The organism is Streptomyces sp. NPDC089424 (assembly GCF_044749345.1).
Taxonomy (GTDB): Bacteria; Actinomycetota; Actinomycetes; order Streptomycetales; family Streptomycetaceae; genus Streptomyces.
On sequence record NZ_JBIVHU010000002.1, the window covers coordinates 1062296 to 1172558 of the forward strand.

The 110263-nt window shown below is 73.3% G+C and carries 105 protein-coding genes and 2 pseudogenes (1 of these 107 only partly in view); 45 read left to right on the top strand and 62 right to left on the bottom strand.

Annotation, left to right across the window (positions count from 1 at the left end; all coding sequences use genetic code 11):
- On the top strand, positions 1-1080 hold the 3' portion of the coding sequence (locus tag ACIP2X_RS12380; RefSeq protein ID WP_401671043.1) for a PP2C family protein-serine/threonine phosphatase. 366 nt of this gene lie to the left of the window's left edge; the window shows 1080 of its 1446 coding nt (coding positions 367-1446); the start codon falls outside the window, past its left edge; it ends in the stop codon at positions 1078-1080.
- 11 nt (positions 1081-1091) lie between these two features.
- On the opposite strand, the gene ACIP2X_RS12385 is transcribed toward ACIP2X_RS12380, so the two are convergent.
- A complete protein-coding gene (locus ACIP2X_RS12385; RefSeq protein WP_401671046.1) occupies positions 1092-2582 on the bottom strand; it encodes a hypothetical protein in 1491 nt (496 codons plus the stop codon).
- Between the two features lie 245 nt (positions 2583-2827).
- On the opposite strand from ACIP2X_RS12385, the gene ACIP2X_RS12390 reads away from it, so the two are divergent.
- Both ACIP2X_RS12390 and ACIP2X_RS12395 read left to right on the top strand, forming a co-directional pair.
- Entirely contained in the window at positions 2828-4009 is a 1182-nt protein-coding gene (locus tag ACIP2X_RS12390; protein ID WP_401671048.1) for an aminoglycoside phosphotransferase family protein, read from the top strand.
- 262 nt (positions 4010-4271) lie between these two features.
- Positions 4272-6245 (top strand): N-acetylmuramoyl-L-alanine amidase, encoded by a 1974-nt coding sequence (locus tag ACIP2X_RS12395; protein WP_401671050.1) that lies wholly within the window; start codon positions 4272-4274, stop codon positions 6243-6245.
- Positions 6246-6249: 4 nt separating this feature from the next.
- On the opposite strand, the gene ACIP2X_RS12400 is transcribed toward ACIP2X_RS12395, so the two are convergent.
- From ACIP2X_RS12400 to ACIP2X_RS12435, 8 genes are all read right to left on the bottom strand, one after another.
- Positions 6250-6747 carry a hypothetical protein gene (locus ACIP2X_RS12400; RefSeq protein ID WP_401671053.1) on the bottom strand — a complete coding sequence of 166 codons (498 nt, stop codon included), beginning with the start codon at positions 6745-6747 and terminating at the stop codon, positions 6250-6252.
- A 104-nt stretch (positions 6748-6851) separates the two neighbouring features.
- Positions 6852-7451 (bottom strand): ABATE domain-containing protein, encoded by a 600-nt coding sequence (locus ACIP2X_RS12405; protein ID WP_401671056.1) that lies wholly within the window; start codon positions 7449-7451, stop codon positions 6852-6854.
- A 44-nt stretch (positions 7452-7495) separates the two neighbouring features.
- Entirely contained in the window at positions 7496-8392 is an 897-nt protein-coding gene (locus tag ACIP2X_RS12410) for a universal stress protein (protein WP_401671058.1), read from the bottom strand.
- A 150-nt stretch (positions 8393-8542) separates the two neighbouring features.
- Positions 8543-8785: a DUF397 domain-containing protein gene (locus ACIP2X_RS12415; RefSeq protein ID WP_401671060.1), complete on the bottom strand. Its 243-nt coding sequence runs from the start codon at positions 8783-8785 to the stop codon at positions 8543-8545.
- 81 nt (positions 8786-8866) lie between these two features.
- Positions 8867-10033 (bottom strand): thiolase domain-containing protein, encoded by a 1167-nt coding sequence (locus ACIP2X_RS12420; RefSeq protein WP_401671063.1) that lies wholly within the window; start codon positions 10031-10033, stop codon positions 8867-8869.
- Positions 10030-11079, bottom strand: coding sequence for a thiolase domain-containing protein (locus ACIP2X_RS12425; RefSeq protein WP_401671066.1), 1050 nt, complete (start codon positions 11077-11079; stop codon positions 10030-10032). The genes ACIP2X_RS12420 and ACIP2X_RS12425 overlap by 4 nt, the downstream gene beginning before the upstream one ends.
- On the bottom strand, positions 11076-12017 hold the full coding sequence (locus ACIP2X_RS12430; RefSeq protein WP_401671068.1) for a Zn-ribbon domain-containing OB-fold protein: 942 nt from the start codon (positions 12015-12017) through the stop codon (positions 11076-11078). The genes ACIP2X_RS12425 and ACIP2X_RS12430 overlap by 4 nt, the downstream gene beginning before the upstream one ends.
- Positions 12018-12034: 17 nt before the next feature.
- Positions 12035-12835, bottom strand: a complete 801-nt coding sequence (locus tag ACIP2X_RS12435) for a crotonase/enoyl-CoA hydratase family protein (protein ID WP_401671071.1) — start codon at positions 12833-12835, stop codon at positions 12035-12037.
- A 195-nt stretch (positions 12836-13030) separates the two neighbouring features.
- Here ACIP2X_RS12435 and ACIP2X_RS12440 point away from each other — a divergent pair, with 195 nt between their 5' ends.
- Positions 13031-14638 (top strand): acyl-CoA synthetase, encoded by a 1608-nt coding sequence (locus ACIP2X_RS12440; RefSeq protein ID WP_401671073.1) that lies wholly within the window; start codon positions 13031-13033, stop codon positions 14636-14638.
- Here ACIP2X_RS12440 and ACIP2X_RS12445 read toward each other — a convergent pair.
- Positions 14635-15477, bottom strand: a complete 843-nt coding sequence (locus ACIP2X_RS12445; RefSeq protein WP_401671076.1) for an alpha/beta fold hydrolase — start codon at positions 15475-15477, stop codon at positions 14635-14637. The two genes, ACIP2X_RS12440 and ACIP2X_RS12445, sit on opposite strands and share 4 nt — an antisense overlap.
- Positions 15478-15647: 170 nt before the next feature.
- Between ACIP2X_RS12445 and paaK the strand changes: the two genes are divergently transcribed.
- On the top strand, positions 15648-16943 hold the full coding sequence (gene paaK, locus ACIP2X_RS12450) for a phenylacetate--CoA ligase PaaK (protein ID WP_401671079.1): 1296 nt from the start codon (positions 15648-15650) through the stop codon (positions 16941-16943).
- Here paaK and ACIP2X_RS12455 read toward each other — a convergent pair.
- Positions 16912-18444 carry an acyl-CoA synthetase gene (locus ACIP2X_RS12455; protein WP_401671081.1) on the bottom strand — a complete coding sequence of 511 codons (1533 nt, stop codon included), beginning with the start codon at positions 18442-18444 and terminating at the stop codon, positions 16912-16914. The two genes, paaK and ACIP2X_RS12455, sit on opposite strands and share 32 nt — an antisense overlap.
- 110 nt (positions 18445-18554) lie before the next feature.
- Between ACIP2X_RS12455 and ACIP2X_RS12460 the strand changes: the two genes are divergently transcribed.
- Positions 18555-20969, top strand: a complete 2415-nt coding sequence (locus tag ACIP2X_RS12460) for a penicillin acylase family protein (RefSeq protein WP_401671084.1) — start codon at positions 18555-18557, stop codon at positions 20967-20969.
- Positions 20970-21012: 43 nt separating this feature from the next.
- Here the strand turns inward: ACIP2X_RS12460 and ACIP2X_RS12465 are convergent, their stop codons facing one another.
- The 3 genes from ACIP2X_RS12465 to ACIP2X_RS12475 all read right to left on the bottom strand — a co-directional run bounded on the left by ACIP2X_RS12465 (position 21013) and on the right by ACIP2X_RS12475 (position 25059).
- Complete coding sequence (locus tag ACIP2X_RS12465; RefSeq protein ID WP_401671087.1) at positions 21013-22278, bottom strand: DUF418 domain-containing protein; 1266 nt, start codon at positions 22276-22278, stop codon at positions 21013-21015.
- Positions 22279-22402: 124 nt separating this feature from the next.
- A complete protein-coding gene (locus ACIP2X_RS12470; protein ID WP_401671089.1) occupies positions 22403-23950 on the bottom strand; it encodes an acyl-CoA synthetase in 1548 nt (515 codons plus the stop codon).
- A complete protein-coding gene (locus tag ACIP2X_RS12475; protein ID WP_401671090.1) occupies positions 23947-25059 on the bottom strand; it encodes a nitronate monooxygenase in 1113 nt (370 codons plus the stop codon). The genes ACIP2X_RS12470 and ACIP2X_RS12475 overlap by 4 nt, the downstream gene beginning before the upstream one ends.
- A gap of 193 nt (positions 25060-25252) precedes the next feature.
- Here ACIP2X_RS12475 and ACIP2X_RS12480 point away from each other — a divergent pair, with 193 nt between their 5' ends.
- Entirely contained in the window at positions 25253-27031 is a 1779-nt protein-coding gene (locus ACIP2X_RS12480; RefSeq protein ID WP_401671093.1) for a serine hydrolase, read from the top strand.
- Positions 27032-27247: 216 nt separating this feature from the next.
- On the opposite strand, the gene ACIP2X_RS12485 is transcribed toward ACIP2X_RS12480, so the two are convergent.
- The 3 genes from ACIP2X_RS12485 to ACIP2X_RS12495 all read right to left on the bottom strand — a co-directional run bounded on the left by ACIP2X_RS12485 (position 27248) and on the right by ACIP2X_RS12495 (position 32030).
- The gene (locus ACIP2X_RS12485) at positions 27248-28825 is read right to left on the bottom strand and encodes a phytoene desaturase family protein (RefSeq protein WP_401671095.1); all 1578 of its coding nucleotides are present in this window, start codon (positions 28823-28825) and stop codon (positions 27248-27250) included.
- Between the two features lie 51 nt (positions 28826-28876).
- Positions 28877-31093 (bottom strand): tetratricopeptide repeat protein, encoded by a 2217-nt coding sequence (locus ACIP2X_RS12490; protein WP_401671098.1) that lies wholly within the window; start codon positions 31091-31093, stop codon positions 28877-28879.
- 61 nt (positions 31094-31154) lie between these two features.
- Entirely contained in the window at positions 31155-32030 is an 876-nt protein-coding gene (locus ACIP2X_RS12495; protein ID WP_401671100.1) for an oxygenase MpaB family protein, read from the bottom strand.
- 219 nt (positions 32031-32249) lie between these two features.
- Here ACIP2X_RS12495 and ACIP2X_RS12500 point away from each other — a divergent pair, with 219 nt between their 5' ends.
- Positions 32250-32936 (top strand): SDR family oxidoreductase, encoded by a 687-nt coding sequence (locus tag ACIP2X_RS12500; protein WP_401671103.1) that lies wholly within the window; start codon positions 32250-32252, stop codon positions 32934-32936.
- A 39-nt stretch (positions 32937-32975) separates the two neighbouring features.
- Entirely contained in the window at positions 32976-33734 is a 759-nt protein-coding gene (locus ACIP2X_RS12505) for an SDR family oxidoreductase (RefSeq protein WP_401671104.1), read from the top strand.
- A 24-nt stretch (positions 33735-33758) separates the two neighbouring features.
- Here ACIP2X_RS12505 and ACIP2X_RS12510 read toward each other — a convergent pair whose 3' ends face one another.
- Together ACIP2X_RS12510 and ACIP2X_RS12515 are read right to left on the bottom strand one after the other, a co-directional pair.
- Positions 33759-34937: an acyl-CoA dehydrogenase family protein gene (locus tag ACIP2X_RS12510; RefSeq protein ID WP_401671106.1), complete on the bottom strand. Its 1179-nt coding sequence runs from the start codon at positions 34935-34937 to the stop codon at positions 33759-33761.
- Between the two features lie 112 nt (positions 34938-35049).
- The gene (locus ACIP2X_RS12515) at positions 35050-35421 is read right to left on the bottom strand and encodes a ferredoxin (RefSeq protein ID WP_401671109.1); all 372 of its coding nucleotides are present in this window, start codon (positions 35419-35421) and stop codon (positions 35050-35052) included.
- Positions 35422-35534: 113 nt separating this feature from the next.
- On the opposite strand from ACIP2X_RS12515, the gene ACIP2X_RS12520 reads away from it, so the two are divergent.
- Complete coding sequence (locus ACIP2X_RS12520; RefSeq protein ID WP_401671111.1) at positions 35535-35885, top strand: DUF6479 family protein; 351 nt, start codon at positions 35535-35537, stop codon at positions 35883-35885.
- An 81-nt stretch (positions 35886-35966) separates the two neighbouring features.
- Here the strand turns inward: ACIP2X_RS12520 and ACIP2X_RS12525 are convergent, their stop codons facing one another.
- The 10 genes from ACIP2X_RS12525 to ACIP2X_RS12570 form a co-directional block, all read right to left on the bottom strand.
- Positions 35967-36422 (bottom strand): RpiB/LacA/LacB family sugar-phosphate isomerase, encoded by a 456-nt coding sequence (locus tag ACIP2X_RS12525; RefSeq protein ID WP_401671115.1) that lies wholly within the window; start codon positions 36420-36422, stop codon positions 35967-35969.
- A 25-nt stretch (positions 36423-36447) separates the two neighbouring features.
- Entirely contained in the window at positions 36448-36870 is a 423-nt protein-coding gene (locus ACIP2X_RS12530; RefSeq protein WP_401671118.1) for a PPOX class F420-dependent oxidoreductase, read from the bottom strand.
- A gap of 61 nt (positions 36871-36931) precedes the next feature.
- Positions 36932-37822, bottom strand: a complete 891-nt coding sequence (locus ACIP2X_RS12535; RefSeq protein WP_401671121.1) for an NAD(P)-dependent oxidoreductase — start codon at positions 37820-37822, stop codon at positions 36932-36934.
- 142 nt (positions 37823-37964) lie between these two features.
- On the bottom strand, positions 37965-40334 hold the full coding sequence (locus tag ACIP2X_RS12540) for a glycoside hydrolase family 65 protein (protein ID WP_401671124.1): 2370 nt from the start codon (positions 40332-40334) through the stop codon (positions 37965-37967).
- Positions 40335-40477: 143 nt separating this feature from the next.
- A complete protein-coding gene (locus tag ACIP2X_RS12545; RefSeq protein WP_401671126.1) occupies positions 40478-40882 on the bottom strand; it encodes a luciferase family protein in 405 nt (134 codons plus the stop codon).
- 70 nt (positions 40883-40952) lie between these two features.
- Positions 40953-41921, bottom strand: a complete 969-nt coding sequence (locus ACIP2X_RS12550; RefSeq protein WP_401671128.1) for a RimK family alpha-L-glutamate ligase — start codon at positions 41919-41921, stop codon at positions 40953-40955.
- A gap of 264 nt (positions 41922-42185) precedes the next feature.
- On the bottom strand, positions 42186-42641 hold the full coding sequence (locus ACIP2X_RS12555) for a hypothetical protein (protein WP_401671131.1): 456 nt from the start codon (positions 42639-42641) through the stop codon (positions 42186-42188).
- A 32-nt stretch (positions 42642-42673) separates the two neighbouring features.
- Positions 42674-43144, bottom strand: coding sequence for an SHOCT domain-containing protein (locus ACIP2X_RS12560; protein ID WP_401671133.1), 471 nt, complete (start codon positions 43142-43144; stop codon positions 42674-42676).
- A gap of 114 nt (positions 43145-43258) precedes the next feature.
- Positions 43259-44596, bottom strand: a complete 1338-nt coding sequence (locus ACIP2X_RS12565; RefSeq protein WP_401671136.1) for a hypothetical protein — start codon at positions 44594-44596, stop codon at positions 43259-43261.
- A gap of 12 nt (positions 44597-44608) precedes the next feature.
- On the bottom strand, positions 44609-45259 hold the full coding sequence (locus ACIP2X_RS12570) for an HdeD family acid-resistance protein (protein WP_401671139.1): 651 nt from the start codon (positions 45257-45259) through the stop codon (positions 44609-44611).
- A gap of 207 nt (positions 45260-45466) precedes the next feature.
- Here ACIP2X_RS12570 and ACIP2X_RS12575 point away from each other — a divergent pair, with 207 nt between their 5' ends.
- Together ACIP2X_RS12575 and ACIP2X_RS12580 are read left to right on the top strand one after the other, a co-directional pair.
- Positions 45467-46009, top strand: coding sequence for a potassium channel family protein (locus tag ACIP2X_RS12575; RefSeq protein WP_401672324.1), 543 nt, complete (start codon positions 45467-45469; stop codon positions 46007-46009).
- Positions 46006-47415 carry a DUF2252 domain-containing protein gene (locus ACIP2X_RS12580; protein ID WP_401671141.1) on the top strand — a complete coding sequence of 470 codons (1410 nt, stop codon included), beginning with the start codon at positions 46006-46008 and terminating at the stop codon, positions 47413-47415. The genes ACIP2X_RS12575 and ACIP2X_RS12580 overlap by 4 nt, the downstream gene beginning before the upstream one ends.
- 28 nt (positions 47416-47443) lie before the next feature.
- Here ACIP2X_RS12580 and ACIP2X_RS12585 read toward each other — a convergent pair whose 3' ends face one another.
- The 7 genes from ACIP2X_RS12585 to ACIP2X_RS12615 all read right to left on the bottom strand — a co-directional run bounded on the left by ACIP2X_RS12585 (position 47444) and on the right by ACIP2X_RS12615 (position 54945).
- Positions 47444-47641 (bottom strand): hypothetical protein, encoded by a 198-nt coding sequence (locus ACIP2X_RS12585; RefSeq protein ID WP_401671143.1) that lies wholly within the window; start codon positions 47639-47641, stop codon positions 47444-47446.
- 117 nt (positions 47642-47758) lie between these two features.
- Complete coding sequence (locus ACIP2X_RS12590) at positions 47759-48280, bottom strand: hypothetical protein (protein ID WP_401671145.1); 522 nt, start codon at positions 48278-48280, stop codon at positions 47759-47761.
- Complete coding sequence (locus ACIP2X_RS12595) at positions 48280-49911, bottom strand: MFS transporter (protein ID WP_401671148.1); 1632 nt, start codon at positions 49909-49911, stop codon at positions 48280-48282. The genes ACIP2X_RS12590 and ACIP2X_RS12595 overlap by 1 nt, the downstream gene beginning before the upstream one ends.
- A gap of 85 nt (positions 49912-49996) precedes the next feature.
- On the bottom strand, positions 49997-52663 hold the full coding sequence (locus ACIP2X_RS12600; RefSeq protein ID WP_401671151.1) for a LuxR C-terminal-related transcriptional regulator: 2667 nt from the start codon (positions 52661-52663) through the stop codon (positions 49997-49999).
- A gap of 114 nt (positions 52664-52777) precedes the next feature.
- Complete coding sequence (locus ACIP2X_RS12605; protein WP_401671153.1) at positions 52778-53617, bottom strand: aldo/keto reductase; 840 nt, start codon at positions 53615-53617, stop codon at positions 52778-52780.
- 30 nt (positions 53618-53647) lie between these two features.
- Positions 53648-54106 carry a hypothetical protein gene (locus ACIP2X_RS12610; protein WP_401671156.1) on the bottom strand — a complete coding sequence of 153 codons (459 nt, stop codon included), beginning with the start codon at positions 54104-54106 and terminating at the stop codon, positions 53648-53650.
- A 275-nt stretch (positions 54107-54381) separates the two neighbouring features.
- A complete protein-coding gene (locus ACIP2X_RS12615) occupies positions 54382-54945 on the bottom strand; it encodes a PadR family transcriptional regulator (RefSeq protein ID WP_401671159.1) in 564 nt (187 codons plus the stop codon).
- A 148-nt stretch (positions 54946-55093) separates the two neighbouring features.
- Between ACIP2X_RS12615 and ACIP2X_RS12620 the strand changes: the two genes are divergently transcribed.
- Positions 55094-55486 (top strand): nuclear transport factor 2 family protein, encoded by a 393-nt coding sequence (locus ACIP2X_RS12620; protein WP_401671162.1) that lies wholly within the window; start codon positions 55094-55096, stop codon positions 55484-55486.
- 25 nt (positions 55487-55511) lie between these two features.
- On the opposite strand, the gene ACIP2X_RS12625 is transcribed toward ACIP2X_RS12620, so the two are convergent.
- Positions 55512-55820: a zinc-ribbon domain-containing protein gene (locus ACIP2X_RS12625; protein WP_401672326.1), complete on the bottom strand. Its 309-nt coding sequence runs from the start codon at positions 55818-55820 to the stop codon at positions 55512-55514.
- Between the two features lie 225 nt (positions 55821-56045).
- Here ACIP2X_RS12625 and ACIP2X_RS12630 point away from each other — a divergent pair, with 225 nt between their 5' ends.
- From ACIP2X_RS12630 to ACIP2X_RS12640, 3 genes are all read left to right on the top strand, one after another.
- Positions 56046-56288 carry a DUF6411 family protein gene (locus ACIP2X_RS12630; RefSeq protein WP_401672328.1) on the top strand — a complete coding sequence of 81 codons (243 nt, stop codon included), beginning with the start codon at positions 56046-56048 and terminating at the stop codon, positions 56286-56288.
- Positions 56289-56415: 127 nt separating this feature from the next.
- Positions 56416-56880 (top strand): SRPBCC family protein, encoded by a 465-nt coding sequence (locus ACIP2X_RS12635; RefSeq protein ID WP_401671165.1) that lies wholly within the window; start codon positions 56416-56418, stop codon positions 56878-56880.
- A 204-nt stretch (positions 56881-57084) separates the two neighbouring features.
- On the top strand, positions 57085-57672 hold the full coding sequence (locus ACIP2X_RS12640; protein WP_401671168.1) for a hypothetical protein: 588 nt from the start codon (positions 57085-57087) through the stop codon (positions 57670-57672).
- A 27-nt stretch (positions 57673-57699) separates the two neighbouring features.
- Here ACIP2X_RS12640 and ACIP2X_RS12645 read toward each other — a convergent pair whose 3' ends face one another.
- A complete protein-coding gene (locus ACIP2X_RS12645) occupies positions 57700-58173 on the bottom strand; it encodes an SRPBCC domain-containing protein (protein WP_401671171.1) in 474 nt (157 codons plus the stop codon).
- Between the two features lie 272 nt (positions 58174-58445).
- Between ACIP2X_RS12645 and ACIP2X_RS12650 the strand changes: the two genes are divergently transcribed.
- The 5 genes from ACIP2X_RS12650 to ACIP2X_RS12670 all read left to right on the top strand — a co-directional run bounded on the left by ACIP2X_RS12650 (position 58446) and on the right by ACIP2X_RS12670 (position 62238).
- Entirely contained in the window at positions 58446-58940 is a 495-nt protein-coding gene (locus ACIP2X_RS12650; protein WP_401671174.1) for a DUF2617 family protein, read from the top strand.
- On the top strand, positions 58937-59350 hold the full coding sequence (locus tag ACIP2X_RS12655; protein WP_401671176.1) for a DUF4247 domain-containing protein: 414 nt from the start codon (positions 58937-58939) through the stop codon (positions 59348-59350). Before ACIP2X_RS12650 ends, ACIP2X_RS12655 begins: the two co-directional genes overlap by 4 nt.
- An 80-nt stretch (positions 59351-59430) precedes the next feature.
- A complete protein-coding gene (locus tag ACIP2X_RS12660; RefSeq protein WP_401671179.1) occupies positions 59431-59868 on the top strand; it encodes a DUF350 domain-containing protein in 438 nt (145 codons plus the stop codon).
- Between the two features lie 10 nt (positions 59869-59878).
- On the top strand, positions 59879-61474 hold the full coding sequence (locus ACIP2X_RS12665) for a polyamine aminopropyltransferase (protein ID WP_401671182.1): 1596 nt from the start codon (positions 59879-59881) through the stop codon (positions 61472-61474).
- Between the two features lie 32 nt (positions 61475-61506).
- Entirely contained in the window at positions 61507-62238 is a 732-nt protein-coding gene (locus tag ACIP2X_RS12670; protein ID WP_401671185.1) for a hypothetical protein, read from the top strand.
- On the opposite strand, the gene ACIP2X_RS12675 is transcribed toward ACIP2X_RS12670, so the two are convergent.
- From ACIP2X_RS12675 to ACIP2X_RS12690, 4 genes are all read right to left on the bottom strand, one after another.
- Positions 62176-64905 carry a glycosyl hydrolase family 95 catalytic domain-containing protein gene (locus tag ACIP2X_RS12675; protein WP_401671187.1) on the bottom strand — a complete coding sequence of 910 codons (2730 nt, stop codon included), beginning with the start codon at positions 64903-64905 and terminating at the stop codon, positions 62176-62178. The two genes, ACIP2X_RS12670 and ACIP2X_RS12675, sit on opposite strands and share 63 nt — an antisense overlap.
- Positions 64906-65174: 269 nt before the next feature.
- A complete protein-coding gene (locus ACIP2X_RS12680) occupies positions 65175-66101 on the bottom strand; it encodes a LysR family transcriptional regulator (protein WP_401671190.1) in 927 nt (308 codons plus the stop codon).
- Positions 66102-66190: 89 nt separating this feature from the next.
- The gene (locus ACIP2X_RS12685) at positions 66191-67420 is read right to left on the bottom strand and encodes a methyltransferase domain-containing protein (RefSeq protein ID WP_401671192.1); all 1230 of its coding nucleotides are present in this window, start codon (positions 67418-67420) and stop codon (positions 66191-66193) included.
- A 40-nt stretch (positions 67421-67460) separates the two neighbouring features.
- A complete protein-coding gene (locus tag ACIP2X_RS12690; RefSeq protein WP_401671194.1) occupies positions 67461-67943 on the bottom strand; it encodes a molybdopterin-dependent oxidoreductase in 483 nt (160 codons plus the stop codon).
- A 317-nt stretch (positions 67944-68260) separates the two neighbouring features.
- On the opposite strand from ACIP2X_RS12690, the gene modA reads away from it, so the two are divergent.
- The 3 genes from modA to ACIP2X_RS12705 are packed head-to-tail and all read left to right on the top strand — an operon-like array spanning position 68261 to position 71042.
- Positions 68261-69100: a molybdate ABC transporter substrate-binding protein gene (gene modA / locus ACIP2X_RS12695; protein ID WP_401671197.1), complete on the top strand. Its 840-nt coding sequence runs from the start codon at positions 68261-68263 to the stop codon at positions 69098-69100.
- On the top strand, positions 69097-69957 hold the full coding sequence (modB, locus tag ACIP2X_RS12700; protein ID WP_401671200.1) for a molybdate ABC transporter permease subunit: 861 nt from the start codon (positions 69097-69099) through the stop codon (positions 69955-69957). Before modA ends, modB begins: the two co-directional genes overlap by 4 nt.
- The gene (locus tag ACIP2X_RS12705) at positions 69954-71042 is read left to right on the top strand and encodes an ABC transporter ATP-binding protein (RefSeq protein WP_401671203.1); all 1089 of its coding nucleotides are present in this window, start codon (positions 69954-69956) and stop codon (positions 71040-71042) included. Before modB ends, ACIP2X_RS12705 begins: the two co-directional genes overlap by 4 nt.
- 42 nt (positions 71043-71084) lie before the next feature.
- Here ACIP2X_RS12705 and ACIP2X_RS12710 read toward each other — a convergent pair whose 3' ends face one another.
- On the bottom strand, positions 71085-71972 hold the full coding sequence (locus tag ACIP2X_RS12710) for an SDR family oxidoreductase (protein ID WP_401671206.1): 888 nt from the start codon (positions 71970-71972) through the stop codon (positions 71085-71087).
- Positions 71973-72026: 54 nt separating this feature from the next.
- On the opposite strand from ACIP2X_RS12710, the gene ACIP2X_RS12715 reads away from it, so the two are divergent.
- Complete coding sequence (locus ACIP2X_RS12715; RefSeq protein WP_401671208.1) at positions 72027-72623, top strand: TetR/AcrR family transcriptional regulator; 597 nt, start codon at positions 72027-72029, stop codon at positions 72621-72623.
- A gap of 37 nt (positions 72624-72660) precedes the next feature.
- Here ACIP2X_RS12715 and ACIP2X_RS12720 read toward each other — a convergent pair whose 3' ends face one another.
- Positions 72661-73821, bottom strand: coding sequence for a PP2C family protein-serine/threonine phosphatase (locus ACIP2X_RS12720; RefSeq protein WP_401671211.1), 1161 nt, complete (start codon positions 73819-73821; stop codon positions 72661-72663).
- A 252-nt stretch (positions 73822-74073) separates the two neighbouring features.
- On the opposite strand from ACIP2X_RS12720, the gene dhaK reads away from it, so the two are divergent.
- The 3 genes from dhaK to ACIP2X_RS12735 are packed head-to-tail and all read left to right on the top strand — an operon-like array spanning position 74074 to position 76108.
- Complete coding sequence (dhaK, locus tag ACIP2X_RS12725) at positions 74074-75066, top strand: dihydroxyacetone kinase subunit DhaK (RefSeq protein ID WP_401671213.1); 993 nt, start codon at positions 74074-74076, stop codon at positions 75064-75066.
- A 39-nt stretch (positions 75067-75105) separates the two neighbouring features.
- Positions 75106-75705 (top strand): dihydroxyacetone kinase subunit DhaL, encoded by a 600-nt coding sequence (dhaL, locus tag ACIP2X_RS12730; protein WP_401671216.1) that lies wholly within the window; start codon positions 75106-75108, stop codon positions 75703-75705.
- Positions 75698-76108, top strand: a complete 411-nt coding sequence (locus tag ACIP2X_RS12735; protein WP_401671218.1) for a PTS-dependent dihydroxyacetone kinase phosphotransferase subunit DhaM — start codon at positions 75698-75700, stop codon at positions 76106-76108. The genes dhaL and ACIP2X_RS12735 overlap by 8 nt, the downstream gene beginning before the upstream one ends.
- Positions 76109-76178: 70 nt before the next feature.
- Here the strand turns inward: ACIP2X_RS12735 and ACIP2X_RS12740 are convergent, their stop codons facing one another.
- On the bottom strand, positions 76179-76880 hold the full coding sequence (locus ACIP2X_RS12740; RefSeq protein WP_401671220.1) for a glycoside hydrolase family 75 protein: 702 nt from the start codon (positions 76878-76880) through the stop codon (positions 76179-76181).
- Positions 76881-77247: 367 nt separating this feature from the next.
- Here ACIP2X_RS12740 and ACIP2X_RS12745 point away from each other — a divergent pair, with 367 nt between their 5' ends.
- Positions 77248-78228 carry a fibronectin type III domain-containing protein gene (locus ACIP2X_RS12745; protein ID WP_401671222.1) on the top strand — a complete coding sequence of 327 codons (981 nt, stop codon included), beginning with the start codon at positions 77248-77250 and terminating at the stop codon, positions 78226-78228.
- 167 nt (positions 78229-78395) lie between these two features.
- Complete coding sequence (locus ACIP2X_RS12750) at positions 78396-78935, top strand: hypothetical protein (RefSeq protein WP_401671224.1); 540 nt, start codon at positions 78396-78398, stop codon at positions 78933-78935.
- 51 nt (positions 78936-78986) lie between these two features.
- On the opposite strand, the gene ACIP2X_RS12755 is transcribed toward ACIP2X_RS12750, so the two are convergent.
- The 3 genes from ACIP2X_RS12755 to ACIP2X_RS12765 form a co-directional block, all read right to left on the bottom strand.
- Positions 78987-79538: a PadR family transcriptional regulator gene (locus ACIP2X_RS12755; protein WP_401671227.1), complete on the bottom strand. Its 552-nt coding sequence runs from the start codon at positions 79536-79538 to the stop codon at positions 78987-78989.
- Positions 79539-79567: 29 nt separating this feature from the next.
- Positions 79568-81583 (bottom strand): FAD-dependent oxidoreductase, encoded by a 2016-nt coding sequence (locus ACIP2X_RS12760; protein WP_401671230.1) that lies wholly within the window; start codon positions 81581-81583, stop codon positions 79568-79570.
- Between the two features lie 91 nt (positions 81584-81674).
- Positions 81675-82058 (bottom strand): hypothetical protein, encoded by a 384-nt coding sequence (locus tag ACIP2X_RS12765; protein WP_401671233.1) that lies wholly within the window; start codon positions 82056-82058, stop codon positions 81675-81677.
- A gap of 329 nt (positions 82059-82387) precedes the next feature.
- Between ACIP2X_RS12765 and ACIP2X_RS12770 the strand changes: the two genes are divergently transcribed.
- A complete protein-coding gene (locus ACIP2X_RS12770) occupies positions 82388-84466 on the top strand; it encodes a SpoIIE family protein phosphatase (protein WP_401671236.1) in 2079 nt (692 codons plus the stop codon).
- Between the two features lie 9 nt (positions 84467-84475).
- On the opposite strand, the gene ACIP2X_RS12775 is transcribed toward ACIP2X_RS12770, so the two are convergent.
- Positions 84476-85258: a putative protein N(5)-glutamine methyltransferase gene (locus ACIP2X_RS12775; protein WP_401671238.1), complete on the bottom strand. Its 783-nt coding sequence runs from the start codon at positions 85256-85258 to the stop codon at positions 84476-84478.
- Positions 85259-85541: 283 nt separating this feature from the next.
- Between ACIP2X_RS12775 and ACIP2X_RS12780 the strand changes: the two genes are divergently transcribed.
- The 9 genes from ACIP2X_RS12780 (at position 85542) to ACIP2X_RS12820 (ending at position 92412) form a co-directional block, all read left to right on the top strand.
- On the top strand, positions 85542-86012 hold the full coding sequence (locus tag ACIP2X_RS12780; protein ID WP_401672330.1) for a MarR family winged helix-turn-helix transcriptional regulator: 471 nt from the start codon (positions 85542-85544) through the stop codon (positions 86010-86012).
- Between the two features lie 97 nt (positions 86013-86109).
- Positions 86110-86715 (top strand): sulfite oxidase-like oxidoreductase, encoded by a 606-nt coding sequence (locus ACIP2X_RS12785; RefSeq protein ID WP_401671240.1) that lies wholly within the window; start codon positions 86110-86112, stop codon positions 86713-86715.
- Positions 86708-87463 carry a ferredoxin reductase gene (locus tag ACIP2X_RS12790; RefSeq protein ID WP_401671243.1) on the top strand — a complete coding sequence of 252 codons (756 nt, stop codon included), beginning with the start codon at positions 86708-86710 and terminating at the stop codon, positions 87461-87463. The genes ACIP2X_RS12785 and ACIP2X_RS12790 overlap by 8 nt, the downstream gene beginning before the upstream one ends.
- 142 nt (positions 87464-87605) lie before the next feature.
- Positions 87606-88190, top strand: coding sequence for a hypothetical protein (locus tag ACIP2X_RS12795; protein ID WP_401671244.1), 585 nt, complete (start codon positions 87606-87608; stop codon positions 88188-88190).
- A 133-nt stretch (positions 88191-88323) separates the two neighbouring features.
- Positions 88324-88773 carry a DUF6010 family protein gene (locus ACIP2X_RS12800; RefSeq protein ID WP_401671246.1) on the top strand — a complete coding sequence of 150 codons (450 nt, stop codon included), beginning with the start codon at positions 88324-88326 and terminating at the stop codon, positions 88771-88773.
- Positions 88774-88807: 34 nt separating this feature from the next.
- Positions 88808-89776 carry an acetylxylan esterase gene (locus ACIP2X_RS12805; protein WP_401671249.1) on the top strand — a complete coding sequence of 323 codons (969 nt, stop codon included), beginning with the start codon at positions 88808-88810 and terminating at the stop codon, positions 89774-89776.
- 9 nt (positions 89777-89785) lie between these two features.
- Complete coding sequence (locus tag ACIP2X_RS12810; RefSeq protein ID WP_401671251.1) at positions 89786-90199, top strand: nuclear transport factor 2 family protein; 414 nt, start codon at positions 89786-89788, stop codon at positions 90197-90199.
- A 144-nt stretch (positions 90200-90343) separates the two neighbouring features.
- Positions 90344-91510 carry a serine hydrolase domain-containing protein gene (locus ACIP2X_RS12815; protein ID WP_401671254.1) on the top strand — a complete coding sequence of 389 codons (1167 nt, stop codon included), beginning with the start codon at positions 90344-90346 and terminating at the stop codon, positions 91508-91510.
- Between the two features lie 152 nt (positions 91511-91662).
- Positions 91663-92412: a winged helix-turn-helix domain-containing protein gene (locus ACIP2X_RS12820; RefSeq protein ID WP_401671256.1), complete on the top strand. Its 750-nt coding sequence runs from the start codon at positions 91663-91665 to the stop codon at positions 92410-92412.
- Positions 92413-92451: 39 nt separating this feature from the next.
- Here ACIP2X_RS12820 and ACIP2X_RS12825 read toward each other — a convergent pair whose 3' ends face one another.
- Entirely contained in the window at positions 92452-93177 is a 726-nt protein-coding gene (locus ACIP2X_RS12825) for a class I SAM-dependent methyltransferase (RefSeq protein ID WP_401671258.1), read from the bottom strand.
- A gap of 342 nt (positions 93178-93519) precedes the next feature.
- On the opposite strand from ACIP2X_RS12825, the gene rho reads away from it, so the two are divergent.
- Both rho and ACIP2X_RS12835 read left to right on the top strand, forming a co-directional pair.
- Complete coding sequence (rho, locus tag ACIP2X_RS12830) at positions 93520-94716, top strand: transcription termination factor Rho (RefSeq protein ID WP_401671260.1); 1197 nt, start codon at positions 93520-93522, stop codon at positions 94714-94716.
- A 175-nt stretch (positions 94717-94891) separates the two neighbouring features.
- Positions 94892-95776, top strand: a pseudogene (locus ACIP2X_RS12835) (D-alanyl-D-alanine carboxypeptidase family protein); the annotation flags it as partial.
- A gap of 35 nt (positions 95777-95811) precedes the next feature.
- On the opposite strand, the gene ACIP2X_RS12840 reads toward ACIP2X_RS12835, so the two are convergent.
- From ACIP2X_RS12840 to ACIP2X_RS12860, 5 genes and pseudogenes are all read right to left on the bottom strand, one after another.
- Positions 95812-97161, bottom strand: coding sequence for a glycosyltransferase 87 family protein (locus ACIP2X_RS12840; RefSeq protein ID WP_401671263.1), 1350 nt, complete (start codon positions 97159-97161; stop codon positions 95812-95814).
- Entirely contained in the window at positions 97158-98552 is a 1395-nt protein-coding gene (gene mptB, locus ACIP2X_RS12845; RefSeq protein WP_401671265.1) for a polyprenol phosphomannose-dependent alpha 1,6 mannosyltransferase MptB, read from the bottom strand. The genes ACIP2X_RS12840 and mptB overlap by 4 nt, the downstream gene beginning before the upstream one ends.
- 90 nt (positions 98553-98642) lie before the next feature.
- Positions 98643-98829: pseudogene (locus ACIP2X_RS12850) on the bottom strand (glutaminase); the annotation flags it as partial.
- A gap of 384 nt (positions 98830-99213) precedes the next feature.
- Positions 99214-100284: an asparaginase gene (locus tag ACIP2X_RS12855; RefSeq protein ID WP_401671268.1), complete on the bottom strand. Its 1071-nt coding sequence runs from the start codon at positions 100282-100284 to the stop codon at positions 99214-99216.
- A complete protein-coding gene (locus ACIP2X_RS12860; RefSeq protein ID WP_401672333.1) occupies positions 100281-100958 on the bottom strand; it encodes a FadR/GntR family transcriptional regulator in 678 nt (225 codons plus the stop codon). Before ACIP2X_RS12860 ends, ACIP2X_RS12855 begins: the two co-directional genes overlap by 4 nt.
- Positions 100959-101168: 210 nt before the next feature.
- Between ACIP2X_RS12860 and ACIP2X_RS12865 the strand changes: the two genes are divergently transcribed.
- Positions 101169-102230 (top strand): fatty acid desaturase family protein, encoded by a 1062-nt coding sequence (locus ACIP2X_RS12865; protein WP_401671271.1) that lies wholly within the window; start codon positions 101169-101171, stop codon positions 102228-102230.
- Between the two features lie 52 nt (positions 102231-102282).
- On the opposite strand, the gene crcB (ACIP2X_RS12870) is transcribed toward ACIP2X_RS12865, so the two are convergent.
- The 3 genes from crcB (ACIP2X_RS12870) to ACIP2X_RS12880 all read right to left on the bottom strand — a co-directional run bounded on the left by crcB (ACIP2X_RS12870) (position 102283) and on the right by ACIP2X_RS12880 (position 103675).
- Positions 102283-102657 carry a fluoride efflux transporter CrcB gene (gene crcB / locus ACIP2X_RS12870; RefSeq protein WP_401671273.1) on the bottom strand — a complete coding sequence of 125 codons (375 nt, stop codon included), beginning with the start codon at positions 102655-102657 and terminating at the stop codon, positions 102283-102285.
- Positions 102654-103160, bottom strand: a complete 507-nt coding sequence (crcB, locus tag ACIP2X_RS12875) for a fluoride efflux transporter CrcB (protein WP_401671276.1) — start codon at positions 103158-103160, stop codon at positions 102654-102656. The genes crcB (ACIP2X_RS12870) and crcB (ACIP2X_RS12875) overlap by 4 nt, the downstream gene beginning before the upstream one ends.
- 227 nt (positions 103161-103387) lie before the next feature.
- Positions 103388-103675: an ArsR family transcriptional regulator gene (locus ACIP2X_RS12880; protein WP_401671279.1), complete on the bottom strand. Its 288-nt coding sequence runs from the start codon at positions 103673-103675 to the stop codon at positions 103388-103390.
- A 253-nt stretch (positions 103676-103928) separates the two neighbouring features.
- On the opposite strand from ACIP2X_RS12880, the gene ACIP2X_RS12885 reads away from it, so the two are divergent.
- Both ACIP2X_RS12885 and ACIP2X_RS12890 read left to right on the top strand, forming a co-directional pair.
- On the top strand, positions 103929-104318 hold the full coding sequence (locus ACIP2X_RS12885; RefSeq protein ID WP_401671282.1) for a MarR family winged helix-turn-helix transcriptional regulator: 390 nt from the start codon (positions 103929-103931) through the stop codon (positions 104316-104318).
- Positions 104319-104437: 119 nt separating this feature from the next.
- Positions 104438-104707, top strand: a complete 270-nt coding sequence (locus tag ACIP2X_RS12890) for a hypothetical protein (RefSeq protein ID WP_401671284.1) — start codon at positions 104438-104440, stop codon at positions 104705-104707.
- A gap of 13 nt (positions 104708-104720) precedes the next feature.
- On the opposite strand, the gene ACIP2X_RS12895 is transcribed toward ACIP2X_RS12890, so the two are convergent.
- The 4 genes from ACIP2X_RS12895 to ACIP2X_RS12910 all read right to left on the bottom strand — a co-directional run bounded on the left by ACIP2X_RS12895 (position 104721) and on the right by ACIP2X_RS12910 (position 110136).
- A complete protein-coding gene (locus tag ACIP2X_RS12895) occupies positions 104721-105536 on the bottom strand; it encodes an MBL fold metallo-hydrolase (RefSeq protein WP_401671286.1) in 816 nt (271 codons plus the stop codon).
- 164 nt (positions 105537-105700) lie between these two features.
- Positions 105701-106108, bottom strand: a complete 408-nt coding sequence (locus ACIP2X_RS12900; RefSeq protein WP_401671289.1) for an SseB family protein — start codon at positions 106106-106108, stop codon at positions 105701-105703.
- 1063 nt (positions 106109-107171) lie between these two features.
- Positions 107172-109238 (bottom strand): discoidin domain-containing protein, encoded by a 2067-nt coding sequence (locus ACIP2X_RS12905; RefSeq protein ID WP_401671291.1) that lies wholly within the window; start codon positions 109236-109238, stop codon positions 107172-107174.
- Between the two features lie 247 nt (positions 109239-109485).
- A complete protein-coding gene (locus ACIP2X_RS12910; RefSeq protein ID WP_401671294.1) occupies positions 109486-110136 on the bottom strand; it encodes a DUF4360 domain-containing protein in 651 nt (216 codons plus the stop codon).
- Positions 110137-110263 lie beyond the last annotated feature (127 nt).

The window sequence follows — 110263 nt, forward strand, 5'->3', positions numbered from 1 at the left end:
GAGCTGTACGAGATCCTCGGCCGCGACGCCGCCGCTCCCCCGCTCACCCTGGACGAGCTGCCCTCGCTGGTCCTCGACGCGGACCGGCCGAAGCTGACCTCGATGGTCACGGACTGCCTGGTCGACGCCAAGCGCATCGACGGCGAGTTCCGGATCGTACGGCCGGACGGCGAGGTCCGGACCGTGCACATGATGGGCGAGCCCGTGCTCGGCGCCGACGGCGGCACCGCCTCGATGTGGGCGGTGCTGCGCGACGTCAGTGAACTGCGGCGCAGCCAGCGGGCGGTGAGCGAGACCCGTGACTCGCTCCTGCGCCCGCCGGACGCCGCACGCACCGAGCACCGGCCGGCGGTCGAGCCGCAGGAGACCGTGCTGCCGCCGTGGCACGGCTCCCTGCGGCTCCCGCGCCCCGGGGGCCCGTACAGCCTGGACCTGGCGGCCCGACGGCTGCCCGCGTCGCCCGGCGAGCCGATCGGCGGCGACTGGTTCGACGCGATGGAACTTCCGCAGGGCGAGACGCTGTTGAGCGTCGGCGACCTCACCGGCCACGGCGTCGCCGTGACGTCGGGCATGGCGATGCTGCTCGGCGCGGTACGCGGCATGGCGATGGCGGGCACCCGGCCCGGCAAACTGCTGGCGTGGCTGAACCACCTGCTGGACACCACCGTCGAGCCGGTCCTGGGCAGCGCCGTCTGCTGCCGCTACCGCCCCGAGACCCGCACCCTGGTGTGGGCGCAGGCAGGACACCCCGCCCCGCTGCTGTTCCGCAACGGGACGGGGCTCAGGTGGAACGCACCGGACGGCGTCCTGCTCGGCGCGACCTCGGGTGCCGCCTACGGCGAGGCCGAGGAGACCCTCGAGGAGGGCGACCTGGTCCTGCTGCACACAGACGGCCTGGTGCCCGGGAGCAGCGGGACGGACGCGGCGCAGCGCCTCACCGGCCTTGCCCCGCGCTTCGCCGGGGCCCGGACCGCACAGGACTGCGTACGGATGGTCGTGGAGGAGTTCGGCGCGACCGATCGGCAGGACGACGCATGCGTCCTGATCGCCAGGGTCACGTCGGCCGAGCTCACGTCATAGGGCAGCGGTACCTACACCGCCGAGCTGGCGCCCCTCCCCTTCTGCTTGGGCAGGGCGAGCTTGATCTCCTCCCGCAGTTGCTGGATCTTCGGGTACTCGGCGTACTGGGCGGTGAGCCGGTACATCTGGCGCAGCCGGTCCCAGGTACGGCGTGAGGAGTTCTGCCCCATGGACATCAGCGCGAGACGGGCGAACCGGTCCGCCTGTTCGGGGTCGTCCGCGATGAAGCAGGCGGACGCCATGGACAGGAAGTCGAAGATCTTGGACCGCTGCTGTGCGTCGACCCGCAGGGCCAGCGCCTTGTCCGCGTAGTGCTGGGCGTGCGCCGCGGCGCCCGGCTCGTGCTCCGCGAGGGTGCGGTAGGCCAGGGCCTGCATGCCGTACAGATCCGCCTCGTTGAACAGCTGCATCCAACTGGGCGGGGGCACATCCCCCTTGTCGGAGACGAACAGGTCCTCCGCCTGCCCGAGGGTGCGGCGCATCGCCTGCCCCTTGCCCATGGACGCCTGCGCCCAGGCCTCGACGGTGTGGAACATCGCCTGGGTACGCGGCAGCACCTCCTCCCCCGAGCCGGACGAGGCGAGCTTCATCAGGTCGAGGGCGTCGTCCGGCCGGCCCAGATGCACCATCTGGCGGGCCGCCCGGGAGAGCGCCTCCCCGGCCCGGGGCCGGTCGCCGCCCTCTCTCGCGGCATGGGCGGCGATGACGAAGTACTTCTGGGCCGTGGGCTCCAGGCCGACGTCGTGCGACATCCAGCCCGCGAGGACGGCGAGGTTGGCCGCGACGCCCCACAGGCGCCGTTGCAGATGGGGTGGGTGACGGTAGGCGAGCATGCCGCCCACCTCGTTGAGCTGGCCCACGACCGCCTTGCGCTGGAGCCCGCCACCGCGGGCCGCGTCCCAGGCACGGAACACTTCGACCGAGCGCTCCAGTTCCTCGATCTCCTGCGACCCGATGGGGGCGGCCTCGTAGCGGTCGAACCCGGCGGAGTCGGCGTGCAGGGGGTCGTCGAAGTGGGGAGCGTCGGCCGCCAGGGCCGGATCGGTGTGCAGCCAGTCGTACATGGCGCTGCTGAGTGCGGATCCCGCGGCGAGCACGGCACCCGCGCCCACCAAGCCGCGTCGGTTGAGCATGAGGTCCATTCCCGTGAATTCGGTGAGGACCGCGGCAGTCCGTTCGGGCGCCCACGGCACACCGTCGGGATGCTCCGCATTCCCGCCGCTCCGCCGTTTCCCCGCACGCCCGTGCCGGACCAGACCAAGGTCCTCCATGGTCACGACACGGCCGAGACGCTCGGTGAACAGAGCCGCCAGCACCCGCGGCACCGGATCGCGCGGGATCTCTCCCGTGTCGATCCACCGCCGCACCCGCGAGGTGTCGGTCGCAAGCTGAGGATGGCCCATGGCCGCCGCCTGCTTGTTGACCAGCCTCGCGAGCTCTCCCTTGGACCAGCCGGCCAGGCCGAACAGGTCCGCCAGGCGGGTGTTGGGTTGTCCGCTCACGTCAAGCCCCCAGGTACTCGGCTGAGTTGACAGTAGCCCGGGGCGAGTTGCCGGGCGACTATTCGCCAGGGTTCGCCAGGGTGCGCCAGATGGTGTGCCACGGGACATCGGGTGTCAGGTAGGAATGCGCCACCCCAACCCGGTCGCCTGCTTGATACGGCTGGTGCATTCCCCAGGGTGCACCCGGGCGGTCGGGGCGGGTGGTGCGACGACTTCGCAGGCACACGAAGGGATCTGTTTCGCCCATGTACACAGCATCGTCCTCCGTGTCCGCCCCGCCCCGGCCGCTGCGCCCGCGCCCCGCGGCTCCCGCCTCCTCGAGGCCGGGAGAGCCCCCCCTGCCGGGCGGCGGCGGCCCCTACCTCGCCCCCCCGCGCCCGACGGCCCCCGTGCTCGGCGCGGGCCGGTCGCGACGCCCCGCGGGGCTCGGCACCCCACCGCTCAGCGGCAGACTCGACCTGTCCGGCCCCCAGGGCGCCCAGCTGCGCACGGCGATCGCGTCGGTGCACCGGATCTGCCCGGAGTTCGCCCCGGTGCAGGTACTGAGGCGCAGCGGCCGGTCCGTGCTGCTGGTCGGCACCACCGGACGCAGTACGGCCGTCGCCAAGTGTTTAGTCGACCAGTCGCCGGCGTGGGCCGAGCGGATCCGCCACGAAATAGCGGCATACCGCTCGTTCGTCCGGCACCGCCCGCCCGTGCGCGCGCCCCGGTTGATCGCGGCGGACCCGGACAACTGCACCCTGGTCATCGAGCGGATGCCGGGACGGGCCGCGGCCCTCCAGCGGCACCCGGCGGAGGCACCGCCGCGCGCGGACATCCGGCAGGCGCTGAGCGCGATCTGCCGGCTGAACGCCTGGCGGCCCCCCGCCGGCACGTTCGACGCGCCGCTGGACTACGCGGCCCGCATCTCCCGCTACCACGAGCTCGGTCTGCTCACCGACCGGGACCTGGGCGACCTGCAGAAGCTGCTGCACGGCATCGCGCTCGCCGCGGGCCGGCAGGGCATGGGCCAGTTCTGTCACGGCGACGCCCTGCTGTCCAACGTCCTGCTCTCACCGGCGGGACCGGTGCTGGTGGACTGGGAGCACGCCGGCTGGTACCTGCCGGGGTACGACCTGGCCACCCTGTGGGCGGTGCTCGGCGACGCGCCGGGCGCGCGGCGGCACATCAGCCAGATCGCCCAGTCCGCGGGGCCGGCCTCGCGAGACGCGTTCCTGGTCAATCTGATGCTCGTACTGACACGCGAGATCCGTACGTACGAGACGGCCGTGCAGCGTTCGATGCACGACATGACCCCCGCGGCACCGGGAACGGCCCACCCGGCTGCTGCGCCGTCCGGCGAGGAACAGCGGCTGCTCCTGAGGCGGCTGCACGACGACTGCCAGCTGGCCCGCCGGGCCGTGCGCGCGGCGGTCGGCACTCGCTGAAGGGGGATGACGGTCCGCGGTGCGCCCGGGACAGCGGCGCACCGCGGACCTTCGTCGTGCCGGGGCCCGGACAGGCCCCATTGGTGTATTCCACTGACGCCGCGCAGGCCGGTCGGCCGCCGCCGCGAAACTCCCCCCACCCCGCGCTGACCGGGGAAATCGCCTTCCTGGACGCATGATTGACGGATCGTCGGAGAGCCGGTACCACTGTCACGCCCGGCCCCGCACGGCTCATCGCGCTCAACCGTCCCAGGAGGCTGCTTTGCGAGGATTCGCCACCGACCCCCGACGAGCGGCCGGGAAGCGACGGCCGCGCCGCGGCGCCGGCGCCGTTGCCGCCGCGGCGCTCCTGCTGCCGCTGCTCGGCGCGGCCCCGTCCGACGCCGGCCCCGACGACAGCGCGGACGGCCGGTTGCAGCAGGCGTTCGAGCGGGCCGCCGCCGCGTACGACGTGCCGCAGAGCGTGCTGCTCGGTGTCTCCTACCTCCAGTCCCGCTGGGACGCGCACGCCGGTGCGCCCAGCGTGTCCGGCGGCTACGGCCCGATGCACCTCACCGACGCCCGTACGGCGCTGGCCACCGCGCCGCATCACAGCGAGGGCTCGGAGGACCCGCGCGGGGACGACGCCCGCCCGGCACTGCTCCCCGACGCGAAGCTGCCGAAGGAAGCCGAACTCCCGGCCCGTCTGCGGACCCTGACGCGGGCCGCCGAGCTGACCGGTATCAGCGCCGAGGACCTGCGCACCGACCCGGCGGCCAACGTGGCGGGCGGCGCGGCGCTGCTGGCCGCCGCGCAGCGGGAGCTCGGCGAGCCGCTGAGCGACGACCCGGCCAACTGGTACGGGGCGGTGGCGCGCTTCTCGGGCGCCGACGACACGGCGACGGCGGCGAGGTACGCGGACGACGTGTACGACGTGCTCCGCGCCGGTCTGCAACGGCGCACGGACGCCGGGCAGCGGGTCGGCCTGGCCGCGCAGCCCGGACTCGCCCCCGACACCGCGCCGTTGCGCGGGGCGGGTCTGCGCACGGCGACCACCGAGGGCACCGAATGCCCCGCGACCGTCTCCTGCGAGTGGATCCCGGCACCGTACGAGGAGTTCGGCGAGGGCGACTACGGCAACCACGACCTGGGCGACCGTCCGGCCTCGCAGGACATCGACTACATCGTGGTGCACGACACGGAGGGCGCCTGGGAGGGTGTCCTCGACATGGTGCAGGACCCGACCTACGTGTCCTGGAACTACTCGCTGCGCTCCACGGACGGCCACATCGCGCAGCACGTCAAGGCGAAGGACGTGGCCTGGCACGCGGGCAACTGGTACGTGAACGCCAAGTCGGTCGGGCTGGAGCACGAGGGCTTTCTGACCTCGCCGGACGCCTGGTACACGGAGGCGATGTACCGTTCGTCGGCCCGGCTGGTGAAGTACCTCGCCAAGAAGTACGACATCCCGCTGGACCGGCAGCACATCCTCGGCCACGACACCGTGCCCGGCACCACCACGGCGACGATCCCCGGCATGCACACGGACCCCGGCCCCTACTGGGACTGGCGGCACTACTTCCACCTGCTCGGCCGCCCCTTCGGCCCCACCGCCCGCCCGGGCGGCGGCATGGTGACGATCCTGCCGGACTACGCCACGAACCGGCCGGTGTACACGGGCTGCGCCACGGCGGGCGAGCCGTGCGCGACGCACGGTTCGAGCGCGGTACGGCTGTACTCGGGGCCGGGCGAGACCTATCCGCTGATCAAGGACATCGGTCTGCGGCCGGGCGGCGGCGACTCGACGACCGGCGTCAACGACCTCGGCTCACGGGTCTCCACCGGACAGCAGTACGCGGTGGCCGGACGAGAGGGCGAGTGGACGGCGATCTGGTACCTCGGTCAGAAGGCGTGGTTCCGCAACCCGGTGAAGGCTCCGACGGCGGTGCCCGCCAAGGGCCTGGCCGTCACGCCGAGGAGCGGGCTGGACAGCGTGCCGGTGTACGGCCGTGCCTACCCGGAGGCGTCCGCGTACCCGGCGGGAGTGCCCGTCCAGGCGGTGTCCCCGTTGCCGTACAAGCTGCTCGCGGGGCAGCGGTACGTGGTCGGTGACAAGGTGCCCGGCGAGTACTACTACGCGGTCACCTTCGCCACCGACAGGCACCAGGTGGTCAGGGGCAAGGACATGTACTACGAGATCCAGTTCGGCCACCGGGTCGCGTTCGTCCGGGCGGCCGACGTGAAGCTGTCGTCGTAGCGCCTCAGCCCTGCTGGAAAAGCTCCGCCGGGAGCGGCTTCAGCAGGGCGTACAGGTCGTCGGTGATGGGGCGGTCCCAGGCGGCGATGGTGACGAGGACGTTGTCGCTGCGGTCGAACTGCACGCAGGAGATCCGGCTCTCGGAGAGCTTCAGCCGACGCACGATGAGGAGGTTGTCGCCCTGCATCACCGGCACGTCCTCGGTGCCGGCGACGGTGACCTCCTCGTCGTTCTCCAGGGCCAGCAGCAGCTGGGCCACCTCGAACGGGACCTGGCCCTCGACGACCTCGCGGGCCGGGGAGCCCTCGGGGAGGTTCCCGATGATCATCGCGGGGCCGCGGCCGCCGAAGAGGTCGTAGCGCAGGAAGACGCCCTGGCACGAGCCGTCGGGGGCGGGCAGCAGGCCGGCGCCCAGGTTGCCGGGCCAGTCGCCCGGGTCCATGGCCAGCACGTCGAAGTCGGGCCCGGCGGGGGTGGCGCTGCGGCGGCGGAGGAACGACATGCGGCCATGGTACGTGCCCGCAGGTCGTCGGCGCCGCCGTGTCCTGGAGGGCGCGAGGAACCGCGCGATCGGCCGCGGCGCGCCGTGGCACGGCCGCGGAGCGGCTACGCGGGCCGCTTGTGCCGTTCGTGGTGGCGGGCGACCCGGGCGCGGTTGCCGCAGGACGGCTCGCACCACTCCTGACGCGGGTGTTCCTTCAGGAAGTAGCGCACGCAGCGCGGCGCGTGGCAGGCGCGCAGCCGCTGCCGGTCGGGGCCGGCGAGGAAGGCGACCGCGGCCTGCGCGAGCAGCGCGGCCGGCTCGATCTCGCCGTGTGCGGGGTGGTGGCGCACGACGGGTCCGGCGTCGTCGGGCCAGAGCAGGACCGGGACGGTGGGGGTGCGGGCGGCGGCGGCGTTCAGCCGGGCCAGGGCCTCGGTGACGGGCAGCAGACGGGTCGCGTCGGCGGGGCTCGGTGCGGCGGGGCGCACGGCGCGGGCGAACAGGGCCCGGAGGGCGGAGCGCAGCTCGCGGACGGCGGTCAGGGTCGCGGCGTCGGCGGTGTAGGCGGCCGCGTCCGGGACGACGTCGGGGTGGGCGCGCACCCAGGCGGTGAGGCCGTCGGTGCCGGTCAGGTCGTCGGCGACGCCGCCGTGCCCGTCGTGCCGGATGGTCAGGGCGAGATCGAGCGCGAGCCGGGCGGCCCGGCTGGTCGGGTCCTGCATGGGCTAATGATAGGAGCCACGGTGGCCATTAGCGCGCGGTGCGGCTATTCCTCCGGCGGCGCGGGCGGCACCACGGCCACGGGGCTCGCGGCGTGCAGCAGCACGGCGTGGGTGACGGAGCCCATCATGCGGGCCGGAGCGAGCAGCCGGCGGCGGTGCCGGCCCACGACGACCAGGTCGGCGCCCTGCGCGTGCGCGACGAGCTGGGCGGCGGCGTCGCCCGGCGTCACCAGCGGCTGCGCCCGGACGCCGGGGTGGCGTCTGCGGTAGGGGGCGAGGAAGCCCTCGGCCAGGGTGCGTGTCTCGCTCTCGACGGCGTCCTGGTCGATCCCGGTCGGCAGCAGTTCGCCCGCCGCGCCGGCCCAGAGCTGGAGCGGCCAGGGGTAGGCGGCGACCACCTGGAGGCGGGCCGCGCGCCGGGCGGCCTCCTCGAAGGCGAAGGTGAGTGTGGCGTCGTCCGGGGCGTCGACGTTCAGCCCGACGACCACCCGGGGCCCTGGTTCCTGCGGCGGGGCGTCGGCGACGTCCCGGCCGGGCCGGGGCACCACGACGACCGGGCAGGCGGCGTCCCGGGCCGCGGCGAGGCCGTTGGAGCCGAGCAGCAGACTCGCGAAGCCGCCGCGGCCCCGCGAGCCGAGCACCAACAGCAGGGCGTCGGTGCCCAGTTCGGGCAGGACGGTGGACGGGGTGCCCTCGGGCCCCGCGTACTCCACGTCCGGCGCGCCGGCCACATGGGCGCGGGCCCGGGCGAGCACCGGGTCGTCCTCGGGTTCCGGCAGCCGGACGACCTCTGCGTCGGCGGGCATCCGGGCGGCGTACTGCCGCACGTGCACCACCCGCAGCGGGGCACCGCGTCCGCGCGCGGCGTCGAGGGCCCAGTCCAGGGCGCGCAGGCTGTCGTCCGAACCGTCGAACGCCGCGATGACCGGCAGGGTGCTCATGGGTTCCTCACCTCCGGAGTGGCGACCCGCCACTTCCCGGGGCCAGCCTCGCTCAGGCCCGGGCCCCGGGATGCCTCCGGGGATCGCGTGTCCGGAAAATCGGGCGGAACACCTCGCGCACCGGTCGGGTCGCCGGCTCAGCCTGGGGGCTCAGGTCAGGTCGAACTCGCCCTCCCGGGCGCCCGACACGAACGCGCCCCACTCGGCGGGGGTGAAGATCAGGGAGGGGCTCTCCGGGCGGCCGCTGTTGCGCATGGCGATGAAACCCTCGACAAACGCGATCTGGACATCCCCCCGGCCCCGGCTGCTGGACTGCCACTCGGCGTTGCTCAGGTCCAGTTCCGGCTTGTCCCAGCCCTTGAGCGGCTGCTGCTGGATGGTGGTCTCGGCCACGTCCTGCTCCTCCCGACTCGTCGTCCGCGGCCAGCCTAGCGATCGGCCCCGGGAGCCGACAGGCCACGTGAGGGGGACCTTTCAGGCGTCCGGTGGCTGCGCTCCCACCAGCCACATGGAGAAGAACTGGGAGCCGCCCCCGTAGGCGTGGCCGAGCACCTTGCGCGCGCCGTCGACCTGGTGGTCGCCCGCCAGCCCGCGCACCTGGAGGGCGGCCTCCGCGAACCGGATCATCCCGGAGGCGCCGATGGGGTTGGTGGACAGCACGCCGCCGGACATGTTGACCGGCAGGTCGCCGTCCAGTTCGGTCACGCCGGACTCGGTGAGCTTCCAGCCCTCGCCCTCGGCGGCGAAGCCGAGGTTCTCCAGCCACATGGGCTCGTACCAGGAGAACGGCACGTAGATCTCGGCGGCGTCGATGTCCCGGCGGGGATCGGCGATGCCGGCCTGCCGGTAGACGTCGGCGGCGCAGTCCTGCCCGGCACGGGGGGAGACGAAGTCCTTCCCGGCGAAGAGGGTGGGCTCGCTGCGCATCGCGCCGCCGAGCATCCAGGCGGGCGGCCGGGGCGCGCGGGCGGCTCCCGCACGGTCGGTGAGGATCATGGCGCAGGCGCCGTCCGAGGACGGGCAGGTCTCGGAGTAGCGGATCGGGTCCCAGAGCATCGGCGAGGCCTGGACCTTCTCCAGGGTGATGTCCCGCTCGTGGAGGTGGGCGTAGGGATTCCTCAGGGCGTTGCGCCGGTCCTTGTACGCCACGAGCGAGCCGATCGTGTCGGGCGCGCCGCTGCGCCGCATGTACGCGCGCACGTGCGGGGCGAAGAAGCCGCCCGCCCCGGCGAGCAGCGGCTGCTGGAACGGGATCGGCAGGGACAGTCCCCACATGGCGTTGGACTCGGACTGCTTTTCGAAGGCCAGGGTGAGGACGGTGGTGTGGACGCGGGCGGCCACGAGCTGGGCCGCGACGAGGGCGGTGGAGCCGCCGACCGACCCGGCGGTGTGCACGCGCAGCATCGGCTTGCCGACGGCGCCCAGCGCGTCCGCCAGGTACAGCTCCGGCATCATGACGCCCTCGAAGAAGTCGGGCGCCTTGCCGATGACCACGGCGTCGACGTCGGCCCAGGTCAGCTCGGCGTCGTCGAGGGCCGCACGGGCCGCCTCCCGGACCAGTCCGGCGAGGGAGACGTCCCGGCGCGCCGCCACGTGCTTGGTCTGGCCGACGCCTGTGACGGCCACGGGCTCCTTGCTCATCGGGGATCCCCTTCGAGGACGGCGACCAGGTTCTGCTGGAGGCAGGGGCCGGACGTGGCGTGTGCGAGGGCCCGCCGGGAGTCGCCCCGGCGGATGCGGGCGGCCGCCTCGCCGACGCGGATCAGGCCGGCGGCCATGATCGGGTGGGCGGCGAGGGCGCCGCCGGACGGGTTGACGGCCACGTCGTCGCCGAGCCGCAGCGCCTTGCGCAGGACGATCTCCTGCGAGGTGAAGGGCGCGTGCAGCTCGGCGGTGTCGACGGGCTGTTCGAAGGCGCCGGCACGCTCGGCGGCCAGGCGGGTGGAGGGCGAGTCGGTGAGGTCGCGGACGCCGAGGCCGTGTGCCTCGATGCGGTGGTCGATGCCGCGGATCCAGGCGGGGCGCGCGCACAGCTCGCGGGCGCGCCGACCCGCGGCGAGGATCACGGCGGCGGCGCCGTCGCCGACGGGCGGGCAATCACCGGTGCGCAGCGGCCGTACGACGTGGTCGCCGTGCGGCACCGGGCCGCGCAGCTGGGCGTGGGGGTTGTCCGCGGCCGCGGCGCGGTTGCGGGCGGCCACGGCCGCGAGGGCGGGCTCGTCGGTCTCGCCGGCGTCGATGAGCGCCTGGGCCTGGAGGGCGGCGAGGGCGACGGAGTCGGGCCAGAGCGGGGCGAGGTAGTACGGGTCGAGCTGGCGGGTGAGGACGTCGCGCACCGCTCCGGGCGAGGACTTGCCGTACGCGTAGACGAGGGCGGTGTCCGTCTCGCCGGTGAGCAGTTTGGTCCAGGCCTCGTACAGCGCCCAGGCGCCGTCCATCTCGACGTGCGACTCGGAGATCGGCGGCCAGGCGCCCACGCCGTCCAGGGCGAGCGTGAAGGAGAAGGCGCGGCCGGCGAGGTAGTCGCTGGAGCCGGAGCAGGTGAAGCCGATGTCCGCGGCCTTCAGGCCGGTGCGGTCCAGCACCTCGTGCAGGACCGGCATGACCATCTCGACCTCGGAGAACTCGTCGCTGGTGCGCCGGTGGACGGTCTGCGCGAACGCGACCACGGCGATCTCTCGGGTCACAACAGCTCCTTGTAGGCGTCGTAGTCCGCGTCCGGCTCGCCGGTCGGCCGGTAGTGGTCGGGGTAGCGGGCGTCCTCGGTCCACACGGGTTCGACCCGCAGGCCCATCCGGACCTGGTCGTAGGGGATGCCGCCGATGCGCGCGTGCAGGGCGAGGTCGGCGCCGTCGAGGGCGATGTGGGCGTAGACGTAGGGGACTTCGATGTCCAGGTTCTTGGCCTTGATGTTGACGACGCAGAACGTGGTGACCGTGCCGCGGGGGCCGACCTCGACCTGTTCGGCGGTGGCGACGCCGCAGGTGGGGCAGGCGCCGCGGGGCGGCACGTACACCTTGCGGCAGGACGGGCAGCGTTCGCCGACGGTCCGCCGGTCGGAGAGCGCCCTGATGTAGGCGGACTGGGCCCGCCCCGGGCTGTAGCTGTAGTCCAGCCGGGCGTGGGCCACGATGCCGGTGACCGGGTCCTGGAACTCGCCGGTGCGGCCGCCCGGCCGCTCGGCCTCGCCGTCGTACGGCTCGAAGCAGGCGATGTCGGTGATGGCGCCGGTGCGTTCCCCGGCCCAGCGGACGCGGACCCGCATGCCGGTGCGGACGGCGTCGGGGCCGGGCGCGTCGAGGGCGTGCAGCAGGGCCGTGTCGGCGCCGTCCAGTCGGACCAGGGCCCAGGCGAAGGCGGTGTCGAGGGGCTGGCCGCGGCGAGGGGCCGGGTTCCAGGCCCAGGTGGTGACCGTGCCGGTGGGGGCCACTTCGACGAGCTCGCGCAGCTCCTCGGCCGTGACGGGGTCGTACTCGACGGGTGGGACGAGGGTGCGCCCGTCCTCGGTGCGCACGCCGAGGACGACGCGTTCACGCAGGCCGGTCAGGAAGGCGCTCTGGACGGGGCCGAGGGAGCGGGTGAACGGGAACTCGACGACCAGGGGGGCTTTGAGGACTTCGGGCATGCCGGGCTCCTTCGACGTCAGGCGCGCTTGTAGTGGGGCGGGCGTTTCTCGGCGAACGCGCGGGCGCCCTCCTTGGCGTCGGCGGTGTCGAAGACGGGCCAGCCGCGCCGGAGTTCGGCGGCCAGGCCGTCGGTCTCCGTCATGTCGGCGCTCTCGTACACCGACGCCTTGACGGCCTCGACGGCCAGCGGACCGCAGGCGTTGATCTGTTCGGCGATCTCCAGGGCCTTGGCGAGCGCGGTGCCGTCGGGGACGACGTGGCCGACGAGGCCGATGCCGGCGGCCTCGCGGGCGCCGTAGGGCCGCCCCGTGAGCAGCATCTCCAGGGCGTGGGTGCGGGGGATCTGGCGGGGCAGCCGGACCGTGGAGCCGCCGATCGGGAAGAGCCCGCGCCGGACCTCGAAGAGGCCGAAGGTCGCGGACTCGCCCGCCACCCGGATGTCGGTGCCCTGGAGGATCTCGGTGCCGCCCGCGACGCAGGGGCCCTCGACGGCGGCGATCACCGGCTTGCGGGGCCGGTGGTGGCGCAGCATGGCCTTCCAATGCAGATCGGGGTCGGCCTTGAGCCGGTCCCGGTACTGCTCGCCCGCCATGGCCTTGCCCGCCAGGGCCTTGAGGTCCATCCCCGCGCAGAAGGCGCCGCCCGCCCCGGTCAGCACGATCGAGCGGACCGCGTCGTCCTCGTCGGCCTCGGCCCAGCCGTCGTGGAGGCCGACGAGCATCGGCAGCGACAGCGCGTTCCTGGCCTCGGGCCGGTTGAGCGTGAGCACCAGTGTGGCGCCTTCGCGCTGCACGGTGAGGTGTTCGGTGCCACCCATGATCGTCCTCCCCGTCGTCCCGTCCTGCCGGCCTCGGGCTCGTACGCCGGAACGAGAACAGGTTGCAGCAGGCGCGTCGGGGCTTCAAGAGTTTTCTGACAGTCAGTCAGATTTCTGTCGCGCGGACCCTTCACACTTGTGCCGCCCTTTGCTCTGATGACCGGCAACCGAGGGGCAGCGAGGTCAGGAGGAGCGGTGGAGTACAACCTTGCCGACCTGTTCGAGTCGGTCGTGGACGTGGTGCCGGACCGCGAGGCGCTGGTGTACCTCGACCACCCCGGCACGGGCGCGGAGCGCCGGCTGACGTACGCCGAGCTCGACGCGGCCGCCAACCGGATCGGTCACCACCTGCTGGAGAGCGGCGTCCGCCCCGGCGAGCACCTCGGACTGCATCTCTACAACGGCGTGGAGTACCTCCAGACCGTGCTCGGCTGCCTCAAGGCGCGGATCGTGCCGGTGAACGTCAACTACCGCTACGTCGAGGAGGAACTGGTCTATCTCTACCGGGACGCCGATCTGGTGGCCCTGGTCTTCGACGCGGAGTTCACGGACCGGGTGGCGGCGGCACTGCCCAGGGCGCCGAAGGTGCGCCATCTGCTGCGGGTGGGAGGCGGGGGTCCGCTCGGGGTGCCCTTCACGCGGGCCGAGAACGGCGGTTCGCCGGAGCGCGGGTTCCCGGCGCGCTCCGGGGACGACCAGTTCATCATCTACACCGGCGGCACGACGGGGATGCCGAAGGGGGTGATGTGGCGTCAGGAGGATCTGTTCTTCTCGGGCCTCGGCGGCGGGGCGCCGACGGGCGAGCCGGTCAAGGCGCCGCAGGAGCTGGCCGAGCGGGTCGCGGCGGGCGGCTCGGGGATCACGTTCTTCCCGACTCCCCCGCTGATGCACGGCACGTCCACGCTGACGGCGTTCATCGGCTTCGGCTTCGGCCAGCGGGTGGTGCTGCACCGCAAGTTCGTGCCCGAGGAGGTGCTGCGGACCATCGAGAGGGAGAGGGTCACCAGTGTCTCCCTGGTCGGCGACGCCATGCTGCGCCCGCTGATCGACGCCCTCTCCGGCCCCCTCAAGGGCACCGACTGCTCCGCCCTGTTCAGCGTGTCGTCGTCCGGCGCGATCATGTCGGAGACGGTCCGGCAGCAGTTCCTGGCGCTGGTGCCGCACGTGATGCTGCTGAACAACTTCGGCTCCTCCGAGTCCGGCTTCAACGGCACGGCGACGGACGACTCCGGGCCCGAACGGGGCTTTCGCATCCGGGTCAACTCCCGTACCCGGGTGGTCGATCCGGCAACGCGCGAGGGGGTGGCCGCGGGCGAGGTGGGCAGGGTCGCCCAGTGCGGCCACGTGCCGCTCGGCTACTACAACGACCCGGCCAAGACCGCGGAGACCTTCTTCGAGAAGGACGGGGAGCGGTGGGTGCTGCTCGGCGACATGGCCACCGTCGACGAGGAGGGCGTGGTCACGGTCCTCGGCCGGGGGTCGCAGTGCATCAACACGGGCGGCGAGAAGGTGTACCCGGAGGAGGTGGAACAGGCCCTCAAGTCCCATCCCGACGTCTACGACGCCCTGGTGGCCGGCGTGCCGGACCCGAAGTGGGGCAGCCATGTCGCGGCGGTCGTCCAACTGCGCGAGGGGGCACCCGAGCCCACCCTGGCCGACATCCGGACCCACTGCCGCGACCGCCTCGCCGGATACAAGATCCCCCGCCAGCTGATCGTCACGGACAGCATCCGCCGCTCCCCCAGCGGCAAGGCGGACTACCGCTGGGCACGCGAGGTGGCGGCGGCGGCCGACAGGCCCTAGAGGTCGGTGGCGAAGAAGCGGGCGGTGCGGTGGGTGAACCACTGCGGGTCGTCGACCCACGGGTAGTGCCCCGCGCCCGGCTGGACGGCCACCTCGGCGTGCGGGAAGACCTCGGCCGTGCGGTGGGCGAGGCCGGGCCGGGGGCCGCCGTCGAGTTCACCGGCGTACACGAGGACCGGAGCGGTCAGCGCGGCCAGCGCCGCACGGGTCGCGGGCGGGTCGAAGGCGCCCTCGGAGCCGTACCGCTGCGCGGCCTCCTCGTTGCTCTCGTCCTCGTCGCGCGCGGCGTGCGCGGCGACCGCCTCGTCCCAGCGCCCGTAGAAGAACGGGATGAACCTCGGGTCGAAGTCCCCGCCGTGCCGCAGCCACTTCTCGAAGGCCGGGAAGGCCTCGGCGAACCACGGCTCGTCCGCGCGCAGCCGCGCGGCGGCCAGCCGGTCCTCGGTCGTCGCCGGCATGTCCAGCGCCCACGGGGTGGCCGTTATCAGCGCGAGCCGCGCCACCCGCCCGGGATGGCGGGCGGCGTACAGCATGGCGAGGCTGCCGCCCGCCGAGTGGCCGAGCAGGTCGATCCGCTCCAGGCCCAGATGGACCCGCAGCGCCTCCACGTCGCCGACCAGGTGGTCGCAGCGATACGTCGCCGGGTCGGCCGGTTTCTGCGAGGCGCCGGTGCCCCGCAGGTCGAGCATGATCAGCCGGCGGTGGGCGGAGAGACCGCCGAGGTCACCGAGGTAGCCGGAGTGCCGCATGGGGCCGCCGGGCAGAACGACCACGGGATCGCCGACGCCGCACGAATGGTAGGCGAGGCGGGTCCCGTCGGGGGCGAGGAAGGAGGGCATGGCGGTCATCCTCGGCGCCCGGAGGCAGCCCGCGCAACAGACTTCCGGCCGCCGCAGAAAGTGCGGGCCGGGGCCTTGCCTTCGGCCCTCAAGGACTGGATAACTGATCCACAACACCTCGACCGAATGATCGGTCGCCCGAATTGCTGCGGTTGGTAAGGAGAGGTCCCATGGCGGACAGGACGGACCTGCTGGACGCGGGGGAACGGCTGGCCCCGCAGGAGCTGCGAGCGGTGCAGCTGGACCGGCTGCGGGGGCAACTGCGGCACGCCTACGACAACGTGCCCTTCCACCGCGAGTCCTTCGACAAGGCGGGGGTCCACCCGGACGACTGCCGCTCCCTTGCCGACCTGGCCCGCTTCCCCTTCACCACCAAGGCCGACCTGCGCGAGCACTACCCGTACGGGATGTTCGCCGTGCCCCGGGAGCGCATCAGCCGACTGCACGCGTCGAGCGGCACCACGGGCCGCCCGACGGTCGTCGGATACACCGACGGCGACCTGGCGACCTGGGCCGACATGGTGGCGCGCTCGATGCGCGCGGCCGGCGTCCGCCCCGGCGACACGGTCCACGTGGCCTACGGGTACGGCCTGTTCACCGGCGGCCTCGGCGCGCACTACGGCGCCGAGCGGCTCGGCTGCACGGTGATCCCCGCCTCCGGCGGCATGACCGCGCGCCAGGTCCAGCTGATCCAGGACCTGAAGCCCCGCGTCATCATGGTGACGCCCTCCTACATGCTCACGCTGCTCGACGAGTTCGAGCGCCAGGGCGTCGACCCGAGGAGCACCTCGCTGCGGGTGGGCATCTTCGGGGCCGAGCCCTGGACCGAGGGGATGCGGCGGGAGATCGAGGAACGCTTCGGGATCGACGCGGTGGACATATACGGGCTGTCCGAGGTGATCGGCCCGGGGGTCGCCCAGGAGTGCGTGGAGACCAAGGACGGTCTGCATGTGCACGAGGACCACTTCTACCCGGAGATCGTCGACCCCGTCACCGGCGAGGTGCTGCCCGACGGCGAGCGGGGCGAGCTGGTCTTCACCTCCCTCACCAAGGAGGCTATGCCCGTGATCCGCTACCGCACCCGGGACCTGACCCGGCTGCTCCCGGGCACGGCCCGCACCTTCCGCCGGATGGAGAAGATCACCGGCCGCAGCGACGACATGGTGATCCTGCGCGGCGTGAACCTCTTCCCCACCCAGATCGAGGAGATCGTGCTGCGCACCCCGGGGGTGGCACCGCACTTCCAGCTGCGCCTCACCCGCGAGGGCCGGCTCGACGCCCTGACCGTCCGCGCGGAGGCCCGCCCGGACGCCGCGCCCGGCGCGCGCGACGACGCGGCGCGGGCGATCGCGGCGGCCGTGAAGGACGGCATCGGCGTGTCCGTGACGGTCGAGATCGTGGAACCGGAGTCCCTGGAGCGGTCCGTCGGGAAGATCAGGCGGATCGTGGATCTGCGTCCGCGCTGACCCGGTCGCCGCCGAACCGGTCCCGCAGCTCCCGCTTGAGGATCTTGCCGCTGGCGTTGCGGGGCAGGGCGTCCACGAGGACCACCCGCTTCGGGGCCTTGAAGGCGGGCAGCTTCTCCCGCGCGTGGGCGATCAGTTCCTCCTGCGTCACCTCGCCGCGCGGCACGACCACGGCGGTGATCGCCTCGATCCACTTCTCGTCGGGCAGTCCGACGACCGCGACCTCGGCGACGGCCTCATGGGTGTAGAGGGCGTCCTCGACCTGCCGTGAGGCGACCAGGACACCCCCGGAGTTGATGACGTCCTTCACCCGGTCGACGATCGTGAAGTAGCCGTCCGCGTCCCGGACCGCGAGGTCGCCGGAGTGGAACCAGCCGTCCCGGAAGGCCTCGGCGGTCTCCTCCGGCTTGTCCCAGTAGCCCTCGCACAACTGCGGGGAGCGGTAGACGATCTCGCCGGGGGTGCCGTCGGGGGCGTCCTGGCCGTCCTCGCCGACGACCCGGGCGTCCACGAAGAGCACCGTACGGCCGCAGGAGTCCAGCCGCCCCTTGTGCTCGCCGGGCCCGAGGACCGTGGCCAGGGGGCCGATCTCGCTCTGGCCGAAGCAGTTGTAGAACGCCAGCCCCGGCAACCGCTCGCGCAGCCGCTCCAGGACGGGGACCGGCATGATCGACGCCCCGTAGTACGCCTTGCGCAGCCCGCTCAGGTCGCGGGTGGCGAAGTCGGCGCGGTTCGCCAGGCCGATCCACACGGTGGGCGGCGCGAACAGGCTGTCGACGTGGCCGGCCTCGATCAGGTCGAAGAGCCGGTCGCCGTCCGGCGCGTCCAGGATGACGTTCGTCGCGCCGACCGCGAGGTAGGGCAGCAGGAAGACGTGCAGCTGCGCCGAGTGGTAGAGCGGCAGCGCGTGCGCCGGCCGGTCGCCCGCGCCGAGGTCGAGGGCGGTGATCGCGCTGAGGTACTCGTGCACCAGCGCGCGGTGCGTCATCATCGCGCCCTTGGGCAGGGCCGTGGTGCCCGAGGTGTAGAGGAGCTGCGTCAGGTCCTCGGCGCGCGGCTCCGGGCCGTCGTAGGGCGTCGTGGACGGCAGCCGGGCGAGCAGGGAGTCGTCGGCGTCCCGCAGCGGCAGCCTCCGTACGCCCTGAGGGAGGCGGTCCGCGAGGCCGGGGTCGGTGAGCACCAGCCCGCTGCCCGACTGCTCCAGAAGGTAGGCCAGGTCGTCGCCGGTCAGGTTCTGGTTGACCGGCACGTGCACGAGGCCCGCGCGGGCGCAGGCGAGGAAGCCGACGAGGTAGGCGTCGGAGTTGTGGCCGTAGGCGGCGACCCGGTCGCCGGGAGCGAGTCCTTCGCCGAGCAGGACGCCCGCCGCCCGGGAGACGGCGTCGTCGAGTTCCTCGTACGTCCAGCGGCGGTCGCGGTACTCGACCGCGACGCGCGCCGGGGTGCGGCGGGCGCTGCGCCGCAGCACCCCGTCAACCGTGCTGCCGTGTCCGGGCGTCATGACTGATGATCCTCGGCCCGCGTCCGGAAGAGGTCAAGAGACGGGGCCGCGCGCGACATACCCGTTGGTACGCTCAACCGCTCCTTCCCTCAATGACGTTGGGAGGCACCATGCGCATCCGCCTGAGACGCTTCACCCTCACGGCCGTCGCCCTGCTCACCGCCGCCACCGCGCTGCCCGCGGCGGCCGCCCCGGCGCAGGGCCGTCCGGAACGACATCCCTCGCACGGCGGCCTGTCGGCCGTCGTCCGCTACACCGAGTACGGCATTCCGCACATCCTCGCGCGCAGTTACGCGGACCTCGGCTTCGGCACCGGCTGGGCGCAGGCCACCGACCAGGTGTGCACGCTGGCCGACGGGTTCGTGACCGTGCGCGGCGAACGGTCGCGCTACTTCGGCGCCGACGCGCCGTCCGACCCGGCGCTCTCCTCGGCGTCCCGCAACCTCGCCGGGGACCTGTACTTCCGCGGGGTGCGCGAGGCGGGCACGGTGGAGCGCCTGCTCGCCACGCCGGAGCCGGCCGGGCCGAGCCGGGCCGCGAAGGACCTGATGCGGGGGTTCGCGGCCGGCTACAACGCCTGGCTGCGGCAGAACCGCATCACCGACCCGGCCTGCCGGAACGCGCCCTGGGTGAAGCCGGTCACCACCCTGGACGTCGCCACCCGCGGCTACGCGCTCGCGGTGCTCGGCGGCCAGGGCCGGGGCGTCGACGGCATCACGGCCGCCCAGCCGCCGACGGCCACCGCCGCCGGGCCGGCGCCGGACGCCGACCGCACCGCGCGGGCCGCGCGCGAGCTGTTCGCCGCCGAGAGCGCGGACATGGGCTCGAACGCGGTCGCCTTCGGCGGCGCCACCACGGCGAACGGCCGCGGGCTGCTGCTCGGCAATCCGCACTACCCGTGGCAGGGCGGCCGCCGCTTCTGGCAGTCGCAGCAGACGATCCCCGGCCGCCTCGACGTCTCGGGCGGATCACTGCTCGGCACGGCCACGATCTCCATAGGTCACAACGCCAGGGTGGCGTGGAGCCACACCGTGGCCACCGGGACGACCCTCAATCTGCACCAGCTGACGCTGGATGCGGCCGACCCGACGGTCTACGTCGTCGACGGCCGTCCCGAGCGCATGACGAAGCGTCAGGTGACGGTGGCCGTCAAGGACGGGCCGCCGGTGACGCGGACCCAGTGGTGGACCCGGTACGGCCCGGTGGTCACCTCGCTCGGCGCGTCGGTGCCGCTGCCGTGGACGAGCACGACGGCGTACGCGCTGAACGACCCCAACGCGGTGAACCTGCGCGCCTCCGACACCGCCCTCGGCTTCAGCCGGGCGCGCGGCACCGACGACGTCCTCGCCACCCTGCGGCGCACCCAGGGCCTGCCGTGGGTGAACACGATCGCCGCCGACTCCTCCGGCCACTCCCTCTTCACGCAGTCCCAGGTCCTGCCGCGTGTCACGGACGATTTGGCGGCACGCTGCTCCACCCCGCTCGGCCAGGTCACCTACCCCTCGTCGGGGCTCGCGGTGCTGGACGGCGCGCGCGGCGACTGCGCGCTCGGCCGGGACGCCGACGCCGTGCAGCCGGGGATCTTCGGCCCGGCGAGGATGCCGGTCCTCAAGGACGCGCCGTACGCGGAGAACTCCAACGACAGCGCCTGGCTGGCCAACGCCGAGCGGCCGCTCACGGGCTACGAGCGGGTCTTCGGGAACATCGGCACCGCCCGCAGCCTGCGCACCCGCGGCGCGCTTCAGGACGTGGCGGCGATGGCCGGACGCGGCCGGCTGACCGTACGGGACCTCCAGGCGCAGCAGTTCGCCAACCGGGTGCCCGCCGGTGACCTCGCCGCCGCCGACGCGGCCAGGGCGTGCGCCGCGCTGCCGGGCGGCACGGCGACCGGCAGCGACGGCAAGGCCGTCGACGTGTCCGAGGCGTGCCGGGTGCTGGCCGGCTGGGACCGCACGACGGACACCTCCAGCCGGGGCGCACTGCTCTTCGACCGTCTCTGGCGGAAGCTGACGGCGACGGTACCGGCGGCCCGGCTGTGGAAGGTGCCGTTCTCGGCCGCCGACCCGGTCGGCACCCCGAACACCCTGGACACCACGGTCCCCGGCTTCGCGACCGCCCTCGCGGACAGCGTGGCCGAACTGCGCGCGGCGGGCGTCGGACTCGGCTCCCGGCTCGGTGAGCACCAGGTGGTGGTGCGCGACGGGCAGCGGATCGCGGTGCCCGGCGGCACCGAGTCGCTCGGCGTGTGGAACAAGGTCGAGCCGGTGTGGAACCCGGCCGGCGGCGGCTACGCGGAGGTCTCGACGGGCTCCAGCTACATCCAGGCCGTCGGCTGGGACGGGAGCGGCTGCCCGGTGGCCCGGACCCTGCTGTCGTACTCCCAGTCCTCGAATCCGCGCTCGGCCCATCTCGCCGACCAGACACGGCTGTTCTCCGGTGAGAGGTGGGTGACGTCCCGGTTCTGCGAGAAGGACATCCGGTCCTCGCCCGCCCTGCGGGTCGTCGTGGTGCGCGAGCGCCGCTGACGGGGGCGGTGGGGTGCCGGCCGGGTCCGGGCGGCACCCGCGGTCAGCGTGCCCGGGACGCCGCGGTCCCGTACAGGAGCCGTCGCAGCACCGCTTCGGCGGGGCCGCGGCGGCCCGTGCGTTCCAGGGCGTACGCGCCGGCCACGGTGAGCAGCCAGACGCCGGTCGCGAACAGCGCCATGCCGGCGCTGCCGAGGTGGGCGCCGAGACCGAGTCCCCAGGCGGCCAGCACCGGGGCGAAGAGCAGCGAGTGGGCGAGGTAGCAGGACAGCGAGCGCTTCCCCACGGCCGACACCGCGGCCACCGCCTTGACGCCGCGCCGGGGTTCCCGGGGGGTCCACCAGTGGGCGAAGAGCGCGACGGCGGCGACGTAGCCGAGTCCGGCGGCGTTGCCGGTGGCGTCCCGCAGAAGGGTCAGCGCGCCCGACTCGCTCTGCGCGTCGGCCGGTACGTCCAGGGCGCCGACGTGGGCGAGCGCCGCGGGCAGGGCGCCGAGCCAGCCGGTCGCGCTGGCGACGACGGCGGTCCACCGCAGCAGCCTCCGGTGCCGGCCGGGTTCCTCCAGGACACGGCGCCGCGCGGCCAGGAAGCCGAGCAGGAAGAGCCCGAACCCTCCGCCGACGAGGGACAGCGGCGCGGCCACGAAGGTGACGAACAGGCCGGTCTCCAGCCGGGTGCCCGCCGCGGCGAGCCAGTTCCCCTCGCCCGCCGCGTACGCCGTGAAGCCGGGCTCCGCCCCGGCGTCGCCGAGCGTGCCCAACTCGCCCCGCAGCAGTGCCGACACGACGGGCTCGGCGGTGGTGAAGAGCAGCAGGCAGGCCGCGACGCCGGTCCACCACTTCAGGGCGCGCTCGCCGCGCCGCGGGAAGGCGAGGCCGAGGACGAGGCCGAGCACGCCGTAGAAGCCGACGATGTCGCCCGCCATCAGCAGGGTGGAGTGGGCCAGGCCGATGACGATCAGCCACAGGCTGCGCCGGCGCAGGATCCGCGCGGCGTCGCGCTCCGCCGTGCCGGCGGCGGTCTGCCGCAGGTGGAGCTGCGTCATCCCGTAGCCGAAGAGGAACGCGACGAGCGGGTGGACCCGCAGATCGAGCACGGTGATCATGGTGAACTGCACCGCGTGGTCGAGCACCGAGCCGTCCGCCGGCTGCCATCCGGAGGGGCCGCGCCGGGCCGCACAGAGGTGGAAGGCGGTGTTGGACGGGACGATGCCCAGCAGCATGAGTCCGCGGGCCAGGTCGGGGGCGAGCGCTCGTTCTCCCGGCCGCACGCCCCCGCGTCGCAGGCGGCCCTCCGTGGTCGTCGTCATGCGTCCACGCCAGGAAGGCGGGGCGGGGGCGGGGATCGGCCGAAGGTCGGGCGCGGTCGAACGGAAGGATGACGGCCGCGCCGACCGCCGGGCCGGGCGGGACCGGCCGCGGCGGCCAAAGGCGTCACACGGTCCGGGTCCGCCCCTCCCAGAACGGCTCCCGCAACCGCCGCTTGTACAGCTTGCCGTTGGGGTCACGGGGCATCTCGGCGATGAAGTCGACGCTCCTCGGGCGCTTGTACCCGGCGAGCCGGGCGGCGCAGTGGTCGAGGAGGGCGGCGGCGAGGTCAGGGCCGGGTGCGTGGCCGGGGGCCGGTTCGACGACCGCCTTCACCTCCTCGCCCCAGTCGTCGTGCGGGATGCCGAAGGCGGCGGCGTCGGCGACGGCGGGGTGGGCGAGCAGGACGGACTCGATCTCCGCCGGGTAGATGTTGACGCCGCCGGAGATGATCAGGTCGATCTTGCGGTCCCGCAGGAACAGATAGCCGTCCTCGTCGAGGCAGCCGAGGTCGCCGACCGTGAAGAAGTCGCCGATGCGGTTCCTGCGGGTCTTGTCCTCGTCCTTGTGGTAGGCGAAGCCGCCGGTGCTCATCTTCATGTAGACGGTGCCGAGTTCACCGGGCGGCAGCCGGTTGCCGTCGTCGTCGAAGACGGCGAGTTCGCTGATGGGCCAGGCCTTGCCGACGGTGCCGGGCTTCTTCAGCCAGTCCTCGGCGGTGGCGAAGGCGCCGCCGCCCTCGCTGGCCGCGTAGTACTCCTCGACCGAGTGTCCCCACCAGTCGATCATGGCTCGTTTGACGTGGTCCGGGCAGGGGGCGGCGCCGTGGATGGCGTGCCGCATGGAGGAGACGTCGTACGACCGCCGGACGTCCTGCGGGAGTGCCAGCAGCCGGTGGAACTGGGTGGGAACCATGTGGGTGTGCGTGCAGCGGTGGGCGTCGATCAGGCGGAGCATCTCCTCGGGGGTCCACTTGTCCATGACGACCAGGCGGTGCCCGATGTGCAGCGAGGCGCCGGCGAACTGGAGCACGGCCGTGTGGTAGAGCGGCGAGCAGACCAGATGGACGTTGTCGTCGTACGGCGTGATGCCGAAGATGCCGAGGAAGCCACCGAGGTAGGACTCCTCGGGCGGCTTGCCGGGCAGCGGACGCCGGATGCCGCGGGGGCGGCCGGTGGTGCCCGAGGTGTAGTTCATGACCCAGCCGAGGGTGCGGCCTTCGGGGGGTGACTCCGGTTGCCCGTCGAGGAGTTCGGCGTACGGCCGGAAGCCCTCGTGGGCGCCGACGGCGTAGCGCCTGTCGGCCGGCAGGTTCGCCTCGTCGGCGGCCTGGCGGGCGGTCTCGGCGAACCGTTCGTGGGCGAGCAGCACCTTGGCGCCGGAGTCGGCGACGATCCAGGCGATCTCGGGGCCGACGAGGTGGTGGTTGACGGGGACCAGGTAGAACCCGGCCTGGGTGGCGGCCAGATAGGCGGTGAGGAACTCGGGCCCGTTGGGCAGCACGGCCGCGAAGGCGTCGCCGGGTCCCAGGCCGGCCGCGCGCAGGCCGTGCACCAGGCGGTTGGCGGCGGCGTGCAGGCGTCCCGCGGTCCACTCCTCGCCGTCGGGCGCCACGAGGACGACACGCCCGGGGTCGGCGGTGGCCTGGGCCCAGAAACCGGTGGGGGGATTCATGAGGGGCCGCTCCTTCCGGCGATGCGGTTGATGCGGTCGACGGCCCGCTCGAAGCCGCGGGTCAAGTCGTCGAAGACGGCCTGGACACCGCGCTCGCTGGTCATCCGGCCCACGATCTGGCCGACGGGCGTGCCGAGCAGGGGGTCGACCTCGTACCTCTGGATGCGGGAGACGGCCTCGGCGACGAGGAGTCCCTGCAGGGGCATGGGCAGGGTGCCAGGACCCGCGGGGTCGTCCCAGGCGTCGGTCCACTCGGTGCGCAACTGGCGGGCCGGTTTGCCGGTCAGGGCGCGGGAGCGGACGGTGTCGCCGGAACCGGCCGCGAGGAGTTTGCGCGTCAGGGCCCGGGAGTGGAGATCGGCCTCGGTCGTGGTCAGCCAGATGGAGCCGGTCCACACCCCTTGCGCGCCGAGCGCCAGCGCGGCGGCCACCTGCTCCCCGCTGCCGATGCCGCCGGCCGCGAGCACCGGCAGCGGGTCGACGGCCTCGACGACCTCGGGGGTGAGCACCATGGAGGCGATCTCGCCGGTGTGGCCGCCGGCCTCGTACCCCTGGGCCACGACGACGTCGATCCCGGCGTCCTTGTGCTTGCGGGCGTGCCGGGCGCTGCCCGCGAGGGCGGCGACCAGTACGCCTTGGTCGTGGGCACGGCGCACGACGTCGGCCGGCGGTGGGCCGAGGGCGTTGGCGAGCAGCCGGATCGGGCGGTCGAAGGCGACGTCGAGCTGGGTGCGCGCGACCTGCTCCATCCAGCCGGTGATGCGCCACCCGGGCACCTCGCCGTCGGGAAGTTCGGGCACGCCGTACTTGGCGAGGGTCTCCTGGACGAACCGCCGGTGCCCCTGCGGGATCATCGCCTCCACGTCGGCCTCGGCGACGCCCTCGACCTTCGTCGCGGGCATCACGACGTCCAGCCCGTAGGGCCGTCCCCCGGCGTGCGCCTCGATCCAGTCGAGGTCGCGTTCGAGGTCGCCGGGGGCGGTGTAGCGGACCGCGCCGAGCACGCCGAAGCCGCCGGCCCGGCTGATGGCCGCGGCGACGGCGGGGAAGGGCGTGAAGCCGAAAAGGGCGTGCTCGACTCCCAGTTGTCTGCTCAGCTCCGTCTGCATGGGCGCAGGATGCCGCAGTCCTCCGGACGACGGAAGAGCTTTTCTGACATGGCGTCAGTTCCTTGCCGGTCCACCCACGGACCGCACCACGGAGCGCACGCCCCATTGACACGCACCCGCCCCTGACAGGAAAGTTTCACCCCGCACGGTGGTCCTCGAAAGATACTTTCAGCCGGGTACGGGAGGGTCCTCGATGGGCGAAGAGATGGCCGACGGATTCAGCCGACGTCAACTGGGTGTGCGGGCACTCGCCTTGGGCGGGGCACTCGCCCTGACGCCCTTCCCGGCGGGCCCCGCGGCGGCCGCCGCACCCGCCGGAGCCGCGCGGCCGACACTGCGGCACGGCTCGCCCGAGCGCGCCGGGCTGCTCGGCTCGCACTTGCGCCGGCTCGTCACCGACGCCGAGACCTTCCTCGGGCCCTCCCCCAAGCACCCGTGGTACGCGGGGGCCGTGCTGCTCGCCGGGCGGGGCGGGACCGTGGCGTTGCACGAGCCGATCGGGACGGCGGTGCGCTACGCGGCGTACGACGAGAAGACCGACACCGGGGTCGAGTTCCCGGCCGCGGAGCAGATCCCGATGACCGAGGACACCGTCTTCGACCTGGCCTCGGTGTCCAAGCTGTTCACCTCGATCCTCGCCGTGCAGCAGATCGAACGCGGCGCGCTGGAGCTGGAGGCGACGGTCGCCTCGTACCTGCCGGAGTTCGCGGGCGCGGGCAAGCAGGACGTGACCGTGCGGCAACTGCTCACCCACACCTCGGGGTTCCGTGCGTGGATCCCGCTGTACGCGGCGCCGACGTACGAGGAGAAGCTGCGGCTCATCTGGAACGAGGCGCCGCTCAACGCGCCCGGGACCAAGTACCTGTACTCGGACCTCAATCTGATCTCGCTCCAGCTGGTGCTGGAGCGGATCACGGGGCACCGGCTGGACGCGCTGCTCCGCAAGGAGATCACCGCTCCGCTCGGGATGCACCGTACCCGCTTCAATCCGCCGGCCTCCTGGAAGCCCCGGATCGCGGCGACCGAGGACGCCCGCAAGCCGTGGTCGGGGCTGGACCGGGGGCTGGTGTGGGGCGAGGTGCACGACGAGAACGCCTACAGCCTCGGCGGGGTCGCCGGGCACGCCGGGGTCTTCTCCTGCGCCTGGGACCTCGCGGTGCTCGGCCGGACCCTGCTCAACGGGGGTGTCTACGGGCGGGCGCGCATCCTGCGCCCGGAGTCCGTGGAGCTGATGTTCACCGACTTCAACACCGCCTTCCCCGGCGACGAGCACGGCCTCGGCTTCGAGCTCTACCAGCACTGGTACATGGGCGCGATGGCGACGCCGCGCACCGCCGGGCACACCGGATTCACCGGCACCTGCCTGGTCCTGGACCCGACGACCGACTCGTTCCTGGTGGTGCTCGGCAACTCGGTCCACCCGGTGCGCAGTTGGCGCTCAGGCTCCGCGCCCCGGGTCGCCGCCGCCACCCATCTGGCGCGGGCCGTGCCGGTCCGCCCGGCACGCGGCCGCACCGCCTGGTTCGCGGGGACGGCGAACGCCACGACCGCCACGCTCACACTGCCCGCGCTCGACACGTCCGCGGGCGGGGCCCGGCTGCGCGGCGCCCTGTGGTGGGACACCGAGCCGGCGGCCGACGGACTGGTGCTGGAGTCCTCCACGGACGGCGGCACGGTCTGGCAGCCGGTCCCGTTCACCACCGAGCGGCGCGGCGAGGAAGCCGAGGAGCACCCCTCCGGGCGGGTCACCGGCTGGTCGGGCCGCGTCTGGCACCGGCTCACGGCGCCCCTCCCGGCCGCCGGGCAGCTCACCCTGCGCTGGCGGTACACCACCGACCAGCTGTACGTCGGCCGCGGTGCCTACGTCGACGGTCTGCGCGTCGAGGCGCCCGGCACCGTCCTCTTCGACGAGACCCGGCCGAGGGACGCGGCACGGATCACGCCGACGGGGTGGACGGCTTCGGCCGACTGAGCAGGCGCGAGGGCGCGCGGGGGCGCCCCGCGCGGCGGCGTGGTGCCCGTCCCGCAGCCGTACGGGCACCACGGCGCCGTCTCCCGCCGGGAGCACCGGGCGGTGCGGACCGGCCCGCACCGTCGCGGCCGGGCGTACGCCTTCGGCTCGGCGGCGGGTCACCCTGCGTACGAGGATGACCCGCCCCGCGACGGGCATCAAGCCGCCTCCCCAAGGTCATCGGGGCGACTCGTCGCCGCCCTCCAGCACCGCCATCGCCGCGTTGTGCCCCGGCACCCCGCTCACCCCGCCGCCGCGCACGGCGCCCGCGCCGCACAGCAGCACGTTGGCGTGCCGGGTCTCCACTCCCCAGCGGCCGGTGCCCTCCTGGGCGTACGGCCAGGACAGTTCACGGTGGAAGATGTTGCCGCCGGGCAGCCGCAGGTCACGTTCCAGGTCGAGCGGGGTCTTGGCCTCGATGCAGGGCCGCCCGTCGGCGTCCGTGGCGAGGCAGTCCGCGAGAGGCTCCGCGAGATGGGCGTCGAGCTGCGCGAGGGTCGGCTTCAGCAGCGCTTCGCGGGCCGCGTCGTTGTCGGCCGCGAACAACCGGGCCGGCGTGTGCAGACCGAACAGGGTGAGGGTCTGGTAGCCCTGCTCCACCAGCTCCGGGGCCAGGATCGACGGGTCGGTCAGCGAGTGGCAGTAGATCTCGGAGGGCGGAGCGCTCGGCAGCTCCCCGGCGGCGGCCTGGGCGTGGGCGGTGGCCAGTTGCTCGTACCCCTCGGCGATGTGGAAGGTCCCGGCGAACGCCTCGCGCGGGTCGACCGAGGTGTCGCGCAGCCTGGGCAGCCGCTTCAGCAGCATGTTGACCTTGAGCTGGGCGCCCTCGGCGGGCGCGGGCGGGGTGTCGCCGGTGAGCGCGGCCAGTTCCCGCGGCGAGGCGCCCACGAGGACGTGCCGGGCGACGGCGACGCCCTCGCCCTCGTGCGTGCGGTAGGTGACCTCGGCGGTGCGGCCGTCGGTGTCGATCCGCAGCACCTCGTGGCCGGTCGCGAGGACCGCGCCCGCCTCCCGGGCGGCGGTGGCGAGCGCGCCGGTCAGGGCGCCCATGCCGCCGACGGGGACGTCCCAGTCGCCGGTTCCGCCGCCGATCACGTGGTAGAGGAAGCACCGGTTCTGGCCCAGCTGCGGGTCGTGCGCGTCGGCGAACGTCCCGATCAGCGCATCGGTCAGAACCACACCGCGTACCAGGTCGTCGGCGAACCGGTCCTCGACGGCGACCCCGATGGGCTCCTCGAAGAGCATCCGCCAGGCGTCCTCGTCGTCGATGCGCCGGCGCAACTCGTCGCGGGTGGGCAGCGGCTCCGTCAGCGTGGGGAAGACCCGCTGGGCGACGCGGCCGGTCATGCCGTAGAAGCGCTGCCAGGACTCGTACTCGCGGTCCCCGCCGGTGAGCCGGGCGAAGGCCTCCCGGGTCCGCTCCTCGCCGCCGCCGACCAGCAGGCCCGTCGCCCGGCCGTCGCGTTCCACGGGGGTGTACGACGAGATGGTGCGGGTGCGCAGCCGGAAGTCCAGGCCGAGGTCCCGCACGATCTTCGGCGGGAGCAGGCTGACCAAGTAGGAGTAGCGCGACAGGCGCGCCTCGACGCCCGGGAAGGGGCGGGTGGAGACGGCGGCGCCGCCGGTGTGGTCCAGCCGTTCCAGCACCAGTACCGACCGGCCGGCGCGGGCCAGGTAGGCGGCGGCGACGAGACCGTTGTGGCCACCCCCGACGATGACGGCGTCGTACGCGCGGGATCCCTCGTGTGCAGGCATGGTTCTTGGTAACACGCGATGATCCCGCCCGGCCAGAGCGGAGCCCGCCGGTCAGGCCCCGTGCGGGACACCCTGCCGGCGCAGTTCCGCCACCTTGCGGTACAGCTCCGCCGCCTCCTGCGCCCGGCCGAGCTGTTCCAGGCAGTGCGCCTCGTCGTTGCGGCCGGCCAGCGCGTCGGGGTGACCGGCGCCCAGCACGCGCTCACGGGCGTCGGCGACCTCGCGGTACTCGGCGAGCGCGTCGGCCCAGCGGCCCAGCCGGCCGAGCCCGGCGGCGACCTCGCGGCGGCTGACCAGGGTGTCGGGGTGGTCGGGGCCGAGGACCCGGTCCCGGATCGCGCGCACGTCCCGGGACTCGGCGAGGGACTCCTCCCAGCGGCCGAGGCGGCCGAGGTTGACGCCGAGGCCGTGCCGCGCGCGCAGGGTCTCGGGATGCTCGGGGCCGTGCACGCGGGCGCGGTCGAGGACCAGGTCACGGTAGAGCTCCAGGGCCTCCGCGCCCCGGTTCAGACGGCCGAGACTGATCCCGATCTCGTGGCGGGCGGCGAGGGTGTCGGGATGGTCGGCGCCGAGCGCCCGGCCGCGGGCCTCGGCGACCTCGCGGTAGGCGTCCAGCGCCTGAGGCCAGCGGCCCAGCTGACCCAGCACGTAGGCCACTTCGTACCGGGTGACCAGCGTGTCGGGATGCCCGGCCCCGAGGACCCGGGCGCGGGCCTCGGCCACCTCGGAGGCCAGGCGGTAGGAGTCCTCCAGGCGGCCGAGTCGGCTGAGGTTGAAGGCGAGGTTGTGACGGCAGCGCAGCGTGTCGGGGTGGTCGGCGCCCACGGTGCGCTCGCGCGCGGCGAGCACCGACGTGTACGCCTGGTGCGCCTCCAGCGGCCGCCCCAGCTGGCCCAGCACGTACGCCGTCTCCTGCCGGGCGGCGAGCGTGTCCGGGTGGTCGGCGCCGAGCAGCCGCTCACGCGCCCGGGCCACGTGCGTGTACTCGCGCAGGGCGTCGGCCGCGCGGCCGGTGCGGCTGAGCGTGAAGGCGACCTCGTAGCGGCTGGCGAGGGTGTCGGGGTGGTCGGCGCCGAGGAGGTGCTCGCGTTCGGCGGCGACCGCGCGGTGCACCTCGCCGGCCTCGGCCCAGCGTCCGAGCCGCGCCAGGCTGAGACCCGCGTTGTGGCGCCCCGCCAGGGTGGTGAGCGCCTCCTCGGGCGGCTCGGGCGGGGTGTCCGGCACCGGCAGGGGCGCGGGGACGGTGGCGGGCCGGGCGATCCACTCGCGGGTGAGCCCCTCGCCGGTGTCCGGCGGCGGGGTGCGCGGCGCGGCACCGGCCGCCTTGTGGCCGGTGGTCATGCCCAGCGTCCAGGCCGGCAGCCGTGCCTCGCGGGCGGGAGGCGCGACGGCGAGCACGGTCGGGACGTACGCGGGGACGGTCCGGGCCGCGCCGATGCGGCGGCCGAGCTCGGCGGCGTCGCCCGGCCGGTGCTCCGGCCGTTTGGCGAGCAGGTCCAGGATGATCTGCTCCAGGGGGGCCGGCAGGTCCGCGCGGTGGCTGGTCGGCGGTTCGGGCGGGGTGTCGCGGTGGCCGACGAGGATCGCCCACGCGTCGCCCAGGTCGAACGGCGGTACCCCGGTGGCGAGTTCGTACAGCACGCAGCCGAGCGAGTACAGGTCGCTGCGCTGGTCCACCTCGTCACCGCCGATCTGCTCGGGGGACATGTAGTGCGGGGTGCCCATGGCGACGCCGGTACCGGTCAGCCGGGAGGTGACGCCCATGTCGGCGCCGGGGCGGGCGATGCCGAAGTCGCATATCTTCACCGTGCCGTCGGTCAGCCGCACCATGTTGGCGGGCTTCAGGTCCCGGTGCACGATGCCCTGCCGGTGGGTGTAGGCGAGGGCCGCGGAGACCTGCTCGGCGATGTCGACGATGTCCGGGACCGGCAGCGGGCGGCGCTCGTTGTCCTCCAGGACCTGGCTGAGGTTGCGCCCCTGGAGCAACTCCATCACCAGGTACAGAAGTCCGTCGGACTCGCCGAAGTCGTGGACGACGGTGACCCCGCGGTGCTGGAGCGCGGCGGCGACCCGGGCCTCACGGCGGAATCTCTCCCGCAGCACGCGGGTGAATGCCTGGTCGTGCAGCGGGCCGAGGGGTTTGAGGCACTTCACGGCGACGTGCCGGCCGAGCGACTCGTCGCGTGCCCGCCACACCTCGCCCATGCCGCCGCGCCCGATCGGATCCAGCAGCCGGTAACGGCCCTGGATCAGCGTGGTCTCCCCCATCGCCTGCTGTCGCCCCCGTCGCTGTGAGCCCGCCCTCCCCTGGCAGGACCAGTATGGCCACCTACGGTTCGGGTGGGTACGACCCGGGGCGGGCGTCCGGGCCCAGTCGGGCCATGGCGCGTAGGATGTGCCGGGGCGGAAGTTGCCATCGCACATGTGCGGGGACGGCTCGCAGCAGGGCGCCGGTGCGGCGCAGTCGCCGGGTGACGACGTCGGGGGGCGGGGCGGGACGGCCGTACAACTCGTGGGCGTAGGAGGGCAGGGCGTCGTAGGCGAGGCCGGCCACCCGGCTCCACAGCAGCTCTCGCAGGGGCACCAGCGCGGCGGGTACCGGAGGCCGGCGTAGGAAGTCGTCGACGTCCCTGGCCTCGGGGCCGGCGGCGAGTCGGGGCCGTACCTCGGCGAAGTAGGCGGCCAGCGCGGCCCGGTCGGCCGGCACGGTGCCGGGGTCGAGGCCCACGAGGCGGGCGCCGACCCGCTGTTCGCGTACGTAGCGGTCGGCCTGGGTGTCGGTGAGCGGGTGGCCGGAGCGGCGCAGCACGTGCAGATAGGAGTCGATCTCGGCGCAGTGCACCCACAGCAGCAGGCCGGGCTCGTCCACCGGGTACCGCTCGCCGGTCTCCGGGTCGGTGGCCCGCAGCATGCGGTGGATCTTCCGGACGCGGGCGCCCGCGCGCTCGGCGGCGTCGGTGGTCCCGTACGTCGTGGTGCCGACGAAGTTCGCGGTGCGCAGCAGGCGGCCCCAGGCGTCGCGCCGGAAGTCGCTGTTCTGCAGGACGCCGCGCACCGCGCGCGGGTGCAGGGCCTGGAGGTGGAGCGCGCGGATCCCGGCGATCCACATCATGGGGTCGCTGTGCAGCTGCCAGGTCACGGAGGCGGGGGTGAACAGCCCCGGATCACCCGCGCCCGGCGACGCCACCGAACTCCGTGCTGCCAACGAGCTCACCTCGCCCGAGTCCGTGTCCCGCGCCCGTCTCCCCCATTCTCCGCGCATTTCGCCGTGCACCCCTCCCCGCACCTCTCCCCGCGCCGCCCTCGCCGTGGCTCGCCACATGCAAAGGCGCGCCATCCGGTGCAGGCTGGCAGGGGAGGGAACGTGCATCGCTTTCCCCGTTCGCCCGCCGCGCCCGGCAGGCGCCGGCAGGAAGGAAGCGCGATGGAGATCGCAGGATCGGTCGCCCTGGTCACGGGCGCCAATCGCGGCATCGGCCGCGAGTTCACCCGCGCGCTGATCGACCGCGGAGCGGCCAAGGTATATGCCGGTGCCCGCGACCCCGCGAGCGTGGCGGACGAGGGCGTCATCCCGTTGCGCCTGGACGTCACCCGGCCCGAGGAGGTCGCGGCGGCGGCGGACGTCGCGGGCGACGTCACCATCGTGATCAACAACGCCGGGGTCGGCGGCTTCAGCACCGAGCTGCTCACAGGGTCCCTCGACGGCGCCCGCGAGGCGATGGAGACCAACTACTTCGGCACCTGGGTCGTCTCCCGCGCCTTCGCGCCCGTCCTCGGCCGCAACGGCGGCGGGGCACTGGTGAACATGCTCTCCGCCGCCTCCTGGGCCTCCCGGCCGCAGTACCCCGGGTACGCGGCGTCCAAGGCGGCGCAGTGGTCGCTGACGGGCGCGTTGCGGGAGGGGCTGCGCGAGCAGGGGACCCTGGTGATCGGGGTCCATGCCGGTTTCGTGGAGACGGAACTGAGCTCCTTCACGGACGCGCCGAAGATCAGCACGGCGGACGTCGCGAAACAGACCCTGGACGCCCTCGCGGACGACCGGGTCGAGGTGCTGGCCGACGAGCGGTCCAGACAGGTCAAGCAGGCCCTGTCGCAACCGCTCGAAGGGTGAGCGCCGGCCGGCCTCGGCCGCCTCGGCACAGGAGGACGCATGAGCGACGAGCCGACGGCCCCTCACGACCCGCGGGAGCCGGCCCTTGCGGGACAGACCGTCGTGGTGATCGGCGGGAGCGCGGGCATCGGGCTGGCGACCGCCGCGCACGCCCGCGCCGAGGGGGCGGCGGTGATTCTCACCGGCCGCGATCCCGAACGGCTGCGCGCGGCGGCCGAAGAGGTCGGGGCGCGTGACACCAGCGCCTTCGACGCGGGCGATCCGGCCCAGCTGCGGCGGTTCTTCGAGCACCTGCCTCGTCCGGTCGACCATGTGATGGTCACGGCGGGACATCCCACCTACGGCAGTCTGCTGGAGCTGGACGACCAGGAGGCGCGCGAGGCGATCACGGGGCACATGCTGCTCGCCCTCGGGGTCGCGCGCCACGCCGCCGGGGCGGTGCGACCGGGCGGCACCCTGGTGCTCCTGGGCGGCACGGGCGCCCGGCGGATCCGGGCGGGCCTCGGCGTCGCGCCGGCGGTCACCGCGGCGCTGCCCGCCCTGACGGCCGGCCTCGCGCTCGAACTCGCGCCGGTCCGGGTCAACCTGATCGCCGCCGGCTTCGTGGACACACCGCTGTCGGCCAGGCTCCTCGGCGAGGGGCTCGACGCCCGCCGCGAAGAACTGCGCGCCCGGTTGCCGATCGGCCGCGTCGTCGTACCGGCCGACGTCGCGGCGCTCGCCGTTCACCTCATGACCAACACGGCGCTCACCGGGGCGACCTACGACATCGACGGCGGACAGCAGTTCGTCGGCTGAGGGCGTCGGCCCGGGCGGCAGCGGTCACCGGCGCACCCGGGGCATGCCCAGGCCGATCCACGAGATGATCTCGCGCTGGATCTCGTTGTTGCCGCCCCCGAAGGTGAAGATCACCGCGGAGCGGTAGCCGCGCTCCAGTTCGCCGTGCAGCACCGCGCCGGCGGAGCCCTCCTGCAAGGCGCCGGTCGCGCCCACGACTTCCATGAGCCAGGCATAGGCGTCGCGGCGCGCCTCGGAGCCGTAGACCTTGACGGCGGAGGCGTCCTGCGGGGTGAGTGTGCCGTTCTGGACGGCGCCGACCATCTGCCAGTTGAGGAGCTTCAGAGCCTCCAGGCGGGCGTGGGTCCGGGCGAGCCGGTGACGCACCCAGGGCAGGTCGATGACGCGGCGGCCGTCGGTCAGCTTGGTGCGGCTCGCCCAGCGCCGCACGTCGTGCAGGGCGCGGATCGCCATGGTGCCGTGCGCGGCGAGGGTGACGCGTTCGTGGTTGAGCTGGTTGGTGATCAGCCGCCAGCCCTGGTTCTCCTCGCCGACCCGGCGGGAGACGGGGACGCGGATGTTCTCGTAGTAGCTGGCCGTGGTGTCGTGGCCGGCGAGGGTGTTGATGAGGGTGCAGGAGTAGCCGGGGTCGGCGGTCGGCACGAGGAGCATGGTGATGCCCCGGTGCGGCGGGGCCTGCGGATCGGTGCGCACGGCCAGCCAGACCCAGTCGGCGGTGTCGCCGTTGGTGGTCCAGATCTTGTGACCGTTGACCACGTACTCGTCGCCCTCGCGCACCGCGCGGGTCTTGAGGGCGGCGAGGTCGGTGCCCGCGTCGGGCTCGCTGTAGCCGATCGCGAAGTCGATCTCGCCGGCGAGGATCTTCGGCAGGAAGTACGCCTTCTGCTCCTCGGTGCCGTACTGCATGATCGTCGGCCCGACCGTGTTCAGGGCCATCAGCGGGAGCGGTACGCCGGCCTGGGCGGCCTCGTCGAAGAAGATGAACTGCTCCATGGCGGTGAGCCCGCGCCCGCCGTACTCCTCGGGCCAGCCCACGCCGAGGCGGCCGTCGGCGCCGAGCCTGCGGATGGTGTCGCGGTAGAAGCGCTTCTGCGCGGCGGCATCGGCGTGCCGCACATGCGCGTCGTCCGGCACCAGTTCGGCGAAGTAGGCGCGCAGTTCGGTGCGCAACCGCTGCTGGTCGGGCGTGTATTCGAGGTGCACGGCGCCTCCAGGCTCCCCAGGGCCGGTCCTGCCTGACGGCGCACACCGTAGAACGTGTTCCAGAAATTGGGAATGGCGGCGGTGCGGGAAGTAGCGCCGGCCGGGCCGCGGGTCAGCCCAGCGCGCCCAGGAACTCCGTGCACGCGCGGGCGCAGGCGCGGCACGCCTCCGCGGCCCCCTCGGCGGCGGGATGGCCGTCGAAGACGTGCGCCGCCTCCAGGCACACGGTGCGGCACCACTCCAGCTGGATCCGCAGTCCGTCCTCGTCCATGAGGGTCTGCTCGGACAGCATCCGGCACGTCGCGTCACAGATCTCCGCGCACATGATCCCCTTGCGGCGCAGGAGTTCCTGGTCCTCGGTGCCGTCCGGGTCCACCAGGCTCGCGCGCAGCGCACACGCGCGGGCACAGTCCGTGCACGCCTGCGCACAGGCGAAGCGGTCCTCCAGGAAGCGGAAGACGTCCTGCTGCGAAGTCGTAGTCACACCGCGCGGGTAGCCCTGGGACGCTCCGCCAAACCCGTACGCGGGCGGGGGTTCCCGGCGGCCCGGTTCGCTGTCCGATTTGAGGGTATTCATGCGATATGAACACTGCCCCCATGCAGCTGGCAGCGCCGAGTGGACTGCTCAGCCTCGTCCTGTTCGTGGTCGCCATCGCCGTCGTCGGCGTGCTGGCGGGAAGTTTCTGGCTCGGCAACCGGATCAAGTTCAACGAACCTCCGCGTCCGCGCCCCGAGGAGCAGCCGCACCTGCCGCCGGAGGGAGCCGTCCACGAGGTCCGGCAGATGCGGGAGCCCGAGGACGTGCCCGTGATACCCAAGGGCGGCCGCCCGCTCACCCCGTACGAGCTGACCAACATGCAGACCAGGCCCAGTACGTCCACGGACCGGCCCCGCTGGGGCAGGGGCACGACCGGCTCGTTCGGCGGCGGCGGGCTCGGCGCGCACTGACCGCCGCGGCGGCGAGCGGGCCGCCGTGGGAGAAGGGTGCAGGCGGCCGCGAGGCTTCGGTCTCGCGGCCGCCGACGCGTGTCAGGGCATGGCCCGGATGTCGTCCAGCTGTTCGATACGGGTGACGTTCCCCCGGTCCTCCGCGTCCTCGCTGCGCTCCCCGGCGAACCAGGCGTCGAGGATCTCCTTCAGGACCGGCCCGGAGGTCAGCCGCAGACTCAGCGCCAGCACGTTGGCGTCGTTCCAGCGGCGGGCCCCGTCGGCCGAGTAGGCGTCCGCGCACAGGGCGGCACGGACGCCCGGCACCTTGTTCGCCGCGATGGACGCGCCGGTGCCGGTCCAGCAGCACACCACGGCCATCGCCGACGTCCCGTCGGCCACGTCGCGGGCGGCCGCCGACGAGCACGCCGCCCACTGGGGGTCGTCGCCCGGGCGCAGCGCGCCGTGGGTGAGCACCTCGTGGCCACGGTCCTGCAGCTCCGTGACGAGCAGCCGGGCGACGGGTTCGTCCATGTCCGAGGAGACGGAGATCCGCATGTCTGGGAGCCTACGCCGACCCGGCTCAGGTGGTGGCCTGGTCGCTGTCCTTCAGGGCGCCCCAGCCGTGCCAGCGCTCGACCGCGATCCAGGCGCTGACCCGGCCGCGCACCCGGTCCGGATAGGCCCTGCCGTTGTAGTGCCGGGACAGCCGGTCGATGTCGGCCAGCCCCTCGTCCTCGTGCATCTCGGTGACGCGCCCGACGAGGGTGACGTGGGTGTACCAGTCGTCCGCGTCCAGGACGGTGAGCGTGACGCGCGGATCGCGCCGCAGGTGCTTCAGCCGGACCCGGCCCTCGTCCAGGTTGATCAGCACCCGCCCGTCCTCCCACAGGTACCAGGTGGGCGTGGAGACGGGGGTGCCGTCGGAGCGCAAGGTGGCCATGACACAGGGGTTGGCACGGGCCAGCAGGGCCTCGGCCTCGGGCGGCAGCGGCGGCTTCGACATCAGGTCTTCTCTCTCCTCGGTCGCGGGGGACGGGATCGGACTGGGGTGATCGTTCGGGGGGTCAGGCGGGCGGTGCCTCGTCGAAGCTGGCGAAGTAGGCGGCGGCCATGTCCTCGTCGCCGTGGCCCTGCTCGGCGGCGCGGGCCAGCCGCCGCGCACCGGCGGCGGCGACGTCGAGCCGCACACCGCTGCGCTCCCCCGCCTCGACGATCAGACGGGCGTCCTTGGCCGCCGTGGTCACCGCGAACTGGGGCGGGGACAGCCGCCCGTCGAGGATCATGCCGCTCTTGACCCGCAGGTAGCCCATGTCGAGCGGACCGCCCGCGATGGCGTCGAAGAAGTGCTGCGGGTCCACCCCCAGCGCCTTGGCGAGGGCGAGCGTCTCGCCGGCCGCGTTGGTCGCGGCCAGGACCCAGCTGTTGGCGACCAGCTTCAGCCGGGTCGCGGTGCCGGCGGCGCCGTCGTCGCCGGTCCACACGGTGCGGGCGCCGACGGCGTCGAAGACGGGGGTGACCGCCGCCCGGCCGTCGACGGGTCCGGCGGCGAGCACCAGGAGCTTTCCGTCCTCGGCGGGCTGGCGGGTGCCGAGGACGGGTGCGTCGTAGAAGACCAGGCCGTGCTCCCGGGCGAAGGCGGCGAGTTCGGTGACGGACTCCAGGCCCGCGGTCGTCGACTGCGACCATGCGGTGCCGGGGCGCAGGGCGGGGGCGGCCTGACGCATCACGTCCAGGGCGGTGTCCCCGTCGTACAGGATGGTCAGGACGACGTCGGCGCCCTCGACGGCTTCCGCGGGGCTGTCGGCGACGTGCGCGCCGACGGCGGCGAGCGGTTCGGCCTTGGCGCGGCTGCGGTTCCAGGCGCGGAGGGTGTGTCCCGCCCCGGCGATGTTGCGGGCCATGGCGGCGCCCATGATGCCGGTGCCCAGGACGCTCACGGTGAGTGTGTCGGTCATGCGTCAACTTCCCTGTCGGTGCGGTGATCGGTGCCCCGCTCGGACTGTCGTTCCCGAAGGTGCCACTCCTCGGTCGCGTCGCGCGCGGCCGGGTACCCCGCGGGGCCGGGGGTGCCACATGGCGGTGGTCGCCTCGCCGCGCTCACTCCGGCAGCACCAGTTGCCCCGTCTCCCCCGGCATCAGGCGCACGGCCCGGTCCGGCAGGCGTACGTCGACGGGGGTGGCGTCGGACGAGGGCACGGTGACCTCCAGGCGGCCGTGGCGCAGGCGCAGCCGGACGCCCCAGTTGCCCTGGTAGCGCAGCGAGAAGCCGTAGGACGACAGCTCCGGCAGCGGCACCGGGTCCAGCCACAGGGCGCCCTCGCGGGTCTCCAGGCCGGTCAGGCCGCGCTGGACGAGGTCGAGGGTGCCGGCCATGGCGCCGAGGTGGATGCCCTCGCCGGTGGTGCCTCCCTGCACGTCGGCGATGTCGCCGCGCAGGGCCTCCTGCACGAACTGCCATGCCTCGGCCCGCCGGGCCCGGGCGAGGATCCAGCCGTGCACCAGACCGCTGAGGGTGGAGCCGTGGCTGGTGCGGTGGAGGTAGTAGTCGACGGTGCGCTGCCAGGTCTCCTCGTCGAGCCGCAGCCCCAACCGGGTGAACAGGCCGCGCAGTTCGGCCGGTGAGAAGAGGTAGCCGAGCATCAGCACGTCGGCCTGCTTGGAGGCCTGGTAGCGGTTGACCGTGTCGCCCTCCGCCTCCAGGATCCGGTCCAGCCGGCGGATGTCGCCGTACTCCGTGCGGTACCGGTGCCAGTCGAGCTCGGCGAGGGCGCCGAAACCCTCGAACTGGCTGATCACGCCCTCGTGGAAGGGCACGTGCAGGGCGCGGGAGACCTCCTCCCACCGGTCGAGTTCGCCGTCGTCGAGGCCGGTGCGCTCGGCGAGTTCGCGGCGCCGCGGCTCGGGCAGGCCGCCCAGCAGCTCCAGCGTGCGGGTGAGCACCCAGGAGGCGGTGACGTTGGTGTAGGCGTTGTCGTCCAGGCCGGGCTTCTCGGCGCCGGGGTAGGCGTCGTGGTACTCGTCGGGTCCGACGACGCCCCGGATGCGGTACCGGCCGAGGGCCTTGTCGTAGCGTGCCGCGTCGGCCCAGAAGCGGGCGATCTGGAGCAGCATCTCGGCGGCCCAGGTCTGCCGGAACTCGATGTCGCCGCTGGTCTCGCAGTACTGCCACACGTTGTACGCGATCGCCGAGCCGACATGGTGCTGGAGGTGGGAGTGGTCCGCGAGCCAGCGCCCGGAGCGCGGGTTGAGGTGCAGCTGCTGGGCCTCCTCACGGCCGTCGCTGCCGCTCTGCCAGGGGTACATCGCGCCCTGGCGGCCGGCGTGCAGAGCGGCGGTGCAGGCCTGTTCGAGCCGGCGGTGGCGGTAGCGCAGCAGGGCCCGGGAGACCTCGGGGAAGTGCACGTTGAGGAAGGGCAGCACGAAGAGCTCGTCCCAGAAGACATGGCCGCGGTAGGCCTCGCCGTGCAGCCCGCGCGCGGGAACGCCGACGTCGAGGTCGGCGGTGTGCGGGGAGAGCGTCTGCAGCACATGGAACAGGTGCAGGCGCAGGACGCTACCGGCCTCGCCGGCCACGTCGAGGTCGGCGCGGCGCCACAGCTGGGCCCAGGCGGTGCGGTGGCCGCGCAGCAGCTCGTCGAAGCCGGGGGCGCGGCCGACCCGGGCCACGGCGGCGTGCAGCGGGTCGCTGATCGCCGGGTCGCGCGAGGTGTGCAGGGCGACGGTCTTGTCGACGGTGGCGGTGCGGCCGGACACCAGGTGCAGCCGGATCCGCTGGGTGGTGCGCGGACGGGCGTGCCGGACGGTGACGGGCGCGTCGGCGGCGAGCCGGGAGGCCATGCCGACGCGGATGTCGGAGGTGCGGGTGCGGCAGCGCAGCCACACCGTGTCGTGCTCGGCGGTGCCCGCGTGCTCGTGGGTGAGGTGCCGGCCGTCCAGGTCCCGGTAGCGGGCGACCCCGGCGTTGCGCACGCCGCCGTCGAGGCCGGCCTCGACGTGCAGTTCGCCGGAGAAGCCGTCGGCGGTGAACTCGGTGCGCAGCGCCGCGAGATGGGGGTCGCCCATGTGCACCAGCCGCTGCTGGCGCACCGTCAGGGCCCGCCCGTTGCCGAGTCCGAAACGGGTCAGCCGCTCCAGGACTCCGGAGGACAGGTGCAGCATCAGGCGGTGTTCGAGGACGGTGGCGGTGTCCGGGGTGAGCCAGGGCCGGCCGCGCAGCCGGAAGCGCAGTTGCAGCCAGTTGGGCAGGTTGACCATGTCCTCGTTCTCGACCCTGCGTCCGGCCACGTCGGAGCTGAGCCGGTTGTAGCAGCCGGCCACATACGTCCCCGGGTAGTGCACATCGTCCGCGGAGCACTCGGGGAGCGCGCCGCGGGTGGCGAAGTAGCCGTTGCCGAGTGTGCACAGCGACTCGCGCAGCCGCTCGTCGGCCGGTTCGTAGCCCTCGTACTCCCAGGTCCAGCCGGTCACCTCGGTGCTCCTCCCGCAGCGGGCGGCTCGCCGAGATCCGTTACGGCTGTCTCGGCACCGTGCGGAAGCAGTCTCTCCCCGACGCGCCGCCCAGGGGCGCGGCCCACGCCGGTGACGAGGGGGAACCGCGGAAGGGCCCGCCCCTAGGGAGCCGGCTGCGCCACGCCGGCCGGGTCGCGGCGCAGGACCGTGACCCGGTGGAAGTTGCACCCGGCGGACGGGGCGGGCTCGCCCGGGGGCTGGTCCTGGGCGTGCAGGGCGACGCTGACGAGGCTCAGCAGCAGGTCGACGTCCGTGTCGCAGTCGAGGTGGACGGTCACCCAGCGGGAGCCGGGCACCAGCCGGATCGCCGAGGAGACGGTGAGGTCCTGGGCGAACCGCCCGACGGCCCGGCTCGTGAGGTTGAGGTCCACGTCGTGGTCCGTGTGGAAGTGGGCGATCTCGCTGCGGGTGGAGCGAACTGCCCGCCCGGTGCCGCAACTGGCCTGTCCCGCCGTGAGGTCGGGCCAGGCTTCCAGTTGCTCCAGGGCGCGCTGGGCCAGAGTCATGTCTCCATCGTCACCGCATCACCCGACGGATACCAGTGGTTGGACACTTCGTAACCCAGGCGTGAGGATCTCACGCGGGCAGCCGCCGTGCCGGACGCGACCTGCGGGCCGCCGCCAGGGCGTTCAGATGGGCCTCGACGTACGGCACGGCCGCCGTCTCGAGCTCGCCGTCGACGAAGGCGGGCTGGACGTTCACCTCGAAGACGACCCCGCCGTTCTCGATGGCGAGGTCGACCCCGGCGAAGGGCAGTCCGACCGACGCGGTGGCCGCCACGGCGAGCTGGGCGAGGCGTGGCGGGAGGTCGGCGGGGGCGATGGGGACGGCGGTGGCGCCCTGGCAGGTGTTGCAGGGGATGTCGGGCTCGGGCTGGAGGTGCTCGCGGGCGTGGATGACGCGGCCGCCGAGGACGAAGACGCGGAACTGGTGGCGGGAGCCGTCGGTGGTGACGTTGCCCGCGTCCCGCGACAGCAGCCAGTCGGTGCCGCGGTCGGCGTAGAAGGCGGTGGCCCGCTCCACCCCGTCCTCCGTGGTGAGGTGGAAGGTGTCGCCGCCGCCGGTGCCGACGACGGGCCTGGCCCAGGTGTCCCGGCCGAGCTTGTCGAAGGCGGCCAGCGCCTCGGTCACGCCGGGCCGGGAGAGCACCACGGTCTCCATGTGGGCGATGCCGTCCCGCCGGAAGCGCTCCACGGTGAGGTCCTTCTCGGTGGCGGTCCGCCATGCGGCGACGCCGGTACCGAGGGTCACCACGTCGTGGTGCTCGAGCAGGCGCTGGAAGGCGACCAGTTCGCGGCGGCGGTGCGGGGGGATCTCGTAGAGCACGATGATGTCGGGCACGAGGTCGAGCTGCTCGGCGGGGACGTGCAGCCGTAAGCCGTCCCCGGCCGGGAGGCCGCGTCCGGTGCCGCCGGTCGCGAAGTGCCGGGAGTCGATGGGCACCGGGGCGGCGCCGGTGAGGAGTTCCACCGCGCGGGTGAGGTACTCGGCGCAGCCCTCGGGCGAGGTGGGGTCGGTGATCAGGGCGATGCACGGGCGGGACACGGCGGCCTCCAGTGGTTCTCGACGCGCGCGGGTGCCGCGCCACACTCGGTCGCGCGGTCCGAGCGAACTCACGGGGTGAACCCGGTCGCGCGGGCGGTCGGCGGCGGCCGGTGCTGCGGGGGCCACGCGTGCCGAACACCCGGCGCGGACCGGGGCGCCACACTGTAGGCGCAGGGCGGAACGCCACAACAGGGCGCACACGTGCCCGCCACCTGCTCCGGTCTCTGCGCCGTCCGCCCCCTCCCGTGCGCCTTGCGGGCCGCGTCAACCGCGGCGGCCGGACGCCGAGCCGGTGAGGTCCTCCTTGCGGGCGACGCACAGCGCCCAGATGACGAACCCGGAGAACGCGATCATCAGGACCGACCACACCGGGGAGTACGGCAGCGAGAGGAAGTTGGCGAGGACGATGAGCCCGGCGATCACCACGCCCGCGACCCGCGCCCATGTCGCCGCCTGGAACAGTCCGACGCTGACGGCCACGGCGACCACTCCGAGCAGGAGGTGGATCCAGCCCCAGCCGGTGAGGTCGAACCGGAAGACGTAGCTCGGTGTGACGGCGAAGACGTCGTCCTGGGCGATCGCCATGATGCCGCGGAAGACGGCGAGTATGCCGGAGAGCAGGAGCAGGATGGCGCCGAAGACCATCAGCCCCGCGGCCCACTCGTGCCGTGCCGTGTGCGTGCCCGGGGTGTGTGCGCCCGGCGTGTGTGGTGCGGCCATGTTCTGCCTCGTCTTCCTGTCGTTTCGTGCTCTCAGTGCCGTGCTTCGGTGCCGGTGCCGGTCGCGGTGCCGGCGGGCGGCCCGTAGTCGGCCAGGACGAGCTCCTTGGCGCGGCGGAACTCCTCGTCGGAGATGTCGCCGCGGGAGCGGATCTCGGACAGCTTGGCGAGCTCGTCGACGCTGCTGCGACGGCCGCCGCCGCCCGCGGTGTCCCGGATGTAGGAGTCGAATGCCTGCTGCTGCGCCCGGGCGTGCTTGATCTCCCTGCCGCCCATCTCCTTGCCGCGGGCGATGAGGTAGATGAACACGCCGAGGAACGGCAGCAGGATGACGAGCACCAGCCAGCCGGTCTTGCCCCAGCCGCTGAGGCCGTCGTCGCGGAAGATGTCGCCGATCACGCGGAACAGCAGGATGAACCACATGATCCACAGGAAGAACCAGAGCAGGGTCCAGAACATGCTCAGCAGCGGATAGTCGTAGGCGAGGTAGATCTGAGTGCTCATCGGTCGTCTCCGTTCGGAGCAGGGCACGACGGGCGTCGCCCGCCGATCCAGACTGCGCGTGACCGCGCGCGGCGGCCTCACCCCGGCGGGGTGAGCCGGGGGCCCGCGCGGGAGTCAGGGCGCGCGGGTCGCGGTCCGCCCGGGCCCGCCGGCCGCCGCGAGCACCGCGAGGACGAGCAGGACCAGGAGGACCAGGCCGACGACCAGGGCCACGGCTCCGACCGTCGGGTAGTTCCAGAGCACGAGGGCCAGGACACCGCCCGCGATGACGATGCCGGTCGTCCACGAGCGGTGGGTCTCCAGCCACTGCCCGGCGCCGCCGGTGCGCAGCCCCCGGCGCCGCAGCGCGTGACCGCTCGCGGTGGTGGCGCGCGCCACCATGCGGCGCACCCCGCGGGCGGCGCGCCCCGGGCCGTGGAGATAGGCGGCGAGCGCGGTGATCACGGCGACCACGAGCAGGGTGCGCGTGCTGTCGCGCAGGAAGCGCACGAAGGTGTCGTAGATCGCCTGGGCGGCGTCGGGGGGCAGTGTCGAGGGGGGTACGGCATCCAGGTAGACCCTGCGCATGACGGCCAGGGCGATCAGCAGCAGCACCATCATGAGCCCCACGCCCACGGCCGTGACCAGCAGCATCGCGCGGTGTGCCGGGGCGGTCCACACGGCGAGGGCGGCCAGCACGACGGTCAGCACGGGCAGCCAGAGGCCCATCACGTCCAGCAGGCGCATGCCGGCCTGCGCCTCGGAGAGTTTGTCGCTCTCGAACAGGGTGATCTGCCGGTCCGGAGCGGGAATGGCCGAGGCCCGCTCGAAGCCCGCGTCGACGAGCCGCTTCTTGACCTCGTCGACGACGGTCCCGAGGTCCAGGACGACCTTGTCCTGCTCGGCGCGCACGGCCCCGCTCTGGCTGCCGGTGAGGACGTTCACCACCGCCGTGTGGGCGCGCCGGTTGGCGGCTACCCACGCCTGCTCGAAGACCTCGCTGGTGACCACCCGGTTCACTACGCTGTGCACGGCGCTGGTCACGGCGGCGCGGAGCGGCCCGGCGAGCGCCCCGGTCCGGTCGACGACGGCGGGCGGTGCCCCGGCGTCCGTGAGCGCCTCGCCCAGCCACTTCGTGACGGCGTCGACGTCGACCTCGGCGACGACCCGGTCGGTGAGCCGGTCGGTGACCGCCGACTGGACCGCCGGGTCGGAGCCGAGCGGCGCGACGGTCTGGACGTAGCGGTCGGTGTCGGCGACCTCCTCGTCCAGCCAGGTGGCGACGACGGCGAGGGGGGAGAGCAGGAGGGCGATCAGGAGCAGCAGCGACGCGCCGGCGTAGCGGGCCTTGCGGTGGTGCACGGCCGCGGCGCGGCGGAGCCGGTGGTACTCGGCCTGCTCGTCGGCGGTCAGGGTGACCCGGTTCTCCGCGTCGCCGCCGGAGGGTGGAGGAGGTGCGGGGGGCTGGGCCATGGGGTCTCCTCCTCACGCCTTCGTCGACGTGCCGGCGCCTTGGTCCGCGGCCGCTCTGCGCAGCGCGGCCCGCCAGGCGAAGGCGACCGCCACCTCGACCAGGCCGAGCAGCACCAGCCACAGGCCGAGCAGCCGGGTCAGCGCGACGGCGGACTCGGTGGGCAGGGCCAGTACGACGACCCCGGCCACGACGCCGAGCGCGCCCGCGCCGAAGAGGACACCGCGGTGGGGCAGGGCCTTGACGGCGAGGGCCGCGTAGGCGGTGAGCATGCCGGTGACGAGCCAGACGATCCCGACGATCAGGGACAGCGCGGCGATCGTCTGCAGCGGATTCCTCAGGCACAGCACCCCCGCCAGCACGTACAGCACGGCGAGCAGCAGCCCGGGCAGCCTCTCGCCGTGCTGCTGGGCGAAGACGGCGACGAACCGGAAGCATCCGGCCACCAGCAGGTACAGCCCGACGACGACCGCCAGGACGTGCAGTGTGCCGTCCGGCCAGACCAGGAGGACGACGCCCGGCACCAGCGTGACCAGCGCCGAGCCGAGGAGCCACGTCCACGAGCCGCCGAGGCTCCCCAGCAGGTCCGCGGGATCGCCTCCCGGGGCGAAGGGCGCCTCGGCGTGGCGGCCGGGCCGGGGTCCCGGATCAGGCGAATCGGTCATGGCTCCTCCTCGGGCGTTCCGGCCGGGCGCGTACGCACCGCCGGCGCGGGGGATGTGTGGTGCCCGCCTGTCGTGCCCACCCGGCCAGCGTCGCGCCCGCCGCCGGGCTCCGGGTCACCCATGACGGGTGATCCGCGGGCGTCGCCGAGGCGCTGAGGTGGTTGCGGAGCGGGCACCGGTTCCCGGCGGAACGGAGCGGAGATGAACATGCCGTCGCGTCCCGGCCGTCGGCTGGCGCTCATGGCACTCGCGCGCGGGACGGTCATCACGGCCGGACTGGTGAGCGCCTACTTCCTGATTCCGATGCAGACCGTCGACGCGGAGACCGTCGTGTGGCTCGTGTGCGGTCTGCTGGCCGTCGTGCTGGTCTTCTCCTGGGAGGTGCGCACGATCATGCGCTCGCCCCATCCGCGGCTGAAGGCGGTGGAGGCGCTGGCCGCCACCGTGCCGCTGTTCCTGCTGCTCTTCGCGAGCGCCTACTACCTGCTGGGCCGCTCCTACCCGGCCGCCTTCAGCGAGCCGCTGACGAGGACGGACGCCCTGTACTTCGCCCTGACGACGTTCGCCACCGTGGGGTACGGCGACATCACCGCCCGCTCCCAGGCCGGGCGTGTGCTGGCGATGCTGCAGATGGCCGGCGGACTGCTGCTGGTGGGGGTCGCGGCGCGGGTGCTCGCGGGCGCGGTCCAGGCGGGGCTCAAGCAGCGGCACAACGGCGCGCCGGACGGCGCGGGAGGTGAGCGACGATGACCGTGGCGACCGCGTACTCCGTCCCCCTGACCGTGGCGGAACGGGCCGCGTACGGCAGAGAGGCACGCGCCCGCGCCTCGCGGTCCTGCCATGGCTGGTTCGAGGCGGATCAGCAACGGCCCGATCCCGTCGAGGTCCTGGAGCGGCAGTCCGCCACCCGGGTCCCGGAGCTGGTGCCGGTCCGGTACGGACGAATGCTGGAATCCCCGTTCCGCTTCTACCGGGGAGCGGCGGCCGTCATGGCGGCGGACCTCGGCCCGCTGCCCAGCACGGGACTGACCGTGCAGCTGTGCGGTGACGCCCACCTGCTGAACTTCCGGCTGCTCGCCTCCCCCGAGCGGCACCTGGTCTTCGACATCAACGACTTCGACGAGACCCTGTCCGGTCCGTTCGAATGGGACGTGAAACGCCTGGCGGCGAGCTTCGTGATCGCCGGGCGGGCCAACGGGTTCTCCACCGAGGAGCAGAACCGCGCGGTGCACGCCTGTGTCCGCGCCTACCGCAAGCGGATGCGCACGTTCGCCGGCATGGGGACCCTCGACGTCTGGTACGCGCAGGACGACTTCGGTCACCTGCGCGCGCTGCTGGACGCCCCGTTGGACAAGGAGGCACGGCGGCGTGCCGACCGGGCCACGGCGAAGGCCCGCACCCGCACCCACCTCCAGGCCTTCGAGCAGCTCACCCGGGCCACGGCTCAGGGGCGGCGCATCGCACCCGACCCGCCGCTCATCACGCCGCTGCGCGACCTGGCGCCCGGTACCGGCGAGGACGCGCAGGCCAAGGAGCTGGGCGCGCTGCTGGACACGTACGCCCACACGCTGTCCTCCGAGCGCCGCCATCTGCTGCGCCGCTACCGGCTGGTGGACGTGGCCCGCAAGGTGGTGGGGGTGGGCAGTGTCGGCACCCGCTGCTGGATCGCGCTGCTGCTCGGCCGGGACGACGACGATCCGCTGCTGCTGCAGGCGAAGGAGGCCCAGGAGTCGGTGCTCGCCCCGCACACGGGCGGCGAGCGGTACGACAACCAGGGCCGTCGGGTCGTGTCCGGGCAGCGGCTCATCCAGACGTCCAGCGACATCTTCCTCGGGTGGACGCACACGGTCGGCCTGGACGGGCGTGAGCGGGACTTCTACGTCCGTCAGCTGCGCGACTGGAAGGGGATCGCCCGCCCGGAGACCATGGATCCGGGCCTGATGGCGGTCTTCGGCGGGCTGTGCGGGGGCTCGCTCGCGCGTGCCCACGCGCGCTCCGGGGATCCCGTCGCGATCGCCGCGTACCTCGGCGGCAGCGCCCGCTTCGAACGGGCGCTGACCGAGTTCGCCCAGTCCTACGCGGACCGCAACGAGCGCGACTACGAGGAGCTGCGGGCGGCCGCCCGGTCCGGCCGTGTCACGGCCGAGGGCGTCTGAGGGCGTCTGAGGGGTCTGAGGGCGGTCGTCACTCCGCCAGCCGGCGCATCTCCACCACGGTCAGGCCCAGCGCCTGGAAGCGGGCCAGCAGCCCGTACAGGTGCGACTCGTCCACGACCGGACCGTAGAAGACCGTCTGACCGGCCATCACCACGTGTTCCAGCTCGGGGAACGAGGCGGTCAGCGTCTCCGACACCTGCCCGTCGACGCGGATCTCATAGCGCATGGGCTGCTCTCCCGCGGGCGACTTCGTCCGGGCCGATCTGCGGCCACCCTGCGATCGTGCGCCCGCGCGGCCCGCGCGGCCTCACCCCGTACAGGTGACCTGGCGCGTTTCCCGGGGTCAGTGGGTCACCGCGAGCTTGAAGCCGACGATCAGCATGCCGATCACCAGGTTCACGACCGCGGCGCCGGCCACCATGCGCGGCCCGGCCCCGGTGCGGCGGGCCGCGGCCACCGACCAGCCCACCTGCCCGGCCACGGCGACGCCGAGCGCCAGCCAGGCGGCTCCGCGCACGTCCAGACCCAGTAGCGGGCTGAGCGCCACCGCCGCCGCGGGCGGTACGGCGGCCTTGAGGATCGGCCACTCGTCACGGCACACGTGCCCGAGCACCCGGCGGTCCAGCGGCTGCTGCGCCAGGCGGGCCCCGAACAGCTGGGCGTACACGTGCGCGATCCAGAACACCGCCCCCGTCAGCAGGAGCAGCAGCGCCAGCTCCACCAGCGGGAACGAACCGAGGGTGCCGGCCCCCACCACCACGGAGGCGGCGAGCATCGATCCGTAGACGCCGCCCGTGTAGTCGGCGTGCGCCCTCCGTTCGGCGGCCCGTCTGGTCGGGGCGGGGGTGCGGCGCGGCGTCTCCATCAGGGTCTCCGTTCCGGATCCGTCCCCCCGGCCGTCGGCGCCGTCCCCGGCCGGCGCCGAGCCGTCCCGGCGTCCGGCAGATGCCGCGTGACCAGGAAGCTCGCCAGGGTGATGCCGCCGACCGCGAGGACGGCCACCCGCAGACCGCCGAGCTGCGCCTGCGCGTAGGAGCTGGTGAGCGCCTCGACCTCGGCCGGGGGAAGTCCGGCCCGTTCGGCGGCCGAGCGCACCTCGTCGGCGGGGACGAAGCTGACCCCGGCCTCCAGGGCGATGCCGGTCTCCTGCCGGGCCTGTTCCGACAGGAGGGGGTCGTCCTCGACCTGGGTCGTGAAGGCATGGGCCAGCGCGCCCACGAGGAGGGAGCCGATGAGGGCCGTGCCGAACGCGGAACCCAGGTTCTGCGCGGTGAACTGCAGCCCTCCGACCTCGCTGCGTTCCCCCTCCCCCGCGCCGGACTGCACGGCGTTGCCGAGCTGCGAGGCGAGCAGGCCCATGCCGACGCCCAGGACGGCCATGGCCCAGAAGAACTGGGCGTCGTCGATGACCGGGTCGATGGTGGCCAGCAGCCACACGACGGCCACCAGCAGCGTCACCAGCGCCAGCCGGACCACCCTGCGCGCGCCCAGCCTGCGGCCGAGCCGGGCGGCCCCGAGCGAGGTCACGAGCATGGTGGCCGAGACCGGCAGCAGGCGCAGCCCGGTCTCGAAGGCGTCGAAGCCCTGCACCACCTGCAAGTACAGCGGGATCGCGAAGAACAGGCCGAGCAGGATGAGGTTCTGGCTCAGCAGGACCATCAGGGCCGACCGCAGCGGTGGCCGCCCGAGCAGGGAGAGGTGCACCAGGGGGTCGTCGCCGTGGGCGACCCGGTGCCGCTCCCAGGCGGCGAAGAGGGCCAGCACGACCGCTCCGGCCGCGATGACGAAGAACGTGGGCGCGAAGCCCAGCAGGGTGAACGGGGGATTGCGTGGCTCCACCCATCCCCAGGTGCCGCTCTGCAGCACGCCGAGCACGCACAGCCCGAGGCCGGCCGCCGAGAGCGTGGCGCCGACGAGGTCCATCCGGGGGCGCGGGCCGCCCGGGGCGGTCTCGGCGATCAGCCGGTGGCAGCACAGCACGGCCACGACGACGACCACCTCGCCGGCGAAGACCAGGCGCCAGGTGAGGTACGTCGTCACCCAGCCGCCGAGCAGCGGGCCCACGGCGATCCCGGCACCCGCCAGGCCGCCGATGACGCCGTAGGCCACCGGGCGGTCGCGTCCCCGGTAGGACTCGGCGACCAGCGCGGCCATGGACGGCAGCACCATGGCCGCACCGAGCCCCTCGATCACGGACCAGCCGAGCGCCAGCACCCCCAGGGTGGGTGACAGGGCGGTCACGGCCGATCCGGTGCCGTAGACGACCATCCCGAGGAGGAAGACCCGCCGGCGGCCGAGGATGTCGCCGAGCCTGCCACCGACGACCATGAAGGCGGCCATGACCAGGGCGTACAGCGTGATGACGGCCTGGATGGCGGTGACCTCGGTGTCGAAGTCCTCGACCAGCCGGCTGATGGACACGTTCATCACGGACGTGTCCAGCACCATCAGGAACTGTGCGGTGCCGAGGACGATCAGAGGACCCCAGTGCTTCACGGGTCCATCGCAGCAATCGGCGCCCCGGGCCGCCTCACCCGCCGCGGGCGAGGCGGGCCGGTGACGGGGGGAGCCGTCCGGGGGTTCACAGGAGCCGCAGTGCGCGGGCGCGGCGCACCGCTTCGCCGCGCCGGTTGACACCGAGCTTGCGGTAGGCGCTCTTCAGGTGCGTCTTCACCGTGTTCACGGACACCTGGAGGTCCGTGGCGATCTCCTCCGTCGACATCATCCGGGCCAGCCGTCGCAGCACGTCGCGTTCGCGTGCGCTCAGTTCCTCGACGACGAGCGCCGTGGGCTCCTCGGCCGTGGGCCGGGTGGCGGGGCCGCCGCTGCCGGGGGCGTCGGTGAGCCAGCCGTACGTCAGTTCCCGCAAGGGGTCGGCGCGCAGCAGCGGGCGGATCCAGGGGCCGGCCTCCGCGAACGGTCTGCGCAGCCGCTCGCGCCGGGCGTCCAGCAGTGCCCGGGCGACGAGGCGCCGCGCGGTCGCGAGGTCCCCCGCCTGGTGGGCGGCCTGGGCACGCAGCAGGGTGGCGCGCACGGTCACCGCCGGACCCGGACGGTCGTCTCCGGGCAGGTGGTCGATCAGGTCCCGGGCCTCGTCGAGGCGCCCGGCGGCCAGGCAGGCGCGTGCCGTCGCCACGGCGGACACCGCCCCGTGGCCCGGGCCGTTCCGCAGGTCCTTCAGGGCCGAGTCCGGACTGTTCTGCGCCAGATGGGCCGCCGAGACGATCAGGGCGATCTGCTCCTGCGCCCAGGGCGAGGGGACGGCGGCCGTGACGGCGCGGCCCGCCGTCTCCAGCGCGGCCCGCGCGTCGCCCCGCGCCAGGAGAAGGCGCCCTTCGGCGATGATCCGTCCCGCCGCGGTCACCGGGTCCCGTGACCCCGGAGGTTCGGCCACCTCTTTGAGCAGCGCCCGGGCCGGGGCCAGTTCGTCACGGTCGACGGCGACGGCCGCCAGGACCAGTCGGCCGATGCCGGACCCTGCTCCCTGCGGCAGGCCGTGCCGTTCCGCCTCGGCCGCCGCCGCCCGCGCCCTGCGCTCCGCCAGGCCCGGCCGGCCGGTCAGGTGGTCGATCAGTGCGAGGTGGCCCAGCGACTCCAGCCGGGGCAACGCCGTCGACGCCCCGCCCGGACACTCGGCGGCGACCCCCAGGGCGGCCCGCGCGGCGTCGAACCGGCCGCCCCACAGCCGCGCGCAGCCCAGGTGCGTCAGCAGCAGCGCGGTGAACTCCGGGTGGGCGTCCAGGAGATCCGCGGGTACGTCCGCCTTGGCCTCCTCCGCCGCACGTGCCGCCTCCTCCGCCTCGTCGGGCGATCCGTTCAGCCGCGCGGCCAGCGCTTCCAGCAGGGCACAGCTGAGCCGGACCGCGGCGGAGCCGGGGTCCCGGGCGAGGTCCGCTCGGGCCCTGCCGAGGGCGGCAAGCGCGTGCCGGAGGTCGTGCCGGGCCAGCGCGAGGGCCGCGCGGACGAGGTCGGCGGCCGGGCCCGCCGTGGTGGGGGGCATGCGCTCGAACAGGACGCGGAGGTCCTGGGCGCGCAGACCGGTGAAGAGCTGCCCGATCGCCAGGTCGTCGACGAGGGCCCGCGCCGTGAACTCCCAGTCGCCCGCCGCCGCCCCCTGGGCCAGCGCTTCGGGCAGGGCCCCCGAGCCGCGGAGCCAGCGCGCGGCCCGGCGGCGGAGTTCCGGCTCCAGCCCGGGCGCCCGCTCGCGCAGATGAGCCCTGAGGATCTCCGCGAACAACGGGTGCAGGCAGTACCAGGAGTGGCCCAGTTGCTGGAGGAACGCGTTCTCGCGGTGCAGCGCCGCCAGGTGGGCCTCCGCGTCGGTCCGCAGCGTCAACGCGTTCAGCAGGTCGGGGCAGAACCGGTCCAGGACCGCGGCGCGCAGCAGCAGGTCCTGTCTCTCGGCGCTCTGCTGGTCCAGCACCTCGGCCAGCAGGAAGTCGGCCACGGTGCTGCGGCCGGCCTCGAACTCCTTGAGGTAGGTCTGGGGGTCCGGGCTCTGTCCGGCGGCCAGCGCGCACAGCCGCAGCCCCGCCGCCCAGCCCTGGGTGCGCCGCACCAGCGCCCGCACGGTGCTCGCGGGCAGGGAGATGCCGTGCAGCGTCAGCAGTTGCGCGGCCTCCTCGGGGGTGAAGGCGAGATCCGCGTTGCGGATCTCCGTCATCCGGCCCGAGGCGCGGTACCGGTGCAGCGGCAGCAGCGGCTCGGCGCGGGTGACGAGAACCAGCCGGAGCCCGTGGTCCGCGTGGTCGAGGACGAAGCGCAGCTGCTGCGCGACGTCGGGCGTGGTCACGCGGTCGTACTCGTCCAGGACGAGCACCACGGGGCGGTCCCGGGCGGCGAGCCCGGCGGCGAGGCGGGCCAGCAGCCCGCCGTCCACGCGTCCGGCCGCCGCGGGGCTGCCGATCTCGGACGTCACCGGCATGCCGGCGCCGTGCAGTGCCTCCAATACGTAGGCCCAGAAGACACCCGGAGCCCGGTCGGCGGCGTCACAGGTCAGCCAGGCGACGGGGTGCCGCAGGCCGGCGGCCCAGTCGGCGACCAGAAGAGACTTGCCGCCGCCGGCCGCTCCGTTGACCATGGTCAGCGGCACGGAGAGGGCCTGGTCGAGGCTCCTGGTCAGGCGCTCCCGGCACAAGAACGTGGCGGGCCTCGCGGGCGGGGTCAGCCGGGTGCGCAGATACGGCACCCCCGCGGGATCGACGCGCGCGGGCGTCGGCTCCTGTTCGTTGTCGTTCCTCACCGTCACGGCGCTCACCACCGTCGCTCGCCAGGTGGTCGGGGCAGCGCTGGCCCCCTCATGATCCCAGCGTTCGGGCGGACCCGCATGCCCAGCTCGGTCAGGCCGGTGCGCGCGCCCGGGTCAGGCCGGTGCGCTCAGGCCGTCCAGGCGGGCACGGTGATCGAAGGACAGTTCGAGGCCGGCCGCGGCGACGTTGTCCTCCAGGTGGTCGACGCGGGCGGTGCCGGGGATGGGGCAGATCACCGGTGAGTGGGCGAGCAGCCAGGCGAGCGCCACCTGGGTCGGTGTGGCGCCGAGTTCGTCCGCCACCGCGGCGATCTCCGTGTGCGCGCCCGATGTGCCGTGCGCCACGGGGCGCCAGGGCAGGAACGCGATGTCCGCCGCCTCGCAGGCCCGCAGCACCGGCTCGTGCGCGCGGTCGAGCAGGCTGTACCGGTTCTGCACACTGACGACGTCGACGACGGCGCGCGCCTGGTCGAGCTGGTCGACGGTGATCTCGGACAGGCCGATCCGGCCGACCTTGCCCTCGGTCTGCAACTCCCCCAGTGCGCCGAGTTGTTCGGCGAGCGGGGTGTCCGGGTCGACGCGGTGGAGCTGGAGCAGTTCCAGCCGCTCGACGCGCAGCCGGCGCAGGGCCTGGTCCACCTGGTCGCGCAGGACGGCCGGGCGGCCGTCCAGGCGCCACTCCCCACCGGGGCCGGTGCGGGCGACGCCCACCTTCGTGGTGACGAGCAGGTCCTCCGGGTAGGGGTGCAGTGCCTCGGCGAGGAGCTCCTCGTTGGCGCCGCCGCCGTAGAGGTGGGCCGTGTCGATCAGGGTGACACCCAGTTCGACCGCCCGGCGGGCCAGCGCGAGGCCGGTCCGGCGCTCGGCGGCGGGCTCCGTCGCCAGGTGCATCGCCCCGAAACCCAGTCGTCCCACGGTCAGTTGCCCGCCGATGCGGAACACCTTCGGCGCCATGCACGCTCCCCCCTCGTCCGGGACGGAACGCTACCGACCACCCAGCACCTGGGGGGCGTTGTCCTTGAGGTGGGCGTTCGCCCAGCGCAGTTGGCGCAGGGTGTCGGGGTGACACTGCCGTACCAGGTCCAGCAGCCCTTCGTCGGCGCTCGCCTGGGCGGCCTGGGCGACCAGTTCCCAGTCGAGGCTGACCTCCGACGCCCGGACGTGGACCTCGCGCAGGTCGCGCAGCAGGAGCAGGCCCGCGTCCGGTTCGCCCTCCTGGGCGTGCCGGCCGTGCGCGGGTTCCTGGTCCTGGACCAGGTCGACGCCGTAGCGTCCGCCGACGGCGGCCAGTTCGCGCAGATGACGACGGGACCAGGCGGCCAGGTCGAGGGCGAGATGGTGGACGTCGTGGGCGGACCGGTGGTGCTCCGCCGTACGCAGCAGGGTGCGCACCAGTTCCACCTCGGCGTCGTGCAGTTCGCGTAGTGCCAGGCCGATCCTCATCAGCGGTCTTCCGTCCCTTCCCGTCCAACGTCCTCGCCGGCCACCGCCGCCGTGCCGCCGTGTGCGGGGGAAGCAGCGGCGGGCCCGGGGTCGTTCGGCCCGCACGCCCCCGATTTCCCTCGCCCGTGAGGCATCGCCGGGCGCGTCCCGGTGGGAGTGCGCCACCGGGGTCGAGCGCGGACCTGCCCGACGTCCTCGGCCGGGCGCGGGTCGGCCCTCGACACCAGGTGCCGGGGCCGGGTTCCCCACGCGGCGGCGCCGAACCACCTCCCGGCTCAGCGGGCCGCCGCGCGCCGCTCCAGCCGCCTCAGCGCCAGCTCGCACCAGCGCAGGTTCTCCCGCTCGAAGGACATGCCCCGCAGCAGCGTGAGATACGGCCCGATCCGCTCGGCATGCGCGAAGTACTCGTCCTCCGTGCGCCCGTCCAGCAGCCGCTCCCTGGTGCGTTCGTAGCGGGCGAGCTTGGCGGCGGACCACTCACGGCGCCCGGTGATCGCCGCACGCACGGCCTCCGGGTCGCCGACGTCCGCGCACTGCACCTTGACGAGCAGTTCGTCCCGGATCGCGGTCGGCCGGGCGGGGGGCTCGGCGACGTAGTCGCGGACGGCGGCGAGCCCGGCCTCGGTCAGGGAGAAGAGCCTCTTGTTGGGGCGCCGCTCCTGCTCGACCACCCGGGCGGCGACGAGGCCCTCGGCCTCCATGCGTTCCAGCTCCCGGTAGAGCTGCTGGGGCGTGGCCATCCAGAAATTGGCGACGGACGCGTCGAAACCCTTCGCGAGGTCGTACCCGGAGGCCTCGCCCTCCAGAAGCGCGGCCATCACCGCGTTGCGCAATGCCATCGCGCCAAGCTAGCACCGCCTTGACCAGTCAACGAGTTGACTAAGGGCTGGGCCCTGGACAAGCGCGGCGCGGCGCCCGTAGCCTCGCAGCCACCTATTCAATTCGTTGACTATCTCGTCGACTACCCGAGTGCCCGAGGTGAGCCGGATGCATCCCTTCCGTCAGGCGGTCGAACGCAAGGACATGGACGCCGTGGAGGCCCTGTTGGCCGACGACGTCGTCTTCACCAGCCCCGTGGTCTTCAAGCCGTACACCGGCAAGGCCGTCACCGCCGCGATCCTGCGCAACGTCGCCGAGGTCTTCCAGGACTTCACCTACGAGCGGGAGATCGGCGCCCCCGGCGCCCGCGACCACGCCCTCGTCTTCACCGCGACGGTCGACGGGAAGCAGCTCCAGGGCTGCGACTTCCTGCGGGTGGACGAGTCCGGGAAGATCGAGGAGCTCATGGTCATGGTCCGCCCGCTGTCGGCCGCCAACGCCCTGGCCGCGGCGATGGGCGCCCGCTTCGACGCCATCGCACGCGAGGCGGCCGGAACCTGACACGGCGTCCGGGTCCGGCGCGGCTTCAGGACTGGTAAGGCTGCTGCTGCGGCTGTCCGTTCGGCCGGCCGTCCTGACCGCCCTGCCCTCCCTGACCGCCCGCGGCCTGCGCGAGCAACTGCTCCGCCTGCTCCTTGGTCACCGGCTGTTCCGCACCGCAGAAGGTGCACTGGGTCGCGTACTTGGTCGAGAACGGGAACAGCGGGACGAAGAACAGGGTGAACTTCGTGACCCGCTTCCTGAGGGTGTGCGCGGCGGGGTTGCCGCACCGACCGCACAGCAGGGTCAGTATCGCGAGCTGGTACAGGTATCCCTTGGTGCCGAAGATGATCATTCGGTCGTTCCTTCCCGGGGCGGCGACGGCGGGCGGCGAGCCGGCGAGCGGCACGGAGCGCTCACGGTACACAGCCTCGTACACGGCGACGCACCAGGCCACATGCCGGTTCGCCGCGCCCCCGCGCACCCGGGGCGCACTCCCGCGCTCCCCGACATGGTGCGTGTTCACGACGGATCGGGGAACGCGATCGGGGACCGCACAACCGTGACCTGGGAGATCCTCATGATGATCGCCGGCATCGTCGTCGCCTGCGTGGTGCTCGCCGTCCTCGCATTCCTGCTCCCCCGCCTGTCCAGGCATCCGCAGAACGGCGCTCAGCGCACCCTCGGCTTCGGATCGCGCGCCGGTTCGAAGGCGCCGGGCGTGCTGGGGCGACTGTTCAGCAAGCCGTTCCAGTCCAGCTCCCGGGCGCTCGGCCGCAGTGGATCGGCGGGCCGCCGGGCACGTGGCCGTATGCCGTTCTGACCCCGGCACGCGCCGCGATGTCCGGGAGGGTGCTGTTAACCCGCCCTGATCGGGTACTCGCTGCACGTGCCGAGATCCGCACGGCAGGCCCGCGGCCTGCCGCACACGATCGCCAAGGAGGTCGGACATGAGCACCGTCAAGGAAGCAGTCGAGGTCGAGGTCCCCCTGCACACCGCCTACAACCAGTGGACGCAGTTCGAGGAGTTCCCCCGGTTCATGGAGGGCGTCGAGGAGATCAGGCAGCTCGACGACACCCACAACCACTGGATCACCAAGATCGGCGGCGTACGCAGGGAGTTCGACACCGAGATCGTCGACCAGCTCGCCGACGAGCGGATCACCTGGCGCACGACGTCGGGTGACACCCACCAGAAGGGCACCGTCCGTTTCCAGCGCCTGGACGACTCGCACACGCGCGTCGAACTGGTCATGGACGTCGAGCCCACGGGTGTCGCGGAGAAGACCGCGGACATGGCCGGTGTCATCGACCGGCGGGTGAAGGGCGACATGCGGCGTTTCAAGGAGTACATCGAGCACCGCGGCGGCGAGAGCGGAGGCTGGCGCGGGCGCGTCACGCCCGGCCCCTCCTGACCCCTGCCGACCCGGCCCCCGAGGGAGCCCGCCGCACGACGCGCGCGGGCCGTCTCGGGGGCCTTCGCGTGCCCACGGACGTGTCGCGACGCCGACGCGTGACACTGCGTGATCGCCGGGTGCAACCTTCCCGGGGTCCCGGGTGTCATAGGAGATATCGGCAACATGCAGACGTTGGGGGATGCAATGGCGCGAAAAGGGACTGTGAACAGGACGACGAAGGGGACGGTGTGGGTGACGCTCGCGCTGGTGGGCGCGACGTCCGCGGTGGCGGTCACCCCGGCGCAGGCCGCCCCGGCGGCCCGCGCGGCGGCGACGGCGTGCCCGACCGGCTGGGGCAGCACGGTCGAGTCCCGTACCGCCGGAACGACCGAGTCGGTCACGAACGTCAGGACCGGCGGTCAGGCGTGCTACGACCGGATGGTCGTCGACGTCCCCGGCGCCGGCACCAGCGGGCTCGGCTACTGGGTGGGCTACGTCGACCGGCTGCACCAGGACGGTTCGGGCACCGTCATACCGGTGGGCGGCGGCGCGATCCTCGAGGTGCGGGTCACCGCACCCTCGTACGACCCCGAGACCGGCGCCCCGACGTACCCGGCCCGCGCGGGCCGCCCGCTGCCGGGCGTGGACCTCACCGGCTACCGCACCTTCCGGGACGCCCGGTTCGGCGGCAGCTTCGAGGGCGACACCCAGATCGGCCTCGGGCTGCGGGCGCGGCTGCCCTTCCGGGTGCTCGTGCTGAGCGACCGCGTCGTGGTGGACGTGGCGCACAACTGGACCGGCACACGCTGAGACCGGCGGCCCGCCGCGGCGGGCCCGTCAGTCAGGGCGAAGCTCGCCCGACTCAACGAGCGCGGCGAGCTTCGCCAGCGCCATCCGCGTGCCGGTCTCGTTGTCCGCGGCCGGCACGGCGTCGGGGATCCCCTCGTGCACGACGAGGACGTCGGTGCCGCCGTCGGCGTCGGTGAGCGTGGTGGTCAGCGTCATGACACCGCGCAGGGCCGGATCGGCCGTCTCGAACTCCAGGATCTCCACCACCTGTTCGTCCGGCACGAGCCGGGCGAAGTGACCGTGGTAGGTGTCGGTGTGCGCCTCCGTCTTGCCGGACCCGTCCGGCATCTCGTACGTGAGCGACACCCGGAACCGGCCGCCCTCCCGGGCCTCGAACTCGTGCACCCGGCCGCGCATCCCGTCCGGCACCCGCCACCGGGCGACGGCCCGCCCGTCCACGAGCGCCCGGTACACCTCCGCGCGCGGGGCGTCGACCCGCCCCGAGACTCTCGTCGCGTACATGGCCTCAACCTACTGGGCGGGACACGCCGCCGCAGTGCGGCCCGGCGTCGGATGGCCCTCCCCGGCCCCCCGTGACGCCTTCGGCGACCTGGACGAGACCCATGTCCGTCCGTCTGCCACCACGCCCTGCGGCCGACCGTCCCCTCGCGGCCTGTTCCGCGTGTGTCATACTCGGCGGCATTCTGCATGGTCCAAGTCGGGGGATCTTCGTTGAGTTTGCGGTGTGCGCGCTCGGTCGCGGGCGCGTGGTGCGAGTGCCAGGACCGTGCCGGATGAGCGGCATAGCCCTGGCCACGCCGTATCTCGACACCGACGCCGACCAGTTGTCTTTCGCCCTCGGCCATCCCCCCTGCCCCGCGCTCGCGGTGCGGGATCTGACGGTAGGGGGACTCGACGTGCAGCTCAGGCTCCTCGGGGCCTCGCACCAGGTCTTCGCGGGCCCGGTCCGGGAGACCGTGGCCTGTCTGCCCGGCGTCGAGGGGGGCCTGCCGGAGGCGGCGGAGCACGAGGCGGACGGCTGGAACTACCGCTTCGGCGCCCGCGTACTGCGCCTTCCCGAGAGCGAGTTCGGCGCGCGGGTGGCCGAGATCCGCGGCCGTGCGGAGGCACACCCGCACGCGCTGTGCGGGATCTTCCCCGGCTCCCCGGAGGCGGTCACCGCGCTGACCGTCGAATGGCGCGGCACCGGACCGACCTGGCGTACCTGGCACACGTATCCGCAGAGCCGCACGATCGTGGCGACGCACACCCGGCTGGAGGTCCGTTGAAGACCGCCCGACGCCTCGGCGTCCTGATCCTCGCCACCGCGGCGCTCGCCGCCTGTTCCGGCGGCGGATCCGGCGGCGGATCCGGCGGCAACGCCGTTCCGTCGAGCTGGATACGCAACGAGTACCGGGCGGGCGGCGGGGGGTACCTCGACCGGACCGACCCGGCGACCACCGTGGCGAGCGAGATAGACAAGCACACCTCGGCCCAGGACCGCACGACCAGCGGCTCCATGGTCTTCCTGCGCTACCGGGACGACATCGTCGCGGTCAGCCCCTACCGGGGCGGCAGCCGGATCGAGATGGACGACTACCGCAACGGCTACCACCGCTGGCGGACGCACCTGGGCTCGGTGTGGCCGGATCCCGACAGCGACTCGTTCCGCGGCGGAGGCCCCGGCTCCGGCAAGTAGGGCCGCACCGGCCGCCGTCACGCACGCACGCACCACAAGCCACCGCACCACACCCCTCCGAAGTCCCCGAAAGGCACCCCGTGGCAGAGATCTTCGAGTCCGCAGGCACTGCCCTGCTCTACGGTCTGGTCGGTTTCGTGGTGATGGCGATCGGGTTCATCGCCCTCGACCTCGTCACCCCCGGCAAGCTGGTCCATGTGGTGTGGACCGAGCGCAACCGGGGAGCTGCCGTCCTCCTCGCCGGCCAGACGGTCGCGATCGGTCTCGTCATCGACCAGTCCATCCGGGCCAGCGAGTCCGAACAGGGCCTCGGACACGGCCTGTTCAGCACCCTGCTGTACGGCCTGTCCGGTGTCGTCGTGATGACCCTGATCGCGTGCGTGGTCGGGCTGCTGACCCCGGGGCGCCTCGGCCACACCGTCCTGGACGACCAGGACGGGCGGGCGCATCCCGCCGCCTGGGTCCAGACGGCCATGTACATCGGTACGGCCTTCATGGTCGGCGCAGCGGTCTCCTGAATCCGGCACCGTGAGTACCACCCTGGATCGCGCCGATCCGGCCGTCGCACCTCCGCCCGCGGGTTACTCGCGGGCGGCGCGTTTCCTGCTCCTGCTCGCGGTGTTCGTCTGTGCCGCCTGCGGTCTGGTCTACGAACTGGCGCTGACCGCGCTGGGCAGCTACCTCATCGGCAACTCCGTGACGCAGACCTCCGTGGTCATCTCCGTCATGGTCTTCGCCATGGGGATCGGCTCCCTGGCAGCCAAGCCGATGCAGCGGCGCGCGGTCGGCGCCTTCGCGCTGCTGGAGGGCGCGCTCGCGCTCGTCGGCGGCCTGTCCGTGCTGATCCTGTACGTCACGTTCGCCTGGCTGCGCATCTACATGCCGGCCATGGTCGCCGTGTCGTTCCTCGTCGGCCTGCTCATCGGGGCGGAGATCCCGCTGCTGATGACGCTGCTCCAGCGGATCAGACGGCAGGAGGCGGGCAGCGCGGTCGCCGACATGTTCGCCGCGGACTACGTGGGGGCGCTCGTCGGCGGGCTGTGCTTCCCGCTGCTGCTCCTGCCCACCTTCGGGCAGCTCCGGGGGGCCCTGGTGGTGGGCGCGGTCAATGCCGTGGCCGGGGTCGTGGTCGTGCTGTGGATCTTCCGACGGGAGACCAGACGCGTCGTGCGCCTGTCGCTCCTGGCCGGGGCGGCGGCCGTGCTCGCCGTGCTCGGCACGGTCTACGTACTGGCCGACGACATCGAGGTGACGGCACGCCAGCAGCTGTACCGGGACCCGATCATCCACGCCGAGACGACTCCGTACCAGGACATCGTCATCACCCGGTCCACCGCGTTCACCGGCCGTGCGGACACCCGGCTGTTCCTCAACGGGGACCTCCAGTTCTCGTCCGTGGACGAGTACCGCTACCACGAGGCGCTCGTGCATCCGGCGCTGTCGGGCGAGCGCTCCTCGGTGCTGATCCTGGGCGGCGGCGACGGCCTCGCCCTGCGCGAGGTGCTGCGCTACGAGGACGTCGAGGAGGTCACGCTGGTCGACCTCGACCCGGCGATGACCCGGCTCGCCCGTACCTTCGGGCCGTTGTCCGAGCTCAACGGGGACGCGTTCGGCGACCCCCGGGTCCACGTCGTCCACGCCGACGCCTTCAACTGGCTGCGGGACGCGGGCCCGCGCCACGACGCGGTGATCATCGACTTCCCGGACCCGGACACCGCGGCGCTGGCCAAGCTCTACAGCGTCGAGTTCTACCACCTGCTCCGGCACACGCTGAAACCCGACAGCCGGGTGGTGGTGCAGGGCGGCTCCCCGTTCTTCGCCCCCAAGTCGTACTGGTCCATCGCCGCCACCGTCGAGAAGGCCGGGTACCGCACCACCGAGTACCAGGTGGACGTCCCCAGCTTCGGCAACTGGGGGTTCGTCCTCGCCACCCCCGGCGCCACGGGGCCGGCGCCCGCGCTGGAGCTGGCCGAGGACGCCCCTCGGCTGCGGTTCCTGGACGACGCCGTGCTGGCGGCCGCCTCCGTCTTCCCGGTCGACCGCCGCCCCCAGGACGTCCGGGCGAGCACCCTGATGGATCCCGCGGTGCTCGAGTACTCGCGGCACGAGTGGCAGAACTACTGACCGCGGGTACTCGGCATGCCGGGAGGTGAGGCATGGACGACGGCGGTCGCGCTCCGGCCCGCCCGAGGGCGGTGCCCGCACGACGGGTCCGGCTGCGCTTCGACGGCTGGATCGCGGGCCTCGGGACCTCGTCCGGCACCCGGATCGTCCTCGGCCACTGGCCCGGTTCCCCCTTCGGGTCGTTCAGCGACGTGATGATCGAACGGCCGGACGGGCACCGGATCCTGCTGGCGCCCTCCCCGAACGTCGCGCGGTTCGTCGCCGCGACCTACGTCTTCGACGACGTCCAGGTGGCCCCGGTCCGGGTGCGCGTCGCCGGGGCCGAGTGGAGCGTGGCCGCGGCGGCGCTGACCCTGCGTTTCGTCACCGGCCGCCGCGGCCCCCTCGGGCATCTGCTGGGCGCGGTGCCCGGGGCGCTCGCCGCCCGTCCGGCCTGGGCCGCGGTCATGGCGCCGCCCGCCCGGCTGCTGGGCCTGCGCACCCGCGGCAGCGCCCGCGACGGCCGGCGCGAGTGGTACGGCGCGCAGGACCTGCACAGGATCACCGACGCCGCCGCCACCTACGAGGGCGAGGACCTCGGCCGCCTCGCCCGGGTGGAACCCCCCGTGCGTTTCGGTTTCGGCTCGACCCCCCGCAGGCCCTGCGTCGTACGTGTCACCACGACGGTGGCGCTGCCCACCGGCGTCCGGGACACCGCGGACCTACGGGGTGATGCGCAGGGCGTCCACCATCCCCACCGAGGTGCTGCGGTTGACGATGCGTAGGGTGTGCGTTCCGCGGGTCAGTCCGCCGCGTTGCCAGACCGTCTGCTGCACCTGGCGCGGGCCGGAGACCCGCAGGTCCACCGTCGCTTGGAGTACGCCGTCGAGATAGACGTCGACGGGTCCCATGTCTCCGTTGCGTTCCGAGAGGTAGGCGACCCCCGTCCCGGTGAAGGTGTAACTGGCCGCGGCGTTCGGCGTGGTGCTGTGGTGGGTGTCGTCGTTGTAGTCGCCGTAGCCCCGCCCGTTCGTCAGGTGCCAGTTGGCGTCATAGGTCAACTGGGTGTTGTTGACCATGGGGTTGGGGGTCCGCGCCATGCCCAGCGTGGAGCTGGTGCCGCTCAGTGCCTTCTCGCCCTGGTTGGCGGAGCCCGTGAGCCTGACCTGGCCGTAGGAGGAAAGCGGCTTGGCCGTGCGCTCCACGACGTAGACGTTCCCGGCCGTCGTGGGCAGGTCGAACTCCGTGGCGCTCGTCGTCAGCACGGTCGTGCCGCGGGTGACGTCCCGGACCCGGAGTTCCTGGCTCCCCCACGGGTTCACGACCCGTGTGCTCTTGCCGTACAGGCTCTTGAGGCCGATGTACTTCACCTCGCCGGCCTCGCGCTCCGAGCTGACGGTGAAGCCGCCCTTGGCCAGCAGGGTGAACCGTCCGACGAACGACGCGTCGCTCGGCGCCGCGGGGAAGACCCGGATCTTGTCGTTGTAGGACTGCAGCAGCGACTCGTTGAGGGCGGCGAGGTGGACGCCGAGATATTCGAAGACGCCGTTGGTGTTGTCCGTCATGCCGTTGGGATAGCTCTGGTACTTGCGGAGCATCGTCTTCATGCCTTGGTACGCCTGGTCCCCCAGTCCCAGCCGGGCGGCCTGCACGGCGTCGTTGGCCCAGACGTTGCCGTAGGGGAACGGGCGTGCGTTGAAGGTGTTGACGGCCTTCTGCTGGTCCGGGTAGCCGATGCCGGTGCGGTCGTAGGGCCAGATGATCTCGGACGCCACGTTCTCGCCGTTGCGGGTCTGGGCGAGCGGTGGGGTGTGGGGCAGATAGACGTCCGCGGTGGAGGGATAGGCGATCAGGTTGTCCACGATCCGCTGCCACTGCGGCCGCAGATCGGCGTCCAGGCCGAGGGACTGGGACGCGCTGATCGCGAGGGGGAACAGGGTGCGTACCGCCGCGAGGTCGGTGATCGCGTTCGGCACGTTCCAGTACGTCTCGTGCGCGTGCGAACTCGCCACGAAGTACTTTCCGGACGCCGAGTCGTAGGACAGCTTCGCGGCGTAGAACTTCACCACGTCCCGCATGAAGGGGTACGCGGTGTTCCTCAGGTAGGCGGAGTCGTTGGTGTACGCGTACTGGAGGTACATGTTGTACGCGGCCTCGGTCCCCGTCGACCAGATGTTGTTGGTGAAGTCGCTGTTGACCGTGCCGCGGGCGTTGCCGTCCCAGCCCATGGTCTCCGGCACCCACAGCCCGTCGACGTCGTAGCGGGTCCGCGTATAGGCCTTCAGGGCCGCTGAGTTACGGCTGTAGAGGCGGTTGAAGCCGGCCAGCAGGTCGACGTGGTTCGAGGCCAGGAACGAGTTGTAGACGTCCCGCTGGTTCCAGAACCAGTAGGCGTTGCTCCACTTCGTCTCGTCCCGTGTGGCCCGGAAGACGCCGTTGATGAAGTGGAACGGATTGGTCCCGTAGCCCCCGGCGGCGATCATGTACGTGCTCAGGTAGTAGATGTTCTCCAGGTAGTCCGCGTCCCCGGACAGTCCGGAGTACTGCACGAACGACTTGCCCCAGAAGTCGTGCCACCAGGACTTGAAGGCGTTGAGCTGCGTGCTGTAGCCACGGCTCTTGGCCGAGGCCAGGGCGCGCTTCGCCTCGGCCACCGAGTCGTGGGAGGGCGCGTTGAGCCGGCTGCTCGCGGTGAACCAGATGGTGTAGCTGGAGGACGGGGTGATCGACAGCCGGACCGTGCGGCCGTCGACGACCCGCGCGGTGTACGGCGTTCCCTCCACCGTGGCCGCCAGGGTGTAGCCGAAGTTCTGCGGGTCGGCCTGCCCGCGGCTCAGTCCGGCGCCGGTGGCGTCCGCGTACGTCGAGACCGTCTTCCAGGTGCCCAGGTCGGGCACGTCACCGCTGTTGCCGAGCTGGCTGGTGTCCCACAGGCCCAGGTCGAGATTGACGGCGGAGACCCCGGGGCGCGTGTCCTCGACGTGCACGCCCATGACCTCGGAGTTCGGTACGCCCATCACCGTCACCGTGCGATTGGCGTCGTACTTGGTGGTCAGGGTGCCGTCGTGGAGCGACAGGCGCTGCTGGAAGGTGCTGTAGCCGCTCTCCAGGGCCGGGGTCGTGGACAGGTTGAGCAGTCCCGCGCCGAATGCCGTCTGCTGCGAGGTGTCGACGCCGGAGACCTGCATCGTCAGCCCGTTGCTCTGCCAGGCCATGGCGCCCGTACGGCCGTTGCCCACGGTCAGCCCGTGCAGGGGGTTCGTGGTGGGCCGGTTGTAGACGAGGTCGTGCTTGGACAGGTACGCGGCACGGTCCACGTTCAGAGCGCCGGGGGCGGAGTCGAACGCGGCGTCCGTCGGCGCCGCCGCGGCGGGCGCCGACAAGCCGACCGCCGTCACGGCGATGATGGAGACGGCCGCGAGCGCGGCCCGCACCAGTCTGCGCGGTCCCATCGAATGTCCTCCCTGCGGGTCCTGGTGGTACCGACCGGTTCCGGAATGCTGGGCTGGAGTGCGACCGCGTGACGTGGAGCGTGATTGATCCGATGATTGTTCCCTCAGACACGGCGTACGGATCTGCTCGACGACGTCATGAACGCGTCACGGGCAGTGAACATCGGATGTATGCGACGGTCAACCCTCGGCGCAGACTTTGACCGACTCGCGGGCGCCGACCGCGTCCGGGCGCGGCGGGCGGTGGCCTCCGTGACCGTCGACGGGCATCAGTGGTCGTCGGCATCGAGGTAGGTCCGCAGCAAGGCGTCCAGCGCCTCCCGTACGCCCGCCTCCCGCGCCACCGCCAGGAGCGCGCCGGCCAGCACGGAGGGAGGGTCGTCAGGGCCGGTCACCAGCCCCACCCTCGGTCCGTGCGCGGGCCCCTCCAGGGGGACGACCCGCAGCCCGTCGGGTACGCCGAACATGTGCAGCCACGCGTGCGAGATCACGCTGGACCAGCGGCCGGCGGGCAGATGCGCGTACAGGCCGGCGACGGTGTCCGACTCGATCGCGGGGGCGGCGGTGGCCCCGTCGGCGGCGAAGCACTCGTCGATGATGCGGCGGTTGCGCATACGGGAGTTGAGCAGGCACAGCGGGAGAGCGGCGGCCTGCGACCAGGTGGCCGACCGGACACCGCCGAGCGGGCCGTCGAGGGGGGTCAGCAGCACGTACCGCTCCTCGTACAGCGGCAGTCGGCGCAGCGCGTCGTCGTCGAGGTACGTCATCGCCGCGTCCAGCTCGAACTCGGCCAGGCCGTGGGCGATGTCGGCGGAGGACAGCGACTCCATGCTGACCCGGGCGCCGGGGTGGCGCTCGCAGAACGGGGTGGTCAGCAGGGATGCGGCGGGCAGTGCCGTGGGGACGACGCCGAGGCGGAGCGTGCCGGTCAGTCCGTCGCGCAGCGCCGACAACTCCTGGCGCAGTGCGTCCTGTTCGGCGAGGATGCGGTGCGCCCAGGCCAGGACCACCTCGCCTTCCGGGGTGAGGCCTTCGTAGCGTCGGCCGCGCCGGACGATCGGAACGTTCAGCTCGTGTTCGAGTCGGCGGATCGCCGCGGACAGCGAGGGCTGGGAGACGTAACAGGCGGCCGCCGCGCGGACGAAGTGGCGCTCGCGGGCGAGGGCGACCAGGTATTCCAGCTGGCGCAGTTGCATACGTGATCTCCCAGGGCTGCGGTGGGTCGGACGGCCGCGTCCGGACGGCCCGCCCTCGGGCGGAGGCGGGAGCGGGACCTCGACGCGGGTCAGCCCGCGCGCCGCAGCGACCTGGCCAGGAAGTCGGGGGCGCGGTCCTCGTAGCTCTCCAGGTCCCACCCCTCCGCGTGCAGGGCCGGGCGCAGGTTCTCCTCGGCCAGCAGGTCGTCGGGGTCCGGAGGGCGGCCGTGACGGGCGGCGCGCTCGGCCCGGCTGGAGGGATGGTAGAGCAGCAGGACTCCGCCAGGGGCCGTCACTCTGGCCCATTCACGCAAGGCCGCCCCAGGGTCGGGGACGTGATCGACCAGGCCCGCGCTGAACACGCCGTCCAACGACCCCGCCCGCAGCGGGAGTCGGCAGGCGTCGGCGAGCAGCAGGCCGGTGCGCCCAGCCCTGGCGGCGGCCGTGAGCATCGCGGGAGTGAGGTCGGCGCCGAGGACGACACCCTCCTGCCCGACCTGGGCCCGGAGCGCGGGCAGGGCACGGCCGCTGCCGCAGCCCACGTCCAGGACCCGCTGCCCCGGGCGCAGTTCCATACGGGCGACGGCGGCCGCGTACCGGGGCCCGTCGGCCGCGAAGCGCTCCTCCCAGGTGTCGGCCCTGGAGGTGAAGAAGGCGCGGGTCGCGGTCGTGGCCGCCCGGGACGCCACCAGCGTGGCGAAGCGTGCGACCAAGTCGTCGCTGCGCGGGAGGGCTGCCACGAAGGCGTCGCCGGCGGCCTTGTCCGACTCCGGGTGGAACTGCAGCCCCCAGGCCGAACCGTCGACCCGGAACGCCTGGACCGGGTAGCGGTCGCACGAGGCGAGGACAGTGACCCGGGCCGGCAGATCCACGAGGTCGGCATGCCGGTGCGGCATGCGCAAGGGCGGGCGGAGTGCGGCGAACAGCGGGTCGGCACACGCGGCGGCGGTCGTCCGTACCTCGCCCCTGCCCCTTCGGGCCGGGCCGGGGCGGACGGTGCCGCCTGCCGCCAGGGCCAGCAGATGCGCACCCAGGCATACCCCGAGCACCGGGACCTCGGCCGCGAGCGCGGCACGCAGCAGCGACAGCTCCGCCGCACGGGCCGGGAAGGCCGAGGAGTCGTCGTACGCCGCCCCAGGCCCGTCCCACAGCACCAGCGCGGCCAGTCCCGACGGCGACTCCGGCACCGGATCGCCCGCCCAGGTCCTGCACATCCGCACGGTCAGTCCGGCGGCCTCCAGTGCGGCACCGATCGCGGACGGGCCCTCGGGCGCGAGGTGCTGGACGACCAGGACGCCGGCCGGCTCCACCCAACTCACGCGACGTTCCCTCCCGTTGCCGGGCGGGGGCAGCCCGGTCTCACGCCCACGAGGTGTAACCGCCGTCGACGCGTATGGCGTTGATCCCGCTGATGTGCCGGGCACCGCAGCGGTCCTGCGGCAGGACGAGCTGAGGACCGGCGCCGTCGAGCGCGGTGCCGTCGACCGTGGCCGCGAGCAGGACGGGGGCACGGCCGAAGTCGGGGTCGATCTCCGCCCAGGACAGCAGGGCGTGATGGCCGTCCGAACCGGAGACCGCGATCAGGAAGCGCAGGCGGTCCTTGCGGCGGGCGGGGTCGAATCCGGGGCCGAAGTCGGCGAGCACGTCGTGCAGCAGGGGGCCGGTGAAGCGGTGGTGCTGGATCCCGCTGGTGGCGCACTCGAAGCTGACCTCGGCCTCGTGCTGCGGCCAGGTGAGCAGGTCGGGCACGGTCAAGCGGGCCGGACGCGTCAGATCGCCGGTGAGGACGACTTCCGCCGCCGCGCCTACCGCCGTACCGGCGGCTGTGCAGGCCTGAGTCACTGGCTACCACCTCCCTGAGGACCGTACCCGGACCCACGTGCCGTACAAACGCACATGCCACCTCCGACGATCACTATGACGGCTCATGCGAAGCCACAGTAGGCTTTCCCCTCGCATCTGCGGCAGTATGATCAGCGCATGCACACCTGCCGGATCGGGGAGGCCGCCGCGTGTCGGTGCCGACACCGACACGGTGCGGCGCCTGGTCGACGGGGGGAAGGGATCACGTCGGCCCACGTGGTCGTCGCAAGACCGTAGGCGGTCCGTCAGGACCACAGGTGATCGTGTCCGTGAGGACCAGAGGGAGTGGACCCGTGATGACCCGTACCGCGCGCCGGAACCGCCGGACGCTGCAGTGGGCCGGCGCAGGCGCCGCCGCGCTGCTGGCCCTGAGCGCCTGCTCGTCCTCCGACGACTCCTCTTCGACCGGATCGGGCTCCTCCGCGTCGGCATCCGCCTCGTCCTCCTCTTCGGAGCAGGTCTCCGGCACGGTGACCGTCTTCGCCGCGGCCTCGCTGAAGGAGAGCTTCGAGAAGCTGGGCGAGCAGTTCGAGCAGCAGCACCCCGGCACGAAGGTCACCTTCAGCTTCGGCGGCAGCGACTCCCTGGCCGCGAGCATCACCGGCGGAGCCCCTGCGGACGTGTTCGCCTCCGCCAGCCCCAAGACCATGAAGATCGTCACGGATGCCGGGGACGCCGCCGGAACCCCCGCGACCTTCGTGCGCAACCAGCTGGAGATCGCGACCCTCCCCGGCAACCCCGACAAGGTCGGCTCCCTCAAGGACCTCACGAACCCTGACCTGAAGGTCGTGCTGTGCGACGAGGCGGTGCCGTGCGGTGCCGCCGCGCAGAAGGCGCTCGACGCGAGCAAGCTGAAGCTGACGCCGGTCTCCTACGAGGAGGACGTCAAGTCCGCCCTGAACAAGGTGGTGCTGAAGGAGGCGGACGCGGCGGTCGTCTACAAGACCGATGTGAAGGCGGCCGGTGACAAGGTGGAGGGCGTGGAATTCCCCGAGTCCGCCGACGCCGTCAACGACTACCCCATCGCCCTGCTCAAGGACGCCCCCAACGCCGCCGCCGCGAAGGCGTTCATCGCGCTCGTGCAGTCCCCGGAGGGACGGCAGGTCCTGACCGAGGCCGGGTTCCTCGAGCCGTGACCCCGACCGACAAGACCGAGGCCGCGACCGGCACCCCGCGGGGCGGGCCGCGGCCTCGGCGGGTCCGGACGGGTGAAGGTCGCGGCGTGCCGCTGCCCCTCCTGGTGCCCGCGCTGATCGGGCTGGCCTTCCTGGTCGTGCCGCTGATCGCCCTGCTGGTCCGGACGCCGTGGCACAGCCTGCCCGAGCTGCTGACCAGCGCCGAGGTCTGGCAGGCGTTGCAGCTGTCCCTGGTCTGCGCCACCGCGGCCACCGCGGTGAGCCTGGTCCTCGGCGTGCCGCTGGCCTGGCTGCTGGCCCGCGTCGAGTTCCCCGGCCGGGGTCTGGTGCGGGCGCTCGTCACGCTCCCTCTCGTCCTGCCGCCGGTGGTCGGCGGTGTGGCGCTGCTGATGGCGCTCGGCCGCAACGGCGTCGTCGGCCGGTGGCTGGACGCGTGGTTCGGGATCACGTTGCCGTTCACCACGACGGGGGTCGTGGTCGCGGAGGCCTTCGTGGCCATGCCGTTCCTCGTCATCAGCGTCGAGGGCACCCTGCGCGCCGCCGATCCGCGCTACGAGGAGGCGGCCGCCACGCTGGGTGCCTCCCGCTTCACCGCCTTCCGCCGCGTCACGCTGCCCCTGATCGCTCCGGGCATCGCGGCAGGCGCGGTCCTGGCCTGGGCGCGCGCGCTCGGCGAGTTCGGCGCGACCATCACGTTCGCCGGCAACTTCCCCGGACGGACCCAGACCATGCCGCTGGCCGTGTACCTGGCCCTGCAGAGCGACCCGGAGGCCGCCATCGCCCTCAGTCTGGTCCTGCTGGCCGTGTCCATCACGGTGCTGGCCGCGCTGCGCGACCGATGGGTGGCAGCGGGATGACCGGGATCCACGACGCCGTTCACGAGGTCCGCACCCAAGTCTCCGAGGACGGGCTCGATGCCCGCCTCGTCGTCGAGCGCGGTACGTTCCGCCTCGACGTGGCGCTGAGCGTCGCGCCCGGCGAGGTGGTCGCCCTGCTCGGCCCGAACGGCGCCGGAAAGACCACGGCCCTGCGCGCGCTCGCCGGGCTGACGCCGCTCAGCGGCGGCCATCTGCGCCTGGACGGGGAGGCGTTGGAGCGCACGCCGCCCGAGTCCCGGCCCGTCGGCGTCGTCTTCCAGGACTACCTCCTCTTCCCCCACCTCACCGCACTGGACAACGTGGCCTTCGGCCCCCGCTGCCAGGGCGCCACCAAGGCGGAGGCACGCGCGCGGGCCGCCGAGTGGCTCGACCGTCTGGGCCTCGCGGAGCACGTCGGCGCCAAACCGCGCAGACTCTCCGGCGGCCAGGCCCAGCGCGTCGCGCTGGCCCGCGCGCTGGCCACCCGCCCACGCCTGCTGCTCCTCGACGAGCCGCTGGCGGCGCTCGACGCCCGTACCCGCCTGGAGGTCCGCGCCCAACTGAGACGTCATCTGGCCGAGTTCGAGGCCGTCGCGGTGCTGGTCACGCACGATCCGCTGGACGCGATGGTGCTGGCGGACCGTCTGGTCGTCGTCGAGGAGGGCCGGATCGTCCAGGAGGGCGGCCCGGCCGACATCGCCCGGCATCCCCGTACGGACTACATCGCCCAGCTGGTCGGCCTGAACCTCTACCGGGGCGAGGCCGACGGCCACACCGTCCGTCTGGACGCGGGCCCGCCCGTGACCACCACGGAGGCCCTGACCGGACCGGTCTACGTCGCCTTCCCTCCCAGCGCGGTCACCCTCTTCCGCGACCGCCCGACCGGCTCCAGCGCCCGCAACCTCTGGCGCTGCGAGGTCGGTGGCATGGAGACCCACGGCGACCAGATCCGCGCCGTCCTCGGCGGCGAACTCCCGCTCGCCGCCGACCTGACCGCGGTCGCCGCCGCCGAACTCGACCTGCGGCCCGGCGCGGAGGTCTGGGCGACGGTAAAGGCGACGCAGACCCACGCCTATCCGGTCTGAACCGGCGCCCCGAGGCAACGCACTCGGACCACAGGCTGCGCGTTACGACCCCTTGGTGAACGCGGCGGCGTGGTCGGCGGCCCACTGGTGGAACGTTCGCGGCGCCGTCCCGAGGACGTCGGCCACCGCGGTGGTGAGGTACGCGGGCTGTCCGACCGCCGCGCTCCACGCGGCGAGCAGCATGTCGACGACCGACCGGGGCGCCGTGCCCTCCGCCAGGCTCCGGAACTCGTCCGGCGTCATCTCCTCGAATACGATCCGGTTCCCCAGGGCGTCACCGATGACGCCCACCTGCGCGGCCTGGGTCAGCGACTCGGGGCCCGTCAGCACGTAGTCGCCTCCGGCATGTGCGTCCTGACCGAGCGTCCGCGCCACGACGGCGGCGACGTCGCGGTCGTCGACCGGTGCCGTCTCGGCAGCGCCGTAGGGCCACCGGACGACCTCGCCGGCCCGGATCGCGGGCGCCCACCAGGCCAGAGCGTTCGACGCGAGCATCCCGGGCCGGATGATCGTCGACGTGAGTCCGGTGGCCGCGATGAGCCGCTCGATGTCGGCATGCAGCGCCGCCATGGGGTTGGGCTGCTGGAAGAACGGGTGCGGCGTCCGGTGCGGGGAGGAGAGGAGGACGACGTGCCGCACGTGGGCCGCCAGCCGCTCGACGACGGCCGCGGCGGTACGCGGCGGGGCGGTCCAGACGAGGAAGACCGCACCGACGCCCTGGAGTGCCGGGTCGAGCGACTCGGGCACGGTGAGGTCGCCGGTGAAGACCTCGGCCTTCGTCGGCAGCGTCGCCACCGCCTCGGCGCGATGGGTGAGGGCACGGACCGGCACGCCGGCGTCGAGGAGTCGGTCGGTGACGAGGCGGCCTATCCGGCCGGTCGCCCCGGTGACGAGCACGGGAGGAATGTCTGTCTTGTTCACGCCACCCATGAAAACGTTACTCGGTTAAAAAAGCAACTCGGTTAAGAATGTTACTGTGGTCAGATGAGCGAGCCGACGGGACTGCGGGCCCGCAAGAAGGAGCGGACGCGCGACGCCATCAGCGACGCGGCCGTCTCGCTGTTCCTGGAGCACGGTTTCGACCGCGTCTCGGTCAACGACGTCGCCGCGGCGGCCGAGATCTCCAAGCCGACCCTCTTCCGGTACTTCCCCACCAAGGAAGACCTGGTGCTGCACCGGTTCGCGGACCACCAGGGCGAGGCGGCGCGCGTCGTGCGCGACCGCGGGCCCGGCATCGAGCCGGTGACGGCGCTGCACCGGCACTTCCGGGCCGGCCTCGATGGGTACGACCCCGTGACCGGCCTCAACGACCATCCCGAGGTGGTGGCGTTCCACCGGCTGGTGTTCACCACACCGAGCCTGGCGGGACGGCTCACGCGGTACCAGCTCGAGGACGAGGAGGCACTGGCGGACGCCCTCGGCGAGGGCCTCCAGGCCCGTCTGCGAGCCGCCCAGGTACTCGCGGTCCAACGGGTGCTCGCCCGGACCAACTGGCAGAAGATCGCCGACGGTCGAACCGCCCGCGACGTCCACCCCGAAGCCGTCGCCGACGCCGACCAGGCATTCGGCCAACTGCGGTGACAGGCGGCCCTCCCGGCCGCAGAGGGCTCCGTGGCCGTCAGCCGACCCGTCCGCGGGCCGGCGCCAGGTCCTGCCCGGCGGCCCCCAGGCGGCGGATCGCGACCACGGCCGCGTCGTCGTCGAGGTGGCCGTGGACGTGGGCCAGCAGGTCGCTCTGGAGATGGCGCAGCAGTTCGTCGGGGTCCTCGGTGGTCCACTCCCGTAGCCGTTCGGTGAACGGGTAGAAGACGCCGTCGGCGTTGCGCGCCTCGATGACGCCGTCGGTGTGGAGGAGGAGCAGGTCTCCGACCTCGAAGGGGAAGGTCTGCACGGCGTAGGTGGTGACCCCGAAGGCCCCACCGAGCCCGATCGGAAGATTGCTCTCCTCGCTGGTGAGGGCGGTGAGCCGGTCGCCACGGAGCCGGAGCGGCGGGGGGTGGCCGCAGGCGATGAGGTGGACGACCGGTTCCTCGTCGGGGATGTCGAGCAGCAGCGCGGTGGCGAAGTCCTCGTCGGTGTCCTCCGTGGCCCCCGCACGCCACTGGCTGCTGTCCCAGCGGAAGGCGCCGTCCAGATGGACGGCGAGGCGCGGCAGCGGGGCCTGACGGTGCGCGGCGGCGCGGAACGCGCCCAGCAGCAGGGCGGCGTTGTTGATCGCGGCCAGTCCGTTGCCGCGCACGTCGCCGATGAGGAGCCGAGTGCTGTGGTGGGCGGTGCGTGCGGCCGCGTACAGGTCTCCGCCCAGCTCGGCCTCCTCCTCGGCGGGGATGTACAGGCCCGCGATCCGCAGCGGCCCGGCGCGCGCGGGCAGCGGCCGCAGCAGCACGCTCTGCGCCGCCTCGGCCACCGACCGCACACGGTGCAGCTGTCGCTCGCGCCGGTCCCGCAGGACGCAGACGGCGACACAGACGCTCGAGACGACGATCAGCGCGGCGATCTGGGCCTGGATGTTGGCAGTGGTCAGGACCCCTCTGAGGACGCCGATCAGCACCTGGGCCGCCACCGCGAGCGCGCCCATCAGGGCCGTTACGCGGGCGCCGGCGAACGCCACCGTGATGGCGGGGGCCGCCACCAGCAGGGGACCGAGGTGGATGTGGGGCGGAGCCAGCACGTCCACGACACAGACCGTGACGATCAGCCCGAGCGGGATGACGACCAGCGCGGGTGCGTAACCCGGCCGCCAGGAACCGCGCCAGTCCAGCCATGGTCGTCGGGCCATGCCCCAAGCCTTCCACCTACCCCCGCGTAGGGGAGACCGCGGCCCACCGGGGCGCGCCCATGACGTTCTCGCGCGTGACCTTCACCGGCACAAGGTCGATACTGCGAGAGGCGGCGTCCCAGCCGGGGCCGCGCGCCCGCCCGACCGACGTGACAGGCCGTCACCGAAGCCCTTACCACCTCGCCGACACCCGCACGGACCAGCAGAAATGCAGGTCACCGGCCCGCCTGCCCACCAGCCCAGGAGGTACCCATGAAGATGCTCATCAACGTCCCGGAGACCGTCGTCGCGGACGCGCTGCGGGGTATGGCGGCGGCCCATCCGGAATTGACCGTCGATGTCGAGAACCGGGTGATCGTGCGGCGGGACGCACCCGTCCAGGGGAAGGTCGGGCTCGTCTCCGGCGGCGGCTCGGGGCACGAGCCGCTGCACGGTGGATTCGTGGGGCCCGGCATGCTGTCGGCCGCCTGTCCGGGCGAGGTCTTCACGTCACCCGTGCCCGACCAGATGGTGCGGGCGGCGGCCGCCGTGGACAGCGGGGCCGGGGTGCTGTTCGTCGTCAAGAACTACACCGGTGACGTGCTCAACTTCGACATGGCCGCCGAGCTCGCCGAGGACGAGGGCATCCAGGTCGCCAAGGTGCTGGTCAACGACGACGTGGCGGTCACCGACAGCCTCTACACCGCCGGCCGGCGGGGCACCGGCGCCACCCTGTTCGTCGAGAAGATCGCCGGCGCCGCCGCCGACGAGGGACAGCCGCTGGAGCGGGTCGAGGCGGTCGCGCGGCAGGTCAACGAGAGCGCGCGCAGCTTCGGCGTGGCGCTGAGCGCCGTCACCACGCCCGCCAAGGGCTCCCCCACCTTCGATCTGCCGCCGGGCGAGCTGGAGTTGGGCATCGGCATCCACGGCGAGCCGGGCCGGGAGCGGCGGGCGATGATGACCTCGCGCGAGATCGCCGACTTCGCGGTGCACGCCGTGCTGGAGGACCTCGACCCCCGCAATCCGGTGCTGGTCCTGGTCAACGGCATGGGGGCGACGCCGCTGCTGGAGCTCTACGGCTTCAACGCCGAGGTGCAGCGGGTGCTCGCCGACCGCGGTGTGGCCGTCGCCCGCACCCTCGTCGGCAACTACGTGACCTCCCTCGACATGGCGGGCGCCTCGGTCACCCTGTGCCAGGTCGACGAGGAGCTGCTGCGTCTGTGGGACGCGCCGGTCAGCACGCCGGGGCTGCGCTGGGGCATGTGAGACGGGACGATCAAGGCACCTACCACGCAAGGAGACCCAGTGCTCGACGCCGACTTCTTCCGCCGTTGGATGACGGCGACCGCCGCGTCCGTGGACCGCGAGGCGGAGCGCCTCACGGCGCTCGACTCCCCCATCGGGGACGCCGACCACGGCAGCAATCTGCAGCGCGGGTTCACCGCCGTGGCGGCGGCGCTGGAGAAGGAGGCACCGGCCACGCCGGGCGCCGTCCTGATCCTGGCGGGACGGCAGTTGATCTCGACGGTCGGCGGGGCCTCGGGGCCGCTGTACGGCACGCTGCTGCGCCGCACGGGCAAGGCGCTGGGCGACGCCGCCGAGGTCGACCGGGCGACGCTCGCCGGCGCCCTGCGGGAGGGTGTGGACGCGGTGATGACGCTCGGCGGGGCGGCGCCCGGTGACAAGACGATGATCGACGCGCTGGTGCCGGGCGTGGACGCGCTCGCCGACTCCTTCGGTGCCGCGCGCGGCGCCGCCGAGCAGGGCGCGCTGGCGACGACCCCGTTGCAGGCCCGCAAGGGCCGGGCCAGTTATCTGGGCGAGCGCAGCATCGGCCACCAGGACCCGGGCGCCACGTCGTCGGCGCTGCTGATCGCGGGGCTCGCGGAGGCGGCCGGTGAGTGACGGGAAGCTGGTCGGGATCGTGCTGGTGTCGCACAGCGCCGAGGTGGCCGCCTCGGTGGCCGAGCTGGCGCAGGGGCTCGCGGGCGGCGGCACGGCGGTGCCCGTCGCCCCGGCGGGCGGCACCGAGGGTGGCGGGCTGGGCACCAGCGCGGAGCTGATCGCGGCGGCGGCCGCCGCCGTGGACCGTGGGGCCGGGGTGGCCGTCCTCACCGACCTCGGCAGTGCCGTGCTGACCGTGAAGGCGCTGCTCGCCGAGGGCGACGAACTCCCCGCCGGGACGCGTCTGGTGGACTGCCCGTTCGTCGAGGGCGCGGTCGCGGCGGTCGTCACGGCGAGCACGGGGGCGGACCTGGACGCGGTGGCGGCGGCGGCCTCCGAGGCATACAGCTACCGGAAGGTGTGAACCCGCCGGGTGCCCTGTCGGTAGGGCGGCCGGGACGTCCCGTTCGTGTCCCGGCCGCCGTGCCGGGCGGCTAGCCGCCGTCCACGAACCGCCGTGCCAGCCGCTGCCCTTCGGCCGCGGCGGCGGCATGGTCCTCGATGGGTGAGATCCGCGAGCCCTTGAAGACGATGTAGGTGACGCCCGCGTCCGTCCCCCCGCCGCGCGGGTCGGGCGGGATGCCGAGTGCCTCGGCGGCGGCGTACGACGCCTCGCCGATCACCTCGTGCGGCCCGGTGTCTCCGACGACCGCGTACCGCACCCGGCCGTCGTGGACGAGGGCCACCACGGAGCCCTCACGCACGTCGTGCTCGCGGTAGTCCCAGATGTCGCTGGGCACCGGCACGACGACGAAGGGCAGGCGCTCGGCGTCCAGATGGCGGCCGTCGGAGGTCTGGAAGGCCGTACCGGGGGAGAAGTACGGGTCGGTGCGGCGGTTGCACAGGCGGCCGGGCCGGCCGTCGCAGTCGATGTCCAGGTCGGCCGTCCAGAAGACGGCGTCGGGGGTGCCGCAGACACGGACGGAGGCCGGGCCGCCCGCGTCGGTGCGGTAGCGGCCCTCGGACACCTGGGTGCAGTCGCGCACCGCGGCCAGCAGGTCGGCCGCGCGGACGGGACCGTCCGCGGATCTCTCGTGCCGTGTGCGGGGTTCCTTGGGCGGGTGGGCGGTCGAGGACGTCGCCGGGGCGAGCAGGGCGGCACTTGCCGCGGCCAGCGCGAGGGACTGGACACGCACGATAAGGGACTCTCTGCTGGGGGACACTGACGGTCGCTCAGCACCATCGGATGCTGGTTCCGATCATGGGGCCACCCGAGGGGTCCGGACGGTGCACGCCACGCCCGTCCCACCCGGGGGCCGGGTGGCCGAGCCCGTGTCGGCTCCGGCCACCCGGCCGCTCCGGTCCGGCGCGGCATGGGCGACGACAGCGAATCCGCTCCGGGAGCCCGAACTCCCCCTCTTTGGAGCGGAGTTCGGCCGTGCTTGCTTCAGCATACGTAACGGGGTGGCGTGCTCGACACGGACCGCCCTCTTGATGTGAGCGCGTCAGTGCCGTCATATTGGTCCGGACCATTGCCGCCGCGACGTCCCTGGAGGCCGAGTCGTGCGACGCGTTCCCGTGCCCGTTGCCCTGGTCCTCGGCGCGCTGCTGTTCGTCCCGTCCTGCGGCTGGGGCGGCACGGGGGAAGGCGACGAGGGGCGGCTGCCCGCGGCGCCGACGGGGGTCACCGCGGCGGCGGGGAGCGCGACCAGCGTCCACGTCATGTGGAACGCGGTGCCCTCGCGCGAGGTCGCCGGCTACGAGGTGTACCGGGGCGCCACCAAGGTCCAGGAGGTCCCGGGCTCCGCGCACATGGTCGACGTCGTCCGGCTCGATCCGGCGACGACGTACGTCTTCACCGTGCGGGCCCGGGACACCGAGGGGCGGCTCGGGCCGCGCAGCCGTGAGGTGCGGGCGCGCACGCCCGCCGCGGCCGCGGCCGACGCCTCCGCCCCCTCCCGGCCCGGCAAGGCGCGGGGGCGAGCGGCGGGGAGCCGGGCCGCGCAGTTGTCCTGGACGGCGTCGAAGGACGACCGGGGCGTGGCGTCGTACGACGTCTACCAGGGCGCGGCGAAGATCCACAGCGTCGGCGGGGGACAGACCGCGACCGTGGTGACCGGGCTGCGGCCGGGCACCCGCTACACGTTCACCGTCCGGGCCCGGGACGCCGCGGACAACGTCTCCCCCGCCAGCGCCGCCGTCCGGCTCAGCACCGCGCCGGGCACGGACGACGGGCGGGACACCGCCCCGGCCGACTTCCGCGCGACGACCCGGCGCGCCGACGGGGCGTACCACATCGACCTGTCCTGGATGCCGCCCGAGGTGGACGGGGTGATCACCGAGTACCAGGTCCAGCTCGACGGGCGTCCGGTCACCTCCCTGGTCTTCGGCGGAACACCGCCCCGGGACCGGGCGACGTACAGCTTCTACATCGGGCAGGAGGCCGGGGAGCGCCATCGGGTGCGGATCCGTCCCCGGCTGCCGGACGGCACCTGGGGCGGTTTCTCGGCGGAACGGACGGTGACGACCGGTCAGGGCCGCTGAGGGGCCCTCACGTCCCCCGGACGACGGTACGCGTCACCTGAGCGGGTGCGGTCCCCATGCGGGACGGGCCCGGGGCACGTTGGCTGCCTCTGTGAGGCAGCACGGGCGTTCCCCGACCTAGGCGGCGCAAGGGATGTACCGCCACCGTGCCGCCGGAGGGCAGTCCCATGCGTACTTCTCAGCCTCTCCTCGGGGCGGCCGTGGCAGCCGCCGCGCTGCCGCTGGCCCTGGTCGCCGGGCCGGCCGCCGCGAACTCCGGGATCTCGGTGAGCACCAACGGTTCCACGGTGTCGGTCACGACCAGCGCGTGCACCCAGTTGAACGGCAGATGGGGCACCGCGTCGATCCTCAACAGCAACCAGACCAACTTCGCCCAGGGCCGCCAGGTGGTGCTCACGGGTTCGAGCACCCAGCAGGGCTCGGCCTGGACGAACGTCACCCCGGGCACGTACACGGTCATCGTCATGTGCTCCAACGGCAACACCGCCGGAACGCAGTCCGTCGTCGTCTCCGCCGGGTCGACGCCCACCGGCTCGGCGACCGTCACACCCACGGCCTCCCCCACTCGCGGCGTGGTCGGCGGTGTCGGCGGCGCCACCCGCGACTTCGGCGCACTGACGCTGGTGGGCGGCGGGGCGCTGGTGGCCACCGCCCTGATCGCCACGGTCTGGTTCCTGCGCCGCCGCTCGAAGCCGTACCGCCTCTAGGACTGCGGCGAAAGCGGCGTCCCGGCCGTTGCGCCTCCCGTTCGTGGCTCCTCAGCCGTCCTGTCCCGGGGGCAGCTCGGCGAACTCCGCCAGGGCGTGCTCCAGCCAGCGCGTCCAGAAGGTCTCCAGGTCGATGCCGGCCCGCAGGACCAGGTGCTGGAGCCGGTCCTGCGGGCTGTCCTTGCCGGGCGGGAAGTCGCGGCGCTCGATCTCCTCGTACTCCGTCAGCTGGACCCGGTGCAGGTCGAGATGGCGGCGCAGGTCCGCCTCCAGGCCGGCCGTGCCGACCACGGCCGCCGCGCGCAGCCGCAGCAGCAGCGTGTCGCGCAGCGGCTTCGGGTCCTGGGCGGCGGCGGTCCAGCGGGACAGTTCGGCGCGCCCCGCGGGCAGTACCCCGTAGCTCTTCTTCTGCCCGCGGGCCGGCTGCTCGGCCGGCAGGGCCCGGATCAGCCCGTCGGCCTCCAGCCTTCCCAGCTCGCGATAGATCTGCTGATGCGTCGCCGACCAGAAGTAGCCGATCGACTTGTCGAAGCGGCGGGTCAGCTCCAGCCCCGAGGACGGCCTTTCGAGCAGGGCGGTGAGGATCGCGTGCGGGAGTGACATGGGGGCCATCCTAGGGACGCCCTAGGCGCCTACAGCGCGGCCGCCACTTCGGTGCCCTGCTTGATGGCGCGCTTGGCGTCGAGCTCGGCCGCCACGTCGGCGCCCCCGATGAGGTGGGCGTGGCATCCGGCGGCGACCAGTTCCTCGTACAGGTCCCGGCGCGGCTCCTGTCCCGTGCACAGCACGACGGTGTCGACCTCCAGGACCGTGCTGGTGTCGCCGACGGTGACGTGCAGCCCGGCGTCGTCGATCCGGTCGTAGCGCACGCCGGGGACCATGGTGACGCCGCGGTGCTTCAGCTCGGTGCGGTGGATCCAGCCGGTCGTCTTCCCGAGGCCCGCGCCGACCTTGGTGGCCTTGCGCTGGAGCAGATGGACGGTGCGCGGCGGTTCGGGCCGCTCGGGGGCGGCGAGGCCGCCGGGGCCCTCGTAGCCCATGTCGACGCCCCACTGGCGGAAGTACGTCGCCGGGTCCTCGTGGGCCTTGTCGCCGCCGTCGGTGAGGTACTCGGCCACGTCGAAGCCGATGCCGCCGGCGCCCAGGACGGCGACGCTGTCGCCGACCGGCACCTCGTCGCGCAGGACGTCGAGGTAGCCGACGACCTTCGGGTGGTCGACGCCGGGGATGTCCGGGGTGCGCGGGGTGACGCCGGTGGCGACCACGACCTCGTCGTAGCCGGCCACGTCGGCGGCCGCCACGCGGGTGTTCAGGCGCACCTCGACGCCGTGCGCGTCAAGCTGGTGGCGGAAGTAGCGCAGCGTCTCGTCGAACTCCTGCTTGCCGGGGACCTTGCGGGCGACGTTGAGCTGCCCGCCGATCTCGCCCGCGGCATCGAACAGCGTGACGTCGTGGCCGCGTTCGGCGGCGCTCACGGCACACGCGAGGCCCGCGGGGCCCGCGCCGACGACGGCGACGCGCTTGCGCAGCCGGGTCGGGGACAGGACCAGCTCGGTCTCGTGGCAGGCGCGCGGGTTGACCAGGCAGGAGGTGATCTGGCCGCTGAAGGTGTGGTCGAGGCAGGCCTGGTTGCAGCCGATGCAGGTGTTGATGGCCTCGGGGCGGCCGGCCGCGGCCTTGGCGACGAAGTCGGGGTCGGCCAGCATCGGGCGGGCCATGGACACCATGTCGGCGCAGCCGTCGGCCAGCAGTTCCTCGGCCAGCTCCGGGGTGTTGATGCGGTTGGTGGTGACGAGCGGGACCGACACCTCGCCCATGAGCCGCTTGGTGACCCAGGTGTAGGCGCCGCGCGGCACGGAGGTGGCGATGGTCGGGATGCGGGCCTCGTGCCAGCCGATCCCGGTGTTGATGATCGTCGCGCCCGCGGCCTCGACGGCCTTGGCGAGGGTGACGACCTCGTCGAGGGTGGAGCCGCCGGGGACGAGGTCGAGCATGGACAGCCGGTAGATGAGGACGAAGTCCTCGCCGACCGCCTCGCGCACCCGACGGACGATCTCGACCGGGAAGCGTATGCGGTTCTCGTAGGCGCCGCCCCAGCGGTCGGTGCGGTGGTTGGTCTGCGCGGCGATGAACTCGTTGATCAGGTAGCCCTCGGATCCCATGATCTCGACGCCGTCGTACCCGGCCGACCGGGCCAGGCGGGCGGCGCGGGCGTAGTCGTCGATGGTCCGCTCGACCTCGGCGTCGGTCAGCTCACGGGGCGGGAACGGGCTGATCGGGGCCTGGAGCGGGCTCGGGGCGACCAGGTCCTTGTGGTAGGCGTAGCGGCCGAAGTGCAGCAGCTGCATCGCGATCCGGCCGCCCTCGCGGTGCACCGCTTCGGTGATGCGCCGGTGTTCCGCGGCCTCGGCCTCGGTGGTGAGCTTGGCGCCGCCCTCGTAGGGCCGGCCCTCGTCGTTGGGCGCGATGCCGCCGGTGACGATGAGGCCCACTCCCCCGCGGGCCCGGGCGGCGTAGAACTCCGCCATGCGCGCGAAGCCGCCCTCGGCCTCCTCCAGGCCGATGTGCATCGAGCCCATCAGGACGCGGTTGGGCAGGGTGGTGAAGCCCAGGTCGAGCGGGCTCAGCAGGTGCGGGTAACGGCTCATGGCCCCTCCGTGCGCGGTGACGTCCCTCTGTTGTAGAGGACCGCGCACGGTTTATGCAACTAGTTGCACAACGGAAGGGGCGTCCGTCGCGTCACATCGGTGAGCGGCTCTCCAGCCGTACGTGCAGCTCCCGCTCCTGGTCGCCCGAGGCCGTGCTGAGGTCGTGGACCTTGAACAGGTCGTGCAGCGTGGTGCGGAAGCGGTCGATCGCCCAGTAGCCGCCGTGCGCGTCGGCCTCGACGGAGGCCGACAGCCGGGGGGCGGCGGGGTGGGCGCCTTCGTGCGGCGAGGCCACCTCGAAGGTGCCGAGCCACACCGTCGGCCGGACCTCGTGCCAGTCCTGCGGTACGTCCTCGGAGCACCGGTCGGAATCGAAGTACGCGCACAGGCTGTCGAAGACGATCCTGGCGTCCTCCTTGCTGCATCCACTGATCTCCAGAGAGACCGATTCCGGGTGCAGTCGCTCGCTGTCCATCGTGGTGGCTCCTCTCGTGGCCGTGCCGCGTCACGGCAGGCGAGTTCCCACACGGCGCCGTGCCGCACTCCCAGAGAACCACCACATTCCCGGATGTACAGCCCCAGGCGAAGCGCCCGCTCAGCGCCATCGGACCCGCACGGTGCCGCGGGGCGAGCGGGCCCCCTCGGACGGGCCACGCCGATCCGCCCTCATCGCCGGACACCCCAGTCATGTTGAGGGATGGTGGAGTAGGGCTGTCGTGGCGTAAAGAGATGGTTGAGCGCGGGCGGCGAGGGGAGTCGGCACGGGACGGCGTGCCGTGGTGGAAGGCGAAGGCGGTGCGTGCGATGGGACCGACCGGGCCCCCGGTGGACGACGGGGCCGAGCCGGGCAGCGGGCCGGGGCGGCCCAGCGGGCTGCTCGACGTGCTGGGCGTGGCCTCCGTGGTGCTGGACGCCGAAGGCCGCATCGTCCTGTGGAGCCCTCAGGCCGAGGAGCTGTTCGGCTATCCGGCGGGCGAGGCGCTCGGCGCGTACGCCGCCCGGGTGATGGTGCACGAGGAGCACCTCGACCTGGTCAAGAAGCTGTTCACCGACGTCATGGCCACCGGCCGGAGCTGGGCCGGCGCCTTCCCGGTGCGGCGCAAGGACGGCAGCACGCGCCTGGTGGAGTTCCGCAACATGCGACTGCTGGACGACCAGGGCCACGTCTACGCCCTCGGCCTGGCCGCCGACCAGTCGACCGTGCGCCAGCTGGAGCAGGACGTGGCCCTGTCCACGCGGATGATCGCGCAGTCCCCGATCGGGCTGGCCGTCCTGGACACCGGGCTGCGCTACGTGTCCGTGAACGCGGCGCTGGAGAGGATCAACGGCGTCCCGGCCGAGGAGCACATCGGCCGACGGGTCGGCGAGGTGCTGCCGATGCTGGACATGGGTCCGCTGGAGACCGCGTTGCTGCACGTGCTGGAGACCGGGCAGCCGCTGGTCGACCACCCCATGTCGGGCCGCACCCCGGCCGACCCGTACGAGGACCACGCCTGGTCGGTCTCGCTCTACCGCCTGGAGGACGCCCTGGGCACGGTGCTGGGCGTGGCCAAGTCGGTCACCGACGTCACGGAACAGCGCAGGGCCGGTGTCGAGGCGGAGACCGCCCGGCGCCGGCTGGCGCTCATCGCCGACGCCTCGGCCAGGATCGGCACGACGCTGGAGCTGGAGCGCACCGCCAACGAACTGGCCGACGTCGCCGTGCCGGAACTGGCGGACGTGGCCGCCGTGGACCTGCTGGACTCGGTGATCGGCGGCCGGCGCAGCAGTGCCGACCCGTGCGAGCCGGCCGTGATCCGGGCGCTGGCCGTACGGGCGGACAACGCGCCGGAGGCCCTGGAGGCGGCCGACGTCCCGGGACAGGTGGCCCGCTACGGACCGGACCGCCTGGTCACCGAGTGTGTGCGCTCGGCGCGGCCGGTGATGGTCCCGCAGGTCAAGGACGAGGACCTGCCGCGCATCGCCCGCTCCCCGGAGGCCGCCGCCCTGCTGGCCCGCGCCGGTGTCCACTCCTATCTCGCCGTCCCGCTCATCGCGCGCGGCGAGGTGCTCGGCGCCCTCGACCTCAAGCGCATCGACAACCCGCTGCCGTTCAGCGAGGACGACCTGCTGCTCGCCCGTGAACTCGCCGCCCGGGCGGCGGTGCAGATCGACAACGCCCGCTGGTACCAGAACGCCCGCGACACCGCCATCACCCTCCAGCGCAGCCTGCTGCCCACTCATCCGCCGGTCACGGGCGGCCTAGAGGTCGCCTCCCGTTACCAGCCGGCCGGCGCCGCCACCGAGGTCGGCGGTGACTGGTTCGACGTCATCCCCCTGGACGGCGGCAGCACCGCGCTGGTCGTGGGCGACGTGATGGGCAGCGGCATCACGGCCGCGGCGACCATGGGGCGGCTGCGCACCGCCACCAACACGCTGGCCTCGCTGGGCCTGGATCCCGCGGTGCTCCTCGAACACCTCGACCGGATCACCTCGGACCTCGACCACTCCATCGCCACCTGCGTGTACGCCGTGCACGAGCCCCGTGAGGGACGCTGCCTGATCGCCAACGCGGGCCATCTGCCGCCCGTCCACGTGCGCCGCGACGGGGCGCGGGCACTGCTCGACCTGCCGACCGGCGCGCCCCTCGGCGTGGGCGGCGTCGAGTTCACCACCACGGTCTTCACGCTCGACCCCGGCGACGAACTCGTCCTGTACACCGACGGCCTGGTCGAGACCCGCACCCACTCCCTCGACGAGCGCCTGGACACCCTGCTGCGCCTGCTCGACGACCCGGCCCGCCCCCTGGAGGAGGTCTGCGACCTCCTCGTCCGCACCCTGCACCACCCCGACAACCACGACGACGTCGCGGTCCTCATCGCGCGCGCCCAGCCACGGGAGTGACCGGCCGGGTCAGCGGGTGCCGATCACCACGTGGGCGTGCAGTTCCTCCGACACCGCCGGCCGGGCCGTCAGGCCCGCTCGGGTGAGGACGGCCACGGCTTCCGGGGCCTGGCGGCCGCTCGTCTCCGTCAGGAGGCAGCCGCCCGGGGCGAGCCAGTCGCGGGCCCCGGCGGCGACCCTGCGCAGCACGTCCAGTCCGTCGGTGCCGCCGTCGAGGGCGACCGTCGGTTCGTGGTCCCGTGCCTCCGCGGGCAGGAGGCCGACCTCGGCGGTGGGGACGTAGGGGACGTTGGCGGCCAGGATGTCGACGCGGCCCCGCAGTCGACCCGGGAGGGCCGCGTACAGGTCGCCCTGGTGGACGCGGCCGCCGTGCCCGGCGAGGTTGCGCCGGGCGCAGTCCACCGCGGCCGGGTCTATGTCGGCCGCGTGCAGTTCGACCGGGGCGAGGGCCGTGGCCAGGGCGGCGCCCACCGCGCCCGAGCCGCAGCACAGGTCGACGACGAGCGCGGCGTGCGGGGCAGCGTCGAGCGCCTGTTCGACGAGGAACTCGGTGCGGCGGCGCGGGACGAAGACGCCGGGTTCGACGGCGATCCGCAGGCCGCTGAACTCGGCCCAGCCGACGACGAGTTCGAGGGGCAGGCCTTCGGTACGGCGGGCCACCATGGCGGCGAGTTCGGCCGGGCCGCGGGCGGCGCCGAGGATCAACTCCGCCTCGTCCTCGGCGAAGACGCAGCCGGCGGCGCGCAGGGCGGCCACCACGGAGGACGGGGAGGGGGAAAGCGGCAGGGACATGCGGGGCGAGAGCCTTTCGGAAGCCGAAGGGCGCTCTCGCGGTCGACTACTGCCGGTGGCCGGCGCCGACGCGGGAGGAGAGCACCCGATCTGACACAGCGGTGATGGGTCTCACCTCCTCGGTCACGCACGGCTGGGACCGCCCTCAGCCGGACGCCACCCTATCCCACGTCACGAGCGGTCCTCGTCCGGTCTCCGCACACCCCGCCCGCACTACAGTTGTACCGTGCAACGAGATGTGGGAAGGGAGGGCCTCGCCATGGAGAACCCCGCTGCGCCACGCATGGAGGGGCCTGCGGGTCCCGCCGATCCCGCGCAGGTCACAGAGATCGCGGAGATCGCCGTGGAGACGATTCAGCGGGAGCTGACGGCCCTGGCTCGCCGCGCCCGGGCCTCGGCCGGGCGGATGCACCCCGAACTGTCGCTGGTCTCGTACACGCTGCTGGGGCATCTGGAGGAGCGGGACGGACTCCGGGCCACCGACCTCGCCGCGCACTGCGCGCTGGACAAGTCGACCGTCAGCCGGCAGGTGGCCGCGCTGGAACAGGCCGGGCTGATCGGGCGCCGCCAGGACCCGGAGGACCACCGCGTGCAGGTGCTGGACCTGACCGACGCGGGCCGGCGGATCCTCGCGCAGGTCACGGTGAGCCGCCGGGCGGTCGTCCGGAAGCGGCTGACGGACTGGCCGGAGGAGGACCTGCGGCGGTTCGCCGGATATCTGGAGCGCTACAACGCGGCTGCCGCGGGCGGCTGAGGGGACGGCACCACGGACCCCTTACGGTGGTACGCGTACGCACTGATCAGGCTCTGTCCGCGGGGCCGCCGCGCGGCGGTCTGGAGGCACCACCCGCATGAACGTCACCCGAGGCTTCACCGGGCGTCCCCGTGTCGACAATCCGGGCCTGCCGCCCGGGCAGTACGACGCGGGCGACGACTGGCCCGTCCTGTCCGCCGAGGTCACCCCCGACCTCGCGCCCGCCGACTGGACCTTCCGGGTCGACGGCCTGGTGGCCGAGCCCCGGGCCTGGGACTGGGCACAGGCGCACGCGCTGCCCGCGTCGGCCTACGAGGGCGACATCCACTGCGTGACCGGCTGGTCGAAGTTCGGGGTGCGTTTCGGGGGCGTCTCGCTGGACGCCTTCCTGGAACAGGCGGGCCCGCTCCCGGACGCCACCCACGCCGTCGCCTACGCGCACACCGGGTACACCGCGAACCTCCCGCTCACCGACCTCACCGGCGGCCGGGCCTGGATCGTATGGGAGTACGACGGCCGCCCGCTCGCGCCGGAGCACGGGGGCCCGGCGCGGCTGATCGTGCCGCATCTGTACTTCTGGAAGAGCGCCAAGTGGATCGCCGGCATCCGCCTGCTCGGCCACGACGAGCCCGGCTTCTGGGAGCAGAACGGCTACCACGCGCGCGGCAACCCGTGGGAGGAGCAGCGGTACTCCGGTGACTGACACCTTCACTGCCCCGACCCGGTTCGCCGTGCCCGGCCGGATCGCCGTGGGAGAGGGCACCGCCGGTCGCTGGCAGACCGCCACGCTCACCGAGGTCCGCCGGGAGACCCCGCGCGCTGCCACCTTCCGGTTCGCGGTGCCCGACTGGGCCGGGCATCTGCCCGGCCAGCACCTGATGCTCCGGCTGACCGCCGCCGACGGCTACGTCGCGCAGCGCCACTACTCGATCGCGTCCGCGCCGGACGGCTCCGGGCACATCGAGCTGACCTTGGACCACGTCGAGGACGGTGAGGTGTCCGGCTGGTTCCACGGTGAGGCCCGGCCCGGCGACCGCGTCGAGGTGCGGGGCCCGCTGAGCGGCTTCTTCGCCTGGCCGGGCGACCGCGCCGCACTGCTCGTCGGCGCCGGGTCCGGTGTCGTACCGCTGATGTCGATGGTCCGCCACCACCGGGCGCGGGGCCTGTCCGTGCCGCTGCGGCTGCTGGTGTCCGCGCGCGGGCCCGGCGAGCTCATCTACGCGCGGGAGTACGGGGCCGAGACCACGCCCGTCTTCACCCGGACGGCCCCGCCGGGCGCACCGGTGGGCCGGCTCGCCGCGGCACACGTGGCGCCGCTCCTGGAGGCCGCGCCTCCCGGCGGGTGGGAGGCCTATGTGTGCGGGTCCAACGCCTTCGCCGAGCACGCGTCCCGCCTGCTCACCGCCGCGGGCCAGCCGGTGGACCGGATCCGGATCGAACGCTTCGGCTGACGATCCCGCCTTCTCGCGGCCCCCCTCTCGATGCAGGAAGTGCCTGTGACGGGGTACGACATTCATGTGGCACTCGCACGCATGCGTGGACCCGAGGGCGGCGGTGCCGCTCCCCGGCTCCGGTGACGGCGAGGAGGCGGAGATGCGAACCCGGGTGCGTGGCTGGCGCTGGCGGCGCAATTCGCTGCGGCGCAGGTCGGACGTCATAGAGGCATGGACGGTGGTGGCCGTCGCCCTCCTGATCCTCGTGGGCGCGCCGCTGGTCGGCGTGCTGACGGGCTGGTGGGCGTACGGCCAGGCGCGGCGTACCGTGGTCGCGCAGACGGAGGACCGGCGGCACGTCCGGGCGGAGGTCGTCGGCAGAACACCCGACGCGCTGCCGTCGGCGGAGGCCGGCCGGGAGTACACGTACCGCGCGACGGTGCGCTGGACCGAGCCCGGTGAGGGGCCTCGTACGGGCACGGCCCGGGTCCCGGCGGGGACACGGCCCGGGGAGACGGTCGACGTGTGGTTCGACGGGCGGGGCCGCAGCGTGCCGCCGCCCCCGAGCGCGACGACCGTCTGGCAGCACTCCCTGACCCTGGGCATCTGCGCGACCGCCGGCTCGGCCGGGGTGGTGCTGCTGGGCAACATGGCCGTCCGGCGGGCGGCGAACCGGCACCGGATGGCCGAGTGGGAGCGCGCCTGGGCGCGCAAGGAACCGGAGTGGACGCGCCGGCGGGCCTGAGGCCCGGTCCCTGGCGACAACCCGTCGGAACGTGTCGTCAATGCCCCTGTGGGGTCGCCGGAGGCGGTTCTAGCGTGTGACCGGTCCACGCGCGCGGACGCCCCCGTCACCTCACCAGGAACAGGCACTTCCCATGACCTACGTCCTGCCGGTCGTCATCGGCGTCGGCTACGCGCTCCTCATGTCCCTCGTCCGCGAACCGCACCGGCGCCGCCTCAACGCGATCATGGTCGCCGGCGCGGGGGCCGCCTACCTCAGCGGGGGCGGCCTGGGCGGCTGGGAGTTCGCCTTCACCGCTCTCGTCACCTACTGCGCCTTCCGCGGGCTGGAGTCCTGGACCTGGATCGGCGTCGCCTGGCTGCTGCACACCGTCTGGGACGCCGTGCATCACCTCAAGGGCAACCCGATCATCCCGTTCGCCCACGACTCCTCGCTCGGCTGCGCGATCTGCGACCCGGTCATCGCCCTGTGGTGCCTGGCCGGCGGTCCCACCGCGCGCGAGCTGTTCCGGCGCAGGCACGGGCGGGCGGCCGGGCCCGGCGCGCGCCCTGGCGAGTGGCCGGACCCCGCGCGTACGGTGTGATCACCGACGCCGTCCGCACCCTAGGTGGTCCTGCATGGCCCTGTTCGACCTCCCCCTCGACGAGCTCCGTGAGTACCGCGGTTCGGCCACCGAACCCGAGGATTTCGACGCCTTCTGGTCCAAGACCCTCCAGGAGGCACGCGAGCACGACCTGGACGCCCGGTTCGAGCCCGTCGACGCGGGCCTGGAGACCGTGCAGGTGTTCGACGTGACGTTCGCCGGGTTCGGCGGCCACCCGGTGAAAGGCTGGCTGCTGCTGCCCGCCGGCGCGACGGCGCCCCTGCCGCTGGTGGTCGAGTTCGTCGGGTACGGGGGCGGGCGCGGGCTGCCCCACGAGCATCTGCTGTGGGCGTCCACGGGCCGCGCGCACTTCGTGATGGACACCCGGGGCCAGGGCAGCGCCTGGGGCGGCGGTGGCGGCACCCCGGACCCGGTCGGCGGCGCTCCGGCGTATCCCGGTTTCATGACCCGGGGCATCGACGCGCCCGAGAACTACTACTACCGCCGGGTCTTCACGGACGCGGTGCGGGCCGTCGAGGCGGCCCGCTCGCATCCGCTCACCGACCCGGCCAGGACCGTCGCGCTCGGTGCCAGCCAGGGCGGCGGCATCAGCATCGCCGTCGGCGGTCTGGTCCCGGACCTGGTGGCGGTCGCGCCGGACGTGCCGTTCTTGTGCGACTACCCGCGCGCGACCACGCTGACGGACCGTCACCCCTACCGTGAGATCGGCCTCTACCTCAAGACGCACCGTGGCCGCGCGCAGGACGCGCTGCGCACGCTGTCCTACTTCGACGGGGTGCACTTCGCCGCGCGCGGCCGGGCCCCCGCCCTCTTCTCGGCGGCGCTGGAGGACCAGACGTGCCCGCCCTCGACGGTCTTCGCGGCGTTCAACGCCTGGGCGCACCCGGACAAGGCGATCGAGGAGTACGACTTCAACGACCACGAAGGCGGCGGCCCGTTCCAGGCCGCCGCCCGGATGCGCTGGCTGCGCTCGTACGCCTGAGGGGCCGGGGTGGGGACCACGGAGACACGTCAGGCCGCCGAGCGGTTCGTCCGCGCATGGGAGCGGGGCTGGGCCGCGCACGACGTGGACACGCTGCTCGCGCTGTACGCCGAGGACTGCGTCCACCGCTCCATGCCGTTTCGCGAGCCGCACCGGGGGCGCGCCGAACTGGGCGAGTATCTGCGCTGGTCGTTCGCGCAGGAGCGGGTGACCGACGTGCGGTTCGCCTCGCCGGTGGTGGGCCCGGACGGGGTGGCGGTGGCCGAGTTCCGGGTGCTGTCGCAGGAGGGAGGCCGGCACGCCACTCTCGCCGGCTGTGTCTTCGTCCGGTTCGGCGCCGACGGGCTGGCGGTCGAGACTCGGGACTACTGGCACACCGCCGACGGCCACCAGGAACCGACCGGCCCGCTGTTCTTCACCTGAGCCGCGTCCCGGCGGGTGACCCGCTCGTCGGGTGACCCGCTCGTCGGGCGCCGCGCCCTTCCGCGCAGTCCGACCAGTCGGTACGTTCGGGTGGCCCGGTCCGCAGGGTCGTGGACCGGGCTTCCCACGGACCACGGAGGCCGCATGTCCGAGCGCGAGCCACAGATCCACGGCCACTGCGACGCCCGCTTCGCGGCGGTGCGTGCGGCGTTCGAGGAGAACTTCCGGGAGCGGGAGGAACTGGGCGCCGCCGTCACCGTGGTCGCCGACGGTGTGACCGTGGTCGATCTGTGGGGCGGCTGGGCCGACCCGGCCCGCACCCGGCCCTGGGAGCGCGACACGCTCGTCAACGTGTGGTCGACGTCCAAGGGCCCGGTGGCGCTGTGCGCGCACATCCTCGCCGACCGGGGGCTGCTGGACCTGGACGCGCCGGTCGCCGCGTACTGGCCCGAGTTCGCCGCGGCCGGCAAGGAGAAGGTGCTCGTACGCCATCTGCTCTCCCACCGTGCCGGCCTGTCCGGCCTGCGCGAACCGCACTCGTTCGCCGAGCTGTGCGACTGGGAGGTGACGACACGCCGGCTCGCGGCGACGGAGCCGTGGTGGGAGCCGGGGACGCGCTCGGGGTATCACGCGCTGACCTACGGCCATCTGGTCGGGGAGGTCGTCCGCCGGGTCTCGGGGCTGCGGCCGGGCGCGTTCCTGGCACGGGAGGTGACCGGGCCGCTCGGCATCGACTTCGGCATCGGGCTGCCGGTACGGGAGGCCGGCCGAGCGGCGGAGCTGACGCACCGCCGGGTCGCGCCGAGCAGCGAACAGGCGGCGATCTTCAGCCAGTTGTCGCCCGCCGCGCTCGCCGCGCTGACCAACCCCGCGGTGGGCGCGGCCGAGGCCAACACGCCCGCGTGGCGGGCCGCCGAGATCCCCGCGGCGGGCGGCCACGGCACCGCGCGGGCGGTGGCCGCCCTGTACGGGATATTCGCGGGCCGCGGGATGCACGACGGGCGTCGCGTGCTGTCCCCCGACGCCGCCGAGCGGGTGCGGGAGGGGCAGGGCAGCTGCCGTGACCTGGTGCTGGGCGCCGGTTTCCCGCAGGAGACCGAGATCGGCCTCGGGCTGTGGCTGAGCGGACCGAACGGCTCGTACGGGCCCAATCCGCGCGCCGTGGGGCATGACGGATTCGGCGGCTCCGCCGGGCTCGCCGATCCCGAGGCGGGCGTGTCGCTCGGCTATGTGATGAACCGCATGGGACCGCACATCGCCGACGACCCCCGCAAGACGGCGCTGGTGAACGCGGTGTACGACGCCCTGTGACCGGCTCGCGCGCCCTGCCGCGGCCGGTTCCCGCCCAGCCTGTTTCGGCCGAACCGCCGGGCCGGTCTTCCCTGGTGGTTTAGACCAATGCTAATTCTGGTGGCGCAATGAGCCCGCACGGCTACGGCACGTCACCAACAGGAGGGCGCGGCATGGCCCGCACCACCACCCCGCACGACCGCCCGCACACCGACGAACAGCCCCGGTACTGGCGGGTGGCGACGGAGTTGCTCGGCGAACTACGCGACGGCACCGTCCGACCCGGGGAACGGCTGCCGGGCGAACGGCAGTTGGCGGAGCACTTCGGGGTCAGCAGAGAGACCGTACGACAGGCGCTGGAGGTGCTGCGCCGGGACGGCCTGGTCACCACCGACCGGCGCGGCAGTCACGCCACCCTGCCCGGCCCACCGGTCGAGCACTCGACCTCGGCCGCCTTCCCGATCGGCGTCCGGCCCGGCCCCGACGAGCGTGCCGTCGACCGGGCGACCGTCACCTGGGAGACGCCCCCGGCGGCGCACGCGGCGGCGCTGCGGCTCGCGCCGGACCGCCCGACCCTGATGCACCGCTACGAATCCGCCCGCGCCGACGGACGCGGCCTGCGCAGCGCCGTCACCTCCTTCTCGGACGTGGCCCTGACCGAGGTGGTGGAGCTGGGCCGCTACCGCGACCGCGCCGACGGCACCTCGGCGGCCCAACTGCGCCGCGCCTACGACTGGATGCGCACCGCGGGGCTGACCCTGCACCACCGCGACGCCATCACCCGCCTCCCCGACAGCACCTCGGTCCGGGTGACCCGCCTGGTGCACGACCAGCACGAGCGGCCGCTGGAGTTCACCGAGCTCGTCGTGGACGCCCAACGGGACGCGCTGGTCTACGAGTTCACCCTGCCGGCAGCGGTCTGACCCGGCAGCCGCCCCAGGGACTCCTCCCCGGGCGCGTGCTCACCCGAGGCGCCGGGCGACGACCATGCGCACCCGCGGGCTTCCGTCCCGCCGCAGCCCGAAGTCGGGCAGCGGGTGCAGATCCACCCGGAACCCGGCGCCTTCCAGCTCCCGCAGCAGACGCCCGAACCGCACGGCCCGGTAGTACATGACGAACGGGGGCCGCCACAGCGCGTTGCGGACCCGCATCACCAGGTCGAAGCCCAGCAGCATGCCGTTCACGACCGAGACCGTCCGGGGCGGGCCCACGACCGGGAAGGCGAAGCATCCGCCCGGCCGCAGCACGGAGCGGACCTGCCCGAAGAGCACCGGCAGTTCTTCCGGCAGGAAGTGCCCGAACGCCCCGAAGCTCACCGCGAGGTCGAAGGAGGGGCGGAACGGCAGGGCGCGGGCGTCCGCCCGCACGAAGGACACCCGGGGCGCACCGGACGGGACGCGCTCCCGGGCGATCGCGAGCATGCCCGCGCTGAAGTCGACCCCGGTGACGCTCCCCTCGCACACCTGCCGCAGCACGACGGCACCCGCGCCGGTACCGCAGCACACGTCGAGCCCGTCCTCGAAGGGCCCGATCCGCCGCAGCGCCGCGGCGACGGCGTCCAGCACCGAGTCCGGCGTACGGAAGGGCGTGTGGTCGAACTTCGGCGCGAGCAGGTCGTAGCCGCGCTCGACCGACGACAGCGCCTGGACGGCGAGTTCACGCAGGCTGGGGCCTTGGGGGCTGAACATCGGCCTCAGCTTAGTCCCACCCGGCCGGTCGCACCCGGCGATGACGGCGGCATCCGTGACCCGGCCGTCGGGGACAGCGGACCCTCCGGGCCGCGGTGGCGTGCGTCACAGCGCGCACGTCCGCCGAGTGGTACAGTGACGTAAGCACTTGTGTACGCCCCGTCGTGGCGCCGGTGCCAGTTCCTTCCTCAGCCCGCGCAAGCATCGCCGTTCCCGGCCGGTGCAGCGGCTTTCCGCACCACCTCATCGGCGGACCCCCGTGTCCGCGGCCGAGGTGCTGTTCCAGCCGCCCGGAGGCCTTTCCGTACGCCTCGTCCGCGGCCCCTCCCCCTTCCCTTCCTCATGTCCGCCTGCGTCGCAGGCCCCCGAGTCCGTGAGAGGACCGACCCCATGACCACCACACTCGAACACCCTCCCCTCCAGCAGCAGGCCCCGGCGTCCCGGACCGTGACCGGTGTCCTCGACGTCGACGCGGGCGGCAAGGGGCACCTGCGCGGGCTCGACTGCCTGCCCACACCCGCCGATCCCCAGGTACCGGCGGCCCTGATCCGCACGTACGGACTCCGCAAGGGCGACCTCGTCGAGGCCGTCAGCGGCCCCCGGCGTACCGTGACCGAGGTCGGACTCGTCGGCGGCGAGACGCCCGGACGGCTCCGGGACCGCCGCCACTTCCGCGACCTGACACCCCTGCACCCGCGCACCCGGCTCCGCCTCGAACACCCGGCGTCCGGCCTCACGGGGCGCGTCGCCGACCTGATCTCGCCCGTCGGCAAGGGGCAGCGCGGACTGATCGTCGCCCCGCCCAAGACCGGCAAGACCGTGCTGCTCCAGCAGCTCGCGGCCGCCGTCGCGGGCAACCACCCCGAATGCCGGCTGATGGTCGTCCTGCTCGACGAGCGCCCCGAGGAGGTCACCGACATGCGGCGCTCGGTGCGGGGCGAGGTGTACGCCTCGACCTTCGACCGGACGCCCAAGCAGCACATCGCGCTCGCCGAGCTGGTGATCGAACGGGCCAAGCGACTCGTGGAGGCCGGTGAGGACGTGGTGATCCTGCTCGATTCGCTGACCCGGCTGTGCCGGGCGCACAACAACGCGGCGGCCTCCGGCGGCCGTACCCTCTCCGGCGGGGTGGACGCGGCGGCGCTGCAGGGGCCCAAGCGGTTCTTCGGTGCCGCGCGCCTGGCCGAGGAGGGCGGTTCGCTGACCGTCCTGGCCACCGCCCTGGTCGAGACCGGGTCGCGGGCCGACGACTTCTTCTTCGAGGAGCTCAAGGGCACCGGCAACATGGAGATCCGGCTGAGCCGCGAACTCGCCTCGCGCCGTGTCTTCCCCGCCGTCGACATCGCCGGCTCCGGCACCCGCCGCGAGGAACTGCTGCTGTCCCCGGCCGAGTTGGCCGCCGTGCACGGGCTGCGCCGGGCGCTGCGAAACCGTGACGGCGAGAGCGGCCCTGAGACGCTGCTGGAGCGGATGCGCCAGAGCCCGGACAACGCGACCTTCCTGCGCCGGATCCAGCCGACGCTGCCGGCCAGGCCGTAGAGCCCAGCGGTGCAAGCGGCGGCCGCCGTGGGAACCGCGTCGCGGCAGGCCGTGGAGGGCCGCCGCCTGCCGGGCGACGCGCCACGCCGGGCCCCCGTGCGGCATCCGGGTGCACGCAGGCACCGCTCGGCCCGGCCAGCACCGATCGAGGCCGGTCCGTTCCTAGGTTGATCGTATGACGATCGGATTCTCTACTCGGGCGGCCGTCTCGACCTGCGGTCTCTGCCTGGCCGGTGCCCTGACCCTCGCGCCTGTCGCCGCGGCCGCTCCGGCCGGCGCCGACCCCGCGACGCCGGGTTCGCCCCGCGGGGCGGCACCGGCGCCGGCGGTGCTCCACCGCCACGGCACCCAGGTGCGCCCCCGGCCGGGCGCGCCGGAGGTCCCGGACGTCTCCGCGCTGTCGTGGCTGGTGGCCGACGCCAAGACCGGCGAGGTGCTGGCCGCGCGGGACGCGCACCGCAAGCTGCCGCCCGCCAGCACCCTCAAGACCCTGTTCGCACTCACCGTGCTGCCCGTGCTGCCCGGCGGCATCCAGCACCGGGTCACGTACGGCGAACTGGCGGACGTCGGTGAGGGCAGCAGCCTCGTCGGTGTCAGCGAGGGGCACTCGTACCGCATCTCCGACCTGTGGCGCGGGGTGTTCCTCAGCTCGGGCAACGACGCCGTGCACGTGCTGGCCGGGCTCAACGGCGGCTGGCACGTCACCTCACGGCAGATGGAGGCCAAGGCGCGCGTCCTCGGCGCCCGCGACACGCGGGTCCTGTCACCCGACGGCTACGACGCGCACGGCCAGGTGTCCTCGGCCTACGACCTGGCCGTCTTCGGCAGGGAGGGGCTGCGCAACGCGGAGTTCGCCCAGTACTGCGCCACCGTGGAGGCCAAGTTCCCCGGGGAGGACGGCCGGCCGTACGACATCCGCAACACCAACCGGCTGCTGACCGGCGACGACGGCGTGCGCCGCTACCCGGGCCTGATCGGTGTCAAGAACGGCTACACCAGCGACGCCGGGAACACGCTCGTCGCCGCGGCCAGGCGCAACGGGCGCACCCTCGTCGTGACGGTGATGAACCCTCAGTCGGGTGTCCCCTTCGACGTCTACGAGGAGGCCCGGTCGCTGCTCGACTGGGGCTTCGGCGCCGCCGACCGGGTGGACCCGGTCGGTTCGCTGGACGCCCTGCGCGGCAAACCCGGCGCCGAGGCCGGTCCGGACCCGGTGGCCGCCGCGGTCACGCCGGATTCCGAGCCCGGCTGGCCGGAGACGGCGGCCATCGCCGTGGCCGCCTGTCTGGGCGCGGCCGCCGCCGCACTGGTCCTGCGGCTCAAGGTGTTCCACGTCGAGGACTGACCTACCGGCAGCCCCAGCAGCAGCCCGAGGGTGATCCAGGCGTAGGCGTTGCTTCCGAGGAACCCGTCGACGCCGGACGCGTCGTCGTACCACAGCCACACCAGGCTGGTGCACATGACCGCGTACAGCACGGCCGCGAGCCGTGGGCGGCCGGCGCGGACCAGCAGCACGAAGGCGGGCAGCAGCCAGACGAGGTGGTGCACCCAGGTGATCGGGCTGACCAGACACGCCGTCAGGCCGGTGAGGGCGAACGCGGCGTACCAGTCGCCGGCGGCCACCGCCTTGCGGGCGCGCCACACCCACACGCCGAGCACCAGCAGCACGGTGACCGCCCAGACCGCGCGGCTCTCGATGTCCAGCCGGGCCAGGATGCCCTGCAGGGACTGGTTGGAGACGTAGTCCAGCCGGCCCACCCGGGTGGTGTCCCACATGGCCTGCGTCCAGTAGAAGCGCGACCCCTCGGGGGTCACCAGGGCCGCGAGACCGGTCGCCCCGGCGGCCACGCCGGTCGCGACGGCGGCGGCGCGCCGGCGTCCGGCGAGCAGCAGCAGGCCGATGAAGAGGGCGGGCGTGAGCTTGACGGCCGCGGCGAGACCGATGCCGATGCCGGCCCAGCGGCCTCGCCCGGTGGCGAGCAGCCAGGCGTCCACCAGGACCAGGGCCAGCAGCAGTACGTTGACCTGCCCGAAGCTGAAGGTGTCCCGCAGCGGTTCGTACAGCGCGAGGGCGCAGGCGGCCAGGGCGCAGCCGTACCAGCCGTGCCGGCGCCAGGCGCGGCCGGTCAGCACGCGCATCGTCACGGCCAGGGCCGCCAGGTTCAGCAGCAGCGCGAGCACGATCGCGGTCCCCATCCCGACCAGGGCCATGGGCAGCATCGCGACGGCGGCGAACGGCGGGTAGGTGAACCCGTACATCGTGCCCGGCACCCGGTAGTCGTAGAGTCGGCCGCCGTCGTGGATCCAGTGGTGGATGGCCCCGTGGTAGACGCGCAGGTCGAACCAGTCGCGCAGCAGCGGCACGGTCGCGGTGAAGAAGGTCAGGGCGGCGGCGAGGAGCACCACGAGCAGCAGCCGCCCGCGGTCGGTGCGAGGAGTTCTCATGCGGTACGCCCCAGAACCGGGGCCTGCGCGGCCTGATGGGCCTGCCACAGCACGACCACGGCGAGCACGCCGCCGGAGACGGCCAGCATCAGCTGCCCGAGGTCGGCGGGGCCGCCGCTCGGCAGGACGCCGAGCGCGAGCACGCCGGTGACCGCCGCGACCCGGTGCCGTACCGAGGTGTCGGGCGCCGCGGCGGCGATGAGGAACAACCCCCACAGCGCGTACCAGGGCCGGATCGCCGGGCCGAAGGCGGCCACCGCCGCCAGGCTGAGGCCGAGCGCGTACACCGGACGCGGGCGCAGCCGCACCCATATGACGAGCAGCACGGTCGCCGTGATCAGCAGGCCGATCGTGTGCCAGACGGGCACGGCGAGCGGTGCGAGGTCGCTGCCGAGCCGCTCCAGCAGGGCGCCGGTGGCGCGGCCGAGCAGGCTGGTCAGGGCCCAGTTGTGCGGGGAGACGGGGGTGTTGAGGGCGGCGATCCAGCCGTATCCCGTACCGGCGACCGCGGTCGCGGCGACCGTCGTCGCGGCCGCCGCGGCGACGGTCGTCAGCACGGCTCGCACGGCACTGCGGCCCGCGCGCATCTGGAGGACGACGATCGCGGCGAGCCCGAGCGCGGCGGGCGCCTTGACGAGCGCGGCGAGGGTGACGAGGACGGCGCCGAGGACGGGCCGGCGGCCCAGCGCGGCGACCAGGCCGACGCCGAGCAGGCCGAGCATCATGGCGTCGTTGTGCGCGCCGGCCACCAGGTGCAGCAGGACCAGCGGGTTGAGGGCGCCGAGCCACAGCGCGGCGGCCGGGTCGGCGCCGCTGTGCCGGGCGAGGCGGGGCAGGGCGGCGGCCATCAGGGCCACGCCCAGGAGCGCCAGCAGCCGCATGCCCATGAGGCCGGCCGGGATCTCGCCGCGGGTCAGTCCGGACAGGGCGGAGGCGGCGGCGAGGAACACCGGGCCGTAGGGAGCGGCGGTGTGCCGCCACACCGGGGAGACCTCGTCGGCGAGCGGGCCGCCGAGCTGGGAGGGGCCGTGGGTGTAGACGTCGATCTGCGCGTCGACCATGGCGCCCTGCGCGAGGTAGCTGTAGACGTCCCGGCTGAACAGCGGCGGCGCCAGCAGCAGCGGGGCGGCCCAGAGCGCGAGGACCAGCAACAGGGAGCGGGGCGTGGGTGGTTCGGGGCCGCGCAGCAGCCTGCCGAGCAGGGCCCAGGCCGCTATCAGCAGGACGACGCCGAAGTAGACGCCGACCAGTCCGAGCGCGGCGCCGGCCGAGGACGGCGACAGCAGATCGCGGACCGGGAGGGCTCCGGCCGTCTCACCGCCCAACGCGAGAAAGGCGGAGCCGGCCAGACCCAGCATCTGGCAGCGGCGGAGATCGACGGAGGAAGCCATGGCCAACACTCGGTCAGCCTGTCAACACCGGGTGGCCGGAAAACGACGCGCCGCCCTCGCGGGGTTAACCTGCGCATGACCTCCGCGTGATCAGGAGACCGACACTCCGGTGAGCGCGGTGAAACGGTCCAGGGCAGCGCCCCCGGCCACCGAGACGCCGCACTCGTCGACACCCGGGCTCCGCAAGCTCGACGCTCCCTTCGCCCGACCCGCCTCTGCCGGCCAGACCGACGCGACAGACGAAGTCGCCGGCCGCGTCGACCTGACTGCAACTCAGCGGCCGCGAGGCGAAAGCAGCGCCCCTCGGCCCGAGCCGTTCGGCGAACGATCCAGCGCCCGCGTCGGGCGCACCCCCCGCCCCGCCGCGGCTCGCCCCCTGCTGCGACTCAGCGGCGGCGAGCCGAACTGGCGCGCCCCTCAGGCCTGAGTCGCGAGCGGCGACGCGGCCAGCGCTCGCGTTGGGCGAACCGCACCCACCCGGCTTGCCTCCGCCCAGCAGCGGCTCCTGACTTACTGCGAGCCAACGGCCACGAGCCGAAGCAGCGCCCCTAGGCCCGAGCCGCAACCGGCGAACGGTCCAGCGCCCGCGCGGCCGCGCCCCCGCCCAGCAGCGGCTCGCGCCCTACAGAGGCCCAGCGGCCGCGAGCCGCACCCGCGCCCCTCAGGCCTGAGTCGCGAGCGGCGACGGGGCCAGCGCTCGGGCTGGGCGTACGGCACCCACCGGCTTGCCTCCGCCGAGCAGTGGCTCGCCCGCGAACTGCGTGAGCAGGTCGGGGTCCACGCCGGCGCGGGCCAGTGCGGCGGCGGTCACCGGGACCCGTGCCCTGCTCGCGCCGTCGGAGATCTTCACGGCGACGGCACGGCCGTCGGGGAGCGCCGCGACCTGCACGCCCTCGTAGCCGTCCTTGGCGAGCAGCCCGGGCACCGCCCGCATCAGGGCCGCGACGTCCCGACCGGAGCCGGAGGCCATCTCGGCGTGCTCACGCATCGCGTCCGCGACCCGCGACCCGGGGGTGCCGGGCGCCGCGGTGAGGATCCGGGAGGCGGCGCGGGCCAGGCCGTGCAGGGAGACGGAGAACAGCGGCGCGCCGCAGCCGTCGACGGTCACCTGGGCGACGCGCTGACCGGTGAGTTCCTCCACGGTCTCGGCGACGGCCTGCTGAAGGGGGTGGGCGGGGTCGAGGTAGTCGTCGAGGGACCAGCCGTTGAGCTTGGCCGTCCAGAGCATGGCGGCGTGCTTGCCGGAGCAGTTCTGGGCGAGCCGGGACGGCGTGCGCCCCTCGCGCACCCAGGCGTCCCGCACCCCCGGGTCGAGCGGCATGTCGGGCACGTTGCGCAGATCGCTCTCCGCGAGTCCGGCCAGTTCCAGGACGCGCAGCGTGCCGGCGAGATGACGGTCCTCGCCGGAGTGGCTGGCGGCGGCCAGGGAGAGCAGCGCGCCGTCGAGCGGAAGCCCCGCCCGCACCATGGCCACGGCCTGGACGGGCTTGAGCGCCGAGCGCGGGTAGAACGCCGCCTCGATGTCGCCGAGCCGGAACGCGACCTCGCCGTCCGCTCCGAGGACGACGACGGACCCGTAGTGGACGCCCTCCACGACCCCGCCCCGTACGAGGTGGGCGACGGGGGCGTGACGGGGCTCCCGCACCGGGGGTGCCTCCTCGGCGGAGTCGCCGTGCGTCACCGATCCGTCCGCCCGCACCGCGGGGTCGAGGTCGACAGTCTCGGGGGTCATCGGTCGGTCCCGCCTTCCTTGGGGAGGTCCGTGCGCGCGGGGCGCACGATGTCGGTGAGGGTGGTCTCGACCCGGTCGAGGTGGTGGGACATCGCCTCGGCCGCGTCCTGCTCGATTCCTTCGGCCAGCGCCTCGACGATGGCCCGGTGCTCGCGGTCGGACTGCTCACGCCGTCCGCCGAGCTCGTTGAGGAACGCCGACTGGCGGGCCAGCGCGTCCCGAATCTCCTCGATGACCCGGCGGAACACCGGGTTCTGCGCGGCCTCGGCCACGGTCAGGTGGAAGAGGGTGTCCATCGCGACCCACGCGGTGGTGTCCGTCTCCCGCTCCATGCGGTCCAGGAGGTGGTGGAGACGGTCGAGGTCGTCGGGGGTGCGGCGCAGCGCCGCGTACCCGGCGACCGGGATCTCCACGTGGCGCCGCACCTCCAGCAGGTCGCTGGCCGAGTAGTCGCCGAAGGTGGGGTCCTCGACACTGTCGGCGACGACGAAGGTGCCCTTGCCGGTCTTGGCGACCGTCAGCCCCATCGCCTGCAGGGCACGGAGCGCTTCGCGCAGCACGGGCCGGGAGACCTCCAGCTTGCGGCAGAGCTCGGCCTCGGAGGGGAGCTTGTCGCCGATCGCGTACTCACGCCGCTCGATGGCACCGCGGAGGTGGGTGAGCACCGCTTCCATCGCGCTCACGCGCCGCGGGCCCGTACCGGCTGTCTGGCTGTCTGACAGGTTCACGGGAGCGATGGTCCGGGCCACCCGTGGCCCGTGTCAAGCGGGGCCGAGCGGCCCCCACGTGCACAAACCCCCGCGGCGGCGGTGGTGCTACCTCCACCCCGCCTCGGGGGGCCGACGCCATTCTGCTGCCCGGAACTCCTTCACATACTGAAGCGCATGACGCAACCAGTGGTGCTTCCGAGAAACTCTTCCCCACGCGAGGAAAGGGACGACCGACGCGAGGGAAGCGACTTCTCCGAACTCGCCCGCCGTATGAACGAGGCCGGACTTCTGCGCCGCCGGCCGCTTTATTACACCGTGCGCTTCACCGCCGTGGGCCTCGCTCTCGCGGGCGGTGTCGGGGCTTTCCTGCTGGTCGGGAACAGCTGGGGTCAGCTGATCGTGGCCGTGTTTCTCGCCGTGGTCTTCGGCCAGCTCGGGCTCGCGGCCCACGATCTCGCCCACCGGCAGGTCTTCACCCGTCGCCGGCCCAGCGAGGCGGGCGGACTGCTGGTCGCCGACCTGCTGCTCGGCATGAGCTACGGCTGGTGGATGAACAAGCACACCCGGCACCACGCGAACCCGAACCACGAGGGCAAGGACCCGGACGTCTCGCCCGACATCCTGGTGTGGTCCAGGCGCCAGGCGCGAAAAGCGAAAGGGCTGCCCCGTTTCATAGGGAAGCATCAGGCGGCGCTCTTCTTTCCGCTGCTCACCCTGGAAGGGCTGAATCTGAGTTTCAGCAGTTTCAAGGCGCTGCGGAATCCTTCGGTGAAACGGCCGGTCCTGGAAGGGTCGCTGCTCGTCGCCCATTTCGCGGTCTATTTCGGCGCCCTGTTCACCGTCCTCTCCCCCGCCAAGGCGCTCGTGTTCCTCGCGGTCCACCAAGGCCTGTTCGGTGTCTACCTGGGCTCGGTCTTCGCCCCCAACCACAAGGGGATGCCGATGATCGAGGAGGGGACGCGACTGGACTTCCTGCGCCGTCAGGTGCTCACCTCGCGCAACGTCCGGGGCGGCGCGCTCGTCGACGCCTTCATGGGCGGGCTCAACTACCAGATCGAGCACCACCTCTTCCCCAGCATGCCGACGCCCGCGCTCGCCAAGGCCCAGATCATCACCGAGCGGTACTGCGCCGAGCTGGGCATCCCCTATCACCAGACGGGTCTGCCGGCCTCGCACCGGGAGGCTCTGCGTCATCTCCGCAGCGTCGGGGAGCCGCTGCGCCGGGCTGGCGGCTGAGACCTCGCCGGAGGGGGCGGAGGTCCTTCGCCCCCGTTCCGCCTCCCGTCCTTCACGACCACAGGGCCTCGCCGAGGGCGGCTCCCGCGAACGCCGCGACGAGGCCCACGACCACGCTGCCCACGACGTTGAGCGCGGCGGAGCGCCTCGCCCCCGTCTCGGCCAGCCGCAGGGTTTCGTACGAGAAGGTCGAGTACGTCGTCAGCGCCCCGCACAGGCCGGTGCCGAGCAGCAACTGAAGGTGGGAGCCGGCGGCGCCGGCGACGGCCGCGCCCGTCAGCAGACCGAGGACCGCGCAGCCGAAGACGTTGACCACGAAGGTGCCCCAGGGGAAGGCGGAGCCGTGCCGGGACCGCACCGCCCGGTCGGTGAGGTAGCGCAGCGGGGCGCCGACCATGGCGCCCGCGACGACCAGTAGCCAGTTCACGAGCCCTGCCCGGCCTTCCCGCCCTGGTCCCCCTGGCCGTCGGACCCAACCGCCCGCCCCAGGAGACGGCGGGTCGCGGCCGTCGCGGCCCACACCGCGGCCAGCGCCGCGACGACCGTCGCCGCCAGATAGGCCACGGCGGTCGCCGGGTGGCCGGAGTCCGCCAGCCGCTCGATGTCCACCGCGTAGGTCGAGAAGGTGGTGAAGCCGCCCAGCACCCCGGTGCCGAAGAAGGGGCGGAGCAGACGGTGCGGCGACCGGAACTCGGTGACGAGCACCATGAACACGCCGATCACCGCGCAGCCGACGGCATTGACCCAGAACGTCGACCAGGGGAATCCGCCCGGGTGCGGGGGCCACCACAGGACCGCCGCGTACCGGGCCACCGCGCCGATCGCACCGCCGACGGCGACGACCGCGACGACAGGCACCTGGCCGCGCAGACCGGTCCCGCGCGGCGCTCGCGCGTGACCGGGAAGGCTCTCGGCATCGGGGGTTGTCATGCCGGACGTCTCCTCCTCGCCGGGGCCCGGGCACGCGGCGCCCGCTCTCGCGAAGTGGGACCGTCGACGGCGCCGACGCCGCGCCTCGGGTGCGGCGGGCCGCTCCGCCGCGTCGCGCGCACAGGGCGGAGTCAGGCTAACTCCGCGGCCGCGCCACCGTCACTTCGGCGCCGGCGCCTCCCGCACCCCGACGCCGCATGCCGCGTCGGGGACCGACGGGGCGCCGCCTACCAGCCCTTCTCGAACATGCGGGCCACCTCGGCGATCCGGACCTCGTCACGGCGGTAGTAGAGGCGGCGCCGGACGCGCTTGGCGCGCAGCAGGCCGAGGTCGGTGAGGAGGGTGAGGTGGGTGTGGGCCACCGCGCGCCGCACACCGAGCTTCGCGGCGACCGCGCCGACGTCGACGCCGTCGGTGACGAGGTCGGTGTGGCGCCGGCGTGGGAAGTGGGCGGCCGGGTCCTTGAGCCATTCCAGGATGCGCAGGCGGGCGTCGCCGGCGGGAGTCCTCAGCATCGCTTCCCCCTTGGTCCGGACCCTCTACGTGGCGTTTCCCCACTGTGGGGCCGGGCAAGCGGCCGCAGCCGGCACACGGCCGGAGTTGACCGGGATCGAAGGGGCTTTCGACGCAATGTCGCGGGAGGCGGCTTCGGGAGGAGTCGTCAGGATGGGCCGTCGTGAGGAATCGGCGGCCACGACCGGCTGAGCGGGTTGCACGCGCACTAGTTGCACCTTCAATAAATGACCGGATCGGTGTTACCGTGCGGACATGGCAGCGAACACGGTCGACACCTCTCTGGAGCAGCGGTGGCGGGACGTCCTGCGGGTGCACGCCCGCACGATGGGGGAGATCGACCGCGTACTGCATCCGCACGGGCTCGGTGCGAGCGACTTCGAGGTGCTGGACATCCTCGTCGCCGAGACGCCCGAGGCGGGTGACCACTGCCGGGTGCAGAACCTCGTGGGCCGGGTGCACCTCAGTCAGAGTGCCCTCTCCCGGCTCATCGGCCGCCTGGAGAAGGACGGCCTGGTCGAGCGCAGCGTCTGCGTGGAGGACCGGCGGGGGGTGTGGGTCTCCTTGACCGAGAAGGGCCGCGCCCTGCACGCGGAGGTGCTGCCGTTGCAGCGGTCGGCGCTGCGGCGGATGCTGACCGCCTGAGCCGGACGGGGCCGCGTCCCCCTGATGGGGGGCCACCGCTGGGGTACCTGGTCGTGACGGGCTTCCAGCCTCGGGAAAGGCTGCCCAGACGGGGCCGGCGAACACGAGAGGTACCGAACATGACCGATTCCGACCCGACCGCGCTCCAGCTGCTGAGGGAGCGGGCCGACAGCGGGGACCCCGACGCCATCGACGAGCTGGTCGAGCTCGCGGGCGAACGCGGTGACCTGGACGAGCTGCGCCGCCTCGCGGACCGGGGCAGCAGCGTCGCCACCGACCAGCTGATCGAGGTCGCCACCGAGCAGGGGAACCTGGACGAGCTGCGGCGGCTGGCCGACGCCGGCAACACCACCGCCGCCGATCAGCTGCTGGAGCTCACCACCGAGTGACGGCCTCGGCCGTTCACAGCACGAACTCGGCCCCGTCCGCGAGGACCTCGACCCCCGTCCGCCCCTCCTGCGCGCAGGCCGCCGAGGCGGGGTCGAGCAGGGGGCTCGCGTCATGGAGGCGGGTGGGGACACGGCGCAGCCCGGGCGGAGCCGCCGGAGCCGTCCCGGCTTCGCCGCCCGTCAGGAGACAGCCGCTGTCCAGCACCGCGCAGTCGGCCCCCGCGAGCAGCTCCTTCAGTGCGGCGCCCGGCGCGCTCAGGCGGGGCGCGTAGACGAGGACACCGCCGGTGGCCAGGTCCTCGATGCGGTACGCCGTCACCCAGCTCTCGTCCGCCGTGCGCCGCGGCAGATACGACGGCGCCGACGCGCCGACGGGGTGGGCGGTGACGACGAGGCCGCCGGAGAGGACGAATCCGCCGGCGGTGAGGCTGTCGCACCACTCCCAGGGCTCGTACCGGTCGACCATGGCGCGGGCCGGGGTGAGCGCCGTGAGGACCGGGGGCGCGGCGTACACCTTGAGGCCCGGACCTCCGCGCAGTTCGGTCAGTCCGCCGACGTGTTCGGGTTCGGCGTCGGTCAGGAGCACCCCGCGCACCGGGGTGGCCCGGGGCCCGGGGGCGGGCCACAGCGCGGAGGTGGTGGTGAGCTGGGCGCGGATGTCCGGCGAGGCGTTCAGCAACCACCAGTCGCGGTTGTTGCCGGTGACGGCAGCCGCCTCCTGGGTACGGGAGGGCAGCTTGCCGTCACGGGCGGCGGCGCACGGCGCGCAGCCGCAGTTCCACCGCGGGAAGCCGCCTTCGGCCGCGGTGCCGAGCAGGACGACCCTCAAGACGACCCCCCACGTTCCTTCGCTGTGGATCCTTCCGGTGGGGTCTTCCCACCGCGCGGGGCGCGACCACCCCGCCGCGGGGCAGATTTCCGGCCGACCTCGGTGTCCTTCGGCCTGGCGGATACCGTGTGACGTGGGCGTTCACCCGAGGTGAACGCCCGGTCTCAGTGCTGCGGCCGGGCCAGCAGGGCCCGCACCCCGTCCGAGGTGAGCGTCAGACCGTGCGACGAGCTGCCGTCGATGGTGAGGGACAGGTCGTCCGACGGCCACTGCGAGGCGAGGGCGCCGAGCGGCACGAGGCGGTACCGGGAGACGAACGGCAGCAGCTCCGCCATCTCCAGCTCGGAGGTGAACACGGGCACCACCGGCCGCCCGTCCGGTTCCTCCAGGACGGGCAGCGCCACCGCGCCCGGGTCGGCCGCCTCCTCCTCGACGGCGTCGTCCGGCACGGGGATCAGCACGTCGCTGCTCGCGAGCGTGTCCAGCGCCGCCTCGTCCTCGGTGTTCACGACGAGCGCGTCCAGCGCGCGCTGGGCCGGTGTGGGGGTGGGGTCGTTCGCGGGTGTCTCCATGACGGATTCCCTGATCGTGGGGGTTCGGGGGGCCCGCCCGGGCCAAGATCGGTCCCCGGTGCGGCCCTCGACGCGTACCCCGGCGGAGCGCGGGCCATACCCCGCCGGCCCGAGGAATCGCGCCCGACGGACATGCCGTCCCCGTCCCACGCCCCGTGCGTCCGCGTCCCGCCCACCGCAGCCCTGCGTTTCCTGCCGGCCATCTGAGAGGCAGCGCCGGACCCCCGCCGTGGCCGCACCGCAACAGCGCGCACCCCGCCGGTGGGCGAGCGGCGACGCGTCACGAGACGGGGGGTGACCACCGCGCGGAGCGAGCGACGCCGCGGGGTCGCACAGGCCGAGGGCCACCGCGCGAAGCAAAGCCCGCCGCGCGGGACGCGGCGCGAGAGGGCCTCGCCGAGTCGGTCGCCCGGCGCGAGGGCCGTCTCTCGGAGCGCGGCATGCCGTCGGCCCGTCGCACGGGGCAAGGACGTCACACGAAGCGCACGGCGTCGGGGCCCTGCCGGAAGGGGGTGCCGCGGCTCGGGGCGGGGGGCGTGGGCGGTGGTCAGCCGGGCGACCCGGGTGTGGCTCGGGGCTCGGAAGGGCGAGTCAGGCGCGGCCGAGGGGCGTCTAGTGCTTCGGGGGGCCTCCTGCCGGCCCGTCGGCGCGGCCGGCGCCGTAGTCCAGTTGCTGCGCCGTCCTCACCAGCGCGGCGAGCGGGTCACTCGAAGGAGTGCGCGGCACCACCCGGACACCCAGGGTTCTCCGCACACGGAGACGGACCAGCCATCGTGCGGCCGTGATCCCTGTCAACCGTCTTCCCCTTTCCAGCACTTCGGGGACTCCAACGCCCGGCGGCGTCGTGCGCCAGGGTAATTCGCCATACCCCGCCACCCTTTCCACGGCGTAGAAATATCCACCGGTTCGGGCACGGCGAAGCCAATCAGACAGCCGGAAATTCGCACAAGATGCGCGCTCGTCGTGCATACGTGCGCGGGGTGGTGGGCGGACCCCGCCGCCGGGGCGCACGACGAGCGGGCCCCGCCAGAACCGTCCGGCGGGGCCCGCGGATGTCGTTGTGTCAGTTGCTGTGGACGCCCACCTCGTAGAGCGAGTAGCCCCAGTCGGTGGCCCGGCCCAGACCCTGGACGCGGACGTAGCGGGCGGGCGTCGCGGTGAAGCGCGCGGTGTCCAGCCCGCCGTCGCCGGCGGTGGTGGACCAGACGGTCTTCCAGTCGGTGCCGTCGGTGGAGAGCTCGACGCGGTACGCGTTCCCGTACGCCCGCTCCCAGTCGAGCGTGACGCGCCCGACCAGGTTCGTGGACCCCAGATCGATCCGCAGCCACTGGTCGTCGTTCCAGTCGCTGGCCCAGCGGGTGTCGCGGTGACCGTCCACGGCCCGGCCCGGCGCGTAGCTGGTGAAGGGGTTCCACTCCGCCGAACTGGCCGTGGCCGAGGCGCCCGAGGCGAGGTTCACTCCGGACCGGTGCCGCTCGGACGCGCCCCAGGTGCCGAGGTAGGACTCGGCACCCCGGAAGAGGTCGTCCACCACACGCTGGCCGCCGACCCGCCGGATGTCCTCGATCCAGTCCGGCACGAGGCCGTAGTGCGCGGCTCCGTCGGTGTTCAGGTCCCAGGTGCGCTGCCCGGTGGTCTGCCGGTCGAGGACCGAGCCGCCGTCGACGCTGCGGAAGGGGTACTGCACCGCGCTGGGGGCGTCCGCGCCGCGCGGTGCCGGCCAGCCGCCGACGCCGTTCATGTCGGTGCCGTACCCGTAGCCCACGCCGTACTTCTCGCGCAGCGCCACGGTCCGGTCCGCCTCGGCGATGAAGCCCTCGGAGCCGTGCATGTACTGCGCGATGAAGCCGCCGAGGGAGTAGACCCGCTCCGTCCAGTCCAGGTCCATCCAGCTGTGCGAGGACAGCACGCCCGGGTACGACTCGGCCTCGAAGATGTCGAGGACCCGGCCGGTGGCCTTCACGCTCATGTGGTCGATCTCGAGCATCATCTTGCGCTGCATCATGCCGCGCACGGCGTACTCACCCAGTGCGGTGAGGCCGCGGACGTTGCACTGGGCGTCCGCGGCGTAGGAGGGCACGTCCACCCCGGCCGGGAGCTCCTTCTCGGCCGCCGGTGCCGCCGCACCGCCGATGGGGTTGTCGTGCTGCGGGCCCGTGCACTTCTCCGTCTTCCAGAAGGTCCCGGTCGACAGGAACTGGCCGACGTTGATCGCCGTCCCGAGGCTGCCCGAGTCGAAGCGGACGCCGCAGAGCGCGTTGTCGAACTTGTGGCACAGGAACATGCTGCGCACGCCGAGGGCGTACAGCTCGTCGAGGCCCTTGTCGATGTCCTCCTTGCTGCACTGCGCGATGTCCAGGATCTGCTTGCAGCCGAAGGGTTCGGAGGTCTCCACGCCCAGGACGACCGCCAGCTTGCCCTGCTCGACGACCTGGCGGGCCTGCGCGCTGTCGGTGACGATCCGGAACCAGCCCTTGCCGGGCCCGCCGTACATCTTGTCGACGTAGGCCTGGAGGTCGTACGTCAGCTTGGCCTGCAGCCGGATCGACGTCATCTCGTCGCAGCTGCGGTCCTTGAAGAAGTACACCGAGCAGATGACGCCGTTGGTGACGAGGTCGTTGACCATGACGCGCTGGCCGCCGCGCCAGGCGCGCTCCACCCAGGCGTAGTAGTTCTGCTGGTGGGTCAGCGAGTCGTGCGCGGGCCAGTCCTTGAACGTGGGCCAGCCCACCGGGTCGTGCCTGCCGTCGCCGCCGTTGGTGATGAAGTCGAAGATGGCGAGCGAGCCGTCGGGATAGTGCTCGGGGCAGTCCTTGAGGGCGTCGGCGACGCCGGCCTCGGAGAAGGTCTTGCCGCAGATGAGCCGGCCGCCGAACGCCTCGTTGGAGAACAGGTGGTTGTGCGCGTCGACGAAGCCGCGCACCTCGCCCTGGGCGTCGGTCCCGGTGAACGGCTGGCCGGTGACGTTGATCTGGGAGTCCGGGGCGGGCCGCGCGGTGGGGTTCCACCAGTCGGTCCCGGCGGCCGAACTCGGCGCGGGGCCGAGGACGGTGGCGAGCACGAGGAGCAGCAGCGACACGACGGTGACGTGCCTGCGGCGGCGGTTCGGGCTTCGTGGAGCCAAGGTCATTACCCACGTCCCTCGGTCGGCGGGATGGCAGGGGCGCCAGGGGCCCTCGGGTCCTTGGGCCCTGGCCCTTCTGGGGCCGCTACTGACGGGTTGTCATGAACGGCGAGAGATATGCGTCGAGGATGGCCAGCGGTGCCGATGACGTCAAGAGCCGTGCGTGGGGCGCCTGTTGGCTGGTACCGGTACGGCCGTTCCCCGGTCCGCCGGACGTCACGGCGGACCGGGGAACGGACCCAGACCCCTCGGGTCAGTCGTCGGGGCACTCCTTCCACGCCAGGTGGTAGATGGTGCTGATGTCCCCGTCGGTCGAGTCCATCGTCATGAAGCTGGTGCTCGCCGGGGCGGAGCTGCCCGCGTTGACCCGCAGCTCCGTGTTGATGTTGAAGTTGCGCTGGACGCCGCAGGGCGCCCACACCAGCTGGGCCCAGTCGGTGGAGTCGGTGGCCTGCCAGTTGTCGTTGTAGGGGCCGCGGAAGGGGTGGCTCCTGAACTCCGTGTTCGAGGAGCCCTGGAAGTAGTACGAGGCCCGCTGCACGCTGCTCGCGCCCGGCTGGAGGGCGGCGAAGCCCCGGTAGTCGGCGCTGGCGACGGCGTAGGTGAAGCCCTGCGGCACATGGACGATCAGGTTGAGCTGGCAGTTCTTGCGGAACGCCGTGGGGTCGGAGCCGCCGCCGACCTGGGCGAGGTACTCGCTGTAGGTCACCGTGAAGGCCGTGTTGTCGGGCGAGACGGCCACGGCGGCGGTGCCCTGCGGGCAGCCGGAGCCGTTGACGGTGGCGACCTTGATGACGATGCGGTCCGGGGGCGGGTCGACGATGCCGGTCGACGGACCCTGCGCGGGTACCGCCGTGGCGAGCAGCGCGCCGATCGCGCCGCTCATGAGCAGGCCAGCGGCCATGGTTCTCCCATCTGTGCTTCTTCGAGGCCGGATGCGGCCTCCGAACGGGGGGTGGCAACCACGATGGTTCAGTCATGAACATGACAAACTTGTACTTGTTCATGGCGGACCTGTCGCGCTCCCGACC

What these genes read in the sequence shown, in the direction of transcription:
- ACIP2X_RS12390 (WP_401671048.1), top strand. Translation starts at nt 2,828, where the DNA reads ATGTACACAGCATCGTCCTCCGTGTCCGCCCCGCCCCGGCCGCTGCGC.
- ACIP2X_RS12400 (WP_401671053.1), bottom strand. Translation starts at nt 6,747, where the DNA reads ATGTCGTTCCTCCGCCGCCGCAGCGCCACCCCCGCCGGGCCCGACTTC.
- ACIP2X_RS12405 (WP_401671056.1), bottom strand. Translation starts at nt 7,451, where the DNA reads ATGCAGGACCCGACCAGCCGGGCCGCCCGGCTCGCGCTCGATCTCGCC.
- ACIP2X_RS12410 (WP_401671058.1), bottom strand. Translation starts at nt 8,392, where the DNA reads ATGAGCACCCTGCCGGTCATCGCGGCGTTCGACGGTTCGGACGACAGC.
- ACIP2X_RS12420 (WP_401671063.1), bottom strand. Translation starts at nt 10,033, where the DNA reads ATGAGCAAGGAGCCCGTGGCCGTCACAGGCGTCGGCCAGACCAAGCAC.
- ACIP2X_RS12430 (WP_401671068.1), bottom strand. Translation starts at nt 12,017, where the DNA reads ATGCCCGAAGTCCTCAAAGCCCCCCTGGTCGTCGAGTTCCCGTTCACC.
- ACIP2X_RS12435 (WP_401671071.1), bottom strand. Translation starts at nt 12,835, where the DNA reads ATGGGTGGCACCGAACACCTCACCGTGCAGCGCGAAGGCGCCACACTG.
- ACIP2X_RS12445 (WP_401671076.1), bottom strand. Translation starts at nt 15,477, where the DNA reads ATGCCCTCCTTCCTCGCCCCCGACGGGACCCGCCTCGCCTACCATTCG.
- paaK (WP_401671079.1), top strand. Translation starts at nt 15,648, where the DNA reads ATGGCGGACAGGACGGACCTGCTGGACGCGGGGGAACGGCTGGCCCCG.
- ACIP2X_RS12455 (WP_401671081.1), bottom strand. Translation starts at nt 18,444, where the DNA reads ATGACGCCCGGACACGGCAGCACGGTTGACGGGGTGCTGCGGCGCAGC.
- ACIP2X_RS12460 (WP_401671084.1), top strand. Translation starts at nt 18,555, where the DNA reads ATGCGCATCCGCCTGAGACGCTTCACCCTCACGGCCGTCGCCCTGCTC.
- ACIP2X_RS12465 (WP_401671087.1), bottom strand. Translation starts at nt 22,278, where the DNA reads ATGACGACGACCACGGAGGGCCGCCTGCGACGCGGGGGCGTGCGGCCG.
- ACIP2X_RS12470 (WP_401671089.1), bottom strand. Translation starts at nt 23,950, where the DNA reads ATGAATCCCCCCACCGGTTTCTGGGCCCAGGCCACCGCCGACCCCGGG.
- ACIP2X_RS12475 (WP_401671090.1), bottom strand. Translation starts at nt 25,059, where the DNA reads ATGCAGACGGAGCTGAGCAGACAACTGGGAGTCGAGCACGCCCTTTTC.
- ACIP2X_RS12480 (WP_401671093.1), top strand. Translation starts at nt 25,253, where the DNA reads ATGGGCGAAGAGATGGCCGACGGATTCAGCCGACGTCAACTGGGTGTG.
- ACIP2X_RS12485 (WP_401671095.1), bottom strand. Translation starts at nt 28,825, where the DNA reads ATGCCTGCACACGAGGGATCCCGCGCGTACGACGCCGTCATCGTCGGG.
- ACIP2X_RS12490 (WP_401671098.1), bottom strand. Translation starts at nt 31,093, where the DNA reads ATGGGGGAGACCACGCTGATCCAGGGCCGTTACCGGCTGCTGGATCCG.
- ACIP2X_RS12500 (WP_401671103.1), top strand. Translation starts at nt 32,250, where the DNA reads ATGGAGATCGCAGGATCGGTCGCCCTGGTCACGGGCGCCAATCGCGGC.
- ACIP2X_RS12505 (WP_401671104.1), top strand. Translation starts at nt 32,976, where the DNA reads ATGAGCGACGAGCCGACGGCCCCTCACGACCCGCGGGAGCCGGCCCTT.
- ACIP2X_RS12520 (WP_401671111.1), top strand. Translation starts at nt 35,535, where the DNA reads ATGCAGCTGGCAGCGCCGAGTGGACTGCTCAGCCTCGTCCTGTTCGTG.
- ACIP2X_RS12525 (WP_401671115.1), bottom strand. Translation starts at nt 36,422, where the DNA reads ATGCGGATCTCCGTCTCCTCGGACATGGACGAACCCGTCGCCCGGCTG.
- ACIP2X_RS12530 (WP_401671118.1), bottom strand. Translation starts at nt 36,870, where the DNA reads ATGTCGAAGCCGCCGCTGCCGCCCGAGGCCGAGGCCCTGCTGGCCCGT.
- ACIP2X_RS12535 (WP_401671121.1), bottom strand. Translation starts at nt 37,822, where the DNA reads ATGACCGACACACTCACCGTGAGCGTCCTGGGCACCGGCATCATGGGC.
- ACIP2X_RS12545 (WP_401671126.1), bottom strand. Translation starts at nt 40,882, where the DNA reads ATGACTCTGGCCCAGCGCGCCCTGGAGCAACTGGAAGCCTGGCCCGAC.
- ACIP2X_RS12555 (WP_401671131.1), bottom strand. Translation starts at nt 42,641, where the DNA reads ATGGCCGCACCACACACGCCGGGCGCACACACCCCGGGCACGCACACG.
- ACIP2X_RS12560 (WP_401671133.1), bottom strand. Translation starts at nt 43,144, where the DNA reads ATGAGCACTCAGATCTACCTCGCCTACGACTATCCGCTGCTGAGCATG.
- ACIP2X_RS12565 (WP_401671136.1), bottom strand. Translation starts at nt 44,596, where the DNA reads ATGGCCCAGCCCCCCGCACCTCCTCCACCCTCCGGCGGCGACGCGGAG.
- ACIP2X_RS12570 (WP_401671139.1), bottom strand. Translation starts at nt 45,259, where the DNA reads ATGACCGATTCGCCTGATCCGGGACCCCGGCCCGGCCGCCACGCCGAG.
- ACIP2X_RS12575 (WP_401672324.1), top strand. Translation starts at nt 45,467, where the DNA reads ATGCCGTCGCGTCCCGGCCGTCGGCTGGCGCTCATGGCACTCGCGCGC.
- ACIP2X_RS12580 (WP_401671141.1), top strand. Translation starts at nt 46,006, where the DNA reads ATGACCGTGGCGACCGCGTACTCCGTCCCCCTGACCGTGGCGGAACGG.
- ACIP2X_RS12585 (WP_401671143.1), bottom strand. Translation starts at nt 47,641, where the DNA reads ATGCGCTATGAGATCCGCGTCGACGGGCAGGTGTCGGAGACGCTGACC.
- ACIP2X_RS12590 (WP_401671145.1), bottom strand. Translation starts at nt 48,280, where the DNA reads ATGGAGACGCCGCGCCGCACCCCCGCCCCGACCAGACGGGCCGCCGAA.
- ACIP2X_RS12605 (WP_401671153.1), bottom strand. Translation starts at nt 53,617, where the DNA reads ATGGCGCCGAAGGTGTTCCGCATCGGCGGGCAACTGACCGTGGGACGA.
- ACIP2X_RS12610 (WP_401671156.1), bottom strand. Translation starts at nt 54,106, where the DNA reads ATGAGGATCGGCCTGGCACTACGCGAACTGCACGACGCCGAGGTGGAA.
- ACIP2X_RS12615 (WP_401671159.1), bottom strand. Translation starts at nt 54,945, where the DNA reads ATGGCATTGCGCAACGCGGTGATGGCCGCGCTTCTGGAGGGCGAGGCC.
- ACIP2X_RS12620 (WP_401671162.1), top strand. Translation starts at nt 55,094, where the DNA reads ATGCATCCCTTCCGTCAGGCGGTCGAACGCAAGGACATGGACGCCGTG.
- ACIP2X_RS12625 (WP_401672326.1), bottom strand. Translation starts at nt 55,820, where the DNA reads ATGATCATCTTCGGCACCAAGGGATACCTGTACCAGCTCGCGATACTG.
- ACIP2X_RS12630 (WP_401672328.1), top strand. Translation starts at nt 56,046, where the DNA reads ATGATGATCGCCGGCATCGTCGTCGCCTGCGTGGTGCTCGCCGTCCTC.
- ACIP2X_RS12635 (WP_401671165.1), top strand. Translation starts at nt 56,416, where the DNA reads ATGAGCACCGTCAAGGAAGCAGTCGAGGTCGAGGTCCCCCTGCACACC.
- ACIP2X_RS12645 (WP_401671171.1), bottom strand. Translation starts at nt 58,173, where the DNA reads ATGTACGCGACGAGAGTCTCGGGGCGGGTCGACGCCCCGCGCGCGGAG.
- ACIP2X_RS12650 (WP_401671174.1), top strand. Translation starts at nt 58,446, where the DNA reads ATGAGCGGCATAGCCCTGGCCACGCCGTATCTCGACACCGACGCCGAC.
- ACIP2X_RS12670 (WP_401671185.1), top strand. Translation starts at nt 61,507, where the DNA reads ATGGACGACGGCGGTCGCGCTCCGGCCCGCCCGAGGGCGGTGCCCGCA.
- ACIP2X_RS12675 (WP_401671187.1), bottom strand. Translation starts at nt 64,905, where the DNA reads ATGGGACCGCGCAGACTGGTGCGGGCCGCGCTCGCGGCCGTCTCCATC.
- ACIP2X_RS12680 (WP_401671190.1), bottom strand. Translation starts at nt 66,101, where the DNA reads ATGCAACTGCGCCAGCTGGAATACCTGGTCGCCCTCGCCCGCGAGCGC.
- modA (WP_401671197.1), top strand. Translation starts at nt 68,261, where the DNA reads ATGACCCGTACCGCGCGCCGGAACCGCCGGACGCTGCAGTGGGCCGGC.
- ACIP2X_RS12705 (WP_401671203.1), top strand. Translation starts at nt 69,954, where the DNA reads ATGACCGGGATCCACGACGCCGTTCACGAGGTCCGCACCCAAGTCTCC.
- ACIP2X_RS12710 (WP_401671206.1), bottom strand. Translation starts at nt 71,972, where the DNA reads ATGGGTGGCGTGAACAAGACAGACATTCCTCCCGTGCTCGTCACCGGG.
- ACIP2X_RS12715 (WP_401671208.1), top strand. Translation starts at nt 72,027, where the DNA reads ATGAGCGAGCCGACGGGACTGCGGGCCCGCAAGAAGGAGCGGACGCGC.
- ACIP2X_RS12720 (WP_401671211.1), bottom strand. Translation starts at nt 73,821, where the DNA reads ATGGCCCGACGACCATGGCTGGACTGGCGCGGTTCCTGGCGGCCGGGT.
- dhaK (WP_401671213.1), top strand. Translation starts at nt 74,074, where the DNA reads ATGAAGATGCTCATCAACGTCCCGGAGACCGTCGTCGCGGACGCGCTG.
- ACIP2X_RS12750 (WP_401671224.1), top strand. Translation starts at nt 78,396, where the DNA reads ATGCGTACTTCTCAGCCTCTCCTCGGGGCGGCCGTGGCAGCCGCCGCG.
- ACIP2X_RS12755 (WP_401671227.1), bottom strand. Translation starts at nt 79,538, where the DNA reads ATGTCACTCCCGCACGCGATCCTCACCGCCCTGCTCGAAAGGCCGTCC.
- ACIP2X_RS12760 (WP_401671230.1), bottom strand. Translation starts at nt 81,583, where the DNA reads ATGAGCCGTTACCCGCACCTGCTGAGCCCGCTCGACCTGGGCTTCACC.
- ACIP2X_RS12765 (WP_401671233.1), bottom strand. Translation starts at nt 82,058, where the DNA reads ATGGACAGCGAGCGACTGCACCCGGAATCGGTCTCTCTGGAGATCAGT.
- ACIP2X_RS12770 (WP_401671236.1), top strand. Translation starts at nt 82,388, where the DNA reads ATGGGACCGACCGGGCCCCCGGTGGACGACGGGGCCGAGCCGGGCAGC.
- ACIP2X_RS12775 (WP_401671238.1), bottom strand. Translation starts at nt 85,258, where the DNA reads ATGTCCCTGCCGCTTTCCCCCTCCCCGTCCTCCGTGGTGGCCGCCCTG.
- ACIP2X_RS12780 (WP_401672330.1), top strand. Translation starts at nt 85,542, where the DNA reads ATGGAGGGGCCTGCGGGTCCCGCCGATCCCGCGCAGGTCACAGAGATC.
- ACIP2X_RS12785 (WP_401671240.1), top strand. Translation starts at nt 86,110, where the DNA reads ATGAACGTCACCCGAGGCTTCACCGGGCGTCCCCGTGTCGACAATCCG.
- ACIP2X_RS12795 (WP_401671244.1), top strand. Translation starts at nt 87,606, where the DNA reads ATGCGAACCCGGGTGCGTGGCTGGCGCTGGCGGCGCAATTCGCTGCGG.
- ACIP2X_RS12800 (WP_401671246.1), top strand. Translation starts at nt 88,324, where the DNA reads ATGACCTACGTCCTGCCGGTCGTCATCGGCGTCGGCTACGCGCTCCTC.
- ACIP2X_RS12805 (WP_401671249.1), top strand. Translation starts at nt 88,808, where the DNA reads ATGGCCCTGTTCGACCTCCCCCTCGACGAGCTCCGTGAGTACCGCGGT.
- ACIP2X_RS12815 (WP_401671254.1), top strand. Translation starts at nt 90,344, where the DNA reads ATGTCCGAGCGCGAGCCACAGATCCACGGCCACTGCGACGCCCGCTTC.
- ACIP2X_RS12820 (WP_401671256.1), top strand. Translation starts at nt 91,663, where the DNA reads ATGGCCCGCACCACCACCCCGCACGACCGCCCGCACACCGACGAACAG.
- ACIP2X_RS12825 (WP_401671258.1), bottom strand. Translation starts at nt 93,177, where the DNA reads ATGTTCAGCCCCCAAGGCCCCAGCCTGCGTGAACTCGCCGTCCAGGCG.
- rho (WP_401671260.1), top strand. Translation starts at nt 93,520, where the DNA reads ATGTCCGCCTGCGTCGCAGGCCCCCGAGTCCGTGAGAGGACCGACCCC.
- ACIP2X_RS12840 (WP_401671263.1), bottom strand. Translation starts at nt 97,161, where the DNA reads ATGAGAACTCCTCGCACCGACCGCGGGCGGCTGCTGCTCGTGGTGCTC.
- mptB (WP_401671265.1), bottom strand. Translation starts at nt 98,552, where the DNA reads ATGGCTTCCTCCGTCGATCTCCGCCGCTGCCAGATGCTGGGTCTGGCC.
- ACIP2X_RS12855 (WP_401671268.1), bottom strand. Translation starts at nt 100,284, where the DNA reads ATGACCCCCGAGACTGTCGACCTCGACCCCGCGGTGCGGGCGGACGGA.
- ACIP2X_RS12860 (WP_401672333.1), bottom strand. Translation starts at nt 100,958, where the DNA reads ATGGAAGCGGTGCTCACCCACCTCCGCGGTGCCATCGAGCGGCGTGAG.
- ACIP2X_RS12865 (WP_401671271.1), top strand. Translation starts at nt 101,169, where the DNA reads ATGACGCAACCAGTGGTGCTTCCGAGAAACTCTTCCCCACGCGAGGAA.
- crcB (WP_401671276.1), bottom strand. Translation starts at nt 103,160, where the DNA reads ATGACAACCCCCGATGCCGAGAGCCTTCCCGGTCACGCGCGAGCGCCG.
- ACIP2X_RS12880 (WP_401671279.1), bottom strand. Translation starts at nt 103,675, where the DNA reads ATGCTGAGGACTCCCGCCGGCGACGCCCGCCTGCGCATCCTGGAATGG.
- ACIP2X_RS12885 (WP_401671282.1), top strand. Translation starts at nt 103,929, where the DNA reads ATGGCAGCGAACACGGTCGACACCTCTCTGGAGCAGCGGTGGCGGGAC.
- ACIP2X_RS12890 (WP_401671284.1), top strand. Translation starts at nt 104,438, where the DNA reads ATGACCGATTCCGACCCGACCGCGCTCCAGCTGCTGAGGGAGCGGGCC.
- ACIP2X_RS12900 (WP_401671289.1), bottom strand. Translation starts at nt 106,108, where the DNA reads ATGGAGACACCCGCGAACGACCCCACCCCCACACCGGCCCAGCGCGCG.
- ACIP2X_RS12905 (WP_401671291.1), bottom strand. Translation starts at nt 109,238, where the DNA reads ATGACCTTGGCTCCACGAAGCCCGAACCGCCGCCGCAGGCACGTCACC.
- ACIP2X_RS12910 (WP_401671294.1), bottom strand. Translation starts at nt 110,136, where the DNA reads ATGGCCGCTGGCCTGCTCATGAGCGGCGCGATCGGCGCGCTGCTCGCC.